This window comes from Sessilibacter corallicola, assembly GCF_021290925.1.
In the GTDB taxonomy this organism is placed as follows: domain Bacteria; phylum Pseudomonadota; class Gammaproteobacteria; order Pseudomonadales; family Cellvibrionaceae; genus Sessilibacter; species Sessilibacter corallicola.
The window spans coordinates 115,343-230,685 of sequence record NZ_JAJSLX010000002.1 but is presented as its reverse complement, the minus strand read 5'-3'; the positions used below and the strand labels follow the sequence as shown (position 1 = coordinate 230,685).

Below are 115,343 nucleotides of genomic sequence, written 5' to 3'. Positions count from 1 at the left end.
TATCGACGATAAAACTGGCTCAATACAAACCGGGAAAAACGCCGACCTCGTGCTTTGGAACCAAAACCCATTCAGCGTTTACGCGCTAGCGGATCAGGTATTTATTGATGGGGCACTGGTCTTTGATCGATTCGATCGACGCTACCAACCAACCAGTGATTTCACGCTAGGCCAGCCAGGCCATTGAATTTGGAGAGCAACCCAATGTTAAAACAGAACATAACAGCTGTGCTGCTTTCATCGCTTATTTTAGCTCTGAGTAATTTCGCGTTAGCGCAAAGCACAGCCGTTACAAACGCAAAAATTTACACCGGATCGACCCCAGCCGTGCTCGAAAACGCAACCGTTGTTTTTGAAAACGGCAAGATCACGGCAATCAATCCAGAAAAGGTTGTCGCCGATACTGTTATTGATGGGACCGATAAAATCGTTACACCTGGATTCATTGGCTCCATCAACGCTCTCGGTTTAGTCGAAGTTGGCGCAGTCGCAGCAACTCGCGATGCAAGTTCTGACAAAGCTGGCATTACTTTCGATCCATCCTACGCGTTTAACGCCGAGTCGACTCTGTTACCACTCGCTCGCACTGGCGGTATCACGGGGAATATCATTGTTCCCCACGGAATGACTGATGATTTCACCGGTATCGCATCTTATGTATCGACATCAAGTAATTTAACCGCCACAGAAATAAACCCGGTTGCAGTAGTCGCCTATATCGAGCCGCAAAGCAAAGGGTCTAGAGCACTCAAAATCCAATACATAGAAGAAAAGCTTACGCAGCAACAAGAAAAACTCAACGCGCCAAAAGATGCAAAAAAAGATCAAGATAAAGAAGAGACGCCAAAGTCAGATGAAAAAATACTAACTAAGCTGCTCAATAAAGAGCTTCCTTTATTAGTGATAACCCACCGACCTGCGGATATTCTCCAAGCTTTAACCCTAAAAGATAAGTTCTCGTTAGACCTTATCATTGCCGGAGCAAATGGTGCTCCCGCAGTTGCCAAGCAACTCGCAGACGCCGATGTTCCAGTTATCATTTCACCGATGGATAACTTGCCAAAAAGCTTTGATGAATTGCACGCAAAGCTAGGTAACGCAGCAACCTTATCTTCACATGAGCTGACAGTGGGATTAACCGTTGCTGGCGACTCTTCTCATAACTTACACCAACTGAGGTTTAGCGCAGGAAATGCGGTTGCCAATGGCTTAAGTTATGAAGCTGCAATTGCTGCTGTTACAAGCAACGTAGCCAAAGCATTTGCTCTTACGGCAAAAGGAGTGATCGAAACCGGAAAAGACGCTGATTTAGTCGTTTGGAGTGGTGACCCTTTGGAATTTAGCTCAAACATAGAGCACTTGTGGATCGGTGGTAAAGAGCAAAGCCTCGAAACGCGTCAAGATAAGCTTCGTGATCGCTATTTAACCGAATCCGAGCTGCCTCCAGCCTACACACAGTAAACCCATGAGTTCGGGGAAAACCCAATATCAACGCAGATATTGGGTATTTGCTTTAGCTGAAGTTAGTGCAATTAAACCCGACATAAAGCGCGCCTACTCAACAGAACCACTAATCACTCACAATTTGAGACGGTTTTTGCGCAATTGCCACGAAACTTTACGCTTTGTTCACCAAAATTTGGTATAAACCTTTGCCTCTAAATTAGAGCAAGCCGGGTATTATAATTTGCTGGATCCCTATAGATCCCTCATTTATATTCCGAAATATTAAACGGTATATACCTCTGTCTTATCTAACTGCCAACTATGATGATCAATTTGTTATATTATGGAATCATAAAAGCAATAAGTTGGTCGTAGGTATGCTTTTCGAAGTGTTGAAGAGCGTCAGCCAACCTGTTTAAAATTGCGGAGCCTATTGGCTTGACGTTACTTTGACGTAAAAATTATTAGAAGTAACACGAAAGTACCTGATTCACCTCGGCAACTTGCGGCTGATTATTCGTCAAACGTCTGAGTACCTCTAACGAATCAGCTTAATATTAAAAAGAAATACAAAAAAGTTCTGCTTTAGAACTTAGTATGACCGTGAAATACATCGTGCTTAGTGCGCTGATCTATTTCACCCAGAACTGGGGTGAGTTTCAGATTTATGGGTCTTGGGAACAGACACTTAAAAGAATTGTCTAGCGAAGCGCTAGTCGAAGCCATACGATCAGGCAATCCACTGGCAGAACACGAGATGATTACGCGTTTTTCGCGCGGACTCAATCTCATGTTGCAACGCAAGTGTAATCCTGACGTGGTTGCCGACGTGTCGCAAGAAACTTGGCGTGTTGTAATCGAAAAGGTACGCAATGGTGATTTACGCCAGCCCGACCGATTGGCAGCATTTATTCACCAAACTGCACGCAACCAGACCGTTATGTATTTTCGTAAATACTCAGACTCTGTTGACGACCCCGAGGAAAACGAGCTCGTTTCTCCTACTGCGTCCCCAGAAGAAGCCTATGAAACTTCTCGCGTTCAGCAATATGTACGAGACCTAATCAATTCTTTGGATACTCCTAGAGACCGTGAGATTTTGACTCGATTTTACGTTGATGAAGAAGATAAAGACGTTATCTGTGAGGAATTACAGTTGACAAGTCAGCACTTCAATCGCGTCATCTATCGCGCAAAATCCCGGATGAAAGCATTTATTCAAAAAGAGCAAGATTAGCCATTTCGCTCACACTTTAGGTGGGACAAAGAAGATCTAGTGCACACTAGCTAAGCAAGAAGCCACAATATCAGGCTTACAGACGGAGAGAATCAGTGACACATTTAGACGACGACAAATTAAAGTTTGATGAGCGTGTCGACCAATATCTTTTAGGACGAATGTCCGAAGAAGAAGCATTACAGTTTGAAATAGAATATCTAGATAATCCAAAACTTTTAGCTGAAGTTGAGATGGTAGAACAACTGATGCTTGGATTAAAACTGAATGCAAAAGCCGACGCTCATTCCAAAACCGAACAAGCCATATCGCAATCAGCTACCAGAGCAGAACCGAAAAAAGAGCGAGAGTCATTTGGACAATCGATCAAGAAATTTTTCGATGGCTTTTTCATTCCACAAACAGCTTTTGGTGCACTAGCAGCGGTTGTATTTGTAATCCCGCTAATGCTTACCAGCCAAAATGAAATTGTTGATGCCGGCCAACCTGTTCATACAACGTCAGTTTACGTACTAGGCCAACAGCGTGTGCGCTCAGCGGCAGCCGTACCAGATGCCAATATTGAAACTATTGAGTTACTTGCCGAGCAATCAAGCCTCACCCTCGGTGTAGAAACTGAACCTACTGGCGGCATTCCTGAACCTTTCACATTAAAACTTTACAATGCTGAAGATAAATTAATTTGGCAACAAAGCGGACTTTATCCCGACCACGAGTGGGTTGTTTATGTCAGCTTAGCGACAACATTTATCTCTCAAGGGCAATACCGTTACGAGCTAGAGTCGCCCGTTAATAAAACTAAAATTGGTCTCATGCAAATCGACAAGTTTTAGTCCATCTCAGGTGAGGGTCTTGGGGTTAATATAGAGCTAAAAAGCGATAAGAACTATTACACAATATTACAAAGAGCAGTCCAATCTTATTCTTAGAGTGACGCTCTTATGTAATTCCCTATACCTAATTCTAAAAGTATAGGAACACTACTGGATCTAATAACAACAAACGCCAGTTCTCTACAAATTCATCACTTTATCCCGAAAGTATTGGGAATTAATAGACAAGTTGATAGTATTCTGGTCTAGAATTTTACGTTCTTAAATCTCTTAATTTACATTTGAGATGATTTAAGTGCCAAATAGATCATTCAAAACCAGAATTTAGTCACTTAGTCTATTCATGAACTTAAGTATTACCACATTCATTAAATTAGCACTGTCACTATTACTTGTTTTACTTTCAAGTAATACCCTCGCGCAACTCCAACCTGACCAACCAACCGACGCCCCTCCGGTATTTTCAAAATCCGTCTCTGAAGTTATCAATGGACCTTTCGAAACCACTATTGAATTCAGCCAAACCGAAGACCAATTTACCGTTGTGGAAATTGGCGGCTATGGAGTAAATACCTATGAGACGCTAGGGGATATTGAGCTTAAGGAGACGCAGTGGAGCCCACAAGAACTAGCCAACTACCCAAGAAAGTTCTATCTAGTTGAAGAAGATTCATGCATCAATTGCACATTGAATGTACATGCAATTGAGAATGATACCACAGATACAATTATCGAAATAAAAATAAACACTTACAACAAGGCCATCAACAAAGATAGATTTTTATCAGAAAGAATACTTAAAAATCTTTCTAAAATTAAAAACTCAAAAGATAAAATTGAGCCAATAAAAAAATTAATAGCTCTAACACAAAACCTGGGAGAAATCGTAAAATCAGAGGAGCTTAAACAATCATATATATTTGCAAAATCAGAAACACACACGTTACAAGATGATGAAATATCTTCTTTACTTTCTCTCTCAGTACCTCAGAGCCAAGTTGACTATCTATACATCCTATCTAATGCGTATTATATAATTGGTTTCATACAACTCCAAAATGCTAATTACGAACTGGCAGAACTTAATTTAAGAAAATCAATTAATTTAATTAACAATAGGGAAATAGTCTCACATAAAGAAGAACACCTAAGAAATTGGACTCTTGCCTACTACTACAATAATTTAGCGAATACTATCTCAAAAAATCCAACCAATATTGATAGAGCCAATATATTACATGACACTGCATATGAGTACGCTGAAAAATCACATAACAACATTGTGAAAGAGTTGGTTCTAAATAATAAAGGGTGGTCAGCGAGGGCTCAGAATAAACTAAGTGAAGCATCTCACTACCACTCTCTAGTGTTTGACACTTTAATAAGCCCCGAATACCAATCATCTATAACTAAGCATGCTTTGAATGAAAAGTTAATGAGAACGCAATACCATATGGCTATTGTTTCAGCCATTAGAGGAAGATATTACAACTCATTAAATCTATTGAAGCGCGCAGAAGAAATATCTCTCAGAGACTCTCATAAAGTTTGGATTGCTCACATAAAAGCAGCAAAGGGAAAAATATTTATGGAGCTCAATCAATTCAAAAAAAGCCAAGATGAATATAATACTGCTTGGCGTATTTATGAAGAACTGGGCGATGAGAATGAACTCGGCGTTATTTCCATCAACCTCGGGAAACTATATTCAAAGTTAGGAAATCACGAACTCGCCTTAAAATATCTAAATGATAGCTATGAGATATTTTCAAGAGATAAAGACAATGAATATAAAATAACAGTTTTATCTACTGAAGCAGAATCCTATCTATCGAGCAAAAACTACGATAACGCCATATCGATATTAACTCAATTATTGCACCACACAAACGAATCAGACAATGCATTCTTAGAAGGAAGAACATTAACCAATTTAGCAGAAGCACAAATTGGTATTGGGAAGCATAGCGATGCCTTCATTACGCTTAAAAAAGCAATAAAAATCAATAAAAACAATAAAGACGATCTATTTTTCACCAGAAGCAATTATCTAGCAGCTCTATCTCTATCAAAAGATCAATTAAAAAATTACGATGAAGCACTGCTTTTTTTAAAGACAGCTAAGAATACCATTGAAAATATCCGCAGCACACTGTTTGACGATTCCATAAGGCAACAATATTTCTCATTACAAAAGTCGATCTATGAACTCGAAATAAACCTCCATATGAGCAATACCAATAATCCAAAATCTAAATTACTTGGATTATTAAGCGCAGAATCCTATCGCGCAAGAACACTGTATGAGTCAATCACTCATGAAAAACCCAAAAACAGCCTTGAGTCAACACCACTAAACAATACTAGCGAGCAAGAAATCACCGAATCTTCAATATTACTAAAAAATACTTTCGATGATTTATTAAATACAAAACCCACTCATCGCCAAAACACTATAAATCTAGAAGAACTTGAATCAATCATTAAAAACTTAGATGAAAAAACTGCTATTCTTTACTTTTTTACAGGCAGTGAAAAATCACATTCATGGTTAATTACAAAAAATAAAATACTTTCTGGCCATCTACCCAAAAGTGAAACTATTGCATTGACAGTAGCCAACTATATGAATTCCTCCAGCAACTCTCCTTCCGGTCAGCACCCGTTAAACGTTTGGAGAAAACTGCATAAAAATGGTATAGATCTTAGTCATTTAATTCTATCAGATTACGAAGAACCCCTAAAAAACTATACTAAAATTTTGATTGCACCCGACGGCCCATTGCATAAAATCCCATTCTCTGCATTGCCACTTGAAGATAGTAAAGAGTTAGTTATAGACAATTACAATGTGTCTTATTTGTCATCACTTGCGACTCACCATATTTTAAACAAATACGAGAAAAAAATTAAGGCTCATAGCAATCTACTCCTTCTTTCCAATCCCGATATCATATCCAATGGTATTGAAGGAACTGATCTACCTTCAGCAAAATTAGAAGCAGAAAAAATCTCAAAGCTATGGCAAAGTGTAGGAAAATTAACTTGGCTTGATGGCGAAAACGCGCATAAAAAAGCATTAGTTAACTCCAACTTAAGTAATTATGACGTTTTGCATTTCGCCACTCATGCCTTGGCAAACTGGGACTATCCAGGGCAGTCTTTTATTGCGTTATCCAATAAAAAATCTCCAAAGAAGCTCGACAACAACTTGACACAATTGGAAATTTCTAACTGGGATATATCAGCTGAATTGGTTGTATTAAGTGCCTGTGACACTGCTCTTGGCAAACACATTGAAGGAGAAGGTCCACTAGGCTTATCAAGAGCTTTTATTGAAGCAGGAGCAAAACGCGTTATCGCTTCACTGTGGCCGATAGACGATGAAGCATCTGCGGAATTAATGAAGAACTTTTACCACAACCTATACAAGAAAAATCAAACACCAATTGACGCATTAGCGAATGCTCAAAGGACCTTAAAAACCAATGGAAAGTGGAGCCATCCGTATTATTGGTCGGGCTTTAATTTCGTTGGCAACTCACAGTCGTGGCAATAAATATATGCATACGCTGAAAATAAAACTTCAAACCTATTTATTTTATTTGCAAAGCCTGTACAATTTTACTCATTAACCTGCAACTTCTCTCGGTTACAATTAACACAAAATTAAGGAAGCCAATATTATGGGAATGAATAAAAAGGAGTTCCTTGAATCTCCTAAAGCTATCGAATGTTTTATTGCGCAATCTGACTTTAGAATTCCATCCAACAAAAAAGACATTCCAGCTTGGTTAGATATAGGTGATGTACTATCTATCAATACAGACAGCAAAACCTGCGAAATCAATTCTGTATCTATCGAAAGGCCAGACGATACAGATCTAGAACCATTAGAATTTGCATTTAAACCCAGCTCAAAAAGTGAAGTAGAACAAATCAGCGATCACTTGTTATTTTTAGGTCGATCTGGCTTGTTTAATAAAAACTTCCCAGAGCAAAGTTATCGCTTAGAGGTAATTGTCCAATGCGATTGTGGTCACGGCCCAAGCTCCAACAAGAAAAAGTTATCGTATTTTTTCTACAAAGAAAATGAAGAAGGAAAAACGTGCATCCATGCATCACAGCATGGTGGAGGTTCAGGCTCAGGAGGCGGTTGGGCTAAATAACCTCACCTTCTCAAAGTTTTATTAATGGTCATCCCGGATAGACTTTCTATTTTCCCAAACCAGTCACCAACTCGTATTGGAACACTAAGCGCACTGGTTTGGGATAATTGCACGAACGCCCTCGGAGTTACTCATTCCTACCATATCCGTTTGAATTTAATGGATAGTCAGTTAGGCATTGATTCCCCGCACCACTCTGAACGACTCAGCAACGCAGCTACATTCGTCAGAGATGGGCTCAACATGAATGTCGATGCTGCATTTTCAGTGTTCAATTCCAAAATCATCCCTAACAACCTTGGTATTACATCCAATAAAACATACAAGGGTTATAAAGAACCAGAACAAGGAGAAATACTTTTTATGTACGGTATTGGCTCCAAAGGACGTCTACACTCGGCCAAGGTAGTCGAAACCGACAAAGAACTTGAGCTAAATGCCCCCATTTACGACTCTATAAAAAGCACTGGTGTTCTATTAAGCCCTACCGAACCAGACACAAAAAATACAATTTTTTGCAGCCCTGGTGATAGCGGTGCAATTTGGTATAACGAAAACTTTGAAGCGGTGGGTATGCACGTTGCCGGTCATCGTTGCGATAAAACTAATAATATATTGCCATTTATGTACCCGATAACGAAAGTGTTAGAAGTATTAGATGTAACCATGCTGACTCCAGAAGATGTGGCCAACTTATAATGCTCCAATAAATTCTTAATCCTTGATTTTATTTGTTCATTTCCTTTCTCTCGCCTGCCAACTTGATAAATTCACTGATTGATTACGGCCTTATTATTCCAACTATTTCTATCGCTAAACTTAAGTTAAAATAATAACTACAAAAGACTTAGTTAAGTGAAAAGTTAGTTAACCTCTATGAATCAACAAGACGACTCGTATCAGCAACGCTTTAGCGGCTTAGGTAGACTTTACGGTCAAAGTGCCTTTGCATCACTACAAAAGGCGCACTTTTTAATAATCGGTATTGGCGGAGTTGGTACTTGGGTTGCTGAATCGTTGGCTCGCACCGGGGTTGCTGAGCTGTCACTAGTGGATATGGATGATGTCTGTATTACCAATACTAATCGTCAAATTCATGCGCTTAGCAATACTGTTGGCGGCAGTAAAATTAAAGTAATGGCCGAGCGCTTGGCGTTGATTAATCCAGAAATAAAAATCAACTTAATTGATGATTTTATCGATGAAGAGAATCTATCCGACATTATCAAACCAGAACATTCCGGCGTTATCGATGCGATCGATTCGGCCACAACTAAAGCGGCGGTAATTGCTTTTTGTAAGCGCAGTAAGATTCCTGTGGTAACAGTGGGTTCAGCAGGCGGAAAACGCGACCCACGCATGGTTACGAGTATCGATCTCAGTAAAACCACTAACGATCCGCTGCTTGCAAAAACGCGCAACCAATTACGCCGACTTTATAACTTCAGTAAAAATCCTAAGAGAAATTTTTCGATCGAAGCGATCTATTCTACTGAACAAATGGTTTATCCAATGCCCAACGGGGAAATCAGTCACAGCTCATCGGTATTAAAAGATGGAACGCGTTTAGATTGTAGCGGCGGCTTTGGCTCAGCAACAATGGTCACAGGAACTTTTGGCTTTATCGCAGCCAGTCGCATTTTAGAAAAGTATTTTAAAAATTCACTGAAAGAAAGTTAATTTTTCATTGCTAAACCGAACAAACTTCAGCATTAATATATCCGAGATCTGTTAAGGTTAGTGATGTTTGCAAAAGCTTTTAACGGCTGTCCACAAACTTAAAAAACCATTCACTCGCGAAGGACTTAAATGACTGGTTAATTGCAAATCAGTCATCAACCCATCCAGATCAAAATCTCTAACTGCTTCAAATGATTTTTCGTGGCAGTGATACAAGATTAATATCCCCAACCCTTTAACCACTGACGATTCACTATCAAATCGGATTGTTAATATTGGATCTGAATTTTCAAGCAATTTAGTACACTTAACCCACGTATTCGCTTCGCAGGCATTCAGTTTGAAATCGTCAATTCGAATCGCGCAATCAGGCTGAATCAATTTCCCCCAACGTAACAACAATTTGTATTTTTGTTGCCAACCTTTGGCTTGATGCAACTGATTGATATCGACCGCACTCATATCGAAAAATTGTGATTCTGCTTTCAACTAACAAGCTCTCTTTACGTCTTAATAAAAATATTAAAATTCTTACAAATTAAATAATAATTTTGCATTAACCCAAGACTGCTTTAGTACATCCGAGCTATCTATGTTTTTAAGTGCTGCGATCTCTTCGGCAATAGAAAAAATAGTTTCAGGACAGTTTGCAGAACCTTGTTTTCCGTAGATCGGCATTGCAGGCGCGTCGGTTTCGAGTAACAGAGATTCCAACGGCAAGGCACTTATTGCTTGACGAGATTTATTCGCACGCGGATACGTAATTGTGCCACCAATACCCAGATAAAATCCTTTTTTCCAGTAATCCAATGCAACATCAATACTGCCTGAAAACCCGTGAATCACACCACGCACTTTGCCCTGATACTTTTTTAACAATCTCTGCAAATCGTTATGCGCACGCACACAATGAATAATAATGGGTTTGTTTAGCTCTGCCGCCAACGATAGATGCATTTCGAAGAAAGCCAGTTGGTGATCATAAGCTTGATTTTTCAAACGATCTAATCCAGTTTCACCGACGGCGATCCCGTTGTATTTGTCAAAGTACTCGCCGAGAGTTTGTCGGTAATTTGATAACTCACCAACATCATTCAAACCAGCCACCCACCAGGGATGAATTCCAAAAGCGCAATACACAGAGCCAGGAAACGCCATTTCCAATTGATGGATTTCTTGCCATTGATCAGGGTACAAACCGGGAACGATAAATTTATCGACTCCCTTGCCCATTGCGTCGACCACAACTTGGTTGATATCCGTCGAAGTCGCACGCGCAAGATCATCCAAATGTACGTGGGTATCCACAATTGTAGGGTTATCGGAAGGGGAATTAATACTGGATTCAATCATGCCGGAATTCTGACGAAAACCGGCTTAAAAATCTATGCAGAAATGCGAATGCGGGAATTTTTGGAAAACTGGCTGCTCAAGAATTCCATTTGGTCACCGCGAATACGATCGCTGTTGATCAAGGCTAAGTACTCTGCGGTATTTGGTTTGAACGGCAGCGCAAGTAACTCCATTGATATCTCAGAGAGCGAGTGATTGCTCTTGCGCTGGTTACAGCGTTTACACGCTGTCACGACATTAGTCCAAATATCACGACCACCACGGCTCACCGGCACAATGTGATCGCGTGACAACTCATCAAACACAAAGTAGTTACCGCAGTACATGCATTGATAATTGTCTCTGGAAAAAAGCGCCTTGTTGGTGAGCGGTGGCACTATATGCGAACGATTAACCCGCTTTCCGTTGCAGGCAATAATGGCCGGCAAATCCATGGTTGATTGAAGGCCGGTGTAACGGGAGTAGCCGCCATGAACCCGTCGTACGACACCCCCAAGCGACCAACACACCAATTCACGTGCGTACAAACAAGCTGCTTGTTTCCAGTGTAACCATTCCACAGGTTGACCTGCGGAGTTTAACCGTAAAATTCTAGGTTCCATAATGCACCTCGCCAAAGAGAATACTGGCTCTTCTTTATCGATTGGGAAAAGGTTCGAGGAATTTTTAACGTGAGGAGAGAGCTTGGCCAAATCCGGAAAAGATCTAGCAGAAAGACATTACTGAGGCCGAGTCGGCGAAGTAAAGACCTTAAAAGTAACAACCTTGAATATATGAAAGCAGCTTTCCTTTATAAAAATAAGTGTTCTTAAATACAGACTTTTAGCGACAGAATGTTCAATAAAACACGCTGATTACTCATTTTATATCGTGAAAATCTGGATGATTCAGCAGATTAGACCTTAAACCCGCTCATTTAACACCCAAACTAGCACGCTAAAAAATTAATTTCACGATACTTATTGAGTAAAATCAGACAATTACGAGCAAAAAGCGTTCTTATTGAATACAACTTAATCTAAGAATATGGCATTTACGTGACCATTCCTAGACTAATTTGAAGAAAAGTTGGGGTGGAAGGAACAATTTTTATTCGAAATATTAACTCAGATGCCAATCGGTACATCGTTAGAAATCATGTAAATAAACTGAGCCAATTAATAATTCAAGACGCAATAAATTAGCCTGCGACTTCAAACTGCAGCGAGATCAAAGAATGACACTTAGTTACGGTTTTTAGGAGGTTATTGCTTCCAATTTGAACGAATCAAATAACCTTGGCGACGCACAATGTGTTGAATTAGCAACTCTTGGTCGGTTGAATTCATACCAAAAAAGTCGACCCGAACAAAATACTTATCCCCTTCTAACGCTTCGCAAGAAATCACACGAGCGTAGGTGAATATATTGATATTGTCGGGTGTGAGCATTAAATCCACCATCAAAAGCGTGTTATCTGGCAACGCTTCTTCCGACTCAAAGCCCATACCACAAGCACTGATGTTCACTTCATGAACTTTGTGAGCAATACGTTGGACAAGATAATTATCCATCTCCAATTGGTTGATCACTGCGTTCATTTTTTTATCGAACGCATCCAACAGATACGCCAAAGAAGGATCGCGCAATTGCAGAGCTTGCAATTCAGTGGAAATGGTCTTGTCCAATTCGCTCAGAATCCCGAAGATATCTCCTGGGCGAGTTGGCTCGGGTTGAGCTTCTAATTCGGTCTCATCAACGATTCGGTAGGCAACGCCGACTTGATCGGTAATTCTAAAATATCGTCGGCGATCTTCACTCATGTTTCACACTCAACTAAAAAATTTCATCTGGCCGCAGCTCAAATATGTACTCTGGATCGAGATCTAGCTCCCTAAGAATATCACTTCCTTCATCTTTGAGAAGCTGCTTATCCTCTTCTGAGAGCCCGTCCACAATACTTTGCCTTACGACTATTTCAACGCGTCGATTTCGCGCCCGCCCGACTTCACTCTCATTGGTGGTTAGAGGACGGGTGTCTGCAAATCCAGTCACTTCAAAGCGCTGACGATTCAAAATATCACCTTTCATCAGCTCCATGGCCACCGAAACCGCGCGAGAAGAAGATAACTCGAAGTTCGAACGAAAGCGCGCTGTCCTAATAGGCAGGTTATCAGTGTGGCCTTCTACCGAAATCGTGCCGTCGGTGTCCTTTAATACTTCCTGGATTTCTTCGATTACGTCGTAATAAGATTCAGCGAGATCGGCAGAACCCGATTTGAAAGCACCTTTTTCGCGAATTCGAATGATGATGTTCGGCCCTTGAGTTTCAATCTCCAGCTCACCTTGAACGATTTGCTGATGAAGTGACCGAGCCAGATCTGTAGCCTCTTGCTGCGCTTTCGCCTCGGCTTGCTCAATTAACTGCTCAAGCTCCATTTTGATGCGCGTTTTGATGCCAGAATCTTTGTTGATCTCGCCCTGCTCGATGTCGTATTCCGCTTGGCAGTCGACCTCCAAGCTCATCTCCGTGAAATCGTCGGTATTTTGATAAATCACATTCAACGGCGTCGGCTCGGGAATCGCCGGACTGAATTCTTTGGCAATAATGCTCGTGCCTTTGGGAGGGTCGTTGACGTTAACCTTGTTTTGCACACCGAAGGCGTTCGCAAGTGAACCCGCCAGCCGCTTAAACTTTTGGGCGTCCATTTCAGAAAACGACAGCAGCAGCACAAAAAAGCACATCAGCAACGACATCAAGTCAGCGAAGGTTCCCATCCAGGCCGGTAACCCGGCAGGACAGTCGCACTTATGCTCTTCTTCATCACTCATGAAGATCGCCTCTGGTGGTTATTCTTCGCCGCCGGAATCGCGTTTGCCCTCTGGCAGATAGGTGCGCAGCATGGTGTCGATTACCCGAGGGTTTTGGCCCGCCTGAATGGCGAGTAAGGCGTCAATCACCAGGTTTTTCACCATCGCCTCTTCGGCCGCACGCAACGCTAACTTATCGGCAATCGGTTCGGTCAAACCATTGGCCAACACCGCACCGTACAAGGTCGTCAACAGCGCAACCGCCATCGCTGGACCAATGGATTTCGGGTCATCCATGTTGGCAAGCATGGCAACCAAACCAATCAGAGTGCCGATCATCCCCATCGCTGGCGCCATACCGGTAATATCTGAGAAGATTTTTGCTCCGATGGTGTGCCGTTCTTCGGCGAGGGTTTTGTCTTTCGACAACAGCGTTTTAACGACATCGGGATCGTGACCGTCGACCAGCAACTGAATGCCTTTTTGTAAAAAGTCGCTGCTGACTTCCTTCCCTTCTAAAGACAACAAACCGCCTTTGCGAGCAGCGTCAGCCAATTCAACGATTTCATCAATCAAGGCTGAGGGGTCGTCAATTTTGTTGGAAAAGCTTTTACCGGCAACTTTCATGGCGCCCAAAAACTGGCCAAGACCAAATTTCGCCATAACCGCGAAGATACTGCCGCCGACCACAATAACGAGTGATGGGGCATTGACGAACATCATTAAAGAGCCACTCATAAGCATGGTGACTACAATCAGCCCCATCGCCCCCAAGAGACCGACAATCGTTGCTAAATCCACTGTTTGACTCCTACCGATTCATCTCGTGAAGATTTCACTGTGTGTTGATTGAATCGGCCGCGACAGAGGAATCATTAGCGGTAACAACAACCGGGCAAGATATATCCAGAATCCCATCCGGGAGAATTGAGGTGAAATTTTCTTGGTGGGTTCAAAAACACGACACAGATACTATCGCAATGATTGACCCCAACGCTTCGCTTCTGTAGGGTTCAGCCAGCAATTTAGAGGAACGATTTCCATGGCAGCTCGCAAAAAACACCCAGATTTTGAATCGGCGTTGAGCGAACTTGAAGAGCTCATTGAACAGCTTGAATCTGGCGACCTCAGCTTAGACGCGTCACTAAAAGCATTCGAAAAAGGCGTGAAACTCACCCGAGAATGCCAACAGCGGCTGACTGAGGCCGAACAGAAAGTACAGAAATTGGTCGCTGAGCAAGGCCAGTTATCTTTAGAAGACTTCGATACCCCCGAAGACTCTCAGTAATCCCAACTAATTTACCCACCAAAAGGCAAGAGTTTTTTGTTCCAGCAGTTTCTCAAACAAAGCCGCACCAGAGTTGAACTGGCTCTGGATACTTGGTTGCCAACACTTTCGAGTGATACCACTCAACTTACCCCTGCAATGCGCTACAGCGCCTGTGGCGGCGGAAAACGGGTGAGAGCAATACTTGCCTATGCCAGCGCAGAATCCCTCGGTCGAGAAGCCGCAGAAGAGCTAGACGCCGTTGCCGCTGCTCTAGAGTGCATTCACGCCTACAGTTTGATCCACGATGATCTGCCTTCCATGGACGACGACGACCTACGTCGCGGTCGCCCAAGCTGTCATATCGCCCACGGCGAAGCAATCGCCATCCTGGCCGGTGACGCTTTGCAAACTCAGGCGTTTCAAATACTCAGTGACGATCAACTCACCCTTGATGCATCGATAAAAATTCAGCTAATCAAAGAGTTATCGCTTGCCTCCGGCGCCCAAGGCATGGTCCTCGGACAAGCCATCGACCTCAGCTCTGTGGATCAATCGCTGAATCAGTCCGATTTAGAGAACATGCACCGCTGTAAAACTGGCGCTTTAATTCGTGCAAGTATTAGAATGGGCGCGATTGTTGCGTCCGCTAATGAGCGCCAACTTACCGCGCTGACGAAGTACTCTGAGTTGATTGGCTTGGCGTTTCAAGTCCAAGACGATGTTCTCGACGTAACATCGGAGACAGATGTGTTAGGAAAGCCCAAAGGCGCTGACGAGGCAATGAACAAACCGACGTTCGTATCGCTTTTAGGGTTAGAACAAGCCCAAAAGTTTGCCAAAAACTTACACCATCAAGCATTGGATTCACTGTCAGATTTCGATTATCGCGCCGATAACCTGCGTCATCTCTCGGGTTATATCGTTAATCGAAGTTACTAAAAAACAACAAAATCCTTGTTCCAGTGGTGCTAGGCAAGCAGGCTGGATACAATACCTTATTGCCGTGAATAAAATTTATTGCTGCTATGCTCACTGAAATCCCCCACCATCGCCCAGACACTCCGCTACTGGATCAAGTCAATTCACCGGCTGATCTGCGCAACCTCAGTGAAGAGCAATTGCCGGAACTCGCTGAGCAACTGCGCATGTTTTTGCTCTACACCGTGGGCAAAACTGGCGGACACTTTGGCGCAGGTTTAGGGGTCGTTGAGCTTACCATTGCTCTGCATTACGTCTACAACACCCCAGAAGATCGTTTAGTTTGGGACGTAGGCCACCAAACCTATCCTCACAAAATTTTGACCGAACGCCGCGAAATGATGCACTCAATGCGTCAACTCGACGGCCTTGCAGGTTTCCCTAAGCGCGGCGAAAGCGACTACGATACCTTTGGCGTCGGTCACTCCAGCACCTCAATCAGCGCTGCATTAGGTATGGCGGTTGCCAGCGAAGTCGAAGAAAACGATCGCAATATGGTGGCCATTATTGGCGATGGCGCAATGACCGCTGGCATGGCGTTTGAGGCGCTTAACCACGCCTCGCATTTAGAATCCGATATGTTGGTGGTATTAAACGACAACAACATGTCTATCTCGCCCAATGTTGGGGGCCTAGCCAATTATTTCTCTAAAATTTGGGCCAGCAAGCTTTACACAGATTTTAGAGAAGGCAGCAAAAAAGTCCTTTCAAAAATTCCCCAAGCGTGGGAGTTAGCGCGTAAAACCGAAGAACACGTTAAAGGTATGGTATCGCCGGGTACGCTATTCGAAGAACTCGGGTTTTATTATATCGGTCCTATCGATGGCCACGATTTGCCGCGCTTGATTCACGATTTGGACAATCTGAAAAAGCTGAAAGGCCCAAAACTGCTTCACATCATCACAAAAAAAGGGAAAGGCTTTGCTCCGGCAGAGAAAGACCCTGTTGGTTATCACGCTCTAAACAAGATTGAGCCGAAAGCCGCCGTTAAACCGGTTGTTACTGAAACCAAACCGAAAAAAATTAAATACCAAGACGTTTTTGGTCATTGGTTGTGCCAAGCAGCGCATAAAAATAACAAACTCATCGCCATCACTCCCGCGATGTGTGAAGGCTCTGGCATGGTGGATTTTGCCGAGCAATTTCCAGAACGCTTCCACGACGTTGCCATTGCCGAACAACACTCCGTCACGTTTGCCGCAGGTCTTGCCTGTGAAGGCTATAAGCCGGTTGTGGCGATCTATTCAACGTTCTTACAACGCGCCTACGACCAATTGGTGCACGACGTTGCCTTACAAAATTTAGACGTTACCTTTGCGATTGATCGCGCTGGATTGGTCGGCGAAGACGGCCCAACTCACGCCGGTAGCTTTGATCTCAGCTTTTTACGCTGCATTCCCAATATGATCATTGCTGCACCGTCCGACGAGTTTGAATGCCAGCAACTGTTAGACGTAAGTTTTGAGTTTGAAGGCCCGTCAGCGGTGCGATACCCACGAGGAACCGGACCGGGCACCGCATTGGATCAAGATCTGCCAAAACCAGAAATTGGCAAAGGGCGAACACTTCGCACAGGCGCTAAAGTCGCGATCTTAAATTTTGGTGCACTGCTAGATCGCACTCGTTCAGTCGCAGAAGAACTCAACGCAACCCTGTGCGATATGCGCTGGGTGAAACCCATAGACGAAGCGTTAATTAGAGAAATTGCAGCCAATCACGAATTGATTGTTACTGTTGAAGAAAATACGATCGCTGGTGGCGCCGGCGCTTCTGTAAGCGAATTCCTCAACACCGAATGCATCATATGTAATGTTCTGCACTGTGGCTTACCCGATCTTTTCCAAGACCACGGCAAACGGGAACAATTGCTTGAACAAGCAGGGCTGGACGCCAACGGTATCAAAGCAAAAATCGTTGAACGACTTGAAAAGCTCGATGCTATCAAGCATTTACCACTAACAGCATCGGGTTTGAAAAATACCTAGGCACAAAACGTTACACATCTTTTGTTGCGATGGTGTCTGTGTATATCTTTCTTCGATATAAAATGGCTTTATGCTCTCGATCTTCTTCCACTGAGTCGGGAGCGTGCAAAAACCCCCCTTTCTTAAACTCTCTTCCCCAAATCTCTTGCCGTATTTGATGTTTTAACTGATACATCCTGCGAATGGCATCGTCACCTTCCAGCAAAAACATATCTAACTTAAACAAAGGCGAAAATCGCAACGACATGGTTAACCTTGGAATCCAGCCAGGATACATGGCAAACGTGTCCAAAAATGACAATTTAACGCTCCACTGATCGACAATGTTCAAGCCGCTGGCTCTGATTTTTGATTCGATAAAACCCGCCTTTTTAAAAAGGTAAGCTTCAGACTTTAACAAACAGAACGATTCTTGATGCAATGAAAATACCCTCAAACATTTCTTTCACGACGGTAATACAATAAGACGGGCCAAGAACTTTTATGGTTTACACAAGCTTTTTAACCTGAAAACTTTTGCTTAATTTTCATAAAGTTAGACCAAATGGTAAGTACCTAACTGACAGGTATCTACTTTAAAAACGCAACCATCGCGCTTACATTACTTGATTCACCAAAGATGCTTTCTAAAAGATAGACAACGCCTTTTATTATCGCTCAGCACTGGAGTTTCTATTCAGAGCACAAGAAAACAGAAACAACACCCAAGAAAAACTGAGCGAGCACCCATTTGATCAAGGTTGAGATTAACAATGGCTGAAGTTTTAACAACGTTTAACGGCAGTACCCACATTCATGCGGATTTCACGCAACGAGCGGTTGTCTTGCCAGATGAATACCAATGGACTCCGTCACCAACAGCGGGGGTAGAAAGAATGATGCTTGATCGTGTTGGTGGAGAAGTTGCGCGCGCGACCACAATTGTTCGCTTTGAACCCAATAGCGAGTTCCCAAGACACATTCACGGCGGCGGTGAAGAGTTTCTGGTACTCGAAGGTGCCTTTGCCGATGAACACGGTGTTTACCCAAAAGGATATTACCTACGCAACCCTATTGGCACCGCTCACACGCCACGTATCGGCCCAGAGGGGGCTACTATATTTGTAAAGCTGCATCAATTTGCCGACAGCGATACCTCGCAAATATCGTTAGATACAAACTCCAGACAGTGGCTGCCCGGATTGGTCGACGGATTAAGTGTGATGCCATTGCACCAACACGAAGGCGAGCACGTTGCGCTTGTGAAATGGCAACCCAACACCCAATTCAGTTTTCATCAACATCGAGGTGGCGAAGAAATTTTAGTACTCGAAGGGACGTTTTACGATGAGCACGGCGTCTACCCTAAAGGCTCTTGGCTGCGCAGCCCAAACATGAGTTCTCACACACCGTTTACCAAAGAAGACGGCGCTCTGATTTATGTGAAAGTTGGTCATTTGGATACGGTTAAAAATACAGATTGATTCTTAGAACGTTATTGATTGAAGACTTTTAGTTAGAAGCAGTACTTAAGAGCAGCATTTAACAACAATATTGCCCAATAAAATAGACGGATTTAACCGGCCAGTTTTATACATTTAACTGGCCGAATTTATTCAAGGCTGTGTAAAGAGAAAACACCGTTCACTGAAAACATTTTATAAAAAAACCGAAACTGCGAAGATAGAAAATCTTTTGTACCAAACAACAAAAAGCCATTTAGATATTTATACCATCCGACTCACTCTCACCGACACAATAAAATTCAAATCAAAAAACAAGCACAAAAAACCTCAACAAAAAGTCAATTTAGTTCATCTTACAACTCAACTTACAACCCAACCAAAAATTCAGTCTTTGACTCCAAATCAAGCTTGGTAATTTTTCACAATTTATTTATTTATTTTAAATAAAAGACCATTTAAAAATTAAAATCACGATAAAAACAAAACAGAATCAGGAAAAAATTATAATTTGTGACCTTTCACATCAAATTAGTGAGAAATACCTTTCAAACCAGTGATGCCTGGAAAAATTAACAGGATATTTTTCTAACAACTCAAATCGCCTGACCAATTCGTAGCATATATTAAGATTTTCATTAATTACCTGACTAATATCAGCAAAAAATAGTCAAATTCATCGATAAAAAATACATCGAGAAGATAAATTTTCAAAATTTCAACTTCACATACCTCAATTTTCGTTTTCTGTGCGCATTCTGACAGGACTACCAAATTTATAATTTAAGGCATAAAATGCAGAAGTTATCCGGTTAAGCGTCTAACCAGATATTATTTTTTTAATTTTCTAAGCGATTGTATTTATTTTTATTTTCCACAGAGTTCACAGTTTTTTTGCTTAAGATGTTTATTAATTATAGAGCATGCTTTTTCACACAAAGTTGGAACATATTCAATTGACTGACTTATCAACACAGTAAAAAGCACATAAAACTGCATATATTTTTTTAACATTGCTTCACTGATTTTCGAAGAATTTGTGAACCCTGACAGACCAACCGCACAAATATGATCAAACGATCTGTATTTTTAATATTATTTTGTTTTTCATGGTTACCAACAATGTCTATGGCTCAACCAGCACAAAGAGTCATCGTCATGTTTAAAATGCCTTTAAATGAAAAACAAAACACTCAGGTTTTTTCGGATATTTCACACCTATTGCCACACAATGTGAATATCGAAAAGGCTGAAAGCAGTTCAATGGCTCGTTGGATTTTAATTATAAAACCGGCACTAAAACAAAACGATCTACACGAATTTATGAATTCGGTAAAACAATTAAACAATATTAACTGGGTGGAAGAAGACCAACTTTTACAACGTCAAACACCCAACAGTTCACTCAATTAATTTTTTGATTTTTCCGCTCATGCTTCTTTGATTGAGGCAGGATATTTATTGCTTTGAATCGGGCGGACTCTGCTGTTGACCAACGGCGATTCATTAATATTCGATAATGTTTAGACCCTGTTACGAGGACAATTATGTTACCCGTCATTAAAAAATCATGGCAGAAGTCATCCAAGCGTCTTGCTTTCGCAATTAGCGCTGTGACTTTATCTGCTGCATCCAGCCTAAGCTACGCAGTTGTGCCTGAATTACAGCAATCTTCTGTAGCTCCAGTTCATCAAGCTCAATCGATGACTAACCGTATTATCGTAAAATATAAAAATTCATCCGCACTCGCTACTGCCGAAACCATGAGCACCGCCCGATTTAATCGCATGGGTCGTGCAACGGGTACCAGCTTCAAGCACATGCGTCGTTTATCGACCGGTGCTCAGCTGATTGAAATGAACGATTTCAAATCTCAGAAAGACATTAATTCGATCATCAGTGAAATCATGACCGACCCTAATGTCGAGTACGCAGAACCTGATTTGATGATGCATCCGTTAGCGATTCCAACGGACCCACGTTACAACGAACAATGGCATTATTTTGAAACCACCGGTGGCCTCAACTTGCCAACGGCATGGGATACCTCCACAGGCTCTGGCGCCATTGTCGGTGTCATCGATACGGGTTACCGCCCTCACGCCGATCTTGTTGCCAACATTCTTCCCGGCTACGACATGATCTCCGACGCAACGGTTGCCCGAGACGGTAACGGTCGCGATAACAATGCGCTTGATGAAGGTGATTGGACCGCAGCGGGCGCCTGTGGCCCAGGTAGCCGAGCCAGCGACAGCTCTTGGCACGGTACACACGTGGCTGGTACGGTCGGCGCGGTAGCTAACAATGGCATTGGTGTTGCCGGTGTTGCTTACAACGCTCAAATTGTTCCGATTCGCGCATTGGGACGATGCGGTGGTTTTACCTCTGACATCGCTGATGGCATTATCTGGGGCGCGGGTGGTTCGGTCAGTGGCATTCCGACAAACGCCAACCCTGCTCACGTACTTAACCTAAGTCTGGGTGGCACAGGCGCTTGTAGTGCAACCACTCAAGCCGCAATTAATACAGCGCGTTCTTTAGGTACAACCGTGGTCGTTGCCGCCGGTAATTCCAACGTTAACGCTTCAAACGCAAACCCAGCAAACTGTAATGGCGTTATTACAGTGGCAGCCACCAATCGCAACGGCAGCAAAGCGTTTTACTCGAACTTCGGTAACGTTGTTGACGTGTCGGCTCCTGGCGGCGAAACAACCGTTACCAGCAACGGAGTTCTATCAACTCTGAATACTGGCACGACCACACCGGGCGCTGATACTTACGCGTACTACCAGACAGGAACGGTCACAACTAGCTTAACTCAACGAGGAAATGTAAATACAACCCGATTTAATCAGGCATTATTATTAGACCTGGAGTCGGACCCAACAGGCGGTACTTGCTCAGATACGAGTGAAAATGGTTCGTTAGTCGGTTGTTCCCCAATTAATATTTTTGGTGAAGGTAATATTTCTGCTGAAGGAGCAGCATTCCTAGTAACTGACGTGTCTGCAATTACTGATTACGAGCAAACAGTTGCATCAGGGTTTGTTTCTGGACCAATTGCTGAGTTACCAGCAGGTGAAGTATCTGTGGCGATTGGCCTAGAGCATATTGCAAATGATTTCTCCTTCAGACCATCACAAGATTTAGGAGCCGGAACTATAGCAGGATTTAACGGATCGCCGCCGACTGCTGGTTCATACTCAGTGGACTCAGTATATGGCGAGGTTTATATCCCCATTTTAAGAGACGTGCCTGGCGCCCAATCCCTGGACGTAGAATTAGCATTTAGATCATCTGATTATACAACTGTCGGTGACACTTCAAGTTATAAAATTGCCGCATCTTGGGCCCCTAACGACGAGCTACGGTTTAGAACAGGGTTTAACACGGCAGTTAGAGCTCCGAACATAGCAGAGTTATTTGCTCCACCCGGGGGAGGTTTCCCGTCTGCTATTGATCCATGTTCAGAAGCAGCCATTCAAGACGAAGACGGTGTAATTCCAGCAGAAGTTGCCGCGATTTGTGCAGCTACCGGGGTGCCTGAGGATGTCATTGGATCTTCTGCTATTGACTCCCCTTCTAACCAAACCCCTTCTACATTCAGCGGGACGGAAGATTTAAATGAAGAGGAAGCCGAAACGATTACTTTTGGAGTTGTGTATACACCAAATTCAATCGACGGCTTAAGTCTTAGCCTTGACTATTTCGATATTGAAATCGAAGATGCTATTACACCATTCCTCGGTGGCACGGCAAACACTCTAGCAACTTGTTATTCGTCTCTCGGAGGTGTCGGCTCAGCGGCTTGTAATGCGGTAACTCGTCGAGCTGATGGCACAATTGACGATGTAGATGTACCTAATCAAAACGCAGGTGTCACTACTTTAACTGGTTATGACCTGTCCATTGATTACAGCTTTGATGTTGCGGGTGGCCTCGGAAGCATTGCCTACCTTGGAACATATACCACCGAAAATGAAACAGAATTTACCTCAGAACTTACCCTCGACTGTTTAGGTAAATTTGGTAATTTATGTGGTGAGCCAATTCCGGAGTACAAGCACAGAATGACCTTTGGTTGGTCCTATGGCGGCCTAACTACACAACTATTGTGGAGGTTTGTTGGCAGCGTTGATGATGATGACGATCGTTTTGAGTTCTCTGTGGAGTCATTAGATGAAGAGAGCTATTTTGATCTAACGGCGTCTTACAATTTCAACGATAACTATACTGTTAACTTCGGTATTGATAATATCTTCGATGAAACACCCACACTAATAGGTGACAACCAAGAGCAGTCGAATACATTCCCTGCTACTTACGATGTATTCGGTAGAACATTCTATGTTTCTGCAAAAGCTAGCTTCTAATTAGCGCTAAAAAAGGCGGACTTTATGTCCGCCTTTTTATTGATTATTTATGAGTTCTTTAATTCAACAAGCTCTTTTTGCCCATCAAAATAACAATCTCTCCAAGGCTGAACAACTTTACCTCAACGAAATTCAATTAACCCAAAGCTATGAAGCAATGCAATTATTGGGGTCATTGTATTCCTCTCAAAACAATTTCGAAAAAGCTGAACATTACCTCCTTGCATCATTAGCCAAAAACAACAAACAACCTCACACGTTTAACAACCTCGGCTTATGCTATAAAAAACAAGGGAAATTCGCACAAGCTATCCAGGCATTTAATAACACCCTGTTATTGGCACCTCAAAACGAAAGCCCCTACGTCAGTTTGATAGATTGTTTGATCTCACAAAACTCTCTTGCTGCTGCAGAAAACAAGGTGACTCAGTCACTGCAAAAATTTCCCGACAGTCACAAACTGTACAATTTATCGGGAAGGATTCACTACAAAAACAATCATTTAATAGCCGCGGAAAAAGCGTTTCAAACATCATTGTCACTGAAACCCAACTACGCAATTGCCCTGAACAATATCTCCCATGTTTACAGAGACTCGCACAAATTTACGGAAGCGATCAATAGCTTATTAAAAGCGTTATCGCTAAAACCCAACAGCGCTGAAATTCACTTTAATCTAGGTAATGTTTTTGCGGAAAAAGCCGACTTTCCAAGCGCTATTAAGCATTACAAATCTGTACTAACCGTTAACCCATACCACAAAAAATGTTTAAGAAACATCAATTCGGTTTATTGGACACTTAACAACAAGCGTGAATTTTTGTCAAATTATGAGTCATTGGCTTCTGAGCATTTAATGACTTACGACTTACTTTATGACTATGTAGAGTTTTTGATTCAAAGTAATCAATTCGGTAAAAGTGACGAGCTAATTGAGAACAACAAAGATTTTGTTCTGCAAAATCCTAAGTTGCTAACTTTATTGGCTCGCTTAGAAGACAAGAAAGGCAATTTAACAATCAGTGAAAAGCACTGGTTGAGATGCTGCGAATTAACAGGCTATCAAATTCCAAGCTACTGTTTTGAGCTAATAATCATTTACCTAAGGCAACAGAATCATATTTCTGCAAAGAACGCACTATTTCTTGCGCTAGAACACAACCCCAAAGATATTGGTTTATTGTCTTTGGAAACCAACATCTATCGAATTACTGGCTGCCACAAATCAGATTCAGCAGGCTTTGACGATCAACTCGTTCGAGAATTTAATGTCAACATTACCGATTCAGCTTTTGAAAATAAGGCTCTTTTGGATAGCCTAAAGACGATTCACTCAAGTACTGTGGCGCCAGTCGATCAAACGCTTGTCAACGGCATACAAACACCAGGCAATTTAATCGCTTTTGAAAATCAACTCGACGTACCATTTTTCGAATTAATTAAGCCTTTTCTAGAACAATATATTCGAGAAAATCGTGATAAAGTATTGTCGCTCTCGTCGAACTCCAAAACAAATTATAGCGTTGTTGGTGCGTGGTCAGTACTGCTCGAAACTGGTGGTTACCACACAATGCATATTCATCCCGAAGGAGACTTAAGTGCCGTGTATTACGTCGACCTTCCCGATGAAGTTAACGATGAACAAAAGCAAACTGGGTGGATAAAGTTCGGGGAGCCGAATTTCCAGCATCCAGAATTGTCTGCGACTCAATTTATACAGCCGAAAATTGGGAAGCTGGTAATATTTCCCTCGTATTTTTGGCACGGCACAATTCCCTTCGAATCACAGCAACAAAGGGCTACTATTGCCTTTGATATCAAAGTTGAACAGTAAATTTATGAAAGCGAATCCTCTATTACTCGTCATGCTTTTTTCACTCTTCCTACCACTGCACACACATGCGGAGGTCGACTTAAAAACACAAATGACAGCAGAAGAACGCCAGAAAAGCGGACTAGATAAGCTGTCTCCGGAAGAAATCGCGTTTTTAAACGAATGGTTGAATGGAAAGAGAACAGCTGTTGCTCCTGCTACTCAAGCACCGTCATCAGAACAACCTAAAGTTGCCAAAATAACAAGAAAGGAAGCAGAAGCAGTATTGAATGCTCCCATCAAAACCAGCATTAAGGGCGAATTTACCGGCTGGACGGGGAAAACCGTTTTTTACTTAAACAATGGCGAAGTCTGGAAACAACGCCGAAGTGGTTTTTATCGAAAAAAGCTTGAGTCTCCAGAGGTAATCATTAAAAGAAACTTTCTCGGCTTCTACGACATGCATATTGTAGAAACCGGCAGAAAGGTCGGCGTGAGCCGAGTGAAATAACAATCCGTTAATCGCTGTGAAACCAGCCACTGATCGTTATCCGGTTTTGCGGTGAAAACTGCGAAACCGAGGTTACCGAATGTGGGTGGCTAACATCAAACAATCCAAACGAATTGTATTCTGGCGACCAAGCTTCAAGGGGTTGCCCGTGTTCGGTGTAGAATTGCAATAATCCACCCCAATCGGGATGCCATTGGTTAGGAAGGTTAAGGACATAAGCCACTTTTCGGTTTTCAACCGGCACAACATCGTTATGACGTGTAAGAAAGTCACCCGGCTTAAAACACGTGATTTGCGTTGTAACTTTCGAAAGGTTTTCATGACCAGTAACCGCTCGAACAAAATCGAGAATTACGCTACTTTCCAACCAAGATTTTATCTGATCGTAAATCAACGCACCTGCGCCTTCCGGTTGATAGCGCCCATACCAAAACCCGGTAGCATCAGCGGCTTGAGCGTAAATTTTCTTTATGAATTCTTGCCGCGCTTTAAGATCGAGCTCAGAGAATTTTTTTGGCGGGATAAGTTGCGCCTGCCCATCATAAAAACACGCCTGATGATAGTAAGGAATGGTATCTACCAGAGCTTTTAACTTGCGCGCACTATCATCTGATAAAAAATGCGAGATACGTATCCGATTTCCTCGCTGATATTGAGCGTTGGCAAATGCGATGTCTATAGAATTTAAAGAAATTGAATCCAAAATACTTACTCAACTGGCTTTGATATATAAATAAAGACGAATAACGATAACGTCATCTCAACGATTGCTCTCAGCACTCAATAACAATAGGAACAATAATAGAAAATAATAGATAGAAGCGATTTAACGGGCTTATCAAAATAGGTGGAGCCTAAAAAGCAAAAAGGAGCCAATAGGCTCCTTTTTGTTTCAACAAGAATCAAATCATTAAACAGAAGCAAGTGCTTCTTTAAAAATTTGACTTGGGAACATAGCCGCTGTTGCTTTCTCTTCAACCGGCATGTAGTAACCACCGATATCGGCAGGCTTGCCTTGTGTCGCATCAATCTCAGCCATGATCTCAGCTTCTTTCGATGAAAGAGTTTCAGATAGGCTTGAGAACTTAGCCGCTAAATCAGCGTCGTCGGTTTGCGCAGCCACTGCTTCTGCCCAGTACATAGCCAGGTAGAAATGGCTACCACGGTTGTCGATTTGTCCCGCTTTACGCAGAGGCGACTTGTTATTGCCAAGTAACTTCTCAGTCGCTTGATCTAGGCACTTAGCAAGAATACCTGCTTTGGTGTTACCCGCTTTAACCGCTAGGTCTTCCAGAGAAACCGCCAATGCTAAGAACTCGCCCAGTGAATCCCAACGAAGGTGAGACTCTTTAACGAACTGTTGAACGTGCTTAGGCGCTGAACCACCGGCACCCGTTTCGAACAAACCGCCACCGGCCATCAAAGGCACGATAGAAAGCATTTTCGCACTGGTACCAAGCTCCAAAATTGGGAACAAGTCAGTCAAGTAATCACGCAATACGTTACCAGTCACAGAAATCGTGTCTTGTCCGCGAAGTAGGCGTTCCATAGACTGACGAATCGCTTTTACTGGCGGAAGAATTTGAATGTCCAAACCATCAGTATCATGGTCTTTCAAATACTCAGTCACTTTCTTGATCAATTGCGCATCGTGAGCACGCTCTTCGTCTAACCAGAAAATCGCTGGCGTATTAGACAAGCGAGAGCGAGTTACGGCCAACTTAACCCAATCGCGAATCGGTGCGTCTTTGGTTTGACAAGCGCGCCAGATATCGCCTTTTTCCACATCGTGCTGCATCAATACGTTGCCAGCACCGTCGATGACCTTAACAACACCGTCAGCGGCCATTTCAAAGGTCTTGTCGTGAGAGCCGTATTCTTCAGCTTTTTGCGCCATCAAACCAACGTTTGGCACAGTACCCATAGTGGTTGGATCGAACGCGCCGTGAGTCTTACAGAAGTTGATTACTTCTTGGTAGATTGTCGCGTACGTACTCTCCGGCATAACAGCTTTTGTGTCGTACTCTTTACCGTCAGGGCCCCACATTTTACCGCCATTGCGGATCATTGCCGGCATAGAAGCATCAACGATAACGTCACTTGGAACGTGTAAGTTGGTGATACCACGATCAGAATCAACCATTGCTAGACGTGGGCGAATTTCGTAACACGCTTGGATGTCAGCTTCAATTTCTTTGCGCTGTTCTTCAGGCAAGCTTTCGATCTTGTCGTAAACGTTACCTAGACCGTTGTTAGGGTTAACACCCAACTTGTCGAACAGCTCTTCGTATTTCTCAAAAACTGGCTTGAAGAATACGCGAACCGCGTGACCGAATACGATTGGGTGAGAAACTTTCATCATGGTCGCTTTCAAGTGAAGCGAGAAAAGAATGTCAGCTTCTTTTGCGTCTTCAATTTCAGCTTCAAGGAACTCACAAAGTACTTTTTTGCTCATGCGCATTGAATCAAGTACTTCGCCTTCTTGTAGGCTTAACGCTTCTTTCAGTACGGTTACGTTGCCAGAAGCATCGGTGAATTCAATTTTTACATCGCCGGCTTTGTCCATGACTACAGATTGCTCTGCAGAGAAGAAATCACCGCCAGTCATAAATGCAGCGTGAGTTTGGCTGGCTTTAGCCCACTTACCCATGCTGTGTGGGTTCTTCTTCGCGTAATTTTTTACGGCAACAGGCGCACGACGGTCAGAGTTACCTTCACGCAATACTGGGTTAACCGCAGAACCTAAGATCTTTGCATAACGATCTTTGATGGCTTTTTCTTCGTCAGTAGCTGGCTCATCAGGGTACTCAGGAACATCGAAACCTTTTTCTTTCAACTCAGCAATTGCTGCTTTCAACTGAGGAATAGAAGCACTGATGTTCGGCAATTTGATGATATTGGTGTTCGGTTCTTTGGATAAGCGACCAAGTTCAGCAAGTTCGTCGTTGATTTTTTGATCTTCAGAAAGGTTTTCTGGGAAATTGGCAAGGATTCGGCCTGCCAATGAAATATCGCTCAACTCAACATTGATGCCGGCGCTTGAAGCAAAGGTTTTGATAATAGGGAGAAACGAGTAGGTGGCGAGAGCAGGTGCTTCGTCAGTTTTGGTATAGATAATAGTTGACTCGGATGTTGTCATTTTAAACCTCTATTGTTGCTAGCGAGCGCTACACAGTTAGACAAACGCAGGGAGTCGAAGGCGATTTGGTTTTTATTTTCTCTATCCCTACGCATGATATCTCGCAAAGGAGCACGCGATCCGGCTTGCCCATTTGAACGTATTGAAAGCTCTACAGTTGGATCTATATGCTGCCTTTCAAATAGTTTGTGCCTAACGGCTGAAACATAAGTCCATTTTTGTTTCGAGTTCTGCGGCGATTGGGTTGAATCCCGCAGATGTTTTAGTTATGCCCATCGTCATCGATCGGCTAATCGCGCCTAATAGCTCAATAACCTCTTGAGTTATAAAGACTTTCTTCGTATATGACGGCAAATATTGACGACAATGAAGAAAATACGGGGCCAGATTATACCTAAATATCCACTACTTAAGTACTTGCCATTAGTATTAGGCTCTGATCAATTGCTTTTCATCTGCCCCGAACTTCTGTCTATATTTTAGACGCGAGAGAGTTTGTGAGCGAATCTGGGTCAATTATCTCGCCTTTACTGGCACTCCCACCCCCAAGTTTGTAACTTTAATACAAACTCTTGTGCCTGATTTTCACAATACCCAGGTTGGTTATTTGCACTCCACAATACTCGTTCAGAACCAGGAGCTTCGGTGTCTTTATAATAAACCACCGAACAGGGAACAGTTTGACCGTCCTCAGCATACTGTATTTCCACACGGCGAACGTTGCCACGCAGCTCACACTGATAATTCGTTGCAGGCGCTGAGATTACCGCACTGTCATCCGCAGAAGGCTGTTCTTGAACAGAATTAATTTCGTCTGCGACAACCTCCGATGACTCTTCCTGCGCGAAGGCAATACTCGGCAGTGCACTGCCAATAACTAAGCATAAGGACCAAAACAAACGCACCAATAAACACTTTTGCATCTTTTTATCTCAATGAAATTTTCAGATTAAAGGGAAATAACAGGTTAACACCATAGAACAATAAAAATCCGAACCTGATAGAGGCTTTCAAACGCTAAGGCTACATGATTGGTTGTGATACTGCGGTATAGATATTCTATTTCGTCCTACAAGCGAACGAATTCGACCAAAATACCATGAAAGTGTGTAAGTTTTTTAAAAGAGACTTTGGCCGACTATGACTCAGCCGTGCTCGACCAATGTGGTATTGAACTTGTTAAAAATAGACAAGCTGCTTATTGTGTACGTTCAAGAGACACTTAACGCCCTTTTTTAGGGCGTATATCAACAGCGAATAAAGGAGCCTCTGATTAACCTCAACATTACTCAGCGAGATCTCAAGCGTGCAGTTGCAAGGCGCCGTTTGTAATTAATGGCCTTAGTCCTTAATAAAAACGGCAACGCCGCAAATGTGCGCTTGAGACCGCGCCCTACGGGGCCTGCCAGTTTTTTCCTGCTCTGCGTTGTGCTTTTTCGATTTAACCCGTTAGATCTTCAAAAGCACGCCTTAATCAGAAAAAAACTCCTTGGCCTGAGTGATCTTGAGGTTAACCAGAGGCTCCTAAACAAAATCATAAAAAGAGATTCTTTATGAACCTTACACAAAAAGTGTTGATCGGCTTGATGGCTGGCTTGTTTTTAGGTCTTACTCTCAATGCAACTGGACTCAGTGTTTCTGGCGGCTTTGTCGACACTTATCTCAGCGAAGGAATTTTCGCACTTGGCGGCAAGCTGTTTGTAAACGCATTAAAAATGTTGGTAGTACCGCTGGTTTTTTTCTCTATCGTTTGTGGTGTTTTGGGCATTGGCGATATTAAATTACTCGGTAGGGTCGGCAGTAAATCTTTCGGCTTGTATATGTCTACCACCGCTATTGCCATCGCCACAGCGTTAATCGCCGCAACGATTTTCTCGGTAGGTTCCGGTATTGAGCCACCGCCCACCGACTCAGATTTCTCCGGTAAAAATGCGCCCTCTCTTGTTCAAGTAATTACCGACATAGTTCCCAGTAACCCAATCGCAGCCATGGCCGAAGGCAATATGCTCGCGATTATTTTCTACGCGTTGATTTTCGGCATTTGCCTGCTCTCGATTAAAGACAAAGCACCCGTCGTTATTCAGTTCGCTGAACAAATGAATGAACTGATGATGAAAATGGTTGAAATCGTCATGCACTTTGCACCCTATGCGGTATTTTGCCTAATCGCAAAAGTCATGGCTCAACTGGGTTTCGATCTGTTCGTTGAGCTTATTTTCTATGTGCTAGTGCTGGCTGGCGTATTGCTTTTCCACGGTTTTGTCACACTGCCGAGCGCACTTAAAGCCATCTCTGGATTAAATCCGAGAATTTTTCTCAAGAAAATTCGCAGCGCGCAGATGTTTGCCTTTTCAACCGCCAGCAGTGGCGCAACCATTCCTGCAACACTGCAAGCCGTAGAAAATCGAATGGGCGTAAAAGGCTCCGTTGCCTCTTTTACTGTGCCATTTGGCGCGACTATTAATATGGATGGCACCGCAATGATGCAAGGTGTTGCCACGGTGTTTATCGCCAATGTCTATGGACTCGATCTTGCTCTAACGGATTATCTGCTCATCGTATTAATGTCGATTCTCGCCTCAATCGGAACCGCTGGCGTTCCCGGTGTTGGACTGATCATGTTGACGATGGTGTTCACTCAAGTGAATTTACCTGTCGAAGGTATCGCATTAATCATCGGTGTAGACCGATTGATGGATATGATCCGAACTTCAGTGAATATCACTGGCGATGCTGCGGTATCCTGTGTGGTCGCAAAAAGCGAAAACGACGAGTTGGATATGGATGTATTTAACGATCCACACTCCGGAGTTTTAGAAGAACACGTAACACAATAAATCATAAAGAGAACATTATCTAATTAAGGCAAAAATCTATGCATGATCTAGTAAACGCCATTAACAGTTATGTCTGGAGTCCCGTACTTATTTATTTGTGCTTAGGGGCTGGGTTGTTTTACTCGGTAATGACCCGCTTTGTTCAAGTTCGTATGTTCAAAGAAATGTGGGTCCTGCTGTTTTCCGGGACAAAAACCGACAAAGGCATTTCATCATTCCAAGCATTATCGGTTTCCCTTTCCGGGCGTGTCGGCACAGGTAATATTTCCGGTGTTGCAGCGGCGATTGGCTTTGGTGGTCCAGGCGCTATTTTCTGGATGTGGGTCGTTGCGTTTTTAGGTGCGGCAACCGCTTACATTGAATCGACACTTGCTCAAATCTATAAAGAAGAAGACAACGGCCAATATCGGGGTGGTCCTGCGTATTATTTTGAGAAAGTACTGGGGCAAAAGTGGTACGGCATTTTATTTGCGATTGCCATGATTATTTCAACCGGTCTTTGTTTACCAATGGTGCAGTCGAATTCAATCGGCAACGCAATCTCGAACGCCTTTGGCTCAGGGTCGGTTGTTGAAACCGCCGTTGGCTCATTTGAATTCACCAAAATTTTGTGTGGTACACTGATTTTAATCGCTCTCGGTTTTATCATTTTTGGGGGCGTAAAGCGTATTGCCGCATTTGCACAGATTGTTGTGCCATTTATGGCTCTCGCTTACATCATTGTTGCCTGTGTGATTGTCGCGCTTAACATCACTGAATTACCGGGAATTATCGGTCAAATTGTGGGTGACGCATTTACCCCGATGGCAGGCTTTGGTGCTGCAATTGGTTGGGGTGTAAAACGCGGCGTTTATTCAAACGAAGCAGGTCAAGGTACTGGCCCACACCACGCAGCGGCAGCCGAAGTGGATCACCCTGCTCAGCAAGGTATCGTTCAAGCATTCAGTGTTTACGTTGATACGTTATTTGTTTGTTCTGCAACCGCATTTATGATTTTAATTACCGGCGCTTATAACGTTCACGGCAACGGTGATGCTTTCCTAATCCAAAATTTAGCAGCGACCATTGATGCTAACAGCCCGGCATTTACTCAATATGCAGTAGAAACAACGCTCCCAGGTGTTGGCGGAATCTTTATCGCAATCGCACTGTTATTTTTCGCATTTACGACCATTCTTGCGTACTACTACATCGCCGAAACCAACGTCGCTTACATCAATCGGTTTGTGCACATTCCCGTGCTGAGTTTATTCATGAAGCTCGGTTTAATGGCTGTCGTCTTTTACGGGACCATTAATACCGCATCGCTCGCCTGGGGTATCGGAGATCTAGGGCTCGGGATGACAGTGTGGTTGAACGTTGTCGGCATTCTAATTATCTTCTTTATCTCTAAGCCTGCAATCATTGCCTTGAAGGATTACGAGCAACAAAGAAAAGACGGTGTCAGCGCATACGCCTTTAACCCTGAAAAACTCGGTATTAAAAACGCAGATTTTTGGGAAATGCGATTGAATGGAACAGCGAATGCTTCATCAGGAAGCAATACAGATTCGGGTGAAAATCCTAAAACAGTTTAATTCACTGCATTCTTAAAATTTGATACGACCAACAGCGGGCAATTTTTATTGCCCGCTTTTTTACCACCAAAGCTCGAGCCTCTCTATCTTAACCTTCTAGCCTTTTCTCTAACTTTTCTTCCAACCACGCCACTAACATTGCCTGAAGCGGCGATATACCTTTGTAATCACAAATCGATTTCGGCAAGGTTTTAATCGTTTGATAAAACGCCAATGCTCGATGCGGGTTTAACAATAAATCGTTCATCGACAAAAAGTAGGTTCGAATACTGAACATAATGGCACGTGTTTTTGGTAGACGATCCAATACTTGTAATTCAACACGCAAAAATAAATCGTCTCCGATTCTGTCCGGCGTCAAATTCCGTTTATCCAGCGCCCAATCTGGGTAACTCTCAAGAGAACGATCTAGTCTCGGATAAACGCACAAAATCCAATTCAAACGTCGCACCGGCGAACCGGCCTGCAAACCCAACAGGTAATTTAAGGCTCTGTCAAACACAGGTTCAGCGTCGGGCACTGGCTTATGCCATTCGGTAAAATCCATACCGATATCAAAGGCAAGAGACCAATCTGAAGGACCGGTAATAATGCCTGCGTCTAAATATAATTGATGTTCACGCTGATCCAACAACGCAAAATCACCTTGAACCTGACCGCCTAAAAACGCCAATGGGCGGCTCGGAAGGGAATCTTTTCCAAGCGTAAATTCCTGCTCAATATCGAGCAAATGATTCTTCCAACAACCGCAATCACCGGCCATTTCAAGTTCAAAATAATGAGGATAATCTTGAGCCAATTTCCGGGTGACGTGTTCAAACCATTCCCATTCAGCGTGTTTCATATGATCCAACACCAAACAGTGATTTTTGTGTTGATTCAAAACACGTTTTTTCTCCAACATTTCCGTCAAATAGTGCTCGTCGATATCAAGATAAAATTCGGTCGCACTGTCGGTTTTACCTGGCTCATGAGGTTCAATATTTGCGCTGTACTTAAAGGGCTGTTGTGAATCCAGCGGAGTTTTAAAAGGAAAGGGAAATCGATCAATCGCAAACGATGAATTACTGAATTTATAGGGAGGAACAAGTTGCTGAGGAGTTTTCGGAAAAGGTCGCATGATTGTGTTACTTCATGATTGTTACAGCATAGTTGTCACTGTATTTTTGGCAAAGCCAAATACGCGCCATAAAACGAAGAAAAGTGATCACCAATTTCAACAGTAAAGGAACAGTTATCACAAACACTGTATTGAGCACTACAGGATGTATTTTCTATTTGAGTGCCACTGTTATTGACTATCGGCGTATTCACTTCGAAATCCCAACGATGGTGGCAAAACCCACAAAAAGCCGTTTTTACGTGTTCAAATCCGTGTACAACAATCGCATCACTGAGCACGCCGTTTAATAATAATGTGTGCCGTAAAGGCCAAACATGTTTATCGAGCCCTAAAAGATAGAGACGATGAGCCGCGGAAAGAGACTCTAAAATCTCGATGATCGCTACGTCGGTGAAAGTTGAATTTATTATCTCTGCGCCCGCTAATCCGAAACGTTCCAACGAGTTACTATTGATAGAGTGATCACTATAAATCGACATTTTTTGCCACGCACCAAAAACGGATTGCATTGAGTCAATTTTACTTTCGCAATAATGAGAAGGACAAAGATCGTCGGTTATCAATGCAGTGGCTTGGGAATTCACAGTTGGCATAATCTCCCTGGGTGTTTATCCATCTTACTCTATATCCGAAACTACAACACATAAAAAAACACCGCCAGATGGCGGTGTTTTTCAACGTCATTCAACAGTGCTTTAGCAGCAGGATTGCTCGCCATCGTCAGAAGTTGAAAGCAAAGCATCAAACGGTGCTGTGCCACCGCAACCTGGGAAAATACCGAAGTGCTTCGAGAAATCACCAATAAATTCAAAATGTTCAGCAAAACGAGTATTGGCCAACATATACCAAGTATTGCCACACACAGGGAAAATACGACCGGCTTCAATAATGTGGTGTTCGTCCAACATAAAGAATTCAGGAGACTCAGCAATGGTGCCTTTGTAAATGACTGCTTGCCCATAATCTTCACAATCGCTCTCTAGCTGAGGCAATTTGAATAAACGGTAGGTTGCTGACATAAAGTTGATAGCGCCAACTTTTGCTTTCAATTCTTCGTCGGTCACTTCTAAGGTACGGTTTTCAACCAAACGAGGATCGTTAAAGCCCTGACGTTTAGCAATATTGATAAAATCGTTCCAATAAAGCGCACCACCTAAACATTCACCCAGCAAGACCGGATCTTCGGCAACGTCTTTTGGTACACGACGGTCGGAATACACGTCTGAGAAATAAAGCTCGCCACCTTCTTTAAGCAAGTTGTAAGCACCTGCAATTACGGCGTCTTTGTCTGGAGACAAATTAATTACGCAGTTAGATACCACAACGTCAAAGCTGTTTGGCTCAAGATCGAGTTCTTCCAAACGCTCAATGTAGCCTTTGTAGAAGCGAACGTTATCGTAACCAAATTTTTCGACGTGATAAGCCTGATGGTTGCGAGCAACATCGAGCTGTTCGTCAGTCATGTCAACGCCCACCACTTCGCCTTCTGGGCCAACTAACTGAGCCAACGCGTAAACATCGCGGCCTGAACCGCTGCCTAAATCCAACACTCGCGCGCCACGTAAATTGGTTGGACACACCAAACCGCATCCGTAATAACGCGAAAGTACTTCACCGTGAATATTAGACAATAATGGCTTTAACCAATTCGGTACAGCAGAGGCATCACAGCATGCATCGGTTTTTAAATCATCCGAACTTTGCAGTTGTTTACCGTAATAATCTTTAACAACATCATGACTTTGCATACTGAGATCACCCATGTTTTCTGTCTTTCCTAATTAAATTGTTCAAAGTCTTTTAGACTCCAACTTTGCGGCAGCCACTGTAAATCTTGCTGCTCGTCAATATCATGCATTTGAGGTAGCAACGTATATTGCCATCCTAAAGATTCAAATCGCTCCACGGTTTGTCGACAAACGTGTTCGGTACTCCAATCGATACCGGAAAATACCTGCGGATTAAATCGTGAAAGGCCGATAGCGACATAACCGCCATCACTTGCCGGAACTAGAACTGCGTCATTATCCTTTAATACGTTGGAAATTTGACCTAGTAGCTCTGACGTCAAACCAGGGCAATCAGTTCCGGTAATAATCACTGGGACGCCGTCCCAGTGATCGTCAAAGATAGATTCACACGCCGCACTGAGGCGATCGCCTAAATCCCCCTGTCCTTGCGGCGCAAATTCTAATGCTTGAGGCAGACAAATATCGGGCCATTGTGACATTGGATAAGGTGCGGCATAAAGCGTTACCGGGCCCAAATCTGCCTCTACCGCATGCGCGGTTGCGTGTTCTAATAAACGTTTTGCAAGACGCGCAGACCCTTGTTCTCCCAATGCGGGAATTAATCGGGTTTTTGCATAACCCGGAATCGGCGCTTTTGCGAAAATAACTAAACGAGCTTTGTGCATAGAGGAATGCATTCTCCAATAAATGCCTTCTTAATTTTGACAGATTTATGACGATAAAACTGTGACATTTCCCTTCACAAAGTCCCACCAAAATTAATCAAGCTCATAAACTTTGGCAAAATTACGAGGCTGCTAGGGCTGACTTTGAGCGAGTTTTTTGACGACAACAAAGATCAACTCAACGATACTTTTTGGCCAATTCTTTCGGGTCCACACCGCGCCAGTACAAAAAGCGCAAATACCACATCAAGGCGATAGTTTTCATAACTCCGCGATGAATCCAACGCCTACCGGAGGTCGAAACACACTCGCGCAAACACACAGGCTTGGCCAATGGCACCAAACGGCGACTGATCTCAACATCTTCCATCAAAGGTTGCGATGCATAACCCCCGATATTTTCAAAAAACGTACGTTTAATAAAAATACCTTGATCACCCGTAGCAATCCCCGTTAAGCGCGAGCGCATACTCATCATCTTTCCGACAACCGTCAGTAGAAAGTGGTCTCCGGTAATGTGAGCATCAAACCTTCCCCAAACCTGTCGAGGATTTGATAGCGCTGAGACGATTAACGCGTCCGCGTTTTCAGGCAATCGCGTATCAGCGTGCAAAAAAAGCAGAATATCTTGAGTCGCTTGGCGAGCACCATTGTTCATCTGTGCCGCTCGTGAGCGTGTTGATGGAACAACAACAAAACCTGCCTGATCAATCAATTCAACGGAATTATCTTCACTCTCACCATCCACAAAAATTATCTGATGGCCACGTTCCCGATACGGTGAAAGATGATCAAATAACTCAGGTAATTGCTGCGATTCGTTGTAAATGGGAATTACTATGGACAGCTTAGACGTCATTCGAATCACTTAGATAAAGTACTTCAGGACTGCATTCTAACTTCGGCCCTGGATCTAAAAATGGGCGCAGTTTAAATGAAATTCAATGACAAGTAATCGGTGAATTGCTGATTTAAATAGCAAAAAACCACCTTAAAAGTGGTTTTTTGCAGATCACTCAGAGACGCAGCTTCAAGTGTAAAGACAAATCACACCTGAAGTTGCAACCGTCCGATTAACCCAAACGCCAGTTGTGGTATTTCTCAACCCACTCAAGCACTTTCTTCGGTGCATTCGCACGTTTCCATTCACCGGCTGCGTACTTGTTCGATTCTGACCAAGTCGGGTAGGTATGAATGGTGGAAAGAATCTTGTTAAGACCTAAGTTCCACTTCATAGCGAAGACGAATTCCGCCAACAATTCACCGGAGTGTTCACCAACAATAGTCACACCCAGAATTTTGTCTTTACCAGGAACAGTAAGCACTTTAACAAAACCGTGCGCTTCACTTTCAGCAATTGCACGATCCAAGTCATCAATGCCGTATTTAGTCACATCGTACTCAATACCCTGTTCCTTCGCTTCTTGCTCACTCAAACCAACGCGGGCAATCTCAGGATCGGTAAAGGTAGTCCAGGGAATCACTCGGTAATCGGCTTTAAATTTCTTAAATTGACCGAACAAACCGTTAACCGCTGCATACCACGCTTGGTGACTTGCCGTGTGAGTAAACTGGTAAGGACCTGCGATATCACCAGCGGCATAAATGTTTGGATAAACCGTTTGCAAGTATTCGTTGGTGCTCACAGTGCGATTGGTCTCAATGCCAAGATCTTCCAAACCGTAGCCAGTTAAGCGAGGCATACGACCAAGAGCACAAATAATCTCGTCGAATTCAACGCGTTTGGTCTCGCCTTTATGTTCAACAATCAGGTATTTCTTACCATCAACAACCTCGGCACCCACGGCTTTATGATCAACGAGAATATTAACGCCGTCGTTGTCCATGGATTTCATTGCCAATTCAGCGACATCTTCGTCTTCTTTAAGAAGCAAACGAGGCGCCATTTCGATCTGAGTTACATTGGAACCCAGGCGAGCAAAAGATTGGGTCAATTCACATCCGATTGGACCACCGCCGAGAACAATAAGCTTTTCAGGTGGCGTATCGCGATCAGCCAGTTTTTCCCACAAAGTATCACTGGTTAGGTAACCGGTTTCTTCCAAGCCAGGAATGCGAGGAACCAACGGCGCCGCACCTGCTGCAATCACAATTGAGCGCGCAGTTAATCGGCTCTTTTTGCCTTCTTTATCCGTGATCTCAACCGTCCAAGGGTCGATAATTTTGCCGTAACCCAACTTAACGTCAACGCCAAGACCTTCGTAACGCTCCACACTGTCGTGCGGCTCGATTTCTTTGACAACGTTGTGAACACGAGCCATCACTTCACGGAAAGAAAACTTAGGATCAACCGATTTCAAACCATACTGTTCGGCATTGCGCATTTGTTTTGCAACGCGAGCAGATTTAATAATCGCCTTACTAGGAACACAACCGTAGTTTAAGCAGTCACCACCCATTTTATGGTTTTCGATAAGAGTAACTTTCGCTTTCACTGCCGCAGCAATATAAGAAGAAACAAGACCTGCAGCACCAGCACCAATTACGATCATGTTGCGATCGAATTTTTTCGGCTTGTCCCACTTTTTATACACACGTGATGCTTGAATATTGGAAATAATCGCCTTCGCAATGATTGGGAAAATACCCAATAAAACGAACGAAATAATAATTTCGAAAGAAAGGATGCCAGCAAGGCTATCTAACTGAGCCAATTGAGTACCCGCGTTTACGTATACCGCAGTCCCCGCAACCATACCTACCTGGCTCACCCAGTAATAAGTAATGGTTTTGATTGGGGTAAGACCCATTAACAAGTTAATTAAGAAGAACGGGAATGCAGGCACCAAACGCAGCGCGAACAAATAAAACGCACCGTCTTTTTCCATGCCCTTGTTGATAACACCAAGGCGACTACCGAATTTCTGTTGGATTGAATCGCGTAGAATATAGCGTGATGCTAAAAATGCGAGTGTTGCACCAATCGATGATGCAAAAGAGGCAATTACAAGACCCCAGCCTAGACCAAACAATGCGCCCGACATTAACGTCAGTAAGGCAGCTCCCGGTACCGAAAGCGCGGTAGCAACAACATAAGCAACAAAGAATACACCTCCCACCAATAGGGCAGACTCTTCTCGCCACTGTTGTAAAGTATCTAAGTTCTCTTTAATCCCTTCAAACGACAGATACTTTGGTCCGTCAAAGGCAAAGAACAAGGCCACCAAAATAGCTATAACAGCTATGATTAATATTTTTTTCATTCTACTTCCTTTACGAGCTAAACAGCTCAATAAAAACGTGAACGTTTACCGTTAAATTTAAACCCTGCTGAAATTAACGAATTTAAATCACGTACTAACTTAAGGAACCACCGCAACTTGAACCGGACCCGGCAATACAACCATAACAATGATCGGCAACTTGGACGGGCTGTCCTTCGGAGTCATTGTTTAGCAAATCCCGCAGATGAGGCTTTTTCACGTCACTATTTAACTTCAATGGCATTTCAAGCTGTTGATTGAAGTCACAGTCAAATAGGAAACCCTGCCAATCAACACTGATTAAGCTGCGACACATTACATGATTAAGATTGTTTGAATTTGCGTTAGTTTTTAACAAATTCATATACTCTTCGAATTTGCCCTTTGAAATCAGCGTAGAACCAAAGCGTTTAATCGGCATATTGGCTAAAGCGAACAATTGATTGAATTCAATATTGAAATGTTTTAGCAATTGCTTTTTATACTCAGCTTCGAGCGAGTGCTGTTCGGGCGGAAGAGTCGGTCCGAGCGGGTTGTACACCAAGTCCAATTGAAGGCCAGTATCGGGCTTCCCGTAACCAAGCGCATTAAGCATTTGCAAACCAATAATACTATTGTCAAACACACCGTCACCGCGCTGGGCATCGACATTGTCTTGAGAATAGCAAGGCATAGAGGCAACGATGTTTACTTTTTGCTCCGCCAAAAATTCCGCCATGTCCTCAAAGCCCGGCTCAGTCAAAATAGTTAGATTACAGCGATCAATGACTTCAACGCCCATTGATCGAGCCGCTATGACTAACTCTTTAAACTGATCGTGCATTTCAGGCGCACCGCCAGTTAAATCTAACACTTGAATATTACGAGCCTTAATAACCTCAGGAATCAGAGCCACCATGTCTGGCGTCATCATTTCTTTGCGGTTTGGCCCGGCATTAACGTGGCAATGAAGGCAGCGTAAATTGCACTTATATCCGAGATTAACCTGTAAGGTTGTGAGTTCAGTACGGTGCACCTCGGGGAAATCAGTTATTTCAAGCAGCGGCAAAGTAGCGTGCATAATGCCCTCATTTTTTCGTGACTGGATTTACAATTGGCTTAACAAAACTTAATGCGTGTCTATGACAGGAACCAATCAAACAAATTCCACAAAGGAAAAAATTCTTGGTAGAAAAAGAAAACTACGGCAGGAATAGATTCTCTATTAAAGACTCAAACGCGGGTTATTACCTTATTTCTAAAATTACTATTTCCTAATTTTCTCACGAAATATCGGCATTGGTACAGCTAAAATAAAAGGATAAAACGCATAAGTGAGATATTAGAGAACCCTAAATAACCTTTTATAAATTTTATTTAGGGCTTTGTCAGTAAATAGAGAATATGAGCTATAAGAAATATTCTCGATAGAGCCGCCACTGATTTTTGTTAATACCAAATCTCAGCTCATTTCAAGCATCTTTACACTTTACTTGGAGTTGTCTTTATCAATTACCGAATCACTGACGAATTAATCAGAAATTGGACTTGCATCGAATAACTAAAATCACGTTTCTTAAATGACTTTTAAATTCCATAGCAAACACTAAAATGGCCTTTTTATAAAAACTAATTCTTAGGGATGTAGCCAAAAATTGGCCATAAAATGCGGGTGTTTTAAGCGATACATGATACCTGCTTCTAGGACACTATAAAGACTTTAGGACACTATCCCGCATTGAGAATTAAAGAGCCTCTGATTGAAACAAGTTTTTGAATTAACATTACACAGCAGTAATCTATCTCAGTCATAAACACCCAACCCACTTCGAACCACACCGAAGGAAAGGCACATTATTAACGGAGCCCTAAATGGCAAGTGAACGACCACAAGCGACAATTGGTATTCTTGGAGGTAGCGGCCTCTATCAGATGGACGCGTTAGAAAACGTCACCGAACACACCATTGAAACACCTTTCGGCGAAACGTCCGATGCATTGATCAGCGGTACGATCTCAGATATCCCGGTTATTTTCATCGCCCGCCACGGTCGCGGCCACCGCTTACTGCCATCGGAAGTACCTTACCAAGCCAATATTTTTGCGCTCAAACAATGTGGCGTGAAATATCTGGTCTCACTCTCAGCGGTAGGATCACTGCAAGAAGCTATGGCACCAAAAGATATGGTGATTCCCGACCAGTACATTGACCTCAGCAAAAATCGTAAAAGCACCTTTTTTGGCTCTGGCAAAGTAGCGCATGTGCCTATGGCACAACCTGTCTGCCCGGAACTCGCACAATTACTCGCCGAATCAGTCGGCAGCCTTCCCCAAGAAGATGCCGTCAAACTGCACACTGGCGGCACTTATGTCAGCATTGAGGGCCCGCAATTTTCGACCTTGGCAGAATCGAATTGGTATCGCAGCCTCGGCGCTAGCGTTATCGGCATGACCAATATGCCAGAGGCAAAACTAGCACTGGAAGCACAAATGGCGTACGCATCGCTTTCGATGGTCACCGATTACGACTGTTGGCACCCTCACGAAGAATCAGTATCGGCTGACATGGCGATTCGAAACCTGATGGAAAACGCCACTAAAGCGCAAAAAGTCGTCGTAGAGTTGGTTAAATTAATACATAGCAAACAACCGGTTTCCGCTGCACACTCAATTCTCGAAACATCGCTGGTAACTCCTTTAGATGCGATGGACGATGCAAGCAAAGCAATTGTTGAAGTGTTAAAACGATAGGTTTCTGACCTGTAACTCTGATCTGTAACGAAGGCATTAAAAAGACACTGATTTGTGCAATTAGCTAAAGTTAGTGTCTTTTACTCTTAACCACTTTATCAAAATAAGGTTGTCAATCAGAATGGCTTTCAGGCTCAAATTTGCGCCAAAAACCAGAAACTGCCGATTTAATTTCGGAGAGGTTATTGCACAATGTGGGCTGCCAGTGATCAGGCATTAGCTCGCGATACTGAGGCCTGGAAAATCGGGCATCAATTAATATTACAACGCCCCGATCTTGTTCGGAGCGAATCAATCGACCCACCGCCTGTTGAACCTTGGTAAAACCAGGGTAGCGATAAACGTACGAAAATCCATCGTCATTATTTTTTTCATAATACTTTACCAATCGCTCCTGATCCTTAGAAGGTGCGGGCATTCCAATACTGACAATAAAAACACCGTCAATGCCGCCAGAAAAACTCAGTGCTTCAGAATATACGCCCCCTAAAACTGCCAAGGCTAAAATGCATTTTCCGTCGTTTAGTGTGGTGATGAAATTGGCTTTATCTTCCTCTGTAGCGTCTCTCTTTTGCTTCACTAATTGACTCTGTATACCAATACGAATTAATTCTTCATGAATATTGTCTAAAGAATCAAAAGAAGGAAAATACGCGATGTATTTTCCTTGATGAAGGCTACTGATTTCGACAATAAGTTCGGCAATATTAATATTCGCAGAAGGTCGATTAGCGTAGGAATAATCGATGTAGTTCGTTACCAGCGACAATTGTTTTTCTTGATCGTAAGTACTGGGCAAGGAAAGTAACCTCACGGTTCTAGATTGCCCGGAATCGGATTTTTTACCTTTCTCCAATTCATAAAAGCCAATCTCAGAGGCGTAGAAATTCAGCGGTGTTAAGGTGCCCGAAAACCCAATGGCAGTCACCGATTGTTCCATTATCGAAGACAGCACACTCGCAGGTGATAAACACACTAATTCCAATCCCGCGTTTTCATCCCAGAATAACGTAAATCCTTCTAGGTTGTAGGTCAGCAACTTCTGTAAACGAATCAATTTACCTATAAATTCAAAGCAAAATTCCGAATCTGAAGGTTCAGAAAAAACGTTGCCATCTTTTTCTGAAAAACAACGCTGATAGAACTCGGTAATTACGCTGTCCAACAATTCTGAAAAAGAATCCCATACCTCTCCAACCGATTCGTCGGCTCTATTGGAATAGGTTTCAACAAGTGTTCTTCCATGTTGATTTAAAAACTCAACAACCGCTTGAATCAATTTAGAAAACGCACGGCCTAATGCTTTCTTAGTTAATTTGCCAAAGTACTGAATACTCGATAAACCAATAGCTGTTGAATACATAGATCGAGCTCTACCGGGCAAGTTGTGAGCTTCATCAATCAACAACACCCTATTTTTCCCGGACTGTTCCGAATTCCAATGACTAAACCCCATTAAGGGATCGAAGGCGTAATTAATGTCGCACACAATCATAGGAACATAAGGAATCAACTGACGACTCAATGCGTAAGGGCACAGATGATATTCCTCTGAAATCTTTGCTATGGATTCAGTACTCAAGTCCAGAGTATCGATGCATCTGTCCAAAGCATCGGGCAATCGATCATAGAACCCTTGGCATCGTGGGCACTCGTCGTCTGAATTGTTAACCAAGGTATTTTCCGCTACACAAGGGCACACCTTATTTTTCGCCTGTAATTGAAGTACCGAGCCAGTAAATCCGGTTTTATGCATTAAATTTACAGCTTCTAATGCAGGCGTTTGACCGGAATTTTTACAGGTTAAGAAATACAGTTGGGGACGTATGGAATCGTTTAGAATGGTGAGCGATTTAACGGCAGGAAATAAAATACTGATCGTTTTGCCCATGCCAGTGGGCGCTTGCACCAATAGAGATTCACGGTCGCGAACACATCGATACACGTACCGAGAAAACGCCAATTGATTCGATCGAAATTGGGCATAGGGAAACGTGAGCTCACGCGCACTGTCTACGGCGTTATTAAAATGACTACTGACTTTATTATGCCATTGAACGAATCGGTTTATTAAACTTTCAGTGTATTGCTGTAATTCAACGATAGAAAAAACAGCACTGTCGCTTTCTTGTTTTTTAGTATTGATATTAAACCAGGTGGATCGCACTTCAATATCATCTGCACACCAATCTTGATATTGGGTGGAAAAAAGAGCGGCGTATACTTTTACTTGTGCCAGTTGCAGTGTGCGTTTTTCTTTGGGGATTAAATCAACCGCTACTGTACCCACCTTGATTTCTTCGACAACAGCGTCAGACACCATGTCTTTGGGCTTCACCAAATCAATTCGACCCGAAAGGTGAACTTCATAATCGAAAACATCTAATACCGATTCAACCTTACATTCGCTCAGCCACGAATTATCTCTGCTTTTTTGCACGTGCTGATGACCGCGAATCCCTTCAATCGCGGTAACACCAGGATAATTATCGGCAAACAAGTTCCCTTCTCTGGCCGAAAACTCAACCAGCTCACGGACGGCAAGCTTGAGTTTATTCGGTGTATTTTTGGCTGACAAAGACATTACCCTTCAACTGGTTGAGCGCCACGGTTATTCCACTCTACATTCACAACGTAATGGCGAATATTATATTGATTAAAATATTTCATCCATCGCCGTTGATGATCTTGAAGTCGGTCATTAGGGGCTTTAACTTCGATAAAACAGTAATCCAGAGCGTTTGTTTCTTCTGGCGGGAAATAAACAAGATCAGGCAAACCTTTGCGGTGTTCTCTCAAATCAAGCCACAGGCGATCAAACAGCACTCGCCAATGTTGGCTAGGAATACGAGTCAAAGCCAGTGTTAGGCAGGAAGAGTCAATCGCATTTAACCCCGCCAATATAAACCGGCAGTCTTTTTTCGCAATTAACATTTTCATGAGTGTATCGGCCGGTAAATAACACTGTGACAAAATATTTGAATCGATTTCAGACTTTTCTCGCAATCGTTTTTCGAGAAAAGTCGAATCGTAAATATCATGAGGAAGCGATTGAAACGGATGTGTAAACGCGCCTTTAATATCGGCATAAAATAAAGGCCAATACACAAGGCCAAAAACAGTCATCAGTAAATTGTTCTCAACAAAAAAACACTTACCTTCATCGCCTTTTATTTTCACAGTAGGATCAAAAAATTCCGCTTTATTCGACTCCAAATAACTAATAACTGCTTGTTCAGCGCCGGAATTCATGCGTACATCTTCAGGCTTATCTAAAATGAGCGAAACGGTATTCGGTTCGTAACGTTTCGGTTTTGGCCAATATTGGTAGGAACTTTTTCGGGTCATTCTATGACCAAAGCTTTCAGCAAATTCCTGAAGGCTTTCATTAACATCGATTCCCGAATTGACTTCTGGATTGAGAACACTGGAACACAATTGCAACGCCTGATCATTATACGCAAGCTTTGCCAATACCCTGATTTCTCTTTCAACCGATTGGGCATCACCACTAAAACGGTACACCAGCAAGGCTTCTTGCAATTTACCACGCTGCTCCAAGGCAAAACCGATAACATAAGCAGCGCGTCGGCAACGCCGATAAAATTTACTCGCCAAAACTTCATTGACTGTGCTTTTATCCAACCGCTTCCAGCGATCATCAATAGATTCCAAAGCCCTGAATAAAAACCAATAAAGAGAAACCTGCTCGGAGCCATTAAGTTTGGCTGTTAAACCTTTTTCGTCCAACCACGACTGCAGTATCGCACCAAGGTGTGCGGCATCACTTTCAAAGACATAAACATCAAAGTATTTTAGACGTTTAGCGCTCTCAATAATAATCGGTAGCACTGCGGCAGCATCGTTAAACTCGATGGCGCTTAACGTGTCTTCTAGTGACGAAACCTCTTTTTTGTTCGCACTCAACACAGACGTTACTTGACCAACTAGATTAATCAACAAAAGCAGACGAAAACTCTCTTGGCAATCAAATAACCGATTATCACTGTTGAGTTCATACGATTCAAAATTTCTAATATTTAAGTCAGATAAAATTAATTCTGATAACGTTTGCCTAATATTACCAAAATAAAAAAACTGCAAATTTCTCAGCCATTCTCTGGCCGTGAGCTCAACCAAACGCTTTTTTTGAAAAACCGTATTTTTATCAACATGACTTTTTACAAGTTCATAAACAACACTGCGTGAATCAGAAAGCTTGCATACAGCACCATCAGTTAAATTAGTATTCAGAAATTCAACCCATTCGCGTTTTGTAAACAGAGAAAACAGGTCTTCTATTGAAATATCGGGATTATTTATTAAGAACCCTGCAGCAATAAGTTCTTCAAACGCACCCTTTACATTGTCGATATCTGAGTAGTGAATTTTATCAACGTTAAAATAAACACCTTTGCGCAACAATAAACGAATCAGTAAATATCGAGCATGCACGCCTAAAGCACTAAAAGCTCGATAAAAATTGAGGTCTTCTTTCGTCAATAAATCAGAATATTGACACTTCACTCGATCATGTAACGACATAAAGTGTTCGTAATAATATTTTGACGCGATATTCGCTTCGCCAACCTCTTTTTTAGAATCATTCGCCAATTAAACTTCACCTTATTCGTTTATCTATTTTTTTTCATTCGACAATCTGATGGATCAAAACTCGCGTTTACCACTGTGTACAATTTTACGGTTCCTTTCAAACCGGAATAAGACAACTATTATCTGTGATCTATACTCAGAGCAATTCGTTAAATTTAACTCAATTGTTTCAGTTTTTTATCATGAAAACAAAACTCATCGTGTTTATCAGCTGCGTGTGCTGGTCACTTTCTGGCGCCGCACTGGATGCCAGCCGACTGTCTGATGATTTATACATTTATGGCTTTGGCACCTTAGCTGCGGTCTACAACAGTGATGACAATGTTGATTTCATTCGCACACAAGAACAAAGCCAAGGTCGGTACAATCGAGTTAACTTTAATAATGATTCACGCATTGGCCTCCACTTAAACTACCGGCCCAACGGTGTCATCGGCGCAGAGGCCCAAGCACTGGTGCGCTACGGCTTGGGCAATCACTACGAATTGCTGCTGAGCACTGCCACACTCAAATTTAAATTTGGCAATCGATGGCAAGGCAGACTTGGGAAATTTCCCTACGAAGGGTTTTATCGCGCAGACTCGGTACTGGCCGGGTATTCTTATTTATGGGCTCGACCTCCGGTCGAGTTTTACAATTTTAATATTCTTTCCTCTATTGATGGCGCCTCTATTTCACACAGCCTACACACTCGCTCAGGCAAATATACCGCGCGCTTATACGGCGGCTGGGTAAGTACAGATATATCGACCAGCAAAGATATCGATAAACTCAACGTCGGGCGCTCTCCTGTGCACGGCATAACTTTGGAGTTTTCGCGCCATCAGTGGAGCCTTTCTGCCAGCTGGAGTGAGCTGCTGGTGGATGAAATTCCCGAACGATTTTCTGCGGAAAACCAAATCCCCGAAGAAACACCGGGGTTTGACACGCTCATCAGTGTTTTAAATGGCACCGAAACCTCGGCGTTTAAAAGTGAATACTTGAGCTTCGGCACCGCTTACGAACCCAACAATTGGCGATTTACGGCGGCAATTGGGCGAGTTCTCGGCGATGGCAATGTGTTACCGGATAAGGTCGATTGGTACACCAGCATCGGCTACCGCTTCAATCAGTTAACTCCTTACCTGCTTTTGTCAGGTTCCAAAAGCGACTCCATCCCAAGCATTTCGCTGGGCATTTCTCCTGAAACCGACAGAGCGTTAAACCGATTACGAATGGACACTCAATCGGATCAGATGTCACTGGGTATTGGCGCACGCTATGAACTTACCACCCAGGCGTTTTTAAAAATGCAGTACGACCGTATTGACAGCGATGCCAATCCCAGTTTTTTATGGACCAACGAAGATCCAGACTGGGACGGAGACACCAATTTATTCACCATCGGCCTGGATTTTACCTTCTAACACCATGCACGCGATGATTCGAAAAATGAGGCAATGGAATCGCTCGCTCTGGCTCGGGTTCGCGCTCGTTCTGTGTGTGCCGGTAAATGCTGAAGAAATTTTCGTTGTCGTTAACGCTAATACCTCCGTCGATAAGCTCAATCGCTCACAAGTCATTAATATTTTTATGGGCCGAAGTCATTTTCTTGGCGAAGAAAGCAATGTGATCCCTTTGGATATTCGAAGTGACAAACAAACAAAAGCGTTATTTTACGAGCAGCTGATCAAGAGAAGTTTATCGGAAGTTCAATCTTACTGGGCAAGGCTGATGTTTTCTGGCGATGCCACTCCCCCCAAACAAATCACGAGCTACACTGAAATCAGAAAAATGTTACGCGACTACAAAGGCGCCATTGCCTATTTACCCGCGTCAGAATTTCAACCCGATCTGCACGATGATCTAAAAGTGGTTTATGTATTAAAGGAACCTTAGTGCACTCGCTTAAGCTCAGAAACAGCTTGGTTTTTCAGGCCCTCGTGGTATTTATACTTTTTGTGGTTTGTATCGGCGCGATTAATATTGCGCTCAATTACTCAATCGGCAAGGAATCCATTCGTCTCAACACCTTATCCTCTGCAAACGGCTTACTGAACACGGTAGAACCCAGCGCGCAAGTGGCCGCGTTTCTCAACGATAAGAATCTCGCCAAAGAAATTGTCCGGGGCTTACTCAGCAACGATCTTGTTGCCAAGGCCACCTTATTAGATTCAAGTAATAATGAGTTATCGAGCGATCACAAAGAAATTCAGACCTTTAATGTTGCCGTGAATAAAGAGCTGTATTCGCCTTTCGATACCGGAGAAGTCGTCGGTGTTATTAAAGTAGAGTTGAATCAGGCGGTGATCAGCCGACTCAATCGCAGTTACTTATTCAATTTGCTCATGCCTCTAGCACTGCAAACCCTGGCAGTTTCGCTCATCATCGCGCTTTTCATTTGGCAATACATAAAACCTAAAGTTGAAGCATTCTTGGAAGACATCAACAATTTGGATTTGGAAAAAGGCGAAGTCTTACCCTTAACCACAAAAAAATCGGAGGTTGATGCTTTACGAGGCTACATCAATCACTTAATCGAACGAATGTATAACCTGGTGAAAACAGAGCGCCTGCTGAGAAACAAAAGCGAGATTCAGCAGCGAAAGTTCCAAGCCATATACGACAATGCCCGCTCCGGAATTGCCTTGAGTGATCGAGACGGTAAAATTTTGTCGCTCAACAATGCCTGCACATTTATCTGCCAGTCCATTAACAGCGAAGCAGACACCGGAACCAATCTTATTAATTTACTCGCTGCTAACGACTACGAAGTTCAAACGGAATTATCCGTCTGCCTAAAAGACTCAACACGCCTACACTTAGAAATTTTTTACCCAAATAATGCCCCAGATGGGGGGATTTGGTTACAAATTAGCTTAACGCCCGTCGACGATACCTCGGTCATGGCAATCATCAACGACATCACAGCGCTGAAAAAAGAAAGCTTAGAAGCCAAACTCCAAGCTCGCACAGATCCGTTAACTCAGCTAGGGAATCGATTGGGTTTCGATCAAGAATTCAAAAAGCGCATCAACAAAACCGCGCAAGGATTACAAAGCCTAACCTTAATGACGATTGATTTAGACCAATTTAAACAAGTCAATGACCGTTTAGGTCACGATGTTGGCGATCAAGTTCTGCTGTACGTTGCCAATCAATTGCAAGAAGTGATTCGTCAAAACGACTACTGCGCAAGGATTGGTGGCGACGAGTTTAATATCTTGTTGGATAACATGGACCAAACCCAATCAGCGGTTATTGCTCGAAGAATTGTCGACAGTTTTAAATTTCCGATTCATTTAACCGAACAAACACACGTTTGCATTGGCGCAAGCATTGGCGTCGTTTTTGTGCCTCAGGGCGTTCAAGCCCAGAAGGAATCGCTACTGAAACGCGCAGATAGAACCATGTATAAGATAAAACATAATGGCAAAAATAATTTTGCTATTGTCGATTATTCAGTGAGCGCCTAAATTCTGTCGACACATACATTGTTTTATATTTTATTTTTGCCGATATGGAATTTGGCAATAGGTAATACCGTCTTTCGGTGTTGATCCATGCACATCTAAATAACGCGATAAGGATTTCATGGATAATTCGCTGTTACTGGTCGGACCGATATAAACATGTTGCAGCTCCAACGCCTGGCGCGAATCGCCCCGTGTAAAATCAAACGCGTAAAACGGTACCAACATGGATAAACCTTCGCGAAATTGAATGGGGTATCCGTCACTCGAAGGAATGACCGGAGAAACAATTCGCCATTCCTGTTCTTCTTGAAACGACGGATGTTTTAAAATGGCAGAAATTGTTAGTAAATCACCTTCAACTTTTTCAAACACTTCAGATTGGTAGTCTTTCGATTCAGTTCTAGAGCCACCACAGGAGGATTTGGCTAAAGATTCCACAGCATCGACAACCTGGCCAACTAATTGCCTTTGTGTTTGCGGATCGTAGATACACTTGCCAATTTTAAAGCCGTGAAAGGACGCGCACATAGCGATATAACGAGGATTAAACCCCAGACTTATGCCTTTACCGTGTGTGCTATAACCCCGCCACTGGCTTAATAAATTGCCATTCGTTCGAAAAGAAGCGCCAAATAACATAGGCCCATTCACTACCCGGTGGGAGAGCCATAACGAAAATTGATTAAGCAGTTGTGGATTTTCGTTACCGGACTCGATACGTCTGTTTATTTCTTCTTTGAGCAACGCAATGGAGTGTTTCAATTCGGTAGAATCATTCATGTATCGAATGTCACTGGCACGTAACATTTTCGACTCGACAATGCCCATTAATCCACCCAAAGTGGTGTAGTGGTAGAATGTTTCTGTCGGTTTTTCCGTAAAGAGATTTTTATTAATTTCTTTAATCATAATTATTCGTGTAATAATAGATAAAACAAAAACTAAGAAAGAAATTAAATTTTAATATTTAAATTCATGTTGCAGATGCTCAAAAAGCGAAGGCACAGTCTAGTTTGCGTATACAGCCGCAACAAAAAGCACCTAATGGCGACTCCTTATCACACCGCTGTTACAAAACATTAACACCCAATTAAGTACAGTTACGTAATTTAGATAGACAGTTATACTTTAGTCTATCGCTTTACAACTTTTCCCATTAATATGCTCGTCCGCCGAATAGACTCCCAAAGTAAGGAGAGGGTGAATGTCCGATAAAAGCCCAGAAGAAATTTTTAAAGAAGCATCATTGAACTACCACCGTTTGCCTAAGCCCGGCAAACTGGAAATTACACCGACAACCACACTAGACACTCAATCTGACCTGGCGCGCGCTTATTCACCTGGCGTCGCTTACGCTTGTCAATTGATTGAGGAAAACCCAGCTGCGGCGGCAGAAATGACTGCTCGCGGAAACCTAGTTGGCGTTATCTCCAACGGTACCGCAGTATTGGGTTTGGGTAATATCGGCCCCCTAGCGTCAAAACCTGTAATGGAAGGTAAAGCGGTTTTATTTAAAAAATTCGCTAACATTGATGTATTCGACATCGAAGTGAATGAGCCCGACGTTAATCGCTTCGTTGATTTTGTTGTTGCCCTTGAGCCGACTTTCGGTGGCATCAACTTAGAAGATATCAAGGCACCTGAGTGTTTTGAAATTGAACGCTTGTGTCGTGAGCGCATGGACATCCCTGTATTCCATGACGACCAACACGGTACAGCAATCGTAGCTGCGGCTGCGGTTTACAACGGTTTAAAAATCGTTGAGAAAAAAATCGAAGACGTTGTTCTTGTTGCCTCCGGTGCAGGTGCGGCAAGTATCGCCTGTATCAACCTTATGGTCAGCATGGGCCTCAAAAAAGAGAACGTCTATATCTGTGACAGCCGCGGTTTGATTTACAGCGGTCGTCCAGAAGGTATGAACAAATACAAAGAAGAGTACGCCCAAGTTACTGATAAGCGTACTTTGGCTGAAGTATTGGTGGATGCCGATATTTTCTTGGGTCTCTCTGGTCCTGGCACCATGACCCCAGAAATGCTGAAAACCATGGCACGCAACCCATTGGTATTGGCAATGGCCAACCCAGTGCCAGAAATTCTTCCAGAAATTGCCAAGGAAGCTCGCCCAGACTGCATTATCGCAACTGGTCGTTCAGACTATCCAAACCAAGTAAACAACGTTTTGTGTTTCCCATTCATTTTCCGTGGCGCGTTGGATTGCGGTGCAACCACCATTAACGAGGAAATGAAAATTGCGTGTGTGAAAGCCATCGCCGAATTGGCTATGCAAGAATCCACGCACGAAGTTCACAAAGCTTACGCTGGCGAAAAACTGCGCTTTGGCCCAGATTACATCATTCCAAAGCCGTTCGATTCACGCTTGATTGCAACCATTCCTCCAGCGGTTGTAAAAGCGGCGATGGATTCCGGTGTTGCCACACGTCCAATCGAAGATCTAGACGCTTACCAGCAACAGCTCAACGGTTACGTTGTTCGCTCAAGCATGTTCATGCAACCCATTGTTTCGGCAGCTCAGCGCGGCGAAGAACAATTGGCATACGCTGAAGGTGAAAACGAAATCGTACTTCACGCAGTACAAAAAGTTGTCGACGAACAAGTTACCATGCCGGTACTTATCGGTCGTCCACAAGTCATTGAAGCGAAAATCAAACAGTTGGGCCTTCGTCTAAAACTTGGCGATAACATTCAAGTGGTTAACCCAGAAGACGAAGATTTGATTCACTCATTGAGTGAGCGCTACCACGCCATCGTTGGCCGCAAAGGAAACTCTTTCGACGCCTGCGTTACCATGTTGCGTACCCACGCGACTGTCATGGCGGCGATGTTGGTTCGCGAAGGCACCGTAGACGGCATGTTGGCGGGTAAAGTTGGTCGTTACGATTACCACCTTCGTCACATCAGCGAAATCATTGGCCGCAATCCCGCGCAACCTCAGTTGAGCACGCTTTCGACTCTGATCATGAAAGACGGCCCTCTGTTCTTGGCTGACTGTTTCGCCAATGTTGATCCAACCGCCGATGAGCTGGTTCAAATCACCTTGTCTGCCATTAACCAAGTTAAACGCTTCGGCCTAGAGCCTCGCGTATCGTTGATGTCGCACTCTAACTTCGGAACCTCAAACGCGCCGTCAGCGCTGAAAATGCGTAAAGCGGCAGAAACATTGCGCGAGTTGCTTCCTGACGTTGAGCTAGACGGTGAAATGCACTCGATGGCAGCGCTCGATACCGCGTATCGCGACAACATCTTTAAGCACAGCCAATTGAAGGGCTCAGCAAACTTGTTGATTTTCCCGAACATCGACGCCGCTCACATCACACTGGGCTTACTGCGCCGCAAAGCGAATGGCTTGATGGTTGGACCATTCCTATCCGGTCTGGCTCGTCCAGCACACGTTATCGTGAACTCAGCTTCACCAAGAGCGATCTTCAACATGAGCGCATTGGCAGCTGCTGATATTTTGCACTACAAAGAGCAATTCGCTGAGGGTTGTTAATTCAACAATCGGCACAGTTTCATAGTCAGTGAAACCAAAAGGCGGGGGTTATCCTCCGCTTTTTTGGTTTTTAACGACCCACATTTTCTGCCTTATCGACTGATTGCGTCTTCTTTTCCTCGTTGAATACCTATTTAAGCGCCACCGAATCCTGTAACATCTTTCAAGAATTATTTTTGATTACAAATTTATTACAGTCGTCTTACTGATAACAGGTTGCGTAAACTGTGTACAAAGACTGATTAATCAGCAAAAAAACACACTATTTTCTGACCAAATAAAGCACAAGCTTTATTTTTATTGTTTCCGCAACATTTCCGATACATAAAACCAGTATCTTATTAAAAAAACGCCAAACTGGTTTAAAGCAACAATAAGGCCTTTGCCAGAAGTCACAACTTAACCGTTTAAGCCACCAATAATTACTTGATTCAGGTAATTAGGGACCGAAAGGAAAGTAAAATGAGTGCAGTTTCTGACCAAAATTCAGCTTGCCAAGTCGCCTTTCTTCTAACCAACAACTTTCCTTCTTTCTATCTAACTACGGCCACCTCGTTACTGGAAGCGGCCAACAAAATATTAAAACGACAAAAATTCACCTGGAAAACACTCAGCCTGGACGGCAAAAACGTTCCTTCTGATGGCGGTTTTTCCATCGCCTGTGACGACTCGTTGAATTTGGATTCTCACTTTGACGCGCTTGTGGTAATCACCTCAGTCGAGCAATTCAAACAAGATCCCAATCAACTGGAGTTGCTAAATGCCTGGACAGACAGAGGCATCAGCTGGGCGTTACTGACATCAAACGGCTGCGCTAACTCAGAAAGAGAACCGATATCCGCCCACGGCAATCAAGCCCTGAATCTACCCAGCTGCTCGCCACAATGGTTAAAAGATAATCAGTGGTTGCATGACATCAACGACGGTTACAGCACGAACAATCCCGCCAATCTTGTTTTATCACTCATCGCCAAACACTCCAGCAATCATCTAGCACTCGACGTTTTAGGTCAGATCAAAAACCAATTGGACATTTGCCCTCTGTACACAATGGCCAAGCAGAAGTTCTCTAAAACCAGTCTTCGCGAACAACTGAGTACTCAACAACCAAAATTGGCAGAATCGGTTACGTTGATGGAAAACAATTTGGAAGAGCCGTTAAACCTGAACGATTTGGCCAGCTACATCAGTCTTTCACGACGCCAACTTGAACGACTTTTTCAAAAACACCTCAATTGCTCACCGTCTCGTTTCTACCTCAAACTCCGCCTTGCCAAAGCACAAACTCTGCTTCGAGAAACCCAAAACCCAATCGTCACCATCGCCAACGAATGCGGTTTTGTGTCTATGCCGCATTTCAGCAAGGTGTATCGGGAATACATTGGTATGGCACCGAGAGATGAGCGACGAGCCAAATCAGCTCATCAATTCAGCATTCGACCGCACAAGGTCAAATCGAACGGGGTTTACCAAGCAAATCCCCAGTAGAAATCGGATTAAATAGCACAAGCCGGATAAACGTACCCGTCGGATAAAACTGCGCGTCATTCTGTGTAGCGAGAGAATATTTGACACACACTATGATTTTGAATCAGTATTGCAAACTATTTTGTATAATTACTGTTCAAAAATTAGGATGCTGTGTTGAATTCGTCAAAATCAGCATTAATCCACAAAATTAATTTTGAACGCGTTAACATTTTTCGAAATTGCAGAACGATTTCAAATTTCTGCAATCCGACACTAGGTCTTCGAGCTCCTTAAGCTATAAATTACTAGTGACACGGGTGTTTCGTGTGTTTTTACAAGGCACAATAGGACGACTTAAAACTTATTGAACATTCCACTTATCCGACGAAGTTATGCATTTGAGCCCCACCGCTGATCGGTCGACGCCACACCAAGATCAATTTGAGATTCTCTCAGCAACGATTGCCGGGTCGTTCCTTAAATTATCGTTCAACCAAAAGATTGATGCTGATTTAGCACCGAGTGCGGATGATTTTTCCGTCACCTTTCCAGCAACGACTTCTGCGCCTGCCACCACTATTCGTCCGGTGTTGTTAGAACTCAAAGAAGTCGACGACAGTACTCGCAGTGTTGTCGTTTTGGTCATGGACGAAGACCTGCCAACGGCTAAAGAAATCGAGGTTCATTACCATCCCCGACAAATACTCATGTGGTCGACCACAACCGACAGCGCAATCGAGGCATTTGTCACCAATTTACCGGTTAAAATTTCGGGAACTCGGCCGTCGGTAGCTAATTCTCCAGGTTTACTGGAAGCGATTCGGCTAAAAAAAGCCACACAACCAATCGATACCGCCAAACCCACTTCGCCGCCAGAAATCATTTCAATCGACGACGACACCATTAAAATTACTCTGAATCGAGAGCTGATTGCGCATCAAGGTGTGTCTTTATCGGATTTCCGCGCCGATATCGAAGGTCAGTGGATCGAGCTTGTTGGCGCCACCATGCACCAGGAATCGCCCAATAAGCCACACAACATCATCTTAAAAATTAACAAACCGCTTAAGCTCGGTGTTGAAGTCACTGTCGCGTTTAAAGCAAAACGCTACCCAATTACCGCAATCGACAGTTCCCAGATTTCTGGATTTAAAACCACGGCAAGATACATCGAACACGGCAAGGTAGAGCATTTAGAAACCTCTAGCCAAACAACAACGGTGAAAAATAATCCGCAAGCCGAAGAATTTCACCTGAAAGAATTGGAAACCATGGCTCACGCCAACACAGATTCTGGCTGGGCGTTAAAAGGCTTGTCGAACGTATTACTTAATCTATTCTCAGCGAAATCTTCCGCACCTGGTGATGACGAAAACCAACCCGTAAAAAGCGGTTTAAAATACTTTGCGCTGGGCTTTGTGTTGGTAGCTGGTTTTGTTGTTTATTCGCTTTCAAGTTTGTTCACGGCATTCACACCAGAGGGCGAATCGAACCCTGTATTTACCGTTGCAAGCTCGGCCAACGAAACCAGAAGCAACGACAGAAAATGCACACTGAATTATCAATCCGGCAACTACTACAGCGGCGATTGCTTAACAGGTAACACGCCACACGGTTGGGGCATTTACGAGTGGACTTCTGGCAGCCGGTATGAGGGCGAATTTGAAAATGGAAAGCGCGACGGTCAAGGCTCTATGGACTACGCCGACGGCTCGAAGTACAAGGGCAACTGGAAGAGCGACAAAAAAGATGGAATTGGTACTTTCTGGAATCCTCGTGGCGATCGCTTCGAAGGAAAATTCAACAGCGGTTTAATGACCAACAACGGCACTTGCTATCGCCGCAATGGCACTCAAGTGCGTGGTGTCTGTCCTTCCTGATGATCTCGCGGTTATAATTCCTAGCTCTTAATTCTCTGCTCACGAAGGGCTGAATCAGGTTGAATATGACTGCGAAATTAACCAATCAATTGTTGCTGTGCCGTTACGAAGATTTCGATTTTACTCGACTCGAACGTACGTATTTTTCGTTGCTGAGCAAAGAAGAAGTTGAGCGTTTTCATCGAATCAAACACCGAGACACACAAAAGCAGTTTTTTCTGACCCGCATTGTGCTCAAACAGCAACTTGAAAAAATCACCGGTTGTTCACCGGATGCCATGCAATTCCAAACCTCCAAACATGGTCGCCCTTCCCTGATAGGCAGCTCAATTGATTTTAACGTTTCCCATACAAAGAATTTAATTGCGATTGCCCTGAATACACAGGGACGAATTGGTGTGGATGTGGAAAATATCGGTCGTAACAGTCAGTATTCAGACATTGCTCAACATTACTTCCATGAAAAAGAATGCGAGCAAATTGGGAGCAGCGCCACGGCGTTCTTTAAAATATGGACGCTGAAAGAAGCCTACATAAAAACGCTCGGTTTGGGATTACAAAAACCGTTAAAAAGTTTTTATTTCACGTTTAATACTGACAATAAAATCGCTCTAAACGACACGGCACCCGAGGAATTTTTGCAATTTAAAATGCCTTTTATCAGCGGTTACAGCGTGAGTTTTGCCGAACAATTCCAACTGGCGTGGATTCAATTCAGCCATCAACGCAGCGATCGAACACTGCCAGAAGTATTCCAAGTTGACTCTGAATTGAACACAACCGCCCATCAATTAACGCCGGATTCATTGATAGATACCGAACAAACCAGTTAGAGCTGTTAACGCTAGTGCGTATCCAACAATTGCGTGGTTCCAGCTTCAATTGTTTTTAACGCGTGCTTTCTTTCCAGCGCTTCAACTTCTCGGGATTTTTCAATGTGGCGAATCCACTGAATGATTTGAGACCACCCTTTTCGATCTTCTTCGGCAAACGACCGCAACTCGTTAATTCCCATTCCTTCTTCGACCGCTCGAAGATAGCTTTGTGTATCTCGAAGCAAACCAACCACGGGAATATTGAGACTCGACAAAAACTTCTCAAGCTTTTGAAAACTGAGCGTGTTACGTTTGACTCGATTCATCACCACCCCCAAACGCACGGGTCGAGCGCGATACTGAGGATTCAATAAAAGCGATTTAACAAACCCTGCGGTAGCGTGTATGTCTATCTGTGAGGGCGCCACGGGAATGAGTAAAATATCCGTGTCTTTTAGCAGTTGATCCAACTTTGGACTTTGCAAACCTGCTGGGGTATCACAGATAACATAATTGACTCGTTGGCTAACTTGATGAGCTAGCCAGCTGCGAGTTACCTGACCGCGATCGAACTCTTTCGAGTTTAACGATAAAATCTGAGGATCACGTTTACCACGCAGTTGCAGCCAAAATGAAGAACTTGCCTGCGGATCTAAATCCATCACGCCAACAGGCGCAATTCTGGACAATTGCGAGGCCAAATTGGTGGTTAATGTGGTTTTGCCAACGCCTCCTTTTGCGTTAGCAATCATAATGTGCGTTGCTTTCGCTCGTTTTAGAACACGAACGGCTGCTTTTTCCGTCATTTCCTGCACCTAGTTATAACATCCATTTTGTGCTCACCTACCTATGAGCATTGTGCCAAGCATAGATCTTTGGCGACAAAATAGATACTGTTATTGAATAACAATTCTCTTGACTTGATTGGTATAAAATTTGGGTGCACAGCGTACTATTTTTCAACGCCAGTAAATAGAAATTCTCACCAGAAAAACAGACTTATCTTTATGAATACCCTCGATACACAATCCGTAAAAATTTGGGATATAGCGATTAGAATTTGGCACTGGAGCTTAGTGCTCCTACTCGTTTTTTTATGGTACAGCGCTGAAATCGCAGATGACCTGATGGAATGGCACATGCGCGCGGGCCGATTGCTGTTAGGACTTATTGTTTTTCGGATTGTTTGGGGATTCATTGGCAGTGACACCGCCAAGTTTACTCAATTTATTCGCTCGCCCGGTGAGGTAATGGTGTATATAAAATCGATGAAATCCAAACAAAGCACTGAAAGTGGCTCTGCGCCGAATAAAGAATGGGGCCACAACCCAGCAGGCGGCCTAATGGTGTTATTGTTAATTGCAGGATTATTGATTCAAACGGTCAGCGGTTTGTTCACCAGTGACGGCTATTTCTACGAAGGTCCGTTCGCCAGATCACTCACGAATGGGCAGTTAGCGGAAATGATTATCGATATTCATCACACCGGATTTAATATCATTCTGGGACTAGTCATTCTCCACATTCTGGCAATCGCCCTGTATTTATTAAAAGGGGAAAATTTGGTTCGCCCCATGATTACGGGAAGAAAAACACTGGAAAATAATTCCATACAAGCACAACCACTTGAAACGCCTGCAATCAAATCCCCAATTTTAGCTGTCATTGCGGCTGCGATCGTGATTGTTGCAACTTGGTTTTTAACGGCTTAATTGCGTTTCCGTTACTCTTTATGTTTCTGTGATTGTTTGTGTTTCAGTCACGCTGATTGAGCTTGAAATAAATGTATTTCCAAGCTCAATCAATAGTTGAATGTATCTTAAGAAAAGCGTGCTTTGATTTGCCGAAACTGGGAAATCTCTAATTAACCACTATTTTCGGTATTTGTTGTGGCAACTCTTACAGGTTTTTACCAACGGGATAAAGTTGGTTTTAAAATCATCTTCATTCCCTGCATTGTTGGCTAACGCCTCGCTGGTATCAATCAACTGTTGCAATTCTATGGCGAAATCTTCTTTGTTTTTCCACACATCAGGTTTCGCATCCGAACCTTTTACTGCGCTTTCTATTGCGAACCCTTGTTCGGCAACTTTGGCCAACGCAGCGACAACATCGGCACTGATTTGTATTTCTTCCTGATTGTAAGCTTGATGACCTTTTACAACATGGCCCATTTTTTCCACATGAGTGTCAATTAAGCCAAACAATGCGTGGCGATATATCACAAGGGATTCGATCGGATCTTTGGAACTGTGAGCTAACGTTGGTAAGGCCGATATCATCAAGACAATACCGACAAGACTTTGCCAAACTTTCATTGATACCACTCCTATCAACAAATTTATTTTTAATTTCATGTATTGGTTAATGGATGGCAAGAATACGGTGCTACAACCCATATTACTTACACTAATTTCCCTACACCCATTTATCTACGCCAGTAGCGTGCCAATTTCTCGTATCTGAGAACCAGCAGTACGGCAACAATTCCCAGATAGAGAGTGGGCTCCACTATATCGGATTTAACAGACCATAAGAAATGAATGCCTACCAAAATGGCTGCTACATAAATCAAATTATGTAAATGTTTCCAGCGTTTTCCCATCTTGCGCATTAACGCAGGGAGGGAGGTAACCGTTAACGCTAACAGTATTAATAGTGCAGAAAAACCAACCGTAATGTATGGACGATCAATGATTTCATTGACCAATAAAGTCCAGTCATAAATAAGATCGTAGGCAACATAAACGTACAAATGACACGCCGCATAAACAAATGCGTATAAACCAATCAAACGCCTCACCCGCAATAATTGCCCCTGCCTGAGATAACGGGCCAGCGGTGAGACACACAGGGTTAAAATTAATAAATTAAATGCACCAATCCCGGTAAAGTGCGTTAACGTTTGCACGGGATCGCCCCCAATGTCTCCGGTCAATGCGAGATAATAGGTGCTAATCAGAAGATACAAACTAACAACATGGATCAGAGTTTTTAACCCAATAATATGGGGCGCTTGGATTGTGTTAGGTTTCAGCCAATTTAAAAACATACACTTAAGGTTTCGGACAATTAACGTAACGACAGAGCCTACCCGATAAAAGTGACGGAGGCTCACACAATGAATACTACGCGGATTAACCGTTGAGGGTATTTAAACCGCCGTACTCAGACAACGGTTTAAATAAAAGTTCGGACACACTAGAAGTGCAAATTTTGAATGAAAGATAAAAATTAGTAATGTTTGGTTAAATCCAATCCTGTGTAGAGAGAGGCAACCTCTTCACCGTAACCATTAAACATTTCGGTACGAATACGGCGATCTGAACCCAAACCACCGGAAGTGATACGTCGCTCCGTTGCCTGGCTCCAGCGAGGGTGATCAACTTTTGGATTTACGTTGGCGTAAAAGCCATACTCGTGCGCTGCGGCTATATTCCAACTGGTTGCAGGACGTTGTTCAGTCAAACTGATTTTGACGATGGATTTAATGCTCTTAAACCCGTACTTCCAAGGCACGATAAGTCGAATAGGAGCGCCATTTTGCGGAGGTAATGTTTTACCGTACACACCCATCGCCATAAACGCGAGTGGGTTCATGGCCTCATCCAGGCGCAGACCTTCAACATAAGGGTATTGAATGCCACCACCGAAGAATCGATTCCGCTGACCCGGCATTTGTTGCGGATCGTGCAAGGTTTCAAAGGCAACGTATTTGGCCTTGCTATTCGGACTCGCCTTTTTGATCAATTCCGAGAGTGAAAAGCCAATCCAAGGAATCACCATTGACCAGGCTTCAACGCAACGCAAACGATAGATGCGCTCTTCAAGACCAATTGCGTACAAATCATCCAGATCTAATGTAATTGGGTTGTCGACCTCTCCGGCGATTTCAAGCTTCCAAGGATCGGTGACAAAACCTTGAGCATTGGCTTTAGGATCGCTTTTACTCAAGCCAAATTCGTAGAAATTATTGTAGCTGGTGACTTTGTCTTCGGAAGTTAGGTGCTGGCCATCGGCCTCAGCTTTTGAAAACTCCAGAGGCCTTACCTTACCGGCTGCCTTCTGCTGGGAATCAGCCTCATCGGAGCCGGTGAAGAAATCCAAAAAACCGGCAGAAGCAGAGTTAGCTAATAAACTGCCTGCACCAATAAAGCCCATAGATTTCAGTATTTTACGGCGATCCGTAAACACTTTTTCGTCGGTAACGTCGGCTTCAGTTAAATGATTTTTACGATAACTTTTAATCAACATAGCAATGAACTTTTCTAATCTATTGGCAATAAAATTAACTGCCGATTCTATAATTTCTGCGACTTATGTCAGATTTGAAAGTTCCAGGTGAACGTCGTTAGAACCAATCACATTTCTATCCCAAGCCCCTGAAAACATTCAATCTAATACATCCAACAAATGTTCCCGCCCGCCAGCTAGACGCCAGTTTTCTTGTGCTAGAGTTGAAATAAGAGCCATTAAATGACGATATTCTTACTGCATACTCAACGACGATGTACGTTACAGAAGACGAACTAGCGAAACTCTACCCTTTTTACTTCTTCGTGGAAGCGAACGGAGCAATAAGCGCTATTGGTCCCAGCTTAAACCGTTATTTAGATGAAAGTAATCTTCAACAATCATTATTTCATCACTTTCAATTCATCAGTCCCGCAATCACCGGTTTCGAAGAACTGCTCGGTCATTTAAACCAAGTTTTCATTATTCAACCTCGACAAAAAACGGAGCTGTCGCTCAGAGGGCAATTTCTTGAATTAAAAGAAGAAGGGCTTTTGCTGTTTGCAGGCTCACCCTGGGCAGACAATTTTAAAAGCCTCGAAGAATTGGGTATTAGCCGAGAAGATTTTGCTCTGTGTGAACCGATCACCCATTTTTTAATGGTGATGGAAGCCCAACAAACCTCATTGGAAAAAAGCGAAGATTCAGCAAAAGAGCTTTCCAAAGAGAACGCCATGTTGGAAAAGCGGGTACAAAGACGCACTGCGCGATTGACCGAAATCAACGAAGAATTAATACAGTCCCAAGAAAAACTACAACAAGAAATGGCGCACCGAGAAACAATGGAAGTTGAACAACGTTTCTCGCAAAAAATGGAAGCGTTAGGACAACTATCCGCGGGCATCGCTCACGAAATCAATACGCCCATTCAATTTGTTGGCGACAGTATTTTTTTCTTAAAAGAATCCATCGAAGATTTACAACGGGGATTGAAAGAATTTGAAGAATTGGTGGACAAAAAAGACAGCGCAAAAGTACAGAGAATTGCAGAAATTAACGAGATGCTCGATCTCGATTATTTAAGCGAAAGAATTCCAGAAAGTATCGATCGAGCCTCTCAAGGTATTGCTCGGGTCAGCGAAATAATTCAAGCAATGAAATCTTTCACGCGCAGTGAAAGCAAACAAAAAGCATTAGCTGATATTAATACAGCCATCGAAAGTACTTTGCTCGTCGCCAGCAGCGAATACAAATACAACGCTCAAGTCGATAAAGATTTTGGCGATATCCCACAAATCTATTGTTATATCAGCGATCTGAGCCAAGTGTTATTAAATATGATTGTCAACTCAGCTCACGCAATCGAAGAACGTTTTGGCAGCACACCGGCAGACATCGTTGGCAAAATTGCCCTAACCACAAGAAAAGTCGACAACGATATTGTCATTACCATTTGGGACAACGGCTCGGGCATTCCCTCGGAAGTCATCGATAAAATTTACGATCCATTTTTTACCACCAAACAAGTTGGCAAAGGTACCGGGCAAGGATTAGCTCTGGTTCATAGAATTATTTGTGATGGGCACAACGGTAAAATCAATGTCTCTAGTGCCGATAACGAAGGAACACAATTTGAAATCATCCTCCCGATTTTAGAATCGCCTGACATTGCAGAGACTACTGATGAATCGACATAAAGTGTTAGTTGTTGATGATGAACCCCATTTATTGAGCGGCGTTAAAGACATACTGCGAAAATACTTTAATGTTTATACCGCCGAGAGCGCGACCGAAGGATTGAAAATTCTGGCCGCTGCTGGCCCATTTTCGGTGGTCATCAGCGATATGCGCATGCCGGAAATTGACGGCGCGCAATTTTTGACGGAAGTGCGCGCGCAATACGAATCAACCATCCGAATTTTACTGACCGGCCAGGCCGATGCCGAAGCTGCCAGTCGAGCAGTGAATGAAGGCGGCGTTTATCGATTTCTTGCCAAACCGTGCCCACCCGATAAATTGATCGAAATTGTCAGTAAGGCCGTCGAAGATTATCAAACTCAATCAGTTGAAGCTGACTTACTCAAAACCACGTTATTCAGCAGTGTTGAAGTCATGACGGAAGTCCTGAGTTTGGTCAATCCAGTCGCGTTTAGCCGAGCGGGAAGATTAAGCCGAACCATCTCTAAAATGGCGAAGAAGCTCGGACTTAAAAATACCTGGCAATACGAAATCGCCGCCCTACTTTCACAGTTAGGTTGCGTTACGCTGCCACCTGACTTGTTAGAAAAAGTGTACACCCACACCGATCTCGACGAGGAAGAAACCGAACTCGTCAAGAATCACCCCGAGGTCTCTTATCAACTGCTTCATAAAATTCCGCGTTTAGAAGACGTTGCGACCATGGTTCGCAATCAAAATAATCCCGAGAGCCTAGCGCCAGAAAACGGCGAAAAACCCACAGTTAAAGAATCAATCATCGTCGGTGCTCGGCTTTTGTATCTTGCTGGACTCTATGAAGATTTAATCATGGCTGGGGCCAGCCATAATCACGCAATCGAAAAACTGCACAAACATTTCAAAGGCAAATACGGCGTACAGATCGATGCGCTATCGGCAACGGCGGATAAAGGCCGGGAAATGTTGATTCCGAAAAATATTCATTTGTCTGAACTGGCACCGGGCATGGTGTTTTCTGAAGATATTTTCTCAGACAGCGGCATGTTATTGATGGCGAAGGGACAACGGGTTTCTCAAACCGTTGTTGGCCGACTCATGGGATTTCATGAGCGCATGGGAGTAAAGCAACCGTTTCGGGTCTTGGTGGCAAAAAAATAGCCCGACGTATCGAGCTATTTTTAACAATGCAAAAACAAATCAGCTTAGATATTTTGATCTAACCACTGTTTGATTTGGCTCTGCATCATGGCGCCGGATTTTTTCGCTACCAATTCGCCACCTTTGAAGATCATCAGTGTTGGGGTTGCACGGATGTTCAGTTCGTCAGCGGTAGTTGCGAACTCTTCCATATTTGCCATAACTAACTTAAAACGGTCAGTATTTTCAGCATGGATGCGCTCAAGAGCTGGACCAACCATTTTACAAGGGCCACACCAAGGTGCCCAAACATCAACTAGTACAGGAAGATCTGCACTAATCACTTCATCTTGCCAGTTGGCATCGGTAGCGTTGGCATCTGCCATGTTGTTCTCCTTGATCTACAAACAGTCAAATCTTAAGAATAAGCATTCTACTCTGAATGGCTTCCTAATTGTTGACAAGTTTAACGTTAATTAACCAAAGAGGGTTACTTATATAGACGATAGTTTGTAGCAATGAATAAAATTCCACTTATAGTGAAACCTTAACACGGTTACAGCTCTTTGATCGATACAAACTCGTCTTTGTCTTCATCGAGCACTCGTATGTCACCCGATTCAAGTTGATACATCCAGCCGTGCAACTTGAGCTGCTTGGTTGCCAACTTTGCCGCTACCACAGGATGAGTGCGCAGATGCTGGATTTGTAGCTTGATGTTTTCAGTCGTAATTTCATCCAGGTGCTCAGGCCCAATGCAGCCGCGCTTCTCCTTGACTACGGCGGTCGCCGCACGACAATGCCCTAGCCACTCCTTAACGTGGGGTAGATCACCCAACTGAGAAACATCCGTTGCCCCTTTCATTGCGCCACAGTCGCTGTGACCGCAGACAATGATGTGCTCAATCCCCAACACTGCGACAGCGTACTCAATCGAGGCGGTCATGCCTCCAGTTTGATTTGAATGCGGCGGCACGACATTACCGGCGTTTCGGCAGATGAACAGCTGACCTGGAACGGTTTGTGTTAACAAGCACGGGTCAATTCTAGAGTCAGAACAGGTAATGAATAAAACTTCCGGGGCTTGGCCAGACGCTAAACGCTCAAACTCCTCCTGCCGCGTTGGCACGACTGAGTTTTGGAATTGTTTAACACCCTCAATTATCTTTTGCATGAATGACTCTCATAAATTTTCACTGTTCACAAAATATTTCATATTGAATTTAAATGGAAAGTATTCTTTCAGGCAACAACTTTAGATAATATTGGGGGTATGTTTTTAGAACTTAAGGATCATTTACTTGAAGAATAAAACCCTTCAAATTAAAAGCCTCATTAAATCAAATTGATTAACATCATTTAAATTCACAAATTTTTTTGTCATATTTACAGTGCTTATATTTGCATTACTGTATCTGGTTTTAAAAAAATAACTAATATTCCAGGTGCTTTTAATTATCAATCAAAATAAAAACCAATTAATACAAAAAATTAACAAGGCATTTTTTAAGGTCTTTTAAGTTTTGGGAGAGATTAAATGAAGATAGCGATACCCAAAGAAATACGTGCGGGTGAGAACCGCGTCGCTACTACACCAGAGGCTGCTAAACAGTTACAAAAACTTGGCTTTGACATTTTTGTTGAAAGCGGTGCTGGCGCCGCTGCAAAGTTTCGAGACGAAGATTACCAGGATGCTGGTGTTGAAATTGTCAAAGATATTAAGAAATTATGGTCTGATGCTGACATTATTCTCAAAGTCAGAGCACCAGAACATCACCCCGAATTAAACATTTCTGAGGTTGATTTACTGAGCGAAGGACAAACAATAATTTGTTTTATTTGGCCTGCGCAAAACCCAGAAATGCTGGAAACTCTAGCGCAAAAGAAAGTCAATGCACTTTCAATGGATATGGTGCCTAGGATTTCCCGAGCGCAAAAAATGGATGCATTAAGCTCCATGTCTAACATTGGTGGCTATCGTGCTGTTGTTGAAGCAGCTCAACATTTTGGCCGATTTTTTACCGGTCAAATTACGGCAGCTGGCAAAATAAACCCCGCTAAAGTATTAGTCATTGGGGCGGGTGTTGCCGGTTTATCCGCAATCGGTACAGCAAAATCGATGGGTGCTATTGTCCGCGCTTTCGACACACGTCCAGAAGTAAAAGAGCAAGTCGAATCAATGGACGCCGAGTTTTTAATGCTCGACTTCGAAGAAGATGGTTCAGGCTCTGGCGGTTACGCAAAAACCATGTCGAAAGAATTTATCGAAGCGGAAATGGCATTATTTGCCGAACAAGCGAAAGACGTCGACATCATTGTTACTACCGCATTAATTCCAGGTAAACCCGCACCAGAATTAATTACCGAAGACATGGTTAAATCCATGAAAGAAGGTAGCGTTATTGTTGATTTAGCCGCTGAACAAGGCGGTAACTGCAAACTGATTGAAAAAAATCAAGTTGTCGTAAAACACGGCGTTACATTAATCGGTTACACCGATATGCCAAGCCGACTTGCGAGCCAATCAAGTCAATTATACGCAACCAATCTACGCCATTTACTCACCGATATGACGCCAGAAAAAAATGGCGAAGCAACCATTAATTTTGACGACGAAGTTGTTCGCGGTGCAACTGTTGTTAAAGCCGGTGAAATAACTTTCCCACCTCCAGCGCCAAAATTATCGGCGAAACCCGCACCAAAACCTGAAACCAAAGCAAAACCTGCTGTACAAGAAGAAACTGAAGAACCTAAAAATTCCAGTTGGGTTTGGATGACAGTAGGTGCGTTAGCGCTTATTTTAATTGGCGCAGGCGCACCGGCTTCTTTCTTGTCGCACTTCACCGTGTTTGTTCTGGCGTGCTTTGTAGGATACATGGTTATTTGGAATGTAACGCCTTCGTTACACACACCGTTAATGAGCGTAACTAATGCGATCAGTAGTATCATTATTATTGGCGCATTAATACAACTCTCCACACCAAGCCCCTGGGTCGTTTATCTATCGGCTTTTGCCATATTAATTACGAGCATAAATATCTTTGGTGGTTTTGCAGTAACTCAACGCATGCTTGCGATGTTTAGAAAATAAGGGGCAAAAATAATGAGTCAAGGTTTAATAAATACAGCCTACATCGGTGCAACAATACTCTTTATTTTGGCACTGGGCGGATTAAGTAAACAAGAAACAGCCAGACGCGGTAATTACTTCGGCATTATCGGTATGGCCATCGCGTTGCTTGCAACGGTCATTGGTTCAGTCACAGAAAATTATGTGTTGCTCATTGGAGCCATTGTTGTCGGCGCCATTATTGGTTTTATGCTCGCCAAAAAAGTCGCGATGACACAAATGCCAGAATTAGTAGCGGTCTTACACTCTGGTGTTGGTTTAGCGGCGGTCCTTGTCGGTTACGCAAACTTTTTGCATCACGGTACCGAATTAGTTGGCATTGAAAAATCCATACACGACGTCGAAACCTATTTAGGAATTTTAATCGGCGCCATGACTTTTTCCGGTTCGATTATCGCCTACTTAAAATTGAGTGGAAAAGTGGGTGGCAAACCGCTGCTTTTGCCGGCTCGTCACTGGTTAAATCTTATTCTGCTGGTTGTAGCAGTATGGCAAGGTTTTGAGTTTGTTGAGCAATCCGCTGAAGGTGCGGGGCTTACTCCACTCATTATCATGACGGTGATCGCGTTACTGTTCGGTATCCATATGGTTATGGCGATCGGCGGTGCGGATATGCCCGTGGTTGTTTCAATGCTTAATAGTTACTCAGGTTGGGCTGCGGCTGCAACAGGGTTCATGTTAGCGAATGACCTGTTAATTGTTGTCGGCGCGCTGGTGGGTTCATCAGGTGCAATCTTAAGTTACATTATGTGTAGAGCCATGAACCGAAAATTTATCAACGTAATTGCCGGTGGATTCGGCACCAAACCTACAGCTTCATCGGGTGATGCTGGCCCTGCGGGAAGTGCTGATGACATTCAATCCGTCGATTCTGACGAAGTCGGTAATATGCTTCTCAATGCCAAAGAGATCATGATCATTCCCGGATACGGAATGGCCGTCGCTCAAGCGCAACACACGGTTTACCAAATCACCAAATCCCTGCGTGAAAAAGGCGTTAATGTGCGTTTTGGTATTCACCCAGTCGCTGGTCGTATGCCAGGACATATGAACGTGCTATTGGCTGAGGCCAAAGTGCCTTACGACATTGTTTACGAAATGGAAGAAATCAATGAAGAATTTCCAGACGTGGATGTCTCCATTGTTATTGGCGCCAATGACATCGTAAACCCAGCAGCCAAGGAAGTTCCTGACAGCCCCATCGCAGGAATGCCAGTACTGGAGCCTTGGTTGGGAAAAACTACGGTTGTTTTAAAACGTGGCATGAGCACAGGCTACGCTGGCGTCGACAATCCTCTGTTTTATAAGAACAACACCAGAATGTTGTTTGGTGATGCAAACGATTCTCTAGAATCCGTCTACAAAGCCATTGCCACCTAATCCATTCAACTTGGGAGTCTGTGCAAGCAGGCTCCTTCCTTGTCTAAAATTTTAAACACCCCTTTCTTCTCCTCATATCCAAACCAGATCACATTTAGCTGTTAATTTGGTCAGTTGATCACTTTCTAATATTCGAAAACCCTTTAACAAGACATCCTCTACTGGTGCATTGTGTTGTAAAAAATCCAACATTTGCACAGTTTTGTTTGCCAAGAGGAAAGACCGGAGTATACTGCTTGCTGCATTGCAGCAATTGTGAATACAAACTATGGTTATCGGAAGTAACACCGACATCTAATTTAATAAATAATGACTTTTACACCATAATTGTTAAATATTGGTCATATTGGTGAAAATATCTGCCAATGACAGGAACAGAAAGACGCAGCCAAGTAGGCTTTCTGGTCGCGTTATTTGGAGAAACCGATGTTATATTATTTGTACGAATTTAATCACGCAGTACTAAAACCATTTCGCGAAGCTGCAGGCTTGGGCAAAAAATTGTTCGATTCCAAGCTAAATCCATACAGCTACACGTATCCTGGAAAAATCATAGGCGCGACCTGTGATTTGTTCGAGTCGATGACCCGTCGCTACGGCAAACCCGAGTTTGGCTTAACCTCAACCAACATTAACGGGCAACCTGTCGCAATCGAAGAAGAAGTGGTTTGGAGTAAACCGTTTGGTGATCTCAGGCACTTTAAACGCAACGAAGCCGACTACCAAAAAGCCTACGGCAAACCGCATGTAGACCCTCGCTTACTGATTGTGGCTCCCTTATCAGGACACTATTGCACGTTATTGAGAGGCACCGTCGAAGCTTTCCTACCAGAACACGACGTTTACATCACAGACTGGACAGATGCTCGCGACGTACCCCTGTACAAAGGCCAGTTCGATCTCAACGACTATGTTGATTACATCATCGAGATGCTCGAACACATTGGTCCAGATGCTCACATTCTCGCTATTTGTCAGCCAGGGCCACCGGTTCTTGCGGCGGTTTCGTTGATGTCAGAAAACGAAAATCCGTCACTGCCTGCCTCCATGACATTCATGGGATCGCCCATCGATACCCGCCGATCCCCCACCGTACCGAATGATCTGGCGAAGAAAAGACCGTTATCATGGTTTGAAAATAACGTTATTTACACCGTTCCCCTGCCCCATGACGGCGCCTTTCGGCGAGTGTACCCCGGTTTTCTGCAGTTAAGTGGGTTTATAAGTATGAATAGCGACTCACACTTAAACGCCCACCAACGCTACTTTAATCACCTGGTTGAAGGCGATTGCGACAGTATTTCCAAACACCGGGAATTCTACGACGAATACCTCTCAGTGCTGGATTTAACTCAAGAGTTTTATCTACAGACAATTCGCGAGGTCTTCCAAGAACATTCTCTCGCAGTCGGCAAGTTCTATCATCGCGGCCAAAAAGTTAAACCCGAAGCCATTTCAAAAGTGGCATTAATGACAGTCGAAGGGGAAAAAGACGATATTTCCGGTATTGGGCAAACTCAGGCTGCACACGATTTGTGCAAAAACATTCCTGACGATATGCAGTTTGACTACATTCAACCCGGTGTCGGTCACTACGGCGTATTTAACGGAAAACGGTTTAGAACTGAGATTCAACCTAGACTACGAGACTTTATGAGGGCGAATTTCGATCCGAAGAAAGAAACGGAGTTTAGAGAGAAGGTGCGCCCGATTAAGAGCAACAAAGCCAAACAACCGATCAAAGAAGAAGCCGTAAAACAAAAAAACCCCGCATAAAGCGGGGTTTTTCGACTTAAAATCGATTAATTATCGATGCCGTCTGGTACTAAGGTAACTTGAGGTACTTTCGCCGACTTAGCAGCATCTGCAATTGCAACGTAGGTTCCCGCTTCCGATTTCGCATCCGCTTTAACAATAACAACCGCTTCTGGGTTCTCTGCAAATTGACGCTCGATAACCGAACGAACAGAGCGAATATCTACGCGTCGACCTTCCATCATAATTTCATTAGCAGAAGTGACTTCTACCAAGATATTTTTTGGACCGTCCGGATCTACCGGTGGCGGCTCATCCGGCAAATCCGGAATGTTAATATTTAAGCCAACCTCTTTGATGAAAGACGCGGTTACAATAAAAAAGATCAACATGATGAACACGACATCCAACATAGGCGTCAGATCGATATCAGCCTTGTCTTCAGCGTCGCCGCGTCTTCTTCTTCGGCTCATACTGCCCCCTCAAATAATTATTCTAAATTCAAGCCAAAAGTGTCGGTGCAAATACGCACCCAAAAAAGCTTGGCTATATTATCAGCTTATAGACAAAAGTCTTTTAAAATTTTGCAACAGCCGTTAGTTAAGACGCTTAACAAAACAGAATCCACCATTAGGTTTCTTTCGTCTAAAAAAATTCACCCGCTTAACAAACAAAAGTCGTTAAGCGGGTGAATTTTTTGTCTGATAAGACAAAAGGCGTTAGTTCAAATAGCTGCGAGAAAAACTATCGCAAACATTATGCCCTTTCAATCAAAGCAGCAATTCCTTGACCACCACCAATACAAAGACTAATTACTGCGTATTTTCCTTGTATTCTTTCCAACTCATACAATGCTTTGACAGTAATAATTGCACCGGTTGCGCCAATTGGATGCCCCAACGAAATTCCTGAACCATTCGGGTTCACCTTATCCATCGGTAAATCGAGTTCTTTGCAAACGCCTAGCGCCTGCGCCGCGAAAGCTTCATTAAGCTCCCACACATCAATATCAGCAACCGACAAGCCCGCTTTTGACAAAACAGATTTAATAGCAGGAACCGGTCCCATGCCCATAAATTTCGGAGCAACACCAGCGACCGCGTAGGATTTGATTTTTGCCATTGGGGTCAGGTTGTGTTTTTCCACCGCCGATTTATCAGCGAGAATTAATGCGGCGGCGGCATCGTTCAAACCGGATGCATTACCCGCTGTGACACTGCCATCTTTTTTAAACGCTGGACGCAATTTAGTGTAATCATCAATTGTTGCACCAAATCGTACATGCTCATCTTGATTAAATACGGTGGTTTTTTTTCGGCTGACCAATTCAAGCGGTAAGATCTGAGATTCAAACAAACCTTCTTTGATGGCTTTTTCAGCACGGCTATGACTGGTTAACGCCAACTGATCTTGCTCTTCACGAGTGACCGTCCATTCTTCGGCAATATTTTCTGCGGTAATGCCCATGTGAGTGCTGTCCATCGGACAAGTCAGAGCACCGGTCATCGCGTCGACCATTTCTGTATCGCCCATACGCGCACCAAAGCGAGCACTTGGAATCCAGTATGGCGCTCGGCTCATCGACTCGGCACCACCGGCAACGGCAATGTCTGCATCTCCGGTCAGAATCATTTGTGTCGCCGATACAACCGCCTGCAAGCCTGAGCCACACAAACGATTTAACGTTAACGCTGGGGTCGTTTCAGGGATACCTGCGGTCATCGCTGCCGCACGGCTTAAATACATATCTCTGCGTTCGGTGTGAATCACATTACCCATGACGCAGTGATCAACGTCGTCTGCTTTTATGCCCGCCCGAGTAATCGCTTCTTCAATTACTTTTGCTCCCAATTCTACAGGGGGCATATTTTTGAGAGCACCGCCATAGTCTCCGATCGCGGTTCTAACTCCACTTACTAAATAAACTTCGCGCTTGTCCATTTTGGTTCTCCGGCTTTTGAAAATAATTATCTGAAGGTAATTAAATCCCTAGCAACCAGCGGATTCAGTTTTATAAACAAGCTCCCCACACGACCACATAACATTGCGAAAAGCTCACACAGTCTCTGTTTATCGAAAATTAAAACTAATTTAGCCTCAGTTAATACACAAGACTGTATTCATATTATGATAATTATCATTTTCGTAAAACACTTGATTGAACTTTCAGCTTTACTAACGAGAATTTACCCCGATACGCATAGATTTATTGAATATTAAAATAATGGATTTAACAAACTTGTAATAATTAACAGCCTTTTTAGAAACAAAAATTGCTTAACTGAATACAAAAGTTACTAAAAGCCGTTTTAACGTTGGATAAAAAACCATACGGTCAATGAACTGTCACTGAGAAACTTTCATTCAAAGCAGTGATTGATTCGACAAAAATTCCCAGCCAATCATTCCAGATTTCCAGCTCAGCAATTCTCCCCTCTCACCAAATAATTTCGCCTGCGAAAAACATCGGTATCGGAAGCGAAAATGGGTATCAATTCGATGAAAAATTCAGTTTCAAGGAAAATTAAGCAGAAAAATTCAATGGAAGGGAAGCAAAGTAAGCGGAGGAAATTACACCACGAAGAAAATTTAAACGTTAACAGCAAATGTAAATGCGAGAGGAAATCAAGAAAACAGATCAGATTGAGTCATATCTTTTCCGCTCATCGGCTCAACGCCAAAACCGATACCCAAAAGACGAATGGGCTTATCGGTTTCTTGCTGTAGAATTTTCAGAAGATGCAACGCTAACTCATGAATTTGCTCATACTGATTAGATGACCAAGCAGTTCCAGAAAACAACGAAGTAGAAATCAGAGATTCTTTATTGGCAGAGGTGAAATCGGAAAATTTCAGTTTTACAAACAACTTTTTGACGCGATAAGAGCCAATTAACCCCACCCATCGTTTCTCAAGTAACGATAAGAGCTTAATCACATGGGTTTGAATTACTTCCCAATCGAGCAAATCTTCCGAAAAAGTTCTTTCTACACTGACGGATTTTCTCAACCAAACACTTTTAACCTCTCGATGGTCAATTCCTCGTGCTCGTTCAAACAAACAGTGGCCAAAAACGCCAAAGTACTGCTCTAATTCTGCAAGGGTTTTACTCTGTAAATCAGCGCACGTCACAACGCCAATTCTCGCCAACTTTTCCTGTGCAGATTTCCCTACTCCCGGTATTTTTTTGACCGGTAGATTGCCCATTATGGCGTCAACTTCCCCGGCATCAATACACTTAAAACCATCAGGTTTGTTCCACTCAGTCGCCAGTTTCGCCAGAAATTTGTTAATCGACAATCCAGCAGAAACCGTAATACCAATCTCAGTAAAAATTTGCTGGCGAATCTGTTCAGAAATCGATTTTGCTTGTGCCCAATCAACGTCACTGAGAAGCAAAAATGCTTCGTCCAAAGACAGCGGTTCAATACATTCACTGTAACGAGAAAATATCTCATGCATCTGTTTGGAGACTTCGCGATAAAGATTGTATCTCGGCGAAAGAATGATTAGTTGAGGGCATAATTTTTCCGCTTGCGCACTCGACATTGCCGATCGAACACCGTATTTCCGAGCAACGTAATTGCACGTTGCTAAAACGCCTCTCGATCTTGCACTTCCGCCAACGGCCACCGGTAAATTTGCCAACTGCGGACGCTCGCGAATCTCTACCGCAGCAAAAAAGCTATCGGCATCGCAATGCAAAACCATTTTATTCGTATTGAATGTCAATTTCGTACCCAAAATATTTTCTAACGATGGTGAAAATACCCGTGAAGCTCAATTTGAGAACTCAAATCCAGCATTACTATTGTATCCAAGATCAAATATTCGTTGAATGAAAACACGAATCACGGATTTTCCATCCAATAAGCTGGATAAAAAACCAAATCACCTCAGATTTTATACGCTGAACTTTCAATAAATTCAGAAAAGTGGCACTGGCGTTGTGCTTTTCAAGAGAAATTGGCCGTTGAGAGTCGTACTAAATTACGAGATAGCCATTTTCAAAGCAGAAATCCTCGCCAAAATTGTTACTCAACTACTCAGAACCGTCGTAGAACTTTCAAAATTACTCATCTGCGTCTGTCGCAACTCCCGTTTGAGCAAAATTTTAGGTCTAACACCAGAAAAATATCGCCCAAGGTTAAAGTTTTGACAGATTATGACAACGCTTGACCAAAAATTTTGATCAAAAAACCCCTCGGTGAAAAACTACAAACTCAAACCAGCCATTGAAAACCAAATTCAGAAGTGAAAAACGCCTCAGATTATTTTTTTAGCCAACTGAGTATTTAGATTTTTTGAGGTTAGAGAAACGCAAACTCAAAAAAACAGAGAGATATGAAAATGTGGACTTCAATCGCGCCTTGAATAGAAAAAAATTGAAGTTTAAAAAGCAAAAAACGATTTTTTTGCAAAAAAATGAAAAAAAATATTCCCATTTTCAAAAAATTGGACTATTTTCAAGCAAAGAGCTTGAAATTTTTTTTCAAATGCTTATTTTATGTCGCATATTAATATCTAACACTTTTTCTCGCGCTCAAATCTTATTAAAGGAAAGTAAATATGGCTGCACGCAAAGCTAAAGCAACTGCTGTAGATCCTGTTCAGCAGCTAGAACAGGAACTTGCGGCACTGAAAGTGAAACTTGCTCAAGCAAGAGCTAAACAAGAAACCGATCTTGCTAAAGAAGTTACCAAACTTACTGCTGCTGCAAAAAAAGCTACTACAGCGAGTAAAGCTGCTAAAGCTAAACTTGTTGCAGCTCGCAAAAAGAAGAAAACCCCAACCAGCGAAGCGGCTGTTGCTAAAGCTCTAGCAACTTCTCAGGTTGCTGCTGAGAAAGCTTCGGTTACTAACGAATCTGCCTCTAAAGCAAAAGCTGAACTCAGAGAGCTTAAAGCCGCTAACAAAGCAGCGAATGCTCTAGCGAAAGCTGAAAGCAAAGAGCTAGACAAAATCGCGAAAGCGAAGGCAGTAAAAGAAAAAGCAGCGGCTAAAAAAGAAGCTGTTAAGGCAAAAGCCGCCGCTAAAAAGGCAGCTTTGAAAGAAAAAGCAGCTGCTAAGAAAGCAGCAGCCAAAGCGAAAGTAGCTCCAAAAGCGAAAACCAAAACCGCTACTCCTGCTAAGAAAAAGACTACTGCTGCAAAAACTAAAGCAGCAGCACCTAAGTCAACTGCAGCAGCTCCAGCTAAGCGTCGCGGTCGTCCTAAGAAAGCAGCAGCGGCAGCACCTGCGGCCAAAGCAGCGACAGCAGCAGCACCTAAAAAACGTCGTGGTCGTCCACCAAAGACTGCTTAAGGTTAGCAATCTGTACGTACGTTTTAAAAAGGTCAGCTCTGCTGGCCTTTTTTATGACTAACAACGCCATTCACCATCCAGTTACATACGCTGCCAAAAGCTAACAACAACTGAAAGCCTTCCTCAAGTTCAAATCACACACTCTGAGTCGTATATTTTGAGTTTATCGAGTCGATCACTTACTCCGTCGACGACCTTGGTCTAGGTTTCACTTCCACCGAGTAATTTTTTAGGGTTTTGAATTGACAATAGCCGCGATATTTTAGGGGTTCACCACCAAAACCTTGGGCGTCAAAATCGATTTCATACTCCACCCTTTCACTGTCGATATAACTTGGCTTAAATTTTCCACCTTCAGGCCATCTAACCGATGTTAACTTCTCGGTCTGAGCGTGAAGATTTCTCTGACAAATTTTCCAGTATTGATTGAGGTGACGGGTATGCTGTTGAAGCTTTGTTTCACCGGAGGTGTTGATCACCTCAAAATTAACACCATTGACCAATGTCGCTATCGTGTATCGCTCATTACTCTTACAAATGAACTTAAATATAGGCACGGTTTTTTCGGGATTTATCTCGTGAAGTTCGCCGCGAAGAATCTCTACACATTGAGGTGTCGATAATGCGATCTCTGCACTTTTATGCAGATCAGGGGTTAAATGCGTAAGACTCAAAGGTAACCATAATCGGTTTTTATCGAAACTGGTTGCAGCACCTGACTCAGCAGCATTCATCTCATCAATTTCTTGCTCTGTTTTACTCACCGATGAATCTACGAATAAAAGTAAAACGCCGGAAATAACGAGAGCACTCATTCGATGATTTACGGCTTCTAAATTACACCACTTCATAGACGACCACTTTGATTACCCACAACGTTTCAGTCTAGCAGTCGTGAAAGAAAAAGTAGGGTGAGTCGGCTGTGGGATGTAAGAGGCGATCAATCAAGCTCATTCGACGCTGTACGTTAGTCGTATTAGCACAAGGTCAAATGAGCGAGGGAGACTTTAAATTGAGGTGTTATTGAGAGCCATCGTGAAAGCTACAAAACGCTTGGTTCCAAGAGGTTAGCATCGCGGCCATGCCCACCGCTTGCGAGTGTAAACTCTGAAGCTCTTCGATGGTGTCTATTGGGCCGTTGTAGATTTTCAATTTTCGATGCTGGCTCGCCAATGAATGTTTGGGGTGCTTGTTACGATAGACTTCGAGCTTCCAACGTAAACTGTGCACTGCATAGCGATAAAAGGCGAGCTTAGTATTAAGATGGACCAGCGAAAAATCTGTTAACGCACCAAAAGCATTAAAATCCAATCCGAAGACAATCGCCTGCTTACACGATTCTGCTACTGTGATTGATGCAGTTCTTGGTCGACCTAACAGCATCGCTAAATCACCAAAGACTTCTCCCGCCGTAATAGAATTTACATTTACCAGCTTTTGCGTTTCATCGACCACTTGTACACTGAGCTCACCGCGAACAAGAAAGAACAACCACCGATCCTCTGAGCCAATACTGAAAATTGATTCACCGGTATTCACGCGAATAACTTTTGAAAATGCTATGAGCGTTTGAAACTGCTGAGGATCGTCACTCTTTATTTGACGAAAAAAAGGAATGAACAGTAAGAGACGTTCGATTTCATCCTTACTGTTGTCGTTTAATACTTTTTCTTGCATAACTAATCACGCTGTTGCGACTATTACCACCAACAGTATAGTGGTACGACCGTCGTTATAATTCAAATCCCTAGAACTTTTGTTTTGTCATTCACCAGTTAACCGGTACAACGTCCATTCACGACCGTCAATCGAGGTGGAATTTTAGTCATTAACGGATCGATTACTACTAACCGGTTCAGATAATACGGTTAAGACTATGTTTATGAGCAATCATTCACAATTAAAATTTACTTAACGGTTTAAATTTTCATATAAATCCGGTTGTTAGACAAAACGAATATAAAAAAGTCCATAGAGATGGATATTTGTGCACCAAAACCGTCAACTATTCATCGGTGTTAAATAAAACCGGGGCAGTATATTCGCTTAGTTGTGAGTCGGCAGCCATTTAGCTCAAATAACAATGACGTCTCGCAATGAGATCTTTATTGATACATCAGTTATCACCGATATTGACGTTGCCTTTGGTAGGATTGGAGCTTTAGTCGATTAGTTTTTAAAAATTAAATACTTTGTTTCTTTCTAAACAATGAAACTAAGGTCTACCCTTCTCAAGTAAAAACCCCACTTTTCAACCAACTTTTGAAGTTAATCAGAGATTTCTAAATAAAAAACCGCTCGACAGCTATTGCCATCGAGCGGTCTTGAGTCAATCTATAAAATGTGAAATACGATCAGAAATTAGTCTTTCTTGAACAAAGACTTCAGGCCTTCTAATTTCTCTAAATCTTCTTCACTGACTTTATCTTGCAACCGATCTTTTAATTCAGATTTAATTTTTTCTTCGGCCTTGTCTTTTACTTTTTCTTTCAGCTCATCTTCAACGGCGTCTTGCGCTCTGGCTAGAAGAGGTTTGATCGCAGCTTTTGCCAATTGTTGAGGCGTAAGACCGTTTTGCTCGTTGCCTAAGTTGGATAATTCGAAACTAGGCAATGATAAATCTAAGCTGCCAAATTCATCGGAACTCAACGCTAATTCGCTGTTGCTGAACACCAATTTTTTAACCGCCAATAATGGATCTTTGGATTCACCAGCGGAGGAATCCGACGAAGAACCACTGCCACTACCTTGATCTAAATTATTGAGCAACGCAGTGATATTAGTTTCAGTAAGCCCTTTCAATTCACCCAGGACCTTGACGCCATCAATGGTGATTTCATCGATAACAAGCACGTCTTTGGTTAATGATTGAGGGTCGACATCAACCACAATTTTATCGAGACTAAAGATATTATTCGCACTAAACCCTGCAGGGTTGGCAACACTTAACGCATTCAATTGGCCGCGACCTTCGCCGACATCAATCTCAGCACTGTTAAGGACAACTGCTGTTTTCGTTGCTTGAGTACCGCCTTCTTCCACTGCGAATTTAACAATATCATTAATATTTTTAAACAGCAGGTACGTTCCTATTCCCAGCAAGATAGCAATAACAATTACCACACCGGCCAAGATTTTTAGCGCTTTCATGATTTTAAGACCTCAGTCAATATAAAATTAGCCTTGTTCTAAGGCGAACGGGGTTTTAATGAAACTAGAATCAAACTTCTAAATTCAGAAACCTAGTAACAGTAGCTATCTAATCCATGATATGAAACTCAAAGTTCTCCGAATTCGTGCTGTTGTAGAAGAAAATTTTTGTTACACCGAAAAGAACTCAGCGTGGCGTGCTTTCAGTAAACGATCAGAAATACTGACCGCCGTTATTTGCCTATTTGCTTTTGATTGAAACTTATCTATCGAACCTAATACTGTACTTTTCTGGCGTTCTGACTCAACGCGATCATTCAATAAGATTAAGAATCCAATATCACACATCCTTGTGCAATATTGGCAAATACTTAGATCAAGATATTTTCAATTACTGCTTTTTACCTTGATTAGCCACTGCATTCATTGCTTCTGCTAAGGCTTCTTCATCGGCAAGGTAGTAGTGCTTAATAGGCTTCAAATTCTCATCCAGCTCATATACCAACGGGGTAGCAGTTGGTATGTTTACTTTCATAATTGCGTCTTCGCTCATATCGTCAAGGTACTTAACGAGCGCGCGAATTGAATTACCGTGAGCTGCGACGAGCAATCGTTTTCCGGCTTTAATTTCAGGAACGATAACACTCTCGTAATAAGGAACAACACGCTCAACAGTATCAGCAAGACATTCGGTAAGAGGAATTTCAGATTCTGATAACTCGGAGTAACGCGCATCGTTACCAGGGTAACGCTCGTCCGTTTTCTCAAGCTCTGGAGGCGGAGTATTGTAGCTGCGTCGCCAAACAAGGACTTGGTCTTCACCGTGTTTCTCTGCGGTTTCAGCTTTGTTCAAACCTTGAAGGCCACCGTAATGACGTTCGTTCAACTTCCAACTGTTAATAACGGGCAAATAACATGCATCAAGCTCGGACATGATTGACCAAGCTGTTTTAATTGCTCTGGTCAAAACAGAGGTATAAACCTTATCGAATTCAAAGCCTTCGGCTTTCAATCGTTGACCCGCGGCAACTGCTTCTAGCTTGCCCTTCTCAGAAAGATCAACGTCTTTCCAGCCGGTGAAGCGATTTTCCTTATTCCAAATACTCTCGCCATGACGCACAAGTACCAGCTTATACATTATTATTCCTCGACCTAATTAGTTGAAAACAGAAGCTGGATTATAAACAGTTTGCTGCCACCAATAAACTAACGATCTAGCGCCTTATTTCGTGGGAAAAAAGTATAAATTCGAAACAAACACATAGATACACGCGCCATTGCTGATAAAGAGAAGATTACAGCCATTTTACGATTTAACGTCTTTAACGATGGTTAGTTGTTGCTCTTTTAAACAGCACTTACCACCCAAGCGTTGGTCGGAACAATCCCTCAAAAAGAGAGATTGTTCAAACATAGGGAGAGAATTTAGAGGCCAAGCATTATTGCTTACAGACTGATTTCATTGGCTTTGTTAAAGACAAGAATTGTCCGCAAAGCCAATAAAACCTATTAAGAATTGGATTCGGAAGACGGCAGTTTTAACTCTGCTCCGTTAGGTTCGGGGACATCGTTTATCTTCATTGCCGACCTCCCCGACCCAAGCATGACACCGAGCCAACGAGTATCATCAAAACTCTCGAGAGCAATTTTTATTGTCATTGTTAAAGGTACAGACAACAACATACCAACCGAGCCAAGTACCCACCCCCAAAAAACTAACGACAAAAACACCACCAGAGCAGAAAGATCTAAACCTCGTCCCATCGTTCTGGGTTCAATACCATTACCAACAATTCCGTTAACCAATACAAAACCAAGCGCCGTGATTGCCGCGTCACTCACACCCAGTTGCACCAATGACAGTAATGTCGCTGGTATTGCTGCCAATATGGAACCTAAGGTCGGTACAAAATTTAATAGGAATGCGAGCAAGCCCCACAGTACCGCGTAATCAACGCCCTGTATGAGTAACCACACAGTCAAAATCCCGCCCGTCATTACGCTCATTAATGTTTTTATTGCCATGTAGCGATTAATGCTGGAGGTAAATCGCTCCAAAGCTTGTAACGCACCTTTGCTTTTCGATGTCGCCATCATGTATTTGTCACTGAATCGAACTTCTTCAGCGAGAATAAAAACTACTGTCAGCAAAATTAAAAAGGCGTTGGTCATCACATTACCCAACGAGGCAAGTGTGGTTCCGACAAAACCCAACGCAGCACTGGGATCAAAACTTTCCCTGATTTGTGACGTATCTAACTCGATACCATAACTGTGCAATAAATCGATACCGCCAGAAGTTAATGTTCGAAGCCGCTGTTGATATTCAGGTAAATCCGCCCGAAAGCTGTTAATAGATGAACCAACGACAGCACCTACAACAACGCCAATGACAATAATTCCGACAATAACAACTAAAATTGCCAGCCAGTTTGGGAAGCCTAATTTTTTTAACCCAGCCAGTGGCGGCGAACATAAAACGGCGATAAATAATGATAAAAAGAAAGGGACTAAAATTGCCTCAGCAGATTTCATTCCGGCAACGACAACAACGATTGCTGCCGTAATGACCAAAAAGCGAGTGACTGGCGAAAACTCAAAATTCATTTATTAGACCTACTCTGGGCGCCACAATAAGGGTGAGTCTGCTAACGATTTTTCTCTAACAAACTCGCGATTTTTTGGACGTCAAATGCAATACAGCCATCCAATACGACCGTCCAATACAACCAAAGAAACTTCAGATTAAAATTCTACAACGACAGAGTTATTTTACGCACACTTCGACGCACAATTTAGTACATCCGTATTTTAATAATTCGTGTCAAGTGGATTGTTAAAGCTCAACTTGTCGTTCGATAAGTTAAAGAAAGCAAGTCGCTGTTTGCATTGGAAAACATTGACAATATGAAATCGAGTGAAAAATCTCTAGTTAATTATTGTTCGTGATGAAACCAATAAAAACCGCCAGCCTCTAAAATTCAGAAATTTTTGAAAATTCAAAAACCCATACAAACGACAACACTCAAACCACAAGTTGTCGTTTTAAGACGCGCTAAGCGTTAGAAAAGGTGTACTATATTTTCCATCAAAAACACCGGTAAAGATTTCTGCATTAATCGTTTTCTTGATCCACTTCCTTTTCAATATAGACGGTTAATTCATTGAGCAATTCGCGCAATTGCTCCAGCCCTTTTGCCGTAAATAGATAAGTTTTTGTTCCAGGATCACGAAATTCTGACTCATCAATCTCAACACAACGTTTTCTAATTGTGTCAAGGTAAGGGTTATCTCTAATTTCAAAGGCTAAAAATAGATTCCAATCATTGCTGGTAGCCTGTCCGCAAAGGACCATTTCTAAAATCGATTTAACTTGCTGAGCTTGAATACGATACCTCGGTGTACGTACTTTCAATAAAATTGTTAGCACGATTGCAAAAATACAAAATGAAACCAATACAGAAACGATAATAATCATAACAATCACCGCCTAAGCCCAAAGTCGAATAGGATCGCAAAACGTTTTTTCATTTATTAGACGAATGATGAATATCATGCTCTACATTTGACCGAATATTTAGACAAAAATTGAAATTCACGGTTAAAACAATGCAGAACCCCAATATTTTCTGCCTAAATTTTGATGAAATTAAACCAAATTCCACCTTAAATTAGTGTTTTCGAACATACCTTACATAAAACGAACAAGCTTAATTCAAAAAAAAAGTTTTGTTTATCCTCCACCTAGCCTATAATTGGGCTCCTTTGACGACCCTGCCAAGCTTGACTAAACAAGAGTTACTGCTCTTGTGTGATGATTTTCGAAATAAGATCTCACTTGTGCGCTGCAACATCAATCTCGTGGCGAGGGTCTGCATATGTTTAGTTTTCGACAGGCTCCCCACATGTCCAATGATCTTTCCGGCGACTTTGAATCGCTAGGTCTACCAGCAAATCTTTGTGAATCTTTAAAAACCATCGGTTATGAACTCCCTTCTCCAATCCAAGCTCAGAGTATTCCAGTACTACTTACTGGTCAGGACTTGCTTGGTCTTGCGCAAACAGGGACCGGTAAAACAGCGGCATTCGCGCTACCGATCTTAGCCAATATCGATTTATCCATTCACAAACCACAAGCGCTTATTCTCGCCCCCACACGAGAACTGGCAATTCAGGTTGCAGAAGCGTTCCAAAGTTACGCTAAAAATACCCCAGGATTCCATATCGCCCCAATTTACGGCGGCCAAGATATGCGTGCTCAATTGCGTCAATTACAGCGCGGCGTGCATGTAGTTGTTGGAACACCCGGTCGCGTAATGGACCACTTAAGAAGAAACAGTCTTGATTTAAGCCAATTAAAAACCGTCGTTCTCGACGAAGCCGATGAAATGCTTCGTATGGGCTTTATTGACGACGTTGAATGGATTCTTGATCACACCCCTGAGAGTCGCCAAGTTGCTTTATTCAGTGCAACCATGCCGCCGGCGATCAAGAAAATTACCGCCAACTATTTGAACAACCCACAACGTATCCAAATTGAAGCGAAAACCAAAACGGTTGAACGCATCGAACAAAGCTACGTAATGGTCAGCCCGAGTCGCAAAATTGATGCGTTAACTCGCATCCTAGAAGTTGAAGATTTTGACGGTTTGATCATGTTTGTGCGCACTAAAACTGCCACCGTTGATCTTGCCCAGCGTCTTGAAGCACGCGGCTATGCCAGTGCGGCACTGAATGGTGATATCAATCAGAAACAACGAGAAATTACGATTGAACAACTCAAAAGCGGAAAAATTGATGTTGTTATCGCTACCGACGTCGCCGCTCGCGGTATCGACGTACCGAGAATTACTCACGTTGTAAACTACGATATCCCTTACGATAACGAAGCTTACGTACACCGTATTGGCCGTACTGGTCGTGCGGGTCGCTCCGGTAAAGCAATTTTATTGGTAACCCCAAGAGAACGTCATTTATTGCGTTCCATCGAAAAGAGCACCGGCCAAGCAATCCAAGAAGCGCGTTTGCCAACATCAGAAGAATTGACGACCCGTCGTGTTTCTCAATTCCGCGAAAGCATTCTCGAAACACTGGACTCTCAAGAGCTACCAGAATTCAAAGAATTAATTTCTGAAGTACAGGCAGAAGCCAATGTCAGCGCCGATGAAATCGCAGCTGCGCTTGCTTACCTCGCCCAATCCGACAAACCGTTATTTGTCGAAAAAGACAAAATGCTTGATGAACCATTCAATTACGAGCGTCGAGATTCCAGACGCCGTGACCGCGATGATCGTCGAGGCGGCAATGGCGGCGGCCGACACAACAACACACCGATGGATTGCTATCGCGTAGAAGTGGGTCGTAACGACGGTTTGCGCCCGGGTGATCTTGTTGGCGCTATCGCAAACGAAGCCAATATGCGCAGCAACAACATTGGTCAAATCGCGATTAACGATACCCACAGTTTTGTGCAATTACCGCAAAACTTATCGAGCGAAACCAGCCGAGTATTGCAGCGCATTTATGTTCGCAACAAGCAGCTAAACCCTAAAAAGGTAGACGCTTCTGAATTCCCACGTCAACGACGTGACCGTAGACCAAGCAATAACGGCGATAGAAGACCGAATAACAACGGTGATCGTGGCGGTCGTGGCGACCGTAATTATCGATCCAAAGATCGCTCTAACGCTCGCTAATTACTTAACGTCCCTTCATTTGTGACTGATCAAGCATCCGAATTCGACCAACCCGTTATTTGGGTTGATGCGGATGCTTGCCCAGTGCCAGTCAAAGAAATTATTTGCCGCGCAGCCATGCGAACCAAAACCCTATCGGTATTTGTGGCAAACCAAGGAATTAATTTACCTCAGTCTCCCCACGTTAAACTTCAACTGGTCAGTAAGGGTTTTGATCACGCCGATCAAAAAATTTGCGAGCAAGCCAAATCCGGGGATTTAGCCATTACTCAGGATATACCCTTAGCCAGTGATTTATTAGAAAAGTCCTGCACGGTTTTACACCCTCGCGGCGACCGATACTCTCCTGAAACCATTCGTGCCCGTTTAACGATTCGCAACTTTAACGAAACGCTAAGAGCCAGCGGTATTCATTCGAAAGGGCCAAAGTCTTTTAGCCAGCAAGATAAACAAGCCTTTGCAAACGCTTTAGATCGATGGTTAAGTCGCCTTCGATAACAACTATTTGCTCCCATCGCTCTGATCTAATAGCGCTAAGCAGTCACTATTAGGCAACTCTGATTCAGTGAAACCTACATCGAAAAATAACAGAGTCTCTTTTGGGAACCATAAAACTTTCATTACCGAACAAAAACACTACAATTGCCTCTCAGAATTGAGATGCATTATTATTAACCGATATTTAATCTAAGATTTTGAGCTTACCGTAATTTGCCAGCTAAGATTCAACGTTCATATTGAGCACAAGATCACTTTTATCGCGATTAACAACGTTAATTAAGTATTCTTCGTTCGCTCCAACAAGGAAAACACCTAAAATTAAGAGAAATGACTCTTCATTAATGGGTATTTAAATAGAATTTTATATAGGGCTTTTTCTCTCGTGACTATAGAAACTACAGAACTACGCAATACTTTAGGTAAATTCGCCACGGGAGTTTGTGTTGTAACTACAGAAGGTCCGAACGGACCGATAGGAATGACCATCAATTCCTTTTCTTCGCTTTCACTGGAACCGGCATTGTTATTGTGGAGCATCCAAAAAAATTCCGAATGCTTCGCCCCTTTTAACGCGGCCAAGGGTTATGCCATCAGTGTGTTGACCGAAGAACAGATGGAGATATCCAATAAATACGCTCAGCGCGGATCGCATCTGCTGGATGCTGAAGAATTCACGCAAGGTAAAACCGGTCAATTTATCTTAAAACAAGCCGTTGCTACTTTTGAGTGCTCTGTGTGGGCAAGATACGAAGGTGGCGACCACATCATCTTAGTCGGCGAAGTTGAGGCATTTTCCGCCTCGAATGATCACGATCCCATTTTGTTCTACTCTGGCGGATACCGCACGCTCGCAGAACAGGTTTAAGCGTTTCTCATTTTCTCAATCCGGCCAGCAGCCCCATGCTGGCTGATCCCGCCAAGATTTTCCCGCTTCCTGTGTTAGCGTTCAAACACAAAACCCCGCCCAACGTGCACAACCAATATCAAAATAACTCTTTTGATATAGTGATGACATAACCTATTGATTCGTCCGTAGGGACTATATTCACAGTATTTTTGCTGTGTATACGTATTACTCTAACGGTCGAGGTTAAGTTTCATGCAATCACGTACACTCTATTTGATGACTGAAATTTTGATTGAACGGCCAAAAACAATAAATTCAAGTTGTTAAAACTTTAAAAAATGCCTGGTGACTAGAGACAACGCTTACCGTGAAAGCCCAGTCAGACATTACGTCTATTTCTACGCCCTGTGAGCCATTTTTACGAAACATTCTTAACTATGAATATAAATATTAAAGCTTCATTAATTCACACACACTTAAAACAAGCGGTTAGATTGCTGTTAATAACCGTATCGGTTTTGGCAATCGTCAGCTGCGGTACGAGAGAAACTCGGGTAGAAGAAGGCAACCGCCTAGGAATCTTCCACGTCGAAAACTCCGCCGAACCGCAAAGTATTGATCCCCACGTCAGTACCGGGGTGCCCGAAAACAACATCATGGTAGCGCTCTATGAAGGCTTGGTTGCCAAGCACCATGAAACCCTCGAACCGATTCCCGGCATTGCCGATCGCTGGGAAATCAGTGAAGACGGAAAAACCTATGTGTTCCACATTCGTGACAATGCAAAATGGTCGAATGGCGATCCAATTACTGCGGAAGATTTTCACTGGTCCTGGAGTCGCGCACTCGACCCTAAAATGGGAAATCAGTACGCATACATGCTTTTCCCAATTAAAAATGCCGAGCCGTTTGCAACAGGAAAATTAGACAACTTTGACGATGTGGGTGTACGCGTCATTTCAGAAAAAGTACTTGAAGTTGAACTGGAAAATCCAATTCCGTATTTTTTGCAATTGTTGGATCACCACGCAGCTTACGCAGTTCATAAAGATTCGATCTTGGAATTTGGCGAAAAAACCGATCGTTTTTCGAAATGGACTCGTCCCGGCAATATGATTACCAGCGGCGCGTTTAGGCTGAAAGATTGGAAGATTTATAAAGTCCTTAAAGTAGAAAAGAACCCTTATTACTGGGATAAAGAATCCGTCTCTCTCAACGAAATTCATTTTTACCCGATCGAAAACTTTTCAACCGCTGAACGAATGTTTCGTGTTGGCCAGGTGCACAAAACCTTCGAAATTCCCTTGAACAAAGTCGATGTCTATCGCCAAGAGTCACCTGAAAAATTCAGAAATGCCCCCTATATTGGCACCTACTATTATCAATTCAATTTAAGCCGCCCTCCTTTTGATAATATCAAAGTCAGACAAGCGCTATCTCTGGCAATTGACCGAGATACCATTAATCAATCCGTTATGTACGGCATTGTCGAACCCGCCTATTCACTGACCCCTCCGGGAGCGGCGGGTTATCAGCCCCCAAAACTGATCGAGTTTAATCCCGAAAAAGCCAAAAAATTATTGGCCGAAGCCGGTTACCCCAACGGTGAAGGTTTTCCAGACGTCGAGCTTTTATACAACACCAATGAATCCCATCGAAAATTAGCGGTTGCGGTTCAACAAATGTGGAATAAACATTTGGGCATCAACGTACAACTGCTCAACCAAGAATGGAAAGTGTATATCGCCAGCCGTAATAATTTAGATTACGACATTGCTCGCGCCGGTTGGATTGGTGATGTGGTTGATCCCATTAACTTTTTGGATTTAGGTCTGTCTTCTAACGGCAATAATCGCTCAGCTTACGACAACCCTGAATACGACAAAATGATTTTGGAAACCATTCCTCAATCTCAAACACACGAAGAACGGTTGGCTAATTTTGCCAAAGCGGAAGAAATGATTTTAACCGATCTTCCATTCGTACCTATTTATACCTACAAAACCAAATATCTGCTCGACCCAAGCGTGAAAGGTCTATCGCCCAATTTCTTGGATCACTATGGCTATAAACACGTAACCTTGGGGAATTAATCACATGCTACGCTTTATTTTATCTCGCTTATTACAAGCGATTCCGGTTCTATTAGTGGTTATTACCGTTACGTTTTTCTTAGTCAGATTCGCTCCAGGTGGCCCTTTTGATGGCGAAAGAAAAGTAGACCCTTCGGTATTAAAAGCCTTAGAAGCGCAATACAACCTCGATCAACCATTAATGAGCCAATACTTTTCATTTCTTGGCGACCTTGTTCAAGGTGACCTTGGCCCATCCTTTAAATACCCTGGCCGAAGTGTGAATGAACTCATTGGCGCAGGCTTTCCGATTACCGCAGAACTCGGCATTTACGCTATTTTAGTCGCGTTACTCATCGGTGCTATTGCCGGTGTATTTTCGGCCTTAAAACCCAACAGCGCGCGCGATTACATTTCCATGTCTACCGCCATGATCGGGATTTGTATGCCCGCATTCTTGTTGGGGCCACTGTTGATTTTGATTTTCGGCATTTGGCTGGAATGGTTACCCGTATCGGGTTGGGGCGATTTGCCCGGCGATAAGATACTGCCCAGTGTCACGCTCGGTGCCGTTTACGCCGCTTACGTCGCTCGCTTAAGCCGCGGCGGCATGTTGGAAGTCTTATCGCAAGATTACATCAGAACCGCACGCGCAAAAGGCTTACCTGAGCATGTCGTCATCTTAAAACACGGTTTGCGCGCGGGTATGTTACCTGTAGTTGCTTATCTCGGACCGGCCTTTGCGGGCATTCTTTCCGGTTCATTTGTTATCGAGTCTGTTTTCCAAATTCAAGGCTTGGGAAGATTTTATGTATTGGCAGCCTTCAACCGTGATTACACCTTAATTATGGGGTGTACGGTTTTCCTAGCCACGCTCATCATCGTATTTAATTTGCTGTCCGATGTGTTATCGGCGTATTTGAATCCGCGCCTACGCAGCCAATTGGGAGGCAAATAATCATGACTGCCTCAAATTCAACGCTTAACCAAACCTCCACAATGAACGATATCGAACAATTTGAATCCGGCAATTCTCTCTGGCACGACGCCTGGGTTCGATTGCGAAAAAATAAATTAGCTTTAGTCAGTTTGTTTGTCCTAATTTTTATCGGCGTAATTTGCTTGCTCACGCCTTGGATTGCTCCCTACGGCTACGAGCAACAAGACTTGGCCTTAGGCGCGTCCGCGCCGTCTGCGGCGCACTGGTTCGGAACCGACACACTCGGCCGCGACTTACTCACGCGAGTTATGTACGGTGGCCGTGTCTCTCTTGCGGTAGGATTAATTGCTACTGCGGTTGCATTAACCATCGGCGTAACCTGGGGCGCCATTGCCGGCTACACCGGGGGACGTGTCGACGCCATCATGATGCGACTTGTGGATATTATTTACGCCCTGCCATTCATGATTTTTATTGTGTTATTGATGGTTGTGTTCGGCCGCTCTCTGCTGTTGCTGTTTCTGGCGATCGGCGCGGTTGAATGGCTCACCATGGCAAGGATTGTGCGCGGCCAAGTGCAAACCATTCGTCAGTTAGAATTTGTCGAAGCCGCAATATCCATTGGCTTGTCGAAAGCGGCCATTATTCGCAGGCACATCATCCCCAATGCCTTGGGACCGGTAATTGTTTACACCACTCTGACCATTCCTAACGTTATGTTGCTAGAAGCGTTCTTAAGCTTTTTGGGTTTAGGGATTCAACCACCTGAATCTTCCTGGGGCGTTCTCATCGCAAACGGTGTGGAGAGCATGGAAGAATACCCTTGGTTATTAATTTTCCCAGGCTTAGCACTGTCGATCGTTTTATTTTCATTGAATTTCTTGGGTGACGGTTTGCGTGATGCCCTCGACGTGCGTGCATCAAAGGACTAAGGGAAACATCATGACACTACTTACCGTAAACAATCTATCCACCAGTTTTTACACTCGAAACGGCCTCACTAAAGCTGTTGAAGACGTCAGCTTCTCTCTCGATGCCGGAGAAACTCTGGCGATCGTTGGTGAATCCGGCTCGGGAAAATCCGTCAGCTGTTATTCGATCATGGGGTTAATTCCCTGCCCGCCTGGAAAAATTGAATCAGGCTCGGCTGTTTTCGATGGCGTCGATTTATTAAATTGCAGCGATGATGAAATTCGCGCGGTGCGGGGCAACAAGATCGCCATGATCTTCCAAGACCCAATGACGTGTTTAAATCCGTACCTAACCGTCGGTGAGCAACTGATTGAGCCTCTTATTTATCATCACAAAGTCAGTCGCAGTGAAGCTAAAAAGAAAGCCATTGAGCTTATGACCGAAGTGGGAATTCGCTCGCCAGAAACCAACTTTAATGCCTGGCCCCACGAATTTTCCGGCGGCATGCGACAACGGGTGATGATCGCAATGGCTCTTATTGCAGAGCCTAAATTATTAATTGCCGACGAACCCACAACGGCTTTAGACGTTACCATTCAGAAACAAATTCTTGATTTGGTCGCAGAAATCCAGAAAAAGCGCGATTTAGGCATTATTTTTATCAGCCATGATTTAGGCGTGGTAAAAAACCTAGCCGATAAAGTGCTGGTGATGAAAACCGGTCACATTGTCGAGCAAGGCAACGCCCAGGATGTACTCGAAAACCCACAACACGAATACACTCAAAAATTGCTTGCCGCCATTCCTAAAGGCGCAAAAGAAAATCCAAAAGCCGAAGAAAATCCCGAGCCGTTAATTCAGGTAAAAAACTTAGTCACTGAATTTAACGTCAACGGCAACCGCTTCAGAGCCGTGGACAACGTTAATTTTGATATTTTGCCGAAAGAAATTTTAGGGCTTGTGGGTGAGTCTGGTTCGGGTAAATCCACCATTGGCCGCAGTATTTTGCGTTTGGTGGATGCCCAGGGGTCGGTGAATTATCGCGGTGACGAATTGTTGAGTAAAAATCCTCAGCAGATGAAGCCGTTGCGTCGAAAAATGCAAATGATTTTCCAAGACCCTTATGCCTCACTGAATCCGCGGATGACCATTTACGAAACATTGGCCGAGCCAATGAAATTACACGGCATTGCAAAGGGCAGTGAATTAAACCAAGCCGTGTTAAAACTGATGGACGATGTTGGCTTAGCGCGTGCATTCGTGAAGAAATATCCCCACGAATTTTCTGGCGGCCAGCGTCAACGTATTGCCATCGGCCGCGCCATTGCCACCAAACCTGAATTTATTGTCGCCGACGAGCCTGTATCGGCTCTGGATGTGACGATTCAAAAACAGATTTTAGAGTTGATCCAATACCTTGTGGATAAACACGAACTGAGTATGCTGTTTATTTCTCACGATCTCGCTGTTGTGCGTAAGTTGTGTGATCGCGTCATCGTGTTAAAACACGGTGAATTGGTCGAATCGGGCAATGTCGAAGCCTTGTGGCAACAACCTAGCCACGTGTACACGCAAAGTTTGCTCGCTGCCGCAATGCACTAATTTCTCACCTTTCGCAGTCTAAAAAAGAGAGATCCTCTTTTTTAGACTGGTACATTTCTCAGTCACAACTTGCCAATAATGACTATGGCATTACTCATCTAAACCGTTTCACCATAATTATTGTCAAACGAAAGTTAGAAAAAACCTGTGTTTATAAAGGCCGAACTTTTTAGACAAATCCCACGGTTAAATCATCATCTAACGTTATAATGTCGTCGTAATTACTCAGAATGACACCAAAAGCTACATGTTTCAGATCGGATAATGAATGACAGAGATAATAAAGCAATCAGGTAGATTCATTGTTGGTGAATTAGTAACCCACAAATTATTGAAATACCGCGCCGTAATTTTTGATGTTGACCCACAATTTTCCCAATCCGACGACTGGTATGCGGAAATGGCGCCATCAAACCCCAGTAAAACCCAGCCTTGGTACCATTTATTGGTGCACCAAGCGCAAAAACCCGCTTACGTCGCTGAGGAATTCTTGCAACTCGACACAGTGTCTAGCCCGATTTTCCACAGCAAAATCTACGAATACTTCTCCCGCTTCGAGTACGGTCAGTACCACCTAAAAAAACGGGCTAATTGAGCCTCCAGTGAGCTATTCTCAATTATTCAGACGTCCAGTTATGACCGTTATCAACTTATTTTCGCGACATATGAGCGAAGCATTTTGAATAAACTTAACTTCACCCTCTCAATGATTGAATATGGTAAAGTTCCGGTAATTTACTCATTGTTGGCTGTGTAACACGTGTTTGAAATCCATCGACAAGCTTATTTAAACGCTCTGGGCATCGACAATTATGTCCCTAGATGGCAGCTGCCTGGCGCGACAGAATCCAAAGCCTGTGAATTTATCGCTCCAGAGGTCGAATCTGACGATGAGTCCCTAGTCGATCAGCAAGAGACCTATCAAACCCGTCAAACCTTGCCTTCGTTGGACCAGAGAGCAGAAGAACACACACCTCTGGTTACTGCTAGATCTGCCAATGAAATCATCGAGCAGATTTCTGCCAATTCAGCCGCGCAACCACAAACGCCGCTGACACAGAACAACGCGATTCAAACACCGACGGAAAAAAACCGACAAGCACCCACTCCCGTTGTTTCACCTGCGCCGATTAGCACTCAGAAAAAATCTCAGGTTCCGTCTTTTTCTGAGCCTGAAAAAAATGAAAGAAAAGCGCTTGCGAGAAAAACAACATCAGAGAATGTCAGCTTTTCGCTCAGCTTCTGGCGTATTTCCGACGACTTGATGATCGTCGATTCACGCCAAGCCAAACTGGCGCTTCCTACCGAAAAGCTGTTAGTCAATATGCTGGTGGCTCTGGGTTATCCGAAGGAATTACCGAAAAGCGAAATTATTCATTGGCCGCTGATTGATGCACCCAATCAACCACACGATGAAAACGCTGCCCGAGAAACGTTAAACGCGTTTTTAGACGAGCAATTTTTACTGCGTCCGGGACGATTTTTATTATTGATGGGTGAAGATGCCGTGCAGTATTTATTGGACTCACAAGAAAGCTTCGCCGATAAGCTCAATAAAACGTTTACCATCGACGATTTTTCATTAACAGCCATTGTCACGCACAATCTCGCTTATCTATTACAAAATCCGGAATCGAAAGCCGACGTGTGGCGGGCAATTCAGCCGTTGAGACAATAAAACACATGCCTGCCTCAACCGAATATTGTCTGCGTGAAATGACCGAAGAAGACATTCCTTCTGTTTTGGCCATTGAAAAGCACGCCCAATTTCACCCTTGGTCAAAAGCCGAATTCGAACGATCATTGTCTGCCAATCGACGCGCGTGGGTGATCGAAACAACGTCCACAAAACAGCTTTCAGCTTTTGCGGTTTTTGGACTCTTGGCCGGTGAAGTTGAACTCCTTACCATTGCGACTCACGCAGATCACCAACGCAAAGGCTTCGCAAAAGCGTTAATACAACACGCCATCGAAAATCTGGCCGCAGAAACCATTTTTTTGGAAGTTAGGGAAAGTAATGTCAACGCCATCGAACTGTACGAATCGATTGGCTTTAATGAAATTGGCTGCAGGAAAAACTATTATCCAGCAGCCAATGGTCAAAGAGAAAACGCATTATTGTACGCACTGACCTGTACGTAACGATCTAAAAAGGCGCTCGTTTATAACGTCGGTATTCTGGGTTCCAGAAATTTTCCTGAACTCGTCGCTCAATTTCGGCTTCGGTCACCTCGCTCGTCACACCGTCATTGATGGCCTGTTGGTAAACCGCTTTGGCCACAATCGGGCTCAACACACGACTGTCACCCAACGAAGGCAACAAAGGCCCTTGACCGGAATTTGCCAACGGCGACTGATCGGCCAACGTTCGCGCAGCCGCTTTAATCATTGACTCAGTAACACGACTCGCCTGACTCGAAATTACGCCCAGACCAAGCCCTGGGAAAATGTAGCTACTGCTGCATTGAGCCACTTCGTAGATTTCATTGTTTTGCGCCACTGGTGCGAAGGCAACGCCAGTAGCAACAATCGCCTGGCCTTTGGTCCACCGAAGAATGTCTCGCGGTTCTGCTTCCAAACCCGAGTTAGGGTTGGAAAGCGGCATAATGACCGGCTGCTCACAGTGCTCGTGCATTTTGGTGACCACGGATTCGGAAAACAAACCAGGCTGGCTGGAAACGCCGATTAAAATCGTTGGCTTGGCGTTGGTTACAACGTCGATTAACCCAATAGAGCTGGCATTTGACACCACCCACTCACTGACCACATCTTCAGGTTGGGCCAGCGGCTGTTGGAAGTCGTGCAAGTTCGCCATATTGCTTTGCAAAAGCCCCCAGCGATCGACCATGTAGATACGCTCTCTGGCCTGTTGATCAGTCAATCCTTCGGACACCATTTCCTCGACCAACATCTCGGCGATGTTACAGCCGAGCGGACCGGCACCTAGAATACAAACCGCCTGATCACTGAGCTTTTGATCCTTGTGACGACTGGCGGCAAGAACGGTTGCTAGCGTTGCTGCGGCAGTACCTTGGATATCATCGTTGAAGCAGCACAGCTCGTTTTTGTAACGCTCTAGGATGTGGGTAGCGTTGTTTTGCGAGAAGTCCTCAAACTGAAGCAAAGCGTTCGGCCAACGGCGTTTTATCGCCGCGACAAATTCGTCGATAAATTCATCGTATTCATCGCCCGTTATTCGACGGTGCCGCCAACCCATGTACAGCGGGTCGTTCATGAGTTTTTCATTGTTACATCCGGCATCAAGCACCACCGGCAAAGTATACGCTGGGCTGATACCGCCACAGGCAACGTACAGAGACAACTTACCAATGGGGATTCCCATGCCACCAATGCCCTGATCACCCAACCCGAGAATGCGCTCTCCGTCAGTGACAACAATCGCCTTAACATTGTGTTTGGTCGCGCTTTGCAGCACGTCATCGAGATTTTCTAGGTCAGGGTAAGAGATAAACAGGCCGCGATGGCGACGGTAAATGTGGGAAAACTGCTGACAGGCCTGGGCCACCGTTGGAATGTAAATCAACGGCATAATCTCTTCGAGATGATCCACCATCAGACGGTAAAAGAGAGTTTCGTTGGTGTCTTGGATGTTGCGCAGATAAATGTGTTTACTGATATCGGAGGTGAAGCTGTTGAGCTGCTCGTAGGCTCGGGCTTTTTGCTCTTCGATGGTTTCTATCGTGTGGGGAATCAGGCCGATGAGATTGAAGTGCTCTCGTTCGGTTTCGGTAAAGGCACTGCCTTTATTGAGCAAGGGCGTATCTAATAAAGCTGGTCCAGCGAAAGGGACATATAGAGGTCGTTGTTTCATTCGTTGCCTAGTTGAGCGCTTATTCGATAGAAATCTGATTGATATTATTTGATTTTTATTCTACCTGTTTTTTTCATCTGTGAATGTATTTATAACCCAAGTTTACGCAAAAGATAACGTATTCTCAGAAAAAATTTGGACCCAAATGGGGCACCGATTAGAAACCGCCAGAAGTGCGATCAATGTCAAATACTAATTAACTAATAAAACATTATTTATTTTGATCACTTGAAATCTGTTCCAAACGGCCTTAGTTTTAAATTGCACGTGAAGACAATAAGAGGAATCGTTATGCAAATCGAATTATCTGGTCACCACATCGAAGTTACTGACGCCATGCGCAATCAGGTTGAAGAAAAACTCTCTCGCATTACTAAACACTTCCCATCACTGACAAAAATATCAGTATTCCTCACCGTCGAACGCAAGGAGCAAAGTGCAGAATTAATTACGCAATATATGGGTGCCCAGGTTGCAGTAAATGCAAAAGAATTAGACATGTATGCTGCGGTAAAATCCGCTGCAAAAAAATTAGAAGCTGCACTGCAACATCGTAAAGGCGCATTAAACGCTAACGAAAAACAAAAACCTGCAGCGTAATAGGTAAATTAATAAGAGTGTGATTTATTCACACTCTTATTTAAAAAGAACGAGTATCTAAATAACAAATATTTAAACAACAACGCGAGTAATTTATTTTTTATTAAACAGTTGAATTTAAAGTAGTTATCCAACACGTTAAGCTAAAAAATAGATTTAGGCTTTTATTTATCGGAAATACATTAATTTACAGCGATAAATAAAAGCACAATAAATATAGGTTTTAAAATATTATCCTACGTGTAAACCACACTCACGATCTTTTAAAACTTTGGTCGGATCGAAGTAATCGTCTTCGTTCACTAAACCTTTCTCGTACAAATATTCTTCCATATCCAATTCGCTCCAATAAAAAACCGGAGCCACTTTAATGACACCTGTTTTGCCATCCACTGTGACAACGTCTAGTGAGTCACGAAATGGCGTTTGCTCTTTACGAATCGCGGTTAGCCAAACCTCAGGTTGATGCTCTGCCATTGCTCGGCCGAACGGCTCTAGCTTCACTTCTTGAGTGAAAATATCGTGAGCATCAGGATCTTCAATACTAGGGATACCGCCCATGGTGATTTCACGACGCTTAGCAGTGACTTTCGGCGTGTAATAAAACATGTTGAGCTTAAGCTTTTTGATCAGGTCATCGGCAAAACGATAAGTCGCTTCTGTATTGTAACCATGGTCAACACAAATCACGGGCATTTCAGGCGCTTGCTCATTTGCAACGTTTAGCAAAACAGCTTCAAACGGCCCAAAGTTGGTGGTGATAATCGTTTTTTTACCCAGTGAAAGTGCCCATTTAACGATGTCTTCAGGGCGCTTGTCTTTTAATTCCGCGTTAATTTGCGCGAGATCGAGTTCTGTTGTCATGGTATCTCTCCGTTCTCAGCCAAGGGGATTCCCTTCAAGGCTAATCAATCTGTTGTAGGCCGAAATTCTAACACTTCGACTCAAAAGCGTGTAGCAACACGGCGCCATGTGAGTTTTTCCAGGATACAGACGCGATAATTTCTGACAAACTGGCTCAATTTGACAATTGGTGACTATCAACACCTGCGGTGCAGCTGAGCACTGGATTGAAAGTGTTCACTTACATACGGTTGTCACAGCTATCATCTAAAATTAATAGTATCGACAGGATAAACATTTCGAACGGAGACGTTCGTTTTATCATTCGGAAACTGGAACATGACTCTAAGTGACTCACCAATAACGTGTATCGCCCATCGTGGTGGCAGCAAAGCGGTAAATCTGATTGAAAATACCCTTGCCGCAATTGAATACAGTTTAGAGTTGGGAGTAACCACCATTGAGATCGACGTGTGGTCGATTCAGGGAAAGCTTTTAGCCATTCACGACCGCCGCCTGGGCCGAATATTGCCAGGCGATGAGAACATCATGAATTTCTCGGTTTCGGAGCTTATCGAGTTAGCCTCTCAGATTGGGGTACAGGTACCAACGCTGGAAGAAGTCATCGGTGTTATCGGTGATCGAGCCGAACTCAACATCGAAATCAAAGGCCCAAACTGCGCTCACACAGTAGCCAACGTGATTGAGGCGATGACGGTTGAGCATCAACTGCCCTACGATCAGTTTCTGGTTTCGAGCTTCGATCACCATCAGATCCACACGCTCATGAACATCAATCCCGACATTCGCCGTGGCGTTCTGGTAGAAGGTGTTCCGCTGGATTTGGCGCAGTGTTGCGAGCCGTTAAAAGCGTACTTTTTGGGATCTAGTTTGGATTTCGTTCGCCAAGGAATGATTGACGATTGTCATCGTCGCGGCAGTAAATTCTGGGTTTTTACAGTGAATCACATAGACGATATGCGCCACTTGTGTGCTATGGGGGTTGACGGAATGTTTACTGATTATCCAGAGCGCTTAATGAACTTGCTGGAATTCCACCAAGAACCAGACCCTATTGCACACGCTCTCCGGTCGTAAGAGGCTGAGCTGCTAAAGCGATGCTGATGGCATGCTCTAGTACGTCGTAGGTTTCAATCTCATCTTGCTGATCTGAGCCGATACACAAAAGAGCACGGGTTGGCTCAAGGGTGTCTGACTCTTCTTCTGGATCAACCTCATCAACTACAGCGTAACAATGAACTCGATTGATGAATTTCGACACCAATTGTTCACGCCAAATACCTGCATCGGGACCCGTAAGCATCACCTGAACCAGCGGGAATTTCAGCTCGACCAGCGCCTGCAACAAACTGTCGTGCAGTTGCGGCTGCAATTCGATGGACGGCCATAGTGCGGATAAAATCATTTCTGCTTTGTCTAGATAGCGCTGCTCGGAAGACAAATTACCAAGTCGAGCAAACACTTTTGCCGCGATGCCATTGCCTGCTGGAGTTACGCGATCGTAGATGGGCTTACTGCGATAAATCAGTTGCTCGTGTTCGTCACTGCTGAAAAACAGTGCGCCACTGTCGGGATCGCTGAAATTGTTAAGGACAATATCGGCCAGTTCAATAATCAAGCGGTAATCTTGGTCACGCCAGTGAGTTTCCAAGGATTCTAATATGGCATCCATCAGATACACATAATCATCCAGAAAGCCGAGGATTTTTGCTTCACCTTCTTGCCACGTTGCGTACAGACGGCCGTCTATCCACAGGTTGTGACTGATGAAATCCAAGCAATCAATGGCGGCATTCACCATGGTTTCGTCTTGCAGTAATCGACCGGCAATGGCCAAACCGCGTACCGCAAGCGCGTTACTTGAGCACAGTATTTTGTGATCACGCTCAGGGCTCGGCCGACGGCGTCGTGCCGTTAGCATTCTCGACAGGGCTCTGCGGTATATTTGGTGAACGGATTTCACTTCAATACCAAGCTCTTCTACCACATCATTAACGCGGCCAACCACTTGCAAGTGCCACAAGCCAAGGAAGTTCGGCATGCCTTCCCAACGACACAAAATCGACATGACACGGTATTCGATATTGTTCAAAAGCTGCTGCAGCTCTTCGGTCTGCCAACAGTAATAGCCACCTTCGCCACGTTCGCTGTCAGAATCGAGCGCACTGAAAAAGGCACCGTAGCCGTTGCCCATATCCGCCACCATCCAGCTGGCAATTCCTTGGGCTGTTTTGGCGAACAGTTGCGACTTGAAGGTTTTCGAAGCTTCCGCGTAGATCGCAAGCAATCCAGCGTTGTCGTAGAGCATCTTTTCGAAGTGCGGAATGCTCCAACTGGAATCCGTGGAATATCGGAAGAAACCACCGGCAAGCACGTCTCTGATGCCGCCACGAGCCATCATTGTGAGCGTCAGGTGTAAATGGTGACGTGCTCGATCGCCGAGCAGGGTTTCTTCTCGCCCCGCCAGCATTAAGCGCTGCAACTGAAAAGACAGAGCAAATTTCGGAGCATCGCCAAATCCGCCGTGTTGAGGATCGGCCTCTTGTAGTAGATTACGCACGGCAATTTGTGCCGGCTCTAAATTGAAAAGATCGGAACTGACAGGGTGTTGAAGATGGTTATCGAGCTGATCGTAGCCCAATCGAACCTGTTGGATCATTGAGCGATACTGCTCAGAATCACCGTGATAGAAGTTCATCACCCGCTGTAACAAATCAGCGAATCCTAATTGCACAGTATTAGAAGCAGGCGGGTAATAGGTGCCAACTACAAACGGGTACAAGGTTTGTGGGCATAGGAAAACGGTTAAAGGCCAGCCGCCGGGTTGGCCGCACAGCAATTGGTGTCCGGTCTGATAAATATCGTCGATATCGGGACGTTCTTCTCGATCAACCTTAATGCAGACAAAGTTTTCGTTGAGTTCGCGAGCAATGGCAGGACTGCTGAAGGTTTCATTGGCCATAACACGGCACCAGTGATTGGTGCTGTAACCAACAGACAAGAAAATTGGCTTATTAGACAGGCGCGCAGCTTCGAGAGTTGCGTTGCTCCATGTCTGCCAATGGACGGGGTTGTCCTTGTGTTGCAACAAATAAGGGCTGGATTCCTCAGCCAAAATATTTGCATAAGGGTTCATATCTTGCCTTTCCTGACGTCAACTGCCTGTTGCTAACGGCGTCACTGACTCGCGATTTTTCAGCAACCTGTTTAGCACACAGACTCAGCGATTTCTGTGCTGAATATCCCTGTTGGGCAATTTCCTTTGAAATTTTTTCCGTAAACGCATTTTGTACCTGAGTTTCCGGTCAGTGTCTACTTCATCAATTTAACTTTACTTGAAGGACCGTGCGTCAAAATGCCATGAAGATTCGTTCTACAACGTAATAAAATAAGGCTTCGATTTTCGATGAATTGCGTGAAACCCAACAGCGGTTATTCGCTTGGCAATAATCCACACTGAGCCAACTGCCTTTGCCAAAGTAACGTGTGTTTTTCAACGGCGAGATTAAATTGCTGCCACTGGCTTGGGTGCTGTTCGGACCAAGCCATTTGCCAATACTCATTGAACGCTAAATGCGGCGAAAACTCTACCGTTAAATTCACAACTGAATTAATTTCTGCCATTGATTTAACAATCGGTGCTGCAGATTGGTGAATTAACGCAATGTAGGGTTGCACTTCGCCGATATAAAATTTCAGAAATACATTTTGTAATATATCGGCTTTACGATTTTTTTGCCCGTTAAAACATAACGGCCGACCACTCAAACGCTGCTCGTAAGCTGCATTAATATTTTCTAAATAAATACGCAGCATTTGAACCGAAGCGAGCAACTCCCCCACCGTTTTCTCTGCTCCAATCACTTGATACAACAATTCAAGTTGTTGCCCAGGTGGATTACCGTTGTTGTACCAATCACTTACTGTGACATTTAATCGGTGGAAGGATTCGATTAATTCGGTGGGTTTATCGGTATTGGGAGCCAATGTATTTGAAGTTGACGACAACGAATTTTGAAATTCTCGACTGGCCCACACAGCATTCCAAATCACAAATGTTCTTTGATTCAATTTATCTGCCAAGACTTTTTTTAACGTGACTTTTAAATCATTGTTATCGAAATTTTCGGATAAAACCTCAATACATTCTTGAGCCTGGCGAATAAATTCCGCTTCGTAAATCCACTGCTGAGTATGGCTCATAAACCTTCCAAGACTGCTGTTGCGCTCGCCAACAAGTCTCTGCAATCGGCACGGAGTCAGCTCTAAAAACTCCAACAAATCAATGGATTGCGACGTTAATTCGAATTCAAGTTGTCGGCGAATTGGAAATTCAATAACCGCAGGTAACGGAATAGGCTCAAGAGATAAATCCAGAGAATTAGACAATCTCGAACGGTATTTTTCTAACATGTTTTCGGTCGGCGAATCGGACGCACAAGCCATTAAAAATAAACAAACAATAATTATGAATAATTTTGCGTTTATAACCGCTTGATTGAAAATATAAGTCATCCAATTACCTTATATATGATGATGCTAATACAGACACTCTTATTAGATCATTTCATACATTAGAGTCTAAATTGCGCGAGTAAAATCAGCGTACTTAAAATTTTTCTCGGTATTTAGAATTCCACAAAAGAAAAACCGAAGCCCGTTAATTTTGATCAACAATGTCACAAAGCAACGGTAACAAACCAGACTAATTCAACGTTGAATTAATACACATTGATAAACTAAGGATAAACCCGTACTGAGCCTCTCATTGTACCTCTAGTACTTATCTCGGCGACGTTTGGTTTAATGAATAACTTGAGAGATTGCGAAAACAAAATGCGAAAAACAAAAAAAGGAAGCAATAGCTGCTTCCTTTTTTATGTTGATTACCGACTGGCTTTAACGGAACGATTAAGAATTAAATCGCCTCGCCATGCGCTTGTTTATCAGCATGGTACGAAGAACGTACCAGTGGGCCACACGCTGCGTGAACAAAACCAAGTTCTTCAGCGTACTTCGTGTACTCGTCAAACTCTTCAGGGGTTACGTATCGGTCTACCGGCAAGTGATCTTTTGACGGCTGTAAATATTGGCCGATGGTGAGCATGTCGATGTCATGTTCACGCATATCTTTCATCACTTCGAAGATTTCTTCTTTGGTTTCCCCAAGTCCAACCATCAAACCGGATTTAGTTTTAACGTCTGGTCTAAGTGCCTTGTATTCTTTCAGTAACTTTAACGACCAAGCGTAATTAGCACCCGGACGCGATTGGCGATACAAACGTGGCACAGTTTCAAGGTTGTGGTTGAAAACGTCAGGAGCATCTTTTGCTAATATCTCAAGCGCGATATCCATTCTGCCACGGAAATCCGGTGTCAGAATTTCCACTTGAAGATTAGGGGATCGTTCTCGGGATTCTCGAATACAATCCGCAAAATGTTGGGCACCGCCGTCGCGAAGATCATCGCGATCAACAGAGGTAATCACAACGTAGCGCAAACGCATTTCAGCAATGGCTTGGGCAAGGTGTGGAGGTTCGTTTGGATCTAACGGATTCGGTTTACCATGGCCAACATCGCAAAACGGACAGCGACGGGTACAGATATCACCCATGATCATAAAGGTTGCCGTGCCGCCACTGAAACACTCACCCAAATTTGGACAGCTCGCCTCTTCACAGACGCTGGAAAGCCCGTTTTTGCGGAGAATCTTTTTAATACGATCCACCTCAGGCGAAGCAGGCAATCGAACGCGAATCCAATCTGGCTTGCGCTGGTAATCATCGGATGCGATTACTTTTACCGGAATCCGCTCGACTTTGTCTGCATTGCGAAGCTTTTCGCCTTGCTTGTGACGTACCGTGCGTTTTACAGGCTGGATGTCGGGATCAGTCATAGGAATCTCTGGTTAAATCTGGTTGAGGTCTCGTCCGCTGGAACTATGGCAAGCCGACTACTACTTTTTGCTGAGTATTGTAACCCAAATTGTCTTTGATCGATTGTAGAAATTCCATTTCCACTTTTTCTAAAATCCCGCTGCTTTGCTGATTACTGATGCAATTTTTTACCTGGGTCATCGGTAACCCTGAGTAACCACAGGGGTTTATCGACAAAAACGGATTCAGGTCCATATCGACATTGATTGCCACACCGTGAAAGCTACACCCTTTTCTGACTCTCAGACCAAGGGATGAAATCTTGTGTTCAACACCGTCGAGGGTTACGTAAACCCCTGGCGCATCAGCTTTTGGGTAAGATTCAATAGCGAGTGATTTGAGTGTATCAACGACGCTATTTTCGATACGGGTGACCAGTTCTCGCACCCCGAGCTTGGCTCTGCGCAAATCAATCAGAGGATAGACAATCAACTGCCCAGGGCCGTGATAGGTGATTTGACCGCCGCGATCGGACTGAACAACGGGGATGTTTCCCGGATTTAACAGGTGCTCAGCTTTCCCGGCTTGGCCTTGAGTGAACACGGGATTATGTTGAACAAACCACAATTCATCGTGGGTATCGGCTGTTCGGTTATTGGTGAAATCCAACATCGCTTGCCAACACGTTTGGTAGTCGACAATACCCAACTTCCGAACAACCACACAGCGCTGCTCACCGGCGGCCAGCTCTGCACTAGATACATCAGGACACATTTCAGCTACAGCACCATTTTCACAAGCTTGCTTGCTTTTAAGTCGTCGAAAATGGCTTGCAACTGCTGCTCACCGGTCGCTTCGATTGTTACCGTAAGCGATTGAAAAGAGCCTTTGGCACTGTCGCGGATCTTGATAGCTTCGCGATCAAAATCGGGAGCGTGCTTGTTAAACACCTCAATGACCAATGCGTGTAATTGATCACCTGCATCACCCAACACTTTGATTGGGTAATTCGGGCAAGGAAACTGAATTTTTACGTCTTCGGGCTTTGGATCACTCATGATGAATACCTAACACTCTCGATCAGCTGGAAAATAAGTTTACAAAGAACAATTTTAAACTGTCCCACAGCCGAGCGAAAAATCCAGCCTCAGACACGGCTTTTTCAGCCACTAAAGGTTTGCGTGCGATAACCTCGCCATCCAACGTTAATGTAACTTCGCCAAGTTGCTGAAACTGCTCCACCGGAGCTTTGATGGTGTCGTCCATGGTAATTTCGGCTTTTACGTTTTTGCCTGCACCACGAGGAATCGTCATCAATACATCTTCGTTGACCACAAGATTGAGCTGATTGTCTTGCCCGCCCCATACGCGTGTGTTTGCCAAGACTTCATTCAGTGAATACTGCTTGTGAGTTTCGTAGTAACGGAAGCCGTGGGCCAACAGTTTTTGGGATTCATCGGCGCGAGAATTTTCAGAGCGAGTTCCCATAACCACCGAAATCAATCGCATGTCTCCACGAACCGCAGATGCAACCAAGCAGTAACCGGCTTCATTGGTATGGCCGGTTTTAATGCCATCAACGGATTTGTCACGGAATAATAGTTTGTTACGGTTTGACTGGGTTTTCGGTTCTTCACCCGGCGCGCCGTAAGTAAACTCTTTCTCTGAATAAATTTCGTAGTGTTCTGGGTGATCATTGATGAGCGCACGCGCTAGCAACGACAAATCCCAAGCGGTAGTGAAATGTCCCTCAGCAGGCCAACCGGTGGAGTTTTGAAACTGAGTATTGGTCATTCCAAGTAATGCCGCTTGTTGATTCATGATATCCACAAACGCTTCTTCACTACCGGCAATGTACTCCGCCAACGCCACAGTGGCGTCGTTGCCAGATTGAATAATGACACCGCGCAACAAATCTTCTACCGAAACCTCAGTACCTTCGCGCACGAACATTCGCGAGCCACCCATTTTCCAAGCGCGAACACTAACAGGCACCATATCGGTCATATTGATATGACCGCGCTCTACTTCGCCAGAGAAAATATAACTGCTCATAATTTTCGTTAGACTTGCAGGCGGCAAAGGCTCGTTCGCGTTGTTTTCTACCAACACCTCCCCGGTTGCTGCATCAATCAACAGATAACTGCTGGCGGCAAGCTGCGGCGGAGCAGGAATAATAATCTGCTGGGCAATGGCTTGATTGCCATGAGCAAGAAGCAAAAGAAAAGTCGCTGGCACGAACAAGCGTTTAAAAAATGTAAGCATAGGAAATTAAGGTATTGTCTGTGTAATCAATCGGGAATTGTCGAGAAATCGTTATCTCTGGGTTGTGTGTTGGCTAAGCCTGTTCTGGTTGAAAACCACCATTAATCATAAACCAAATGGTGGCTGTTCAAATTACCTTTGGCGAGTAACGCTCGAATACTGCTTAGCTGGAGACTGTCTAGTATTGGGCCTATTCGCACGCGATACAAGCTCCCGTTTTGATCGGGCTTTTGTACCAAAACCGAAGCGCCGGTCAGTGCTGTTACTTGACGGCGATGATTTTCAGCCGCGTTGTGGGAAGAAAACGCGCCAACTTGAAGATAGGTGTTCTCGGGCAAATTGTGCCCTTCTGCGTTTTTAGGCGATGGCGCTGGCGGCTCACCAGAAGTGGCCAATACCGGAGCCGGAGTTTGAACGTTACCAGCGTTTTTACGCTGCCACTGCTGCGGGTCGATAGCAACAACCTTAACCTTTGCCGTTCCGGCGTCAACAAAGCCTAACTTTTTCGCGGCCGTGTAGGTAAGGTCGATGATTCTGTTGCCGTGAAAGGGACCGCGGTCGTTGACACGAACAATGATCGATCGACCATTGGCAACGTTGGTCACCTCAACGTAAGACGGAATCGGCAAACTCTTGTGCGCGGCGGTCATTCCGTACATATCGTAGATTTCACCGTTTGCCGTTGCATGACCGTGAAACTTTTTACCGTACCAACTGGCGTAACCGGTTTCTTTATAACCTTTGGCAGACGGCAACACGTGGTAAGTACGGCCCGCAATTTTATAGGGGCTTTTGTTACCTGCTCGCCTAATTTCTTCGACCTTTGGAACCGCATTGGGAATGTGGTCCACCGAATAAGATTGGTCTGGGCCACTGTCGTGACGCTGGCTGTAGCGACCTTCATTTTCTGTTGGCGGCGCAGGTTTTGTCTTAGATTCTTTTTCTTCGGTGTATGGGCTGTGAACACATCCGCCTAACACGCCCGCGATCAACGCCGGAACGACGACCTGTTTGAGAGTTCTTGTGAGCTTCATTACTCGTTATCGCCCGCTTACGTGCCGTTTTTTGATCTCTTGCGATAATTGATACACCGCCATTGCGTACATGGTGCTGCGGTTGTATCGAGTAATCACGTAGAAATTGTGCAAACCCATCCAATACTCATCGCCGTGAGCACCATCGAGTTTAAACACACGTGCCAGGGTTTGTTCTGAATGCTCAGAAAGTGGCGAATACCCAGCGGCTACAATATCGGAAATACTGCGTTTCGGCTTAAGGCCATCTTCTAGAAATTCACTGTTAAAACTGTCTTTGATTCGAACCCGCTCCGTCACCGGCTGATCCGCTTTCCAACCGTGGCGAACAAAATAATTCGCTACCGAGCCAATGGCGTCGGTTGGATTTTTCCAAATATCAATAAATTCGTCGCCGTCAAAATCTTTGGCGTAGGCTCGATAACTCGATGGCATAAATTGGCCATAACCCATTGCACCGGCGTAAGAACCTTTCAAATCTAGTGGCGATTTTTGTTGCTCGCGCGACAGTAACAAAAACTCTTTTAGTTCTTTTCTGAAAAACGGCGCTCTCGGCGGATAATCAAACGCGAGTGTCGACAAAGAATCGATAACGCGATATCCGCCCGTTTGTTTTCCGTAGCGAGTTTCTACGCCAATAATGGCAACAATAACCTCAGCCGGAACACCGAATTCTTTTTCTGCACGGGCTAAGTCATCGGCGTGAGTGTTCCAAAACTCGATCCCAAGCTTAACTCTTGAATCAGTGACAAAGATTTTTCGATAATCTTTCCAAGGTTTGGTTTTTTCAGCCGGACGCGAAATCGCTTTTAGGATTGAGTCTTTGCGCTGTGCCTGGCCAATCCATTGATTCAAATCGGATTTTTTAAATTCATGTTCATTGACCATTTCGTCAATAAACTCTTGAGCTAAAGGATGTTTTGAATAATCACCGGCGTAAGCTGTACCACCAAAGCAGCCGATAGCAACGGCCAAAGCGAGTCTCTTCAGTGACAGAGTGGAATTAATCACGAATCCCCCATTTCCTAATGTAAATTTATGAGTTTCCATTTTCTTTGGCGTATTATCGAACGCGTTTTCTGAGCCTGTTTTAGTCAAGGCTGACGCGACGCTCTTCGGTAGCCACAGCCATCAGCAGCCCAAAGCCCATCATAAGAGTCAGCAGCGACGTGCCACCATGACTGATAAATGGCAAAGGCACACCAACCACCGGAAGCAAACCAGAAACCATTCCGATATTAACAAAGATATAAACAAACAACGTAAAAGTAATACTGCCTGCCACTAAACGGCCAAAGGTTTTTTGTGACGAAGCAGCGATCATTAACCCTCGGGTCAGCACCAATACGTAGAGTCCGATCAAGCACAAAACGCCTTCTAAACCGAATTCTTCGGCCAACACAGCAATAATAAAATCTGTGTGACTCTCTGGTAGAAAGTCCAATTGCGATTGAGTTCCTTTCAACCAGCCTTTTCCAGAAATTCCGCCTGAACCAATCGCTGTTTTTGATTGAATGATGTTCCAACCCGCACCTAATTTATCAGCTTCTGGATTTAATAACGTTAACACCCGAGTACGTTGATAATCGTGCAACATAAAATGCCACGCCGGCCACGCGCTCGCCACCACCAATCCTAACGCAGAAAAGATGTAACTCCACGGTAAGCCTGCCATAAAGAGCACAATCAAACCGGACATAGCAATCAATAATGAGGTGCCCAAATCGGGTTGTCTTAAAATTAAGAAGCTCGGCAGTATGACAATCACAAGGCTGACAAAAATGTATTTAAATTTTGGCGGTAACATTCGCCGCGATAAATACGACGCAATCGTCAGCGGCATCGCAATTTTTAACACTTCTGATGGCTGGAACCGGAAACCGCCAATTTCCAACCAGCGCTGTGCCCCTTTAGCACCAACCCCCATAAAAAGTACGGCAACTAATAAACCAATACCAATTAAATACAGCACCCAACTCCAGCGCATTAAAAACGATAAGTTGACTTGGGCGATGGTGAACATTAATACGTAACCCATCGCAAAAAATATTGCCTGGCGTTTCACGTAATAAAATTCAGCGCCACCGGCACTGTAAAGCACGACCAAACCAAAAGCGGTCAGTGCCAGCAATAACAGCAATAGAGGAAGATCAATGTGAAGTCGCGTCCAGATATTTTCTTGGCGCTGAAAATCAAGAGCGGCGCTGGGTAATCGCCGTAAAAAGTCAGCCGTTGACACTGTGCTCTCCAACCGCTGTTGTTGATGTATTTACGGGTGAACTCTTATTTTGTTCCGATTGCGCTTGAAGCGTTTGTCCCTGCAATCGAATTTGCTCTTGCTCAAGATAGGTTTCAATCACTTTTCTAACCACAGGAGCTGCCTCAGACGAGCCACCTTCGCCATTTTCAACAATCACAGCAACCGCAATTTTGGGCGCATCCAATGGTGCAAAGCCAACAAACAACGCGTGATCTCGGTTGCGCTCGGACAGCTTTTCACTTTCATACTCGGCATCTTGAGCGATACCCACAACCTGAGCCGTACCGGATTTGCCCGCCATTTCAAACGACATGTTGCGCCCAACCTTGTAAGCGGTGCCGCGCGGGTGATGCATTACTTCTTTCATGGCATTGAAAATATACGACCAATGACCGTCAGAGACGTCCATAAGAATGTTGGACTCTTCGATATCTAGCACTAAATTCTGAGCGATTCGAGGTTGCACTTTTCGACCGCGATTGGCCAGTGTGGCAGTCATTGCTGCCAGCTGCAGCGGTGTTGTTAGAGTGGCGCCCTGGCCGATACCCACATTTAAAGTGTCGCCTGGAAACCACGGTAATCCGCGGTGATTTCGTTTCCATTCTCGAGAAGGCCAAATCCCTTTTCTTTCACTGGGTAAATCAATACCGGTGTAATCACCCAATCCAAATTGATAACCAAACTCATACAATCGATCAATGCCGGTTTTGTAGGCTAAATCGTAATAGTAGGTATCACAGGATTCTCGAATCGCTGCGTTCATATCGACGCGGCCGTGACCTGTGCGTTTCCAATCTCGATATTTACGTTCTTCACCATCGAGCTGATAAAAACCGGGATCGTAGATTGCAACATGTGGATCGAGAATACCGTAATACAAACTGCTCAAGGCAATCATTGGCTTCACTGTCGAGCCCGGTGGGTATTCCCCTTGAATAGCACGGTTAAACAGCGGCAAATCCCGCGATTGTGTCAGGCGGTTATAGTCTTTGTGGCTGATACCGGTAACAAATAGGTTGGGGTCGTAACTGGGGGAACTCACCATCGCCAGTACACCGCCGGTTTCTACTTCGAGGGCAACGATAGCACCGCGTCGGCCTTTTAATGCCGCCAAACCCGCCTTTTGCACTTCGCTATCAAAATACAAATGTAGATTTTCGCCCGGTTTTGGCGGTGTTTGCTCAAGCACACGCAAAACCCGACCACGGGCGTTTGTTTCTACGTTTTCATAACCCACTTCGCCGAGCAGTGTTTTTTCGTATTGGCGCTCTAAGCCAATTTTTCCGATGGTGTAAGTGCCACTGTATTGTTGATATTCATCTTCATCGAAGCGATTCAATTCGCGCTCGTTAATTCGGCCAACGTAACCCACGGTGTGTGCGTACAAATCCGCAAGCGGATAATGGCGAACCAATTGCGCTTCTACTTCCACGCCTTCAAGGCGATATTCATTCACCGCAATACGGGCAATTTCTTCGGGTGTTAATCGATAGCGAAGGGGAACCGCTTCAAAGGGACGGCGACGCTGTTTTAAACGGGAATGAAATTTCTCGACGTCGTTTTCGCTGAATTCAATAAATTCGGACAACACCGCCAGGGTTTCGTCGAGACTTTTCACCCGCTCTTTCACCACACTTAATGTGTAACTCGGGCGATTGTCTGCCAATAAAATTCCGTTGCGGTCGTAGATTAAGCCACGCGTGGGGGGAAGCGGACGAACGTGTACACGGTTGCGCTCAGATTGCGTTACGTAATTGGCATAGTGCACAACTTGTAAATTATAAAATCGAACCACCAACAACCCGAGCAAGAGCAACATAACCACGGCGATAAACACCAAGCGGTGGCGAAAGATTCTCGTCTCGCGAAAATGGTCTTTGAGGGTTTGCTGCTCACTCATTAATGTTTAACGTATTGGCTTTAAAGTTAACTTAATCTTAAATTTCCAAATTAGCCAAACTTGCGTTTAAAAATTGGAAAAATGCACACCACCCTTTTTTAGCTTATTTATGGTAAGGGTGATTATTTAATATTGTCTCGGCTCGATACAGCTGCTCGATTAAAACTACACGCACAATTGGGTGCGGTAATGTTAACGCAGATAAAGACCATTTCTGTTGAGCGCGGTTCAAACACTCTGGTGCTAAACCGTCTGGCCCGCCAATTAAAAAGCTTAAATTAGCGCCGTTCATTTTCCAGCGCTCAAGCTCTTGCGATAAATTCTCGGTCGACCATTTTTTGCCGTTGAGGTCGAGCGCAATAACCCAGTCTTTGTCATCGATAGCAGCCATCATTTTCTTGCCTTCATCGGCAATGGCCGAAGCGCTACTTTGATTTTTGCCTCGATTACCCAAGGGTAATTCTCGAACCTCAACACTGATTTCTCTCGGTAACCGTTTGTGGTATTCAGCAAAGCCCGATTCCACCCACGCTGGCATTTTGGTGCCAACGGCAATTATACGAATTCTCATAGCGAAGAAATCTACTCAGGCGCACTTCCGTCGTTCGGTACCGATTCAATACGGTTTTTCGGTGCCATTGACCACAGTTTCTCTAGGTCGTAAAAATCTCGCGTCGAAGGCATCATGACGTGTAACACTAAATCACCGAAATCAACCAACACCCACTCACCCTGGCTTTCACCTTCCATGCCTAGCGGTTGAAAACCCGCAGCTTTTGCTTCGGATGAAACATGCTGTGCGAGGGATTTAACATGGCGATTAGACGTACCACTGGCAATCACGAGGGTGTCCATTACATCGGTTAAATCCGTTACATTGAGTTCAACAACATCTTTTGCTTTTAAATCACTCAGTGCGTTAAGCACCAATTCTTTTACTTCTTGTGGAGTAAGTTCTGACATTCATCCTCTCTGGTTTCGCATAACGCGATAATTTGTGGTTTTTCGTTATTATCAATTGCAACGCTTGCAATCATTAATTTTAGACTTATAGAGCGCCACTGGATACTAAAAGCGTCGTCAATTTTCAGCCGTGATTTTTTGTCGCAAAGACTTAGAACGCTAAAAAAGGCGAGCAATTCTTCAAAGACTATCGATACAAATTATTTTTTTGAATAAACGACCATACAGAATCCGGCAATAAAAATTGCGGGGATTCGCCTTGGCTAATTTGCTGTCGAATTTCAGTGGACGATATTGGCAGCATCGACAATTGAATGAGATGGATACCACCACTGGGGTTTTCACGCAGATCGTTGAGACTCGCCGCCGACGACTCCAACAGAGCCGATACCGACTCTGGAAACACCTTATTTACGCCAGGGCGCATGATTACAACAAGGTTGGCGAGATCCAAAAATTCCGCCCACCGATACCAGCGATCAAAACTGGCAAACGAGTCGGCTCCCATCACCAAGCAAAGCGATACCTGAGAACCTAATTCGGCTCTTATCGAATGCAAGGTATCGAAAGTAAACGAAGGCCCGTCTCGGTCCAATTCCCTTGAATCAATCGCTAATTCGGGGCAATTCGACAACGCCAATTGCAACATCTGCAAGCGAACGTGCGGACCTCGCATCGGCGGTTGTTTATGAGGGGGAATTGCCGCTGGCATTAAACATAATTCGTCCATACCAACGGCTTGCTTAACTTCTAATGCCAAACGCAAATGCGCGTTGTGGATTGGATCGAAGGTGCCACCAAAGATACCCACCAGTTTCACAGCGGGCACCTCAATGATTGACCCAAATTTGCAGAAATTTCAGCTTAAGTGCGATCACACTCGGATGTGTCCATCACCAAAGACAATCCATTTTTGGGACGTTAATCCTTCCAAACCAACAGGACCACGCGCGTGGATTTTATCGGTAGAAATACCAATTTCCGCACCGAGACCGTACTCAAAACCATCGGCAAATCGAGTCGAGGCGTTGATCATCACGGAGCTGGAATCCACTTGAGCAATGAAACGGCGGGCTCGGGTGTAATCTTCTGTCACGATAGTCTCGGTATGCTGAGAACTGTATTGATCGATATGATCCATTGCACCTTGCATGTCGTCGACCAAACGAATGGACAAAATTGGCGCGAGATATTCTGTCGCCCAATCTTCATCGGTTGCAGATAAACACTCGATAACTTCTTGAGTTCGCGCACAACCGCGCAGCTCAACGCCTTTTTCACCATACGCTTGGGCTAGGCGAGGCAATACTTGGGGAGCGATATCTTTGTGAACAAGCAATGTCTCCATGGCATTACAAACGCCATAGCGATGAGTTTTAGCGTTCAAAGCAATATTAAAGGCTTTCTCAAGATCCGCTTTGTCATCAATATAAACATGACAAATACCGTCTAAATGCTTTATTACCGCAACTTTTGCGTCATTGCTGATGCGCTCGATGAGTCCTTTGCCGCCGCGAGGAACAATGACATCAACGTACTCAGGCATTGTAATCAACTGACCGACGGCTTCGCGATCGGTGGTCGAGACCACCTGAACAACACCCTCGGGCAGACCGGCAGTGTTCAAACCCGACTGAATGCATTTCGCAATAGCTTGGTTCGAATACAACGCTTCTTTACCACCGCGTAAAATTGTTGCGTTGCCTGATTTCAAGCATAAGCTGGCGGCATCGATAGTCACGTTGGGTCGAGATTCGTAAATAATCCCTACTACGCCCAAAGGCACTCGCATTTTGCCAACCTGGATACCGCTGGGCAGATAACGCATATCGGTCACTTCACCGCAGGGATCGGGTAATCCGGCAATCTGAGTCAAACCTTCAATCATGCCGTCGATACGGCTGTCGGTCAGTTCTAAACGATCAATCAGTGCCGCGTCTAAACCCGCTTCACGCCCCAAGGTCAAATCCTGTTCGTTGGCCGCTTTTAGCTCAACACGAGAAGCATTTAAGGCATCAGCACTGGCAAGCAAGGCAGTATTCTTGGATTCGGTTGTCGCGGAAGAAATAACACGCGCCGCCGCACGAGCAGAGCGACCAAGCTCCGTCATATAATCTTTTATATTCATAAATGTCCCAAATTTAGTCGCTAGATCTGAGCGTATAAACGCACTTGTACAATACTTTTGCCGGCAATTGCGTCGGTGGAACCGACCATTTTAGCGAAATTTCACTCATTTCGCGAACTTCACTGAGCTCACTAATACAGCCACAATTAATCCTGACCAAGGCGATCAATGATATCCGCAAGCGCTTCCAATCGCTCCACAGGCGCCTGCATTTTCAGCAAATCCACCTGCTGCGCTCGATTGATGGGCAGCAACATAGACAGAAACCAACCCAGTTGTCTGGCGCTGATTGCTTTCGGCAAATTTAGAATTTGCACCTGGGGATGATCACACAAGGTGTCGTACATTTCGTTCAAGCCGTCAAATTCACTGGGAATAGAATCGTCGGCCTCTTCGGGCAGATACTCTACTTCTGACTGCATCAATTGATCGTCTTCGAGGGAGGTTTTCAGCACTTTGAATTTTCTGCCACCGGCCACCTTAATGTTTAGCAGGCCGTTTTCTCCCTGACTCCAATCGACAATCTCGGCGTGCACACCGATATCGTAGATCATCGCGACCTGACCCACTTCATGGCCGTCCCTTATAGGAACAACGCCGAAACCAACATTGTT

97 protein-coding genes (2 of these 97 running past the window's edge) are annotated in these 115,343 nt (G+C 43.8%); 45 read left to right on the top strand and 52 right to left on the bottom strand.

Features of this window, described 5'->3' with window-relative positions; genetic code table 11:
• The 8 genes from LU361_RS08325 to tcdA form a co-directional block, all read left to right on the top strand.
• On the top strand, positions 1-187 hold the 3' portion of the coding sequence (locus tag LU361_RS08325; RefSeq protein ID WP_233088398.1) for an amidohydrolase. It extends 1,184 nt beyond the left edge of the window; 187 of the gene's 1,371 nt are visible here — the last part of the coding sequence; its start codon lies beyond the left edge, outside the window; its stop codon occupies positions 185-187.
• A gap of 17 nt (positions 188-204) precedes the next feature.
• Complete coding sequence (locus LU361_RS08320; protein WP_233088397.1) at positions 205-1,461, top strand: amidohydrolase family protein; 1,257 nt, start codon at positions 205-207, stop codon at positions 1,459-1,461.
• A 652-nt stretch (positions 1,462-2,113) separates the two neighbouring features.
• Positions 2,114-2,683, top strand: a complete 570-nt coding sequence (locus LU361_RS08315; protein ID WP_233088396.1) for an RNA polymerase sigma factor — start codon at positions 2,114-2,116, stop codon at positions 2,681-2,683.
• A gap of 95 nt (positions 2,684-2,778) precedes the next feature.
• Entirely contained in the window at positions 2,779-3,516 is a 738-nt protein-coding gene (locus LU361_RS08310) for a hypothetical protein (RefSeq protein ID WP_233088395.1), read from the top strand.
• Positions 3,517-3,859: 343 nt separating this feature from the next.
• The gene (locus tag LU361_RS08305; RefSeq protein WP_233088394.1) at positions 3,860-7,075 is read left to right on the top strand and encodes a CHAT domain-containing protein; all 3,216 of its coding nucleotides are present in this window, start codon (positions 3,860-3,862) and stop codon (positions 7,073-7,075) included.
• Positions 7,076-7,202: 127 nt separating this feature from the next.
• Positions 7,203-7,685 (top strand): hypothetical protein, encoded by a 483-nt coding sequence (locus LU361_RS08300; protein WP_233088393.1) that lies wholly within the window; start codon positions 7,203-7,205, stop codon positions 7,683-7,685.
• A 159-nt stretch (positions 7,686-7,844) separates the two neighbouring features.
• Complete coding sequence (locus tag LU361_RS08295) at positions 7,845-8,384, top strand: S1 family peptidase (RefSeq protein ID WP_233088392.1); 540 nt, start codon at positions 7,845-7,847, stop codon at positions 8,382-8,384.
• A gap of 177 nt (positions 8,385-8,561) precedes the next feature.
• Positions 8,562-9,365, top strand: a complete 804-nt coding sequence (tcdA, locus tag LU361_RS08290; protein WP_233088391.1) for a tRNA cyclic N6-threonylcarbamoyladenosine(37) synthase TcdA — start codon at positions 8,562-8,564, stop codon at positions 9,363-9,365.
• A gap of 57 nt (positions 9,366-9,422) precedes the next feature.
• Here tcdA and LU361_RS08285 read toward each other — a convergent pair whose 3' ends face one another.
• From LU361_RS08285 to pomA, 6 genes are all read right to left on the bottom strand, one after another.
• Entirely contained in the window at positions 9,423-9,854 is a 432-nt protein-coding gene (locus LU361_RS08285) for a SufE family protein (protein WP_233088390.1), read from the bottom strand.
• A 42-nt stretch (positions 9,855-9,896) separates the two neighbouring features.
• A complete protein-coding gene (locus tag LU361_RS08280) occupies positions 9,897-10,718 on the bottom strand; it encodes a TatD family hydrolase (protein ID WP_233088389.1) in 822 nt (273 codons plus the stop codon).
• 32 nt (positions 10,719-10,750) lie between these two features.
• The gene (locus LU361_RS08275) at positions 10,751-11,320 is read right to left on the bottom strand and encodes an HNH endonuclease (RefSeq protein WP_233088388.1); all 570 of its coding nucleotides are present in this window, start codon (positions 11,318-11,320) and stop codon (positions 10,751-10,753) included.
• Positions 11,321-11,962: 642 nt separating this feature from the next.
• Positions 11,963-12,520, bottom strand: a complete 558-nt coding sequence (locus LU361_RS08270; protein WP_233088387.1) for a PilZ domain-containing protein — start codon at positions 12,518-12,520, stop codon at positions 11,963-11,965.
• Between the two features lie 13 nt (positions 12,521-12,533).
• A complete protein-coding gene (locus LU361_RS08265) occupies positions 12,534-13,529 on the bottom strand; it encodes a flagellar motor protein MotB (RefSeq protein ID WP_286206462.1) in 996 nt (331 codons plus the stop codon).
• Positions 13,530-13,547: 18 nt separating this feature from the next.
• Complete coding sequence (gene pomA, locus LU361_RS08260) at positions 13,548-14,309, bottom strand: flagellar motor protein PomA (RefSeq protein WP_233088385.1); 762 nt, start codon at positions 14,307-14,309, stop codon at positions 13,548-13,550.
• A gap of 241 nt (positions 14,310-14,550) precedes the next feature.
• Between pomA and LU361_RS08255 the strand changes: the two genes are divergently transcribed.
• From LU361_RS08255 to dxs, 3 genes are all read left to right on the top strand, one after another.
• Entirely contained in the window at positions 14,551-14,796 is a 246-nt protein-coding gene (locus tag LU361_RS08255; protein ID WP_233088384.1) for an exodeoxyribonuclease VII small subunit, read from the top strand.
• 36 nt (positions 14,797-14,832) lie between these two features.
• A complete protein-coding gene (locus LU361_RS08250) occupies positions 14,833-15,717 on the top strand; it encodes a polyprenyl synthetase family protein (RefSeq protein ID WP_233088383.1) in 885 nt (294 codons plus the stop codon).
• A gap of 86 nt (positions 15,718-15,803) precedes the next feature.
• Positions 15,804-17,741, top strand: a complete 1,938-nt coding sequence (dxs, locus tag LU361_RS08245; RefSeq protein ID WP_233088382.1) for a 1-deoxy-D-xylulose-5-phosphate synthase — start codon at positions 15,804-15,806, stop codon at positions 17,739-17,741.
• A gap of 10 nt (positions 17,742-17,751) precedes the next feature.
• Here dxs and LU361_RS08240 read toward each other — a convergent pair whose 3' ends face one another.
• Positions 17,752-18,162: a hypothetical protein gene (locus LU361_RS08240; RefSeq protein ID WP_233088381.1), complete on the bottom strand. Its 411-nt coding sequence runs from the start codon at positions 18,160-18,162 to the stop codon at positions 17,752-17,754.
• 331 nt (positions 18,163-18,493) lie between these two features.
• Here LU361_RS08240 and LU361_RS08235 point away from each other — a divergent pair, with 331 nt between their 5' ends.
• From LU361_RS08235 to LU361_RS08215, 5 genes are all read left to right on the top strand, one after another.
• On the top strand, positions 18,494-19,204 hold the full coding sequence (locus LU361_RS08235) for a cupin domain-containing protein (protein WP_233088380.1): 711 nt from the start codon (positions 18,494-18,496) through the stop codon (positions 19,202-19,204).
• A 1,101-nt stretch (positions 19,205-20,305) separates the two neighbouring features.
• Entirely contained in the window at positions 20,306-20,596 is a 291-nt protein-coding gene (locus LU361_RS08230; protein WP_233088379.1) for a hypothetical protein, read from the top strand.
• Positions 20,597-20,730: 134 nt separating this feature from the next.
• Positions 20,731-23,556, top strand: a complete 2,826-nt coding sequence (locus tag LU361_RS08225; protein ID WP_233088378.1) for a TonB-dependent receptor domain-containing protein — start codon at positions 20,731-20,733, stop codon at positions 23,554-23,556.
• A gap of 49 nt (positions 23,557-23,605) precedes the next feature.
• The gene (locus LU361_RS08220; protein ID WP_233088377.1) at positions 23,606-25,390 is read left to right on the top strand and encodes a tetratricopeptide repeat protein; all 1,785 of its coding nucleotides are present in this window, start codon (positions 23,606-23,608) and stop codon (positions 25,388-25,390) included.
• 4 nt (positions 25,391-25,394) lie between these two features.
• Entirely contained in the window at positions 25,395-25,880 is a 486-nt protein-coding gene (locus LU361_RS08215; protein WP_233088376.1) for a hypothetical protein, read from the top strand.
• 7 nt (positions 25,881-25,887) lie between these two features.
• Here LU361_RS08215 and LU361_RS08210 read toward each other — a convergent pair whose 3' ends face one another.
• The 3 genes from LU361_RS08210 to LU361_RS08200 form a co-directional block, all read right to left on the bottom strand.
• Positions 25,888-26,583, bottom strand: a complete 696-nt coding sequence (locus LU361_RS08210) for a 2OG-Fe(II) oxygenase family protein (RefSeq protein ID WP_233088375.1) — start codon at positions 26,581-26,583, stop codon at positions 25,888-25,890.
• A 207-nt stretch (positions 26,584-26,790) separates the two neighbouring features.
• Positions 26,791-29,019 carry an NADP-dependent isocitrate dehydrogenase gene (locus tag LU361_RS08205; protein WP_233088374.1) on the bottom strand — a complete coding sequence of 743 codons (2,229 nt, stop codon included), beginning with the start codon at positions 29,017-29,019 and terminating at the stop codon, positions 26,791-26,793.
• Between the two features lie 527 nt (positions 29,020-29,546).
• Positions 29,547-29,942: a hypothetical protein gene (locus tag LU361_RS08200; RefSeq protein ID WP_233088373.1), complete on the bottom strand. Its 396-nt coding sequence runs from the start codon at positions 29,940-29,942 to the stop codon at positions 29,547-29,549.
• A 630-nt stretch (positions 29,943-30,572) separates the two neighbouring features.
• On the opposite strand from LU361_RS08200, the gene LU361_RS08195 reads away from it, so the two are divergent.
• Entirely contained in the window at positions 30,573-31,856 is a 1,284-nt protein-coding gene (locus tag LU361_RS08195) for a dicarboxylate/amino acid:cation symporter (protein WP_233088372.1), read from the top strand.
• A 38-nt stretch (positions 31,857-31,894) separates the two neighbouring features.
• Entirely contained in the window at positions 31,895-33,433 is a 1,539-nt protein-coding gene (locus tag LU361_RS08190) for an alanine/glycine:cation symporter family protein (RefSeq protein WP_233088371.1), read from the top strand.
• A gap of 88 nt (positions 33,434-33,521) precedes the next feature.
• On the opposite strand, the gene LU361_RS08185 is transcribed toward LU361_RS08190, so the two are convergent.
• From LU361_RS08185 to arsS, 7 genes are all read right to left on the bottom strand, one after another.
• On the bottom strand, positions 33,522-34,553 hold the full coding sequence (locus tag LU361_RS08185) for a heme-dependent oxidative N-demethylase family protein (RefSeq protein WP_233088370.1): 1,032 nt from the start codon (positions 34,551-34,553) through the stop codon (positions 33,522-33,524).
• A 35-nt stretch (positions 34,554-34,588) separates the two neighbouring features.
• Positions 34,589-35,149 (bottom strand): hypothetical protein, encoded by a 561-nt coding sequence (locus tag LU361_RS08180; protein WP_233088369.1) that lies wholly within the window; start codon positions 35,147-35,149, stop codon positions 34,589-34,591.
• Positions 35,150-35,251: 102 nt separating this feature from the next.
• A complete protein-coding gene (locus LU361_RS08175; RefSeq protein WP_233088368.1) occupies positions 35,252-36,304 on the bottom strand; it encodes a methyltransferase domain-containing protein in 1,053 nt (350 codons plus the stop codon).
• Between the two features lie 29 nt (positions 36,305-36,333).
• Positions 36,334-36,972 carry a TIGR04282 family arsenosugar biosynthesis glycosyltransferase gene (locus LU361_RS08170; protein ID WP_233088367.1) on the bottom strand — a complete coding sequence of 213 codons (639 nt, stop codon included), beginning with the start codon at positions 36,970-36,972 and terminating at the stop codon, positions 36,334-36,336.
• A gap of 178 nt (positions 36,973-37,150) precedes the next feature.
• On the bottom strand, positions 37,151-37,831 hold the full coding sequence (locus tag LU361_RS08165; protein WP_233088366.1) for a TIGR04283 family arsenosugar biosynthesis glycosyltransferase: 681 nt from the start codon (positions 37,829-37,831) through the stop codon (positions 37,151-37,153).
• Between the two features lie 214 nt (positions 37,832-38,045).
• Positions 38,046-40,196 (bottom strand): dihydrolipoyl dehydrogenase family protein, encoded by a 2,151-nt coding sequence (locus tag LU361_RS08160; protein WP_233088365.1) that lies wholly within the window; start codon positions 40,194-40,196, stop codon positions 38,046-38,048.
• 94 nt (positions 40,197-40,290) lie between these two features.
• Positions 40,291-41,256, bottom strand: a complete 966-nt coding sequence (gene arsS / locus LU361_RS08155) for an arsenosugar biosynthesis radical SAM (seleno)protein ArsS (RefSeq protein ID WP_233088364.1) — start codon at positions 41,254-41,256, stop codon at positions 40,291-40,293.
• A gap of 791 nt (positions 41,257-42,047) precedes the next feature.
• Between arsS and mtnP the strand changes: the two genes are divergently transcribed.
• Positions 42,048-42,926 carry an S-methyl-5'-thioadenosine phosphorylase gene (gene mtnP, locus LU361_RS08150; protein WP_233088363.1) on the top strand — a complete coding sequence of 293 codons (879 nt, stop codon included), beginning with the start codon at positions 42,048-42,050 and terminating at the stop codon, positions 42,924-42,926.
• A 112-nt stretch (positions 42,927-43,038) separates the two neighbouring features.
• Here the strand turns inward: mtnP and LU361_RS08145 are convergent, their stop codons facing one another.
• The gene (locus tag LU361_RS08145) at positions 43,039-45,510 is read right to left on the bottom strand and encodes an ATP-dependent DNA helicase (protein ID WP_233088362.1); all 2,472 of its coding nucleotides are present in this window, start codon (positions 45,508-45,510) and stop codon (positions 43,039-43,041) included.
• Entirely contained in the window at positions 45,510-47,540 is a 2,031-nt protein-coding gene (locus LU361_RS08140; RefSeq protein WP_233088361.1) for a VRR-NUC domain-containing protein, read from the bottom strand. The genes LU361_RS08145 and LU361_RS08140 overlap by 1 nt, the downstream gene beginning before the upstream one ends.
• 182 nt (positions 47,541-47,722) lie before the next feature.
• Between LU361_RS08140 and LU361_RS08135 the strand changes: the two genes are divergently transcribed.
• The 3 genes from LU361_RS08135 to LU361_RS20295 are packed head-to-tail and all read left to right on the top strand — an operon-like array spanning position 47,723 to position 50,995.
• Positions 47,723-48,946 (top strand): hypothetical protein, encoded by a 1,224-nt coding sequence (locus tag LU361_RS08135; protein ID WP_233088360.1) that lies wholly within the window; start codon positions 47,723-47,725, stop codon positions 48,944-48,946.
• Between the two features lie 25 nt (positions 48,947-48,971).
• Positions 48,972-49,418 carry a hypothetical protein gene (locus tag LU361_RS08130; RefSeq protein WP_233088359.1) on the top strand — a complete coding sequence of 149 codons (447 nt, stop codon included), beginning with the start codon at positions 48,972-48,974 and terminating at the stop codon, positions 49,416-49,418.
• Positions 49,418-50,995, top strand: a complete 1,578-nt coding sequence (locus LU361_RS20295; RefSeq protein ID WP_233088358.1) for a sensor domain-containing diguanylate cyclase — start codon at positions 49,418-49,420, stop codon at positions 50,993-50,995. The genes LU361_RS08130 and LU361_RS20295 overlap by 1 nt, the downstream gene beginning before the upstream one ends.
• A gap of 30 nt (positions 50,996-51,025) precedes the next feature.
• Here LU361_RS20295 and LU361_RS08120 read toward each other — a convergent pair whose 3' ends face one another.
• Positions 51,026-51,904 carry a DUF2971 domain-containing protein gene (locus LU361_RS08120; RefSeq protein WP_233088357.1) on the bottom strand — a complete coding sequence of 293 codons (879 nt, stop codon included), beginning with the start codon at positions 51,902-51,904 and terminating at the stop codon, positions 51,026-51,028.
• 295 nt (positions 51,905-52,199) lie between these two features.
• On the opposite strand from LU361_RS08120, the gene LU361_RS08115 reads away from it, so the two are divergent.
• The 4 genes from LU361_RS08115 to LU361_RS08100 all read left to right on the top strand — a co-directional run bounded on the left by LU361_RS08115 (position 52,200) and on the right by LU361_RS08100 (position 58,689).
• Complete coding sequence (locus tag LU361_RS08115; protein WP_233088356.1) at positions 52,200-54,506, top strand: NADP-dependent malic enzyme; 2,307 nt, start codon at positions 52,200-52,202, stop codon at positions 54,504-54,506.
• 462 nt (positions 54,507-54,968) lie between these two features.
• Positions 54,969-55,994, top strand: a complete 1,026-nt coding sequence (locus LU361_RS08110; protein ID WP_233088355.1) for a GlxA family transcriptional regulator — start codon at positions 54,969-54,971, stop codon at positions 55,992-55,994.
• A gap of 374 nt (positions 55,995-56,368) precedes the next feature.
• Positions 56,369-57,856 (top strand): MORN repeat-containing protein, encoded by a 1,488-nt coding sequence (locus LU361_RS08105; RefSeq protein ID WP_233088354.1) that lies wholly within the window; start codon positions 56,369-56,371, stop codon positions 57,854-57,856.
• 65 nt (positions 57,857-57,921) lie between these two features.
• Positions 57,922-58,689 carry a 4'-phosphopantetheinyl transferase family protein gene (locus LU361_RS08100; protein WP_233088353.1) on the top strand — a complete coding sequence of 256 codons (768 nt, stop codon included), beginning with the start codon at positions 57,922-57,924 and terminating at the stop codon, positions 58,687-58,689.
• 11 nt (positions 58,690-58,700) lie between these two features.
• Here the strand turns inward: LU361_RS08100 and LU361_RS08095 are convergent, their stop codons facing one another.
• Complete coding sequence (locus LU361_RS08095) at positions 58,701-59,477, bottom strand: ParA family protein (protein WP_233088352.1); 777 nt, start codon at positions 59,475-59,477, stop codon at positions 58,701-58,703.
• A gap of 201 nt (positions 59,478-59,678) precedes the next feature.
• Here LU361_RS08095 and LU361_RS08090 point away from each other — a divergent pair, with 201 nt between their 5' ends.
• Positions 59,679-60,383, top strand: coding sequence for a cytochrome b/b6 domain-containing protein (locus tag LU361_RS08090; protein ID WP_233088351.1), 705 nt, complete (start codon positions 59,679-59,681; stop codon positions 60,381-60,383).
• Positions 60,384-60,542: 159 nt separating this feature from the next.
• Here LU361_RS08090 and LU361_RS08085 read toward each other — a convergent pair whose 3' ends face one another.
• The 3 genes from LU361_RS08085 to msrP all read right to left on the bottom strand — a co-directional run bounded on the left by LU361_RS08085 (position 60,543) and on the right by msrP (position 62,925).
• Positions 60,543-60,989: a c-type cytochrome gene (locus tag LU361_RS08085; RefSeq protein WP_233088350.1), complete on the bottom strand. Its 447-nt coding sequence runs from the start codon at positions 60,987-60,989 to the stop codon at positions 60,543-60,545.
• A gap of 110 nt (positions 60,990-61,099) precedes the next feature.
• Positions 61,100-61,723 carry a protein-methionine-sulfoxide reductase heme-binding subunit MsrQ gene (msrQ, locus tag LU361_RS08080; protein WP_286206461.1) on the bottom strand — a complete coding sequence of 208 codons (624 nt, stop codon included), beginning with the start codon at positions 61,721-61,723 and terminating at the stop codon, positions 61,100-61,102.
• 182 nt (positions 61,724-61,905) lie between these two features.
• Positions 61,906-62,925 carry a protein-methionine-sulfoxide reductase catalytic subunit MsrP gene (gene msrP / locus LU361_RS08075; protein ID WP_233088348.1) on the bottom strand — a complete coding sequence of 340 codons (1,020 nt, stop codon included), beginning with the start codon at positions 62,923-62,925 and terminating at the stop codon, positions 61,906-61,908.
• Positions 62,926-63,179: 254 nt separating this feature from the next.
• Between msrP and LU361_RS08070 the strand changes: the two genes are divergently transcribed.
• Both LU361_RS08070 and LU361_RS08065 read left to right on the top strand, forming a co-directional pair.
• On the top strand, positions 63,180-64,601 hold the full coding sequence (locus LU361_RS08070) for an ATP-binding protein (protein WP_233088347.1): 1,422 nt from the start codon (positions 63,180-63,182) through the stop codon (positions 64,599-64,601).
• Positions 64,588-65,739, top strand: coding sequence for a response regulator (locus tag LU361_RS08065; protein WP_233088346.1), 1,152 nt, complete (start codon positions 64,588-64,590; stop codon positions 65,737-65,739). The genes LU361_RS08070 and LU361_RS08065 overlap by 14 nt, the downstream gene beginning before the upstream one ends.
• Positions 65,740-65,783: 44 nt before the next feature.
• Here the strand turns inward: LU361_RS08065 and trxA are convergent, their stop codons facing one another.
• Both trxA and LU361_RS08055 read right to left on the bottom strand, forming a co-directional pair.
• Positions 65,784-66,104: a thioredoxin gene (trxA, locus tag LU361_RS08060; protein WP_233088345.1), complete on the bottom strand. Its 321-nt coding sequence runs from the start codon at positions 66,102-66,104 to the stop codon at positions 65,784-65,786.
• 170 nt (positions 66,105-66,274) lie between these two features.
• Entirely contained in the window at positions 66,275-66,892 is a 618-nt protein-coding gene (locus LU361_RS08055) for a carbonic anhydrase (protein ID WP_233088344.1), read from the bottom strand.
• 363 nt (positions 66,893-67,255) lie between these two features.
• Between LU361_RS08055 and LU361_RS08050 the strand changes: the two genes are divergently transcribed.
• The 3 genes from LU361_RS08050 to LU361_RS08040 all read left to right on the top strand — a co-directional run bounded on the left by LU361_RS08050 (position 67,256) and on the right by LU361_RS08040 (position 72,004).
• Entirely contained in the window at positions 67,256-68,809 is a 1,554-nt protein-coding gene (locus LU361_RS08050) for a Re/Si-specific NAD(P)(+) transhydrogenase subunit alpha (protein ID WP_233088343.1), read from the top strand.
• 12 nt (positions 68,810-68,821) lie between these two features.
• The gene (gene pntB / locus LU361_RS08045) at positions 68,822-70,228 is read left to right on the top strand and encodes a Re/Si-specific NAD(P)(+) transhydrogenase subunit beta (protein ID WP_233088342.1); all 1,407 of its coding nucleotides are present in this window, start codon (positions 68,822-68,824) and stop codon (positions 70,226-70,228) included.
• Positions 70,229-70,654: 426 nt separating this feature from the next.
• Positions 70,655-72,004: a polyhydroxyalkanoate depolymerase gene (locus LU361_RS08040; protein WP_233088341.1), complete on the top strand. Its 1,350-nt coding sequence runs from the start codon at positions 70,655-70,657 to the stop codon at positions 72,002-72,004.
• 26 nt (positions 72,005-72,030) lie between these two features.
• Here the strand turns inward: LU361_RS08040 and LU361_RS08035 are convergent, their stop codons facing one another.
• The 3 genes from LU361_RS08035 to dinB all read right to left on the bottom strand — a co-directional run bounded on the left by LU361_RS08035 (position 72,031) and on the right by dinB (position 75,715).
• A complete protein-coding gene (locus LU361_RS08035) occupies positions 72,031-72,456 on the bottom strand; it encodes an ExbD/TolR family protein (protein ID WP_233088340.1) in 426 nt (141 codons plus the stop codon).
• 283 nt (positions 72,457-72,739) lie between these two features.
• Entirely contained in the window at positions 72,740-73,924 is a 1,185-nt protein-coding gene (bktB, locus tag LU361_RS08030) for a beta-ketothiolase BktB (protein WP_233088339.1), read from the bottom strand.
• A gap of 684 nt (positions 73,925-74,608) precedes the next feature.
• A complete protein-coding gene (dinB, locus tag LU361_RS08025; RefSeq protein WP_233088338.1) occupies positions 74,609-75,715 on the bottom strand; it encodes a DNA polymerase IV in 1,107 nt (368 codons plus the stop codon).
• Between the two features lie 837 nt (positions 75,716-76,552).
• Here dinB and LU361_RS08020 point away from each other — a divergent pair.
• Positions 76,553-77,287 carry a hypothetical protein gene (locus tag LU361_RS08020; RefSeq protein ID WP_233088337.1) on the top strand — a complete coding sequence of 245 codons (735 nt, stop codon included), beginning with the start codon at positions 76,553-76,555 and terminating at the stop codon, positions 77,285-77,287.
• Between the two features lie 179 nt (positions 77,288-77,466).
• Here the strand turns inward: LU361_RS08020 and LU361_RS08015 are convergent, their stop codons facing one another.
• The 6 genes from LU361_RS08015 to LU361_RS07990 form a co-directional block, all read right to left on the bottom strand.
• On the bottom strand, positions 77,467-78,138 hold the full coding sequence (locus LU361_RS08015) for a hypothetical protein (RefSeq protein ID WP_233088336.1): 672 nt from the start codon (positions 78,136-78,138) through the stop codon (positions 77,467-77,469).
• A gap of 169 nt (positions 78,139-78,307) precedes the next feature.
• The gene (locus LU361_RS08010; RefSeq protein WP_233088335.1) at positions 78,308-78,964 is read right to left on the bottom strand and encodes a cyclic nucleotide-binding domain-containing protein; all 657 of its coding nucleotides are present in this window, start codon (positions 78,962-78,964) and stop codon (positions 78,308-78,310) included.
• A gap of 684 nt (positions 78,965-79,648) precedes the next feature.
• Positions 79,649-80,437, bottom strand: coding sequence for an AsmA family protein (locus LU361_RS08005; RefSeq protein ID WP_233088334.1), 789 nt, complete (start codon positions 80,435-80,437; stop codon positions 79,649-79,651).
• A 391-nt stretch (positions 80,438-80,828) separates the two neighbouring features.
• On the bottom strand, positions 80,829-81,575 hold the full coding sequence (gene gpmA, locus LU361_RS08000; protein WP_233088333.1) for a 2,3-diphosphoglycerate-dependent phosphoglycerate mutase: 747 nt from the start codon (positions 81,573-81,575) through the stop codon (positions 80,829-80,831).
• A 371-nt stretch (positions 81,576-81,946) separates the two neighbouring features.
• Entirely contained in the window at positions 81,947-83,044 is a 1,098-nt protein-coding gene (locus tag LU361_RS07995; RefSeq protein ID WP_233088332.1) for an AI-2E family transporter, read from the bottom strand.
• Between the two features lie 508 nt (positions 83,045-83,552).
• Positions 83,553-83,915, bottom strand: a complete 363-nt coding sequence (locus LU361_RS07990; RefSeq protein ID WP_233088331.1) for a hypothetical protein — start codon at positions 83,913-83,915, stop codon at positions 83,553-83,555.
• Between the two features lie 427 nt (positions 83,916-84,342).
• Here LU361_RS07990 and LU361_RS07985 point away from each other — a divergent pair, with 427 nt between their 5' ends.
• The 10 genes from LU361_RS07985 to rimI all read left to right on the top strand — a co-directional run bounded on the left by LU361_RS07985 (position 84,343) and on the right by rimI (position 95,149).
• The gene (locus tag LU361_RS07985; RefSeq protein WP_233088330.1) at positions 84,343-86,133 is read left to right on the top strand and encodes a DEAD/DEAH box helicase; all 1,791 of its coding nucleotides are present in this window, start codon (positions 84,343-84,345) and stop codon (positions 86,131-86,133) included.
• 21 nt (positions 86,134-86,154) lie between these two features.
• On the top strand, positions 86,155-86,631 hold the full coding sequence (locus LU361_RS07980) for a YaiI/YqxD family protein (protein ID WP_233088329.1): 477 nt from the start codon (positions 86,155-86,157) through the stop codon (positions 86,629-86,631).
• Between the two features lie 385 nt (positions 86,632-87,016).
• A complete protein-coding gene (locus tag LU361_RS07975) occupies positions 87,017-87,499 on the top strand; it encodes a flavin reductase family protein (RefSeq protein ID WP_233088328.1) in 483 nt (160 codons plus the stop codon).
• A gap of 419 nt (positions 87,500-87,918) precedes the next feature.
• A complete protein-coding gene (locus LU361_RS07970) occupies positions 87,919-89,574 on the top strand; it encodes a peptide ABC transporter substrate-binding protein (RefSeq protein ID WP_233088327.1) in 1,656 nt (551 codons plus the stop codon).
• Positions 89,575-89,578: 4 nt separating this feature from the next.
• On the top strand, positions 89,579-90,511 hold the full coding sequence (locus tag LU361_RS07965; RefSeq protein WP_233088326.1) for an ABC transporter permease: 933 nt from the start codon (positions 89,579-89,581) through the stop codon (positions 90,509-90,511).
• A 2-nt stretch (positions 90,512-90,513) separates the two neighbouring features.
• The gene (locus tag LU361_RS07960) at positions 90,514-91,425 is read left to right on the top strand and encodes an ABC transporter permease (RefSeq protein WP_233088325.1); all 912 of its coding nucleotides are present in this window, start codon (positions 90,514-90,516) and stop codon (positions 91,423-91,425) included.
• A gap of 10 nt (positions 91,426-91,435) precedes the next feature.
• Positions 91,436-93,007, top strand: coding sequence for an ABC transporter ATP-binding protein (locus tag LU361_RS07955; protein WP_233088324.1), 1,572 nt, complete (start codon positions 91,436-91,438; stop codon positions 93,005-93,007).
• Between the two features lie 268 nt (positions 93,008-93,275).
• A complete protein-coding gene (gene hspQ, locus LU361_RS07950; protein WP_233088323.1) occupies positions 93,276-93,602 on the top strand; it encodes a heat shock protein HspQ in 327 nt (108 codons plus the stop codon).
• A gap of 165 nt (positions 93,603-93,767) precedes the next feature.
• A complete protein-coding gene (locus LU361_RS07945; RefSeq protein ID WP_233088322.1) occupies positions 93,768-94,685 on the top strand; it encodes a uracil-DNA glycosylase family protein in 918 nt (305 codons plus the stop codon).
• Positions 94,686-94,690: 5 nt separating this feature from the next.
• Positions 94,691-95,149: a ribosomal protein S18-alanine N-acetyltransferase gene (gene rimI, locus LU361_RS07940; protein ID WP_233088321.1), complete on the top strand. Its 459-nt coding sequence runs from the start codon at positions 94,691-94,693 to the stop codon at positions 95,147-95,149.
• 4 nt (positions 95,150-95,153) lie between these two features.
• Here the strand turns inward: rimI and LU361_RS07935 are convergent, their stop codons facing one another.
• Positions 95,154-96,839: an NAD-dependent malic enzyme gene (locus LU361_RS07935; protein WP_233088320.1), complete on the bottom strand. Its 1,686-nt coding sequence runs from the start codon at positions 96,837-96,839 to the stop codon at positions 95,154-95,156.
• A 291-nt stretch (positions 96,840-97,130) separates the two neighbouring features.
• Between LU361_RS07935 and hpf the strand changes: the two genes are divergently transcribed.
• Positions 97,131-97,439 carry a ribosome hibernation-promoting factor, HPF/YfiA family gene (hpf, locus tag LU361_RS07930; protein WP_233088319.1) on the top strand — a complete coding sequence of 103 codons (309 nt, stop codon included), beginning with the start codon at positions 97,131-97,133 and terminating at the stop codon, positions 97,437-97,439.
• A gap of 231 nt (positions 97,440-97,670) precedes the next feature.
• Here hpf and LU361_RS07925 read toward each other — a convergent pair whose 3' ends face one another.
• The gene (locus LU361_RS07925) at positions 97,671-98,303 is read right to left on the bottom strand and encodes a phosphoadenosine phosphosulfate reductase domain-containing protein (protein WP_233088318.1); all 633 of its coding nucleotides are present in this window, start codon (positions 98,301-98,303) and stop codon (positions 97,671-97,673) included.
• Between the two features lie 318 nt (positions 98,304-98,621).
• On the opposite strand from LU361_RS07925, the gene LU361_RS07920 reads away from it, so the two are divergent.
• Complete coding sequence (locus LU361_RS07920) at positions 98,622-99,380, top strand: glycerophosphodiester phosphodiesterase (RefSeq protein WP_233088317.1); 759 nt, start codon at positions 98,622-98,624, stop codon at positions 99,378-99,380.
• Here LU361_RS07920 and LU361_RS07915 read toward each other — a convergent pair.
• The 15 genes from LU361_RS07915 to LU361_RS07840 form a co-directional block, all read right to left on the bottom strand.
• Positions 99,355-101,439, bottom strand: coding sequence for a thioredoxin domain-containing protein (locus tag LU361_RS07915; RefSeq protein WP_233088316.1), 2,085 nt, complete (start codon positions 101,437-101,439; stop codon positions 99,355-99,357). The two genes, LU361_RS07920 and LU361_RS07915, sit on opposite strands and share 26 nt — an antisense overlap.
• 296 nt (positions 101,440-101,735) lie before the next feature.
• The gene (locus LU361_RS07910) at positions 101,736-102,818 is read right to left on the bottom strand and encodes a DUF3080 family protein (protein WP_233088315.1); all 1,083 of its coding nucleotides are present in this window, start codon (positions 102,816-102,818) and stop codon (positions 101,736-101,738) included.
• Positions 102,819-103,221: 403 nt separating this feature from the next.
• On the bottom strand, positions 103,222-104,199 hold the full coding sequence (lipA, locus tag LU361_RS07905; RefSeq protein ID WP_233088314.1) for a lipoyl synthase: 978 nt from the start codon (positions 104,197-104,199) through the stop codon (positions 103,222-103,224).
• Between the two features lie 43 nt (positions 104,200-104,242).
• Positions 104,243-104,953 carry a lipoyl(octanoyl) transferase LipB gene (lipB, locus tag LU361_RS07900; RefSeq protein WP_233088313.1) on the bottom strand — a complete coding sequence of 237 codons (711 nt, stop codon included), beginning with the start codon at positions 104,951-104,953 and terminating at the stop codon, positions 104,243-104,245.
• 5 nt (positions 104,954-104,958) lie between these two features.
• Positions 104,959-105,237 (bottom strand): HP0495 family protein, encoded by a 279-nt coding sequence (locus LU361_RS07895; protein WP_233088312.1) that lies wholly within the window; start codon positions 105,235-105,237, stop codon positions 104,959-104,961.
• 22 nt (positions 105,238-105,259) lie between these two features.
• Entirely contained in the window at positions 105,260-106,444 is a 1,185-nt protein-coding gene (locus LU361_RS07890) for a D-alanyl-D-alanine carboxypeptidase family protein (protein WP_434064660.1), read from the bottom strand.
• A 101-nt stretch (positions 106,445-106,545) separates the two neighbouring features.
• On the bottom strand, positions 106,546-107,478 hold the full coding sequence (locus LU361_RS20125) for a septal ring lytic transglycosylase RlpA family protein (protein ID WP_286206460.1): 933 nt from the start codon (positions 107,476-107,478) through the stop codon (positions 106,546-106,548).
• 6 nt (positions 107,479-107,484) lie between these two features.
• Entirely contained in the window at positions 107,485-108,486 is a 1,002-nt protein-coding gene (gene mltB / locus LU361_RS07875; protein WP_434064672.1) for a lytic murein transglycosylase B, read from the bottom strand.
• An 82-nt stretch (positions 108,487-108,568) separates the two neighbouring features.
• On the bottom strand, positions 108,569-109,717 hold the full coding sequence (rodA, locus tag LU361_RS07870) for a rod shape-determining protein RodA (protein WP_233088309.1): 1,149 nt from the start codon (positions 109,715-109,717) through the stop codon (positions 108,569-108,571).
• Positions 109,704-111,638 (bottom strand): penicillin-binding protein 2, encoded by a 1,935-nt coding sequence (mrdA, locus tag LU361_RS07865; RefSeq protein WP_233088308.1) that lies wholly within the window; start codon positions 111,636-111,638, stop codon positions 109,704-109,706. Before mrdA ends, rodA begins: the two co-directional genes overlap by 14 nt.
• Before the next feature lie 103 nt (positions 111,639-111,741).
• Entirely contained in the window at positions 111,742-112,209 is a 468-nt protein-coding gene (rlmH, locus tag LU361_RS07860) for a 23S rRNA (pseudouridine(1915)-N(3))-methyltransferase RlmH (RefSeq protein WP_233088307.1), read from the bottom strand.
• 11 nt (positions 112,210-112,220) lie between these two features.
• Positions 112,221-112,601, bottom strand: a complete 381-nt coding sequence (rsfS, locus tag LU361_RS07855; protein ID WP_233088306.1) for a ribosome silencing factor — start codon at positions 112,599-112,601, stop codon at positions 112,221-112,223.
• A 187-nt stretch (positions 112,602-112,788) separates the two neighbouring features.
• Positions 112,789-113,421 carry a nicotinate-nucleotide adenylyltransferase gene (gene nadD / locus LU361_RS07850; protein WP_233088305.1) on the bottom strand — a complete coding sequence of 211 codons (633 nt, stop codon included), beginning with the start codon at positions 113,419-113,421 and terminating at the stop codon, positions 112,789-112,791.
• A 54-nt stretch (positions 113,422-113,475) separates the two neighbouring features.
• Entirely contained in the window at positions 113,476-114,729 is a 1,254-nt protein-coding gene (locus LU361_RS07845) for a glutamate-5-semialdehyde dehydrogenase (RefSeq protein WP_233088304.1), read from the bottom strand.
• Positions 114,730-114,875: 146 nt separating this feature from the next.
• Positions 114,876-115,343 carry the 3' portion of an LON peptidase substrate-binding domain-containing protein gene (locus LU361_RS07840; RefSeq protein WP_233088303.1) on the bottom strand. The gene runs 114 nt beyond the window's last position, so only the last 468 of its 582 coding nucleotides appear in the window; its start codon lies off the right edge, out of view — the gene reads right to left on this strand; its stop codon occupies positions 114,876-114,878.

Coding starts and splice junctions, on each gene's coding strand:
- LU361_RS08320 (WP_233088397.1), top strand. CDS start 205: ATGTTAAAACAGAACATAACAGCTGTGCTGCTTTCATCGCTTATTTTA.
- LU361_RS08315 (WP_233088396.1), top strand. CDS start 2,114: ATGGGTCTTGGGAACAGACACTTAAAAGAATTGTCTAGCGAAGCGCTA.
- LU361_RS08305 (WP_233088394.1), top strand. CDS start 3,860: ATGAACTTAAGTATTACCACATTCATTAAATTAGCACTGTCACTATTA.
- LU361_RS08300 (WP_233088393.1), top strand. CDS start 7,203: ATGGGAATGAATAAAAAGGAGTTCCTTGAATCTCCTAAAGCTATCGAA.
- LU361_RS08295 (WP_233088392.1), top strand. CDS start 7,845: ATGGATAGTCAGTTAGGCATTGATTCCCCGCACCACTCTGAACGACTC.
- tcdA (WP_233088391.1), top strand. CDS start 8,562: ATGAATCAACAAGACGACTCGTATCAGCAACGCTTTAGCGGCTTAGGT.
- LU361_RS08280 (WP_233088389.1), bottom strand. CDS start 10,718: ATGATTGAATCCAGTATTAATTCCCCTTCCGATAACCCTACAATTGTG.
- LU361_RS08275 (WP_233088388.1), bottom strand. CDS start 11,320: ATGGAACCTAGAATTTTACGGTTAAACTCCGCAGGTCAACCTGTGGAA.
- LU361_RS08270 (WP_233088387.1), bottom strand. CDS start 12,520: ATGAGTGAAGATCGCCGACGATATTTTAGAATTACCGATCAAGTCGGC.
- LU361_RS08265 (WP_286206462.1), bottom strand. CDS start 13,529: ATGAGTGATGAAGAAGAGCATAAGTGCGACTGTCCTGCCGGGTTACCG.
- LU361_RS08255 (WP_233088384.1), top strand. CDS start 14,551: ATGGCAGCTCGCAAAAAACACCCAGATTTTGAATCGGCGTTGAGCGAA.
- dxs (WP_233088382.1), top strand. CDS start 15,804: ATGCTCACTGAAATCCCCCACCATCGCCCAGACACTCCGCTACTGGAT.
- LU361_RS08235 (WP_233088380.1), top strand. CDS start 18,494: ATGGCTGAAGTTTTAACAACGTTTAACGGCAGTACCCACATTCATGCG.
- LU361_RS08230 (WP_233088379.1), top strand. CDS start 20,306: ATGTCTATGGCTCAACCAGCACAAAGAGTCATCGTCATGTTTAAAATG.
- LU361_RS08225 (WP_233088378.1), top strand. CDS start 20,731: ATGTTACCCGTCATTAAAAAATCATGGCAGAAGTCATCCAAGCGTCTT.
- LU361_RS08220 (WP_233088377.1), top strand. CDS start 23,606: ATGAGTTCTTTAATTCAACAAGCTCTTTTTGCCCATCAAAATAACAAT.
- LU361_RS08215 (WP_233088376.1), top strand. CDS start 25,395: ATGAAAGCGAATCCTCTATTACTCGTCATGCTTTTTTCACTCTTCCTA.
- LU361_RS08205 (WP_233088374.1), bottom strand. CDS start 29,019: ATGACAACATCCGAGTCAACTATTATCTATACCAAAACTGACGAAGCA.
- LU361_RS08200 (WP_233088373.1), bottom strand. CDS start 29,942: ATGCAAAAGTGTTTATTGGTGCGTTTGTTTTGGTCCTTATGCTTAGTT.
- LU361_RS08195 (WP_233088372.1), top strand. CDS start 30,573: ATGAACCTTACACAAAAAGTGTTGATCGGCTTGATGGCTGGCTTGTTT.
- LU361_RS08190 (WP_233088371.1), top strand. CDS start 31,895: ATGCATGATCTAGTAAACGCCATTAACAGTTATGTCTGGAGTCCCGTA.
- LU361_RS08185 (WP_233088370.1), bottom strand. CDS start 34,553: ATGCGACCTTTTCCGAAAACTCCTCAGCAACTTGTTCCTCCCTATAAA.
- LU361_RS08180 (WP_233088369.1), bottom strand. CDS start 35,149: ATGCCAACTGTGAATTCCCAAGCCACTGCATTGATAACCGACGATCTT.
- LU361_RS08175 (WP_233088368.1), bottom strand. CDS start 36,304: ATGCAAAGTCATGATGTTGTTAAAGATTATTACGGTAAACAACTGCAA.
- LU361_RS08170 (WP_233088367.1), bottom strand. CDS start 36,972: ATGCACAAAGCTCGTTTAGTTATTTTCGCAAAAGCGCCGATTCCGGGT.
- LU361_RS08165 (WP_233088366.1), bottom strand. CDS start 37,831: ATGACGTCTAAGCTGTCCATAGTAATTCCCATTTACAACGAATCGCAG.
- LU361_RS08160 (WP_233088365.1), bottom strand. CDS start 40,196: ATGAAAAAAATATTAATCATAGCTGTTATAGCTATTTTGGTGGCCTTG.
- arsS (WP_233088364.1), bottom strand. CDS start 41,256: ATGCACGCTACTTTGCCGCTGCTTGAAATAACTGATTTCCCCGAGGTG.
- mtnP (WP_233088363.1), top strand. CDS start 42,048: ATGGCAAGTGAACGACCACAAGCGACAATTGGTATTCTTGGAGGTAGC.
- LU361_RS08145 (WP_233088362.1), bottom strand. CDS start 45,510: ATGTCTTTGTCAGCCAAAAATACACCGAATAAACTCAAGCTTGCCGTC.
- LU361_RS08135 (WP_233088360.1), top strand. CDS start 47,723: ATGAAAACAAAACTCATCGTGTTTATCAGCTGCGTGTGCTGGTCACTT.
- LU361_RS08130 (WP_233088359.1), top strand. CDS start 48,972: ATGAGGCAATGGAATCGCTCGCTCTGGCTCGGGTTCGCGCTCGTTCTG.
- LU361_RS08120 (WP_233088357.1), bottom strand. CDS start 51,904: ATGATTAAAGAAATTAATAAAAATCTCTTTACGGAAAAACCGACAGAA.
- LU361_RS08115 (WP_233088356.1), top strand. CDS start 52,200: ATGTCCGATAAAAGCCCAGAAGAAATTTTTAAAGAAGCATCATTGAAC.
- LU361_RS08110 (WP_233088355.1), top strand. CDS start 54,969: ATGAGTGCAGTTTCTGACCAAAATTCAGCTTGCCAAGTCGCCTTTCTT.
- LU361_RS08105 (WP_233088354.1), top strand. CDS start 56,369: ATGCATTTGAGCCCCACCGCTGATCGGTCGACGCCACACCAAGATCAA.
- LU361_RS08100 (WP_233088353.1), top strand. CDS start 57,922: ATGACTGCGAAATTAACCAATCAATTGTTGCTGTGCCGTTACGAAGAT.
- LU361_RS08095 (WP_233088352.1), bottom strand. CDS start 59,477: ATGACGGAAAAAGCAGCCGTTCGTGTTCTAAAACGAGCGAAAGCAACG.
- LU361_RS08090 (WP_233088351.1), top strand. CDS start 59,679: ATGAATACCCTCGATACACAATCCGTAAAAATTTGGGATATAGCGATT.
- LU361_RS08085 (WP_233088350.1), bottom strand. CDS start 60,989: ATGAAAGTTTGGCAAAGTCTTGTCGGTATTGTCTTGATGATATCGGCC.
- msrQ (WP_286206461.1), bottom strand. CDS start 61,723: ATGTTTTTAAATTGGCTGAAACCTAACACAATCCAAGCGCCCCATATT.
- msrP (WP_233088348.1), bottom strand. CDS start 62,925: ATGTTGATTAAAAGTTATCGTAAAAATCATTTAACTGAAGCCGACGTT.
- LU361_RS08070 (WP_233088347.1), top strand. CDS start 63,180: ATGTACGTTACAGAAGACGAACTAGCGAAACTCTACCCTTTTTACTTC.
- LU361_RS08065 (WP_233088346.1), top strand. CDS start 64,588: ATGAATCGACATAAAGTGTTAGTTGTTGATGATGAACCCCATTTATTG.
- trxA (WP_233088345.1), bottom strand. CDS start 66,104: ATGGCAGATGCCAACGCTACCGATGCCAACTGGCAAGATGAAGTGATT.
- LU361_RS08055 (WP_233088344.1), bottom strand. CDS start 66,892: ATGCAAAAGATAATTGAGGGTGTTAAACAATTCCAAAACTCAGTCGTG.
- LU361_RS08050 (WP_233088343.1), top strand. CDS start 67,256: ATGAAGATAGCGATACCCAAAGAAATACGTGCGGGTGAGAACCGCGTC.
- pntB (WP_233088342.1), top strand. CDS start 68,822: ATGAGTCAAGGTTTAATAAATACAGCCTACATCGGTGCAACAATACTC.
- LU361_RS08040 (WP_233088341.1), top strand. CDS start 70,655: ATGTTATATTATTTGTACGAATTTAATCACGCAGTACTAAAACCATTT.
- LU361_RS08035 (WP_233088340.1), bottom strand. CDS start 72,456: ATGAGCCGAAGAAGAAGACGCGGCGACGCTGAAGACAAGGCTGATATC.
- bktB (WP_233088339.1), bottom strand. CDS start 73,924: ATGGACAAGCGCGAAGTTTATTTAGTAAGTGGAGTTAGAACCGCGATC.
- LU361_RS08020 (WP_233088337.1), top strand. CDS start 76,553: ATGGCTGCACGCAAAGCTAAAGCAACTGCTGTAGATCCTGTTCAGCAG.
- LU361_RS08015 (WP_233088336.1), bottom strand. CDS start 78,138: ATGAAGTGGTGTAATTTAGAAGCCGTAAATCATCGAATGAGTGCTCTC.
- LU361_RS08010 (WP_233088335.1), bottom strand. CDS start 78,964: ATGCAAGAAAAAGTATTAAACGACAACAGTAAGGATGAAATCGAACGT.
- LU361_RS08005 (WP_233088334.1), bottom strand. CDS start 80,437: ATGAAAGCGCTAAAAATCTTGGCCGGTGTGGTAATTGTTATTGCTATC.
- gpmA (WP_233088333.1), bottom strand. CDS start 81,575: ATGTATAAGCTGGTACTTGTGCGTCATGGCGAGAGTATTTGGAATAAG.
- LU361_RS07995 (WP_233088332.1), bottom strand. CDS start 83,044: ATGAATTTTGAGTTTTCGCCAGTCACTCGCTTTTTGGTCATTACGGCA.
- LU361_RS07990 (WP_233088331.1), bottom strand. CDS start 83,915: ATGATTATTATCGTTTCTGTATTGGTTTCATTTTGTATTTTTGCAATC.
- LU361_RS07985 (WP_233088330.1), top strand. CDS start 84,343: ATGTCCAATGATCTTTCCGGCGACTTTGAATCGCTAGGTCTACCAGCA.
- LU361_RS07970 (WP_233088327.1), top strand. CDS start 87,919: ATGAATATAAATATTAAAGCTTCATTAATTCACACACACTTAAAACAA.
- LU361_RS07965 (WP_233088326.1), top strand. CDS start 89,579: ATGCTACGCTTTATTTTATCTCGCTTATTACAAGCGATTCCGGTTCTA.
- LU361_RS07960 (WP_233088325.1), top strand. CDS start 90,514: ATGACTGCCTCAAATTCAACGCTTAACCAAACCTCCACAATGAACGAT.
- LU361_RS07955 (WP_233088324.1), top strand. CDS start 91,436: ATGACACTACTTACCGTAAACAATCTATCCACCAGTTTTTACACTCGA.
- hspQ (WP_233088323.1), top strand. CDS start 93,276: ATGACAGAGATAATAAAGCAATCAGGTAGATTCATTGTTGGTGAATTA.
- rimI (WP_233088321.1), top strand. CDS start 94,691: ATGCCTGCCTCAACCGAATATTGTCTGCGTGAAATGACCGAAGAAGAC.
- LU361_RS07935 (WP_233088320.1), bottom strand. CDS start 96,839: ATGAAACAACGACCTCTATATGTCCCTTTCGCTGGACCAGCTTTATTA.
- hpf (WP_233088319.1), top strand. CDS start 97,131: ATGCAAATCGAATTATCTGGTCACCACATCGAAGTTACTGACGCCATG.
- LU361_RS07925 (WP_233088318.1), bottom strand. CDS start 98,303: ATGACAACAGAACTCGATCTCGCGCAAATTAACGCGGAATTAAAAGAC.
- LU361_RS07920 (WP_233088317.1), top strand. CDS start 98,622: ATGACTCTAAGTGACTCACCAATAACGTGTATCGCCCATCGTGGTGGC.
- LU361_RS07915 (WP_233088316.1), bottom strand. CDS start 101,439: ATGAACCCTTATGCAAATATTTTGGCTGAGGAATCCAGCCCTTATTTG.
- LU361_RS07910 (WP_233088315.1), bottom strand. CDS start 102,818: ATGACTTATATTTTCAATCAAGCGGTTATAAACGCAAAATTATTCATA.
- lipA (WP_233088314.1), bottom strand. CDS start 104,199: ATGACTGATCCCGACATCCAGCCTGTAAAACGCACGGTACGTCACAAG.
- lipB (WP_233088313.1), bottom strand. CDS start 104,953: ATGTGTCCTGATGTATCTAGTGCAGAGCTGGCCGCCGGTGAGCAGCGC.
- LU361_RS07895 (WP_233088312.1), bottom strand. CDS start 105,237: ATGAGTGATCCAAAGCCCGAAGACGTAAAAATTCAGTTTCCTTGCCCG.
- LU361_RS07890 (WP_434064660.1), bottom strand. CDS start 106,444: ATGCTTACATTTTTTAAACGCTTGTTCGTGCCAGCGACTTTTCTTTTG.
- LU361_RS20125 (WP_286206460.1), bottom strand. CDS start 107,478: ATGAAGCTCACAAGAACTCTCAAACAGGTCGTCGTTCCGGCGTTGATC.
- mrdA (WP_233088308.1), bottom strand. CDS start 111,638: ATGAGTGAGCAGCAAACCCTCAAAGACCATTTTCGCGAGACGAGAATC.
- rlmH (WP_233088307.1), bottom strand. CDS start 112,209: ATGAGAATTCGTATAATTGCCGTTGGCACCAAAATGCCAGCGTGGGTG.
- rsfS (WP_233088306.1), bottom strand. CDS start 112,601: ATGTCAGAACTTACTCCACAAGAAGTAAAAGAATTGGTGCTTAACGCA.
- LU361_RS07845 (WP_233088304.1), bottom strand. CDS start 114,729: ATGAATATAAAAGATTATATGACGGAGCTTGGTCGCTCTGCTCGTGCG.